A 115,343-nucleotide genomic window follows, 5' to 3' on the forward strand; every position below is an offset into this window, starting at 1 on the left:
ACCCGCCGGAAAGTCGCCTGGTACGCTGATGAAGCCTTTTCATATCGATATTCCGGAAAAACCAAAACGGCACTTCTCTGGACGAAGGAATTGAGTGATCTCAAAAAGCAGATCGAGAAAACTTGTGGTGAGACATTTAATTCCTGCTTGCTTAACCTTTATCATGATGGAAGCGAAGGGATGTCCTGGCATAGCGATGGAGAAAAAGAATTAAAACGCCATGGAGCTATCGCATCGTTAAGTTTAGGGGCACGGCGGAAGTTCAGTTTTCGTCACCGAAAGAGTGGTGAAAAGCTGTCATTGATGTTGGATCACGGAAGTCTTTTGCTAATGACCGGTACAATACAGGATCATTGGCAGCATGCGTTGCCTGTTACAAAGAAAGTTCGGGAGGGACGAATTAATCTGACTTTCCGCACTATCAATGGAATGCGGACATAAAAAAAGCCCTCAAACTTGAGGGCTTTTCTTGAAGTATACGCGGATTATTCGTAGTAGCCGGTACCGAAAATCAGACCCGCATGTTTTTCTGTATAGGACTGTTTAGGAGCCAGTTTTTTCGTTTCTGGGTGAACCCACTGGTAGGAAGTCCAGGCGCTGCCATCTTTTTTAGTGTTTTCAGCATATGCTTTGACAAACTCTTTGCCGGTTGGGTCTTTAAGGCCCATCAGATTGCGGCCAATAAGTTTGCTGTTGGCGCCATGAAAAACCATTTCATCGGTTTCGACACTTTGAATGAAAACATAAAACTCACCGTGATTGAATTCACTGCCTTTTACAGCAAAATCTTTGAAGGCCTGCTCCTGGCCAACTTTTTCATAATGGGCAATGGCTGCCTTTACGAGATTTTCTGCGGTAGTTTTCTTGTCTTCAGCCTGAACTGAAAAGCTTGTGACCAAAATAAAAAGGGAGGCACACACTGTCAGGATTTTTTTCATTTCAACTTCCTTACCAATTATCCGTGCTGGATATTTTATGAATTTGTTTCGTAAGGAAATCTAGTTCTTGGAAATTAAAAATTGGTTTAAATCAACTGGATAGTAATATGTGCGCTAATAAAAAAGGCTGCCGGTTTAAATTGGCAGCCTTTTTTTCATTTCATGTGACTATTCGTAATATCCGGTTGAGAATAGTAAATTGCCATGCTTTTCAGTATAGACAACTTTGGGTTCGATTTTTTTGGTTTGGGGATGCGGCCACTGATAGGTTGTCCATGTGGCACCCTGTTTGTTAGCGTTTTCGTAAAGCTCTTTTACGAATAGTTTGCCAGACGTATCTTTGAGGCCTAACAGATTTTTACCAACAAGTTTTTCATTAACGGCGTGATATACATGTGAACCTGTTTCCGCTGACATCACGAAAATATAAAACTCACCGTGGAAAAACTCACTATCCTTTTTTGAAAAATCAGCATATGCCTGTTCTTCACCAACTTTCTGGTAATGAGCGATAGCTGCTTTTACAAGATTTTCAGCGGTTGCTTTACGATCGTCGGCCTGTGCCTGAAACGAAAACACGAGCAACGTGAGTGCTGTGACTGCAGCAAAAATTTTCTTCATTTTAACTTCCTTACTAAATACCAGAATTCCTGGCAGTTGGGGGTAGGGAAGCTATGTACAAATTGAAGTTTAAAAAATTATTAAACTGCTAAATTATGAAACGGTGGATGTTTACCCATTTCAATTTATAAAATTGATAAAATTAGAAGCATTCGTTAAGGGTTTGTTGAGGAAATTCTGTCAATCATTAGTCGCTTCAATTATAGCGAGGATGACAGGTGAAAAAAGCTGTCAAATTTTTGAATATTGATAAAGCTTTGATGCTGGTAGCTTTGATGGCAGTGTTTGCGATCGCCTACCAAGTTCAGGCTTTTTTTGTGATTGAACAGCAAGTGGATCCAAGCCTGATTTACGCGTCAGACTCAGCGTTTCAATATCAGTAAGTAGCTCTTTAACTCAGAATCCACTCAACCCCGCACAGTTTGAACCCATTCGGTGTTTGCTCGACTGGTTGAGACTTGGCATTCTTCATATATCTAAATTTTTCATCCGTTTTAAGTGTTGCTGCCTTGAAATAGTCTTTTGAGCCTGTGCTGCGTTTGGTGAAGTGAATAACTCCATAATCAAGACTGATTGAAGTGTCCGAATTGCTTTGTTGGACATTGAATAAATTCTGCCATTGAGAACATTTGTCTATTGGATGATCGCAAGCCATTTCAATAGCAGTGATTTCGATATCGCGTTGCAGGTTTTCTTGCCAATTGTCGCCAGCCCAATCGTATTCTGAAAAACGATCCAATCCATTCTTGTGATGATCAAATTCAAGCATCGTGACGCCAGTGTCTTTCGGGTTTAACTGAAGCAGGTCCGCTTTTTCTCTTTGTTGATCAACAATGACCCGAATACCCATGTTTTGTGCTGAATTTCTATATCTGTTGGTATTTTCACAATCAAAGATGGCCATGTAGCCACCTAACCCTTTGGACGATGATAAAAATCGATGGACAGCGGTGTTGTCGCGTGTCGGGGCAACAAGCTCGATAAAGCTTCCACCAAGGGCAAACATGCTGTTTTCCAGCCCAAACTCATTGAGCGACGATCTGTGGCAGGGACGTACATCCAGAATATTGGAAAAAATGTTTGTATCGCGTTCAAGATCAAGGGTTGCCACGCAGATTTGACGAAGCCTTGTATATTTCTTGTCTGTCATGAGGAGGCCAGTTCAAGTTGCCTATGGATTTCCTGCTCGACAGCAGGCAGAGTTTCTTTACCGAAAAATATTTCGTCATTAATGAAAATGGTAGGGCAACCAAAGGTACCACGCTCCACTGAAGCTGTTGTATTTTCCAGCAGTTTTTGCTTGATATCGGTATCCTGAATACGAGATGTAATTTTATCGGCATCAAAGCCATGAGATTTCAAAGCTTGATAAAAAACGTCAGGATCGTCGAGTTTTAAGGACCGCTCCCACATATCCCCCAAAATAGCGTCAAAATATTCGATTAGAAAACCATCTTCCTCTGCAACGATGGCACCGCGCATTGCCATGACTGTATTAATCGGAAAATGACTGTTCATTCTATAATCTGTCATATTGTGATCGCGAATAAACCGCTGCATTTCGAGGGTTCTATATTCATTTTTGTTTTTCACACCTTTGTAGGTGAGAAAGGGTGCCTGATTGTTGGTCAGTTTGAAAATGCCACCAAGAAGGACGGGGAAATATTCAAAAGTAACGCCAGTTCGCTGTTCAATTTGGGGGATGAGTTTGTGACAGAAATAGATGTTGGGGCTCGCTACATCAATATGCAATTGTGCACTAATGGTCATCGGTATTCTCCCTTTATTGTTATTTTTTATTCAAATATATTACCAATTTTCAATCCATGGTCGCAGATCAAGTTCAAATGTCCAAGCATCTTTTGGTTGTTGATGCAGGTGCCAGTAATTTTCAGCGATATGGTCCGGATTTAAAATGCCGTCTTTGCTTTTAAGGGCGTAACGATCCGGGAAGTTACTTTTTATGAAGTCGGTATCTATGGCGCCATCAATAACAACATGTGCCACATGAATTCCTTTAGGAGCCAGTTCACGTGCTGAAGATTGAGCCAGTGCTTTCAGGGCGTGTTTGGAGCCTGCGAATGCAGCGAAATTTTTACCGCCGCGCAAGCTAGCGGTAGCACCTGTGAATATCATAGTGCCGCGATTGCGTTGAACCATGCGCAAAGCAACTTCGCGGGCACATAGGAAAGCTGAAAAACAACCCATCTCCCAGATTTTTCGATATTTACGGCTGGTTTCCTCTAACAGGCTGGAGGGGACATTGGCCCCAATATTGAACACCATAACTTCTATTGAGCCGACGTTTTTCTCAATCTGTTCGACAAGTTGTGTAACTTCATCTTCCTGCCGGGCATCACAACCATAAGCAATTGCATTTCCGCCTTTGGCGGTGATTTCAGCGACCAATGACTGCAACTTATCTGCGTTGCGGCGAACACAAGCGGTTATGTAGCCTTCAGATGCAAATTTTTTGGCGATGGCACCACCTGTCGCGTCACCAGCACCAATTATCAGAGCAACTTTACCGTTTGTCATTTGATCACCTCTATCAATTATTTTTCTTGTTTAGATAACGATTGATTACAAATGGCATCCCCGTTGACAGCCAAAATCCGGTTAAAAGATAGCGGATGTAATCAGCGGTATAACCTTCGAACCCTGTGAGTGAAAAAACAGGTTTGAGCCCCCTCCAGACGAGGAGCAGGATAACGAGCCCGATTACGAGAGTTAAAATGCATCCCAAAATGGTTCGAGGTGGTTCAAAATTTATAAATTGCTGCTCATACAAAGTTCCCAGTAGCAGAGCTGTCAGAAAAGCCGCCACAATCAAGGCCAGTTTTTTCATCTCTGGATGCGTGAAATAGGATGCGCAGATGACAGTAACCCCAATTGATACAAGAAGTGCACTTGTCCAGCGCCAGAAATAGGGTTGTATTTTTCCAACTGAAAATAATCGGGTTCCAACAAGAACCTGTAAATAGCCCAGTAATAGGCCAACAGTTATATCATGAAAATGATGAACCCCTAGGTATGGGCGGCTGAGGGCAACCAGTAGCGAAACGCAGACAAGGGCAATTGCCCATTTGTGATGTTTTCTGATTTCAAATGCAAGCCATCCCCAAAAAGCGGCTGCGGCCTGTGCATGACCCGATGGAAAAGAATATCCCTCAGCTGTGTAGGTTGCGGTGACTGTTGGGCGGGGCAGGGCAAAGTATTCTTTTAGGATGGAGTTGGCCAAGGCACTTACAAGGAGCATCAGGATTGCTCGTCTGAATATATTTTTATCCAAAAACCAGTATCCGAAGGCACCAAACATAAGAAGAAAGGTTTCATGGCCCAATTCAGTAGCGATCCGGAAAATAACATCCAAAACCGGGTTGCGAATGCTGGCAAACAGCTTTAGGGCTTCAATATCAATGGCGACGAGTTGCTCAAACATTCATTTTCCATTTTGGTTATGTTGTACGTCTGAGTTGCAGGGTAACATGATCGGCGATCTCCATCGCCAGTTTAATTGCTGAATTGGCTAGATGATCTTCACCATCCTGCGAAAGACCGACTGAGCTTAGGTGGAGGGGATCTCCACAACGGGCGATTAAATCCGTTGCTGTTTCAAGAGGTTCCGGGCTGGTTTTTCCAATCCCGGCCATGTCGCGTAAAGCTCGGCGTACACATTGGCGCTGGCTGGTTTGCGCAAGATCACAGCCAGAAGAAGTGACAACTTCCGGTGCTGTCAGCAGATTAAGGTTTTCCTTGTTATAAGCACGGTACCGATACAGGTGATCTTCAAGGGCATCTCTAGTTTCCATGACGGTGCCGGCTTTTTGTAAGCTTTCACGGGTTTGTGCAAACAGCGCTTCATAACCGGTCGACATAAATGAAAAGGCGAGGGTGCCTGGGTCCGGGAAATGCCGGTACACAGTGCCACGGCCCAGACCGGAGAGTTTCACAATTTCTGACATTGTAGGCAGGCGAGTGACTTTACGTCGCGTCGCTTTGTGAAACGCTTCCATTATCTGTTGACGGTTTTGAACAGCATCACTTCTGGGCACGTATAACCTCTTTACTCAGGAATTATATGGACATATGTCCGGTTATGTATTATACGGACATATGTCCACTTGTGAAGTGTCTAATTTTAACTGTATAAAAACAACACATCCTGTTAGGAGAATATACCGTGACATTGCCAGCAATGCTCCAAAATCGCTTGTCTGTTCCCGTCGTTGGGTCGCCATTATTTATCATTTCAAACCCTGATCTGGTGATTGCACAATGCAAGGCTGGGATTGTGGGTTCCTTTCCCGCATTGAACGCCCGCCCTGCAGAAGTGCTTGAAGAGTGGTTAAAAAAAATCACCGAAGAACTTGATCGATACAATCAGGAAAATCCGGATGCTCCGGCTGCGCCTTTTGCCGTAAACCAGATTGTACACAAGTCAAATGATCGACTGATGCACGATGTTGAAATGTGTGCAAAATACAAGGTTCCCATTACGATTACGTCACTTGGCGCTGTGGAGGCGGTAAATGATGCGATGCATGATGCTGGCGGCATCGTTATTCATGACGTGATAAATAATCGCTTTGCAAAGAAAGCCATTGAAAAAGGGGCCGATGGTATCATTGCTGTAGCAACTGGGGCAGGTGGACATGCGGGGACGTTGTCACCAATTGCACTTATTCAGGAAATCAGAGAATGGTTTGACGGCCTGTTGCTGCTTGGGGGCTCAATTGCAACTGGGGATGCCGTTCTTGCTGCGCAGGCGATGGGCGCAGACCTGGCCTATGTGGGATCAGCCTTTATCGCGACTAAGGAAGCGAACGCAGATCTGGCCTATAAACAGGGCATTGTTGATTGTGGTGCAGATGACATCATTTACACAAACCTGTTTACAGGCATCCATGGAAATTATCTGAAACCTTCAATCATTAACGCTGGGATGGATCCGGACAACCTTCCTGAAAGTGACCCTAGCAAAATGAATTTTGGATCTGGTGGAAGTTCCAAAGCCAAGGCTTGGAAAGATATTTGGGGATGCGGCCAAGGTATTGGCGCTGTTAAGGAGATACCAACTGCGGGCGAAATGGTTGCCCGTCTTAAAGCGGAGTATGAGGCTGCTCGCTCGAGACTTTTGGCGTCTTAGAACAACTGGCAGGCGGTATCAGGATTTAATATCCAGCAATGTCGCCTGCATTTCGTCCCAGGTAATAATCGATTTGATATTGGCTTCGTATGTGTGTTGAGCAATCTTATTGTTTACAAGTTCTGTAGCCAAATCCACGTTGGGGCTTTCGACCAAACCGTCATTTGACGCGTGTGGATGTGAGGGTTGGTAAGATAGGCTTGTCGCGGGATCACGTGGTTTGATATGAACTTCTGGGCCGCCCGCAGGTCCTGAAACCTGAACCGCATCAACGGGTGTATAGGCCGCTTCGGATCCACTGCCCCCAACTTTCCCTACTGTATTTACATTTGCAATGTTACTGGCACCCGCATCAATTCGGCGGGTGGCAGCATTCATTCCTGCCAATGCATTTCCAATGATCGAAGACATTTTATCTCCAATGTATAAAATTTTAGATAAACTTTATACGAAAATATGATTACGAATATGCTCTTTATAGGAGAAAATAGTTAAGCAAATGTTAAAATGCGGGGACGTTAATTTATTAAAATCATTCCAACGGTGGCTACCAGCAGCAAGGCCATTACGCTATTGAAAATCATTAATGTTCGGGGCGTTGAAAGCAATCTGCGTAATTGTGTACCTGCAATGACCCAGAATAATATGGCTGGCAAGCTGACAAGGGCGTGTCCACCGACCAGATAAAGGATATCCAAATGTGAGATTTGACCATCAAGTACAAAAGCGGAAGGTATCGTTCCAGCCAATATCCATGCTTTTGGATTTATATACTGAAATAATGCCGCCTCAAAGAAGGTCAAAGGTTTGCCAACCTTGGCATCGGAAATGCTCGAAGATTTGTAAATGCGCCAGGCAAGATATAACAGGTAGCCACTTCCTGCATATTTCAGGATTGGCTGGATTTGAGGAAAACGGGTGAATATTTCGCCTAGTCCGAAACAGACTATGGTCAGCATGAACAGAAAGCCTAAATATACTCCCAAAAAATGCGGGATTGTTCGCTTGAACCCGAAATTTACACCAGATGAGGCCAGCATAATGTTATTGGGCCCGGGTGTTACCGAGTTGATGAAGGAATAAGAAAGAAGAGCTGTAAAGGCAACTGACATGGGGGGTACTCCGAAGATATGTCAGTGAAGATGACCTAATTATCGGTTAGTGTCAATTATCCTAGAATGCCCGGATACTGTGGGCCCAATCCTTGAGCTGAGTACGAAGTTGCGCCGTATCGCCTTCAAGTAAAAAATCTTCTTCAAATTGATGAGTTAGGGAAAACCGTTCCCCATTCACAAGCAGGCAATACGCATTACCGTTAAATTCGTAAGGTTCTGGTTTCATATGTGCCAGAGTTGACAATATTTTTTCAGCCAGGACCAAATCACCCTGAATTTCAGTTTGTAAAAATTCGTTGAGCTCTCTTTCGATATTGGCGGAACTGGTCATGTTATATGATCTGCTAGTTGGTTTTTACATATATAGGATAGGCAGTAATAATTTTCATGTTCTTCAGTCTGTACCCTTCTATTTCATAACCCCTGCCGGAACTGCTACGCCATTTTCCCGGTTGTTTTTGCGACGCGTTTTCGAGTGCATGTAAAATTACAGATAAAACCTCTTCCTGCGAGTATCGATCAGGAAACATGCTGGAAAATTTCTGTTTCCAGCTTTTGCTCTCTGCATCATAAATTTCCACAATCGCAGTATAAATTCCAAATTTATTTTCCGGCGACAGAATTTCATGAATTCGAGCCGTTTTCAGATTGTTTTTAATATGGTGCAGTCCCGTGGGTTTGCCAAAACGATTTATTTCCCCTTCGAAAATGTGTTTCAGGTTTATCTGAGGAGTTGTTTGAGACCAGGATTGGGGGCCGGCTGAAACTGAAGGGCTTGCACAGCCTATGAAAAATAATAGCCATAAGAGCCGAAGAAGGCTTGGTTTCTTCAAGAAGGGGGTGCTCCTGACACAAAGCTTTCGACCAGGCTTTTTGCAACCAAATTCCATCCATCCACCATCACAAAGAATATAAGCTTGAAGGGAAGGGCGATCATGACTGGCGGCAACATCATCATACCCATGGACATCAGGATAGAAGCTACAACCATATCAATTACCAAAAATGGGACAAACAGCAGGAAACCGATCTCAAACGCTCGTTTCAATTCGCTTATCATAAAAGCCGGTACCAAAACCTTCAGCGGAATTTCCTCCGGTGACTCGACTTCTTCAGACGCACTCAAATCCAAAAAGAGTGAAACATCTTTCTCTCGCGCATGTTTGAGCATGAAGTCTCTAAAGGGAAGGGCGGTTCGCTCAAAGGCAGTTACTTCATCAATTTCCTCATTGATCAGCGGAAGTATTCCATTGTCGTATGCCGCCTCAAACGTTGGTGCCATGATAAAGCCCGTCAAAAAGAGGCTAGTGAAATGATAACCACATTTGGCGGGGTCGTTTGAATGCCAAGCGCACTTCGCAGCAGGGAGAGAACAACAATCAGCCGCGTGAAAGATGTGGTAACTATGAGGATAGCGGGTGCCAGACTGAGAACAGTCATTAACACGACAATCTGAACGATGCGACCCGTGAGTGGTCCCGCAGAATCTCCCAGATCAAGGCTCAGGGTTTGCGCGAGTGCCTCAGGCGGCAAAAGAAATACCACAGAACCCAGAAGGATAGTGAACGCGAGCGACCACCTGAAACTTCTGTTGGTTTTGAGCGCTTTTCTCATGCGGTCGGCAAAAATCATTGCTCTGACCCTTTGATTGCTACTGGTTTTAACGAGGGAAGTCGAGGTTCTGAATTGGGTTGAGGTTGAGCAACATCATCTGCACTATCGGCCTCATCTGTTGCTTTTTGAGATTTTGGGGAAGCCCTCTTAGCATCAATATCAGTTTCAATAACTACGTCGGAATTGGGGCCGATCAAAATAAGATGTTCTTTATCATCCCGGCGAACAAGAACGAGACGTCTTTTTGAATCAAGGCCGATTGATTGCGAAATTGCCAGTCTTTTCTTGCCCGATTTTGGTTTTTCGGCGAGCGGAGCAAAGCCCAACTTTCTTATTCCGTATGAAATGAGGCCGATTAAACCCAGAACAAAGAGAAGTACAACCAGATATTTTGCATAAAGGAAGGTATCCATACCTGTAAAGCTATCCAATCGTTAAAAGTCAGATGAAAGTTTCAAAATCATAATGTTCAACGAGCTTAGCCGTCCAGCATTTTAATCTGCCGGCTTACATCTTCATATTTTTTGTGAATTTCTTTGGAAAGCTCGTCGAGCAGATCCAACAAATCCTCCAATCCTTTAGTGAGTTGCTCTTGATCCTTTCCTTCGAGTTTTTGAACTTCCGTATGAAGTAGCATCAGACGATCTGGCAGGCGGGAAATATCTACCTCTTCACCTTGTTGGGCACGGGTCAGGCTTTCGCTCAATGCACCTTTCATGGATTGGATTTCGTCCAATAGGTCTTTACTCTTCATTACTGTTTTCCGTTACTTCAAACTCGGTTGGTGGCTGGCTGTCATTCTGTGCCTTGTACAGATATGCCATAATTTCAGAAACCGCTGCGAAGGCTTCTAGGGGGATCGGACTGTCCACCTCAATTTGTGTCAGAATTTGCGCGAGATCGGCATCCTCGCGAACCTTCACGCCATTTTCAAAAGCGATTTTCAGGATTTGTTCGGCCAGTTCTCCGCGCCCACTGGCCGTCACAATTGGTGCCCTGGATGAACCTTTTTCGTGGGAAAGCGCAACAGCGATTGGATTCTTATCCTGTTTATTCAAATCCGGGTCTGCCATTCAGCGGTCGCTCTCCAATACTCTGCGCATTTACATACATGTAAGTCACTGTTGACCAACAATACAGATAATAAATTAACTATAATCACATTTTAGCGATTAGGGGAAACTCAATATCCTACATGTTGCGTGATTGTCACTTTGGGTACTATATTTAGATGAAAATTGGTTGTTGAAATATTGTGCATGCGGTGGCAGCAGTTCACAATAAACCTTAGAGAAACAGTTTTTTCCGATGCTTCGGATGCGCAATGCGGAGGGGAATTTGAGCGGATAATAGCGATTTTATAAGTAAATTCTGAACAGGGAATTCCTGCTGAATAAAAAGAAATAAATTTCGGGCTTGCAAGTCGTTTAGGGAATGATTATGTTCCGCTCGCTGATAAGGGCGTAACGATCGTCCGGTGCCTTGGATGCAGGGCTGTTTTCAGTCGGTAATGAGATTGTCATCTCATTGTTAGCAGCAGACAATTTTAATTAATTTCTCGCCAGACAGGTTGCCCGCGAAGAGCGCAGCCCATGTGCGGTTGAAAGTTTTTGTCTCGATATTGGTAGATCAGGCGCTTTGTAAATGTGCGACTGAAAATTGAAAGGAAGATGTCACTATGCAGTTGGAGAACACACTGAACGGTAAAAAGATTGCAATTCTTGTAGCGAATGGTTTTGAAGAGTCACATATGACTGACTTGCACAAAACACTAGTTGAAACCGGTGCAGAAGTGAAAATCGTTTCTCCAGAAAAAGGTGTAGTGAATAGCTGGCATAACAATGGTTGGGGCCATTTCTTTCCTGCCAATGCCCATTTGCCAACCTCAATGTCGCACCATTTTGATGCGGTAATCATTCCAGGCGGTAGCCGTCATGTTCAAAGATTGGCATCTGATCCTCAAACTGCCCGCTTTATGAGAGGGTTCATGGAAGACAATAAGCCTGTCGCCTTGTTCGAAGAAGCTGTGAAAGTGATTGCGGTTGATGATCTGCTTGAACATCGCAGTGTCGTTGCCGTTGAAGGAATCGCTGAAGATGTTAAAGCAAAAGACGCAGATATCGTTGAAGGTGAGTTAAATGTTGACGATATGCTCGTAACTGGCAGCAACAACATTCTGGCCGTTGTCGAAAAATTCGTCTCCTGCATTCAGAGTTACGAGCCAGAAGCTTGGGAAGCCGCATAAAGCTTTTCAAAACAACAAGATTTCATTAAAATGCCTCCGGTTTCCGGGGGCATTTTTTTTTGGAATTCGGGAAACCGTTACGAGAGTAAATTAAGAAGAAATTTACGATTTGTTTACCAATTTTAACTAGTCTGACCATACGAAAAACTGTGGCGGATCCTGTGAGACATTAATGAGTTTGAAAAATATCCCATTATTATCGGCTTTGACTGAACGCATGAAATGGCTTTCACAGCGTCAGTCAGTGCTGTCCCAGAATATTGCCAACTCTGATACACCTGGCTATCAAGCCAGTGATCTGAAGCCACAAAAATTCAAGGATATGGTAAAGCGCCCATCAGAAGTGACAATGAATCTCGCTAAAACCAGCGAGGGGCATATCATTAATGAAAAGAAGGGTGAGTTTCGGGCTAAGGAAGACAAAACTCCTTACGAAGTGACCCCTGCGGGCAACGCTGTCGTTCTTGAAGAGCAGATGATGAAGCTTGCTGATACGCAAATTCAATACCAGATGACGACTTCTTTGTACAAAAAGCAGATTGGTCTTCTGAAGACTGCGCTTGGTCGCGGTAACTAGGAGCAATTGGAATGGATCTTCTGAAATCAATTAAAATGGCAGCAGCGGGCATGAAGGCTCAGGGTGAGCGTATGCGCGTCATTTCAGAAAATCTGGCAAATAAGGATAGTGTTGGCCGCACAGCGGATGAAGATCCCTATCGCCGTAAAATTGTTACGTTTAAGAACACTTTAGATCGCGAAATGAACGCTAAAAAAGTGGAGGTTGATAAAATTACGGAAGATAAATCTGAATTTGGGATGAAATTTGATCCCAGCCATCCGGCGGCGGATGAAGATGCTATGTTAAAACGCCGAATGTGAACTCTTTGGTTGAACTGATGGATATGAAAGAAACACAGCGGTCCTATCAGGCTAATCTTAAAACCATCGAGGCTTCAAAACGAATGGTTGCTCAGACACTTGATATTCTGCGATAGTCTGTTCGTATGAGGAGAGAGATGAATGGTTGATACGTCACCTATTTCAGCAACGCAGGCCTACACTAAGGCGCTTGAGCAGGCAGCGGAATCCAAGGGCAGTGGTACAACTGTTGGCGTTGATGAAGTTAAAACCGGGCCAAGTTTTTCCGAACTGCTGAGTGAAGCAGGTGAAGACGCCATCGCTCAGGGTCTTGAATCAGAAAAGACCTCTCTTCAATCTTTGACCGGCGAAGCTGGTCTTGTTGATATTGTAACAGCGGTTAGTAGTGCAGAAGTAACACTTGAAACTGTGGTTTCAGTGCGTGATCGTGTAATTCAGGCTTATCAAGACATCATTAAAATGCCAATCTAGTGGTCTGATATTTATCTGACCAGGGGTGGGGTATGACACCAACAGATGTAGTGGACGTGGCGCGGGAAGCGATTTGGGTATTGCTCCAGGTGGCATCGCCAGTAATGCTGGTTGCATTGGGTGTTGGTTTAGTTGTCGCTCTTATACAGGCCTTAACGCAAATTCAGGAAATGACACTGGCATTCGTTCCAAAAATTCTGGCAATCTTTTTATCCCTGATCGTTTTCTTTCCCTTTATGATTTCTGCAATGATTGATCTGATGGATTTGATTAGTCAGCGTATCTCTGCGTTATAGCGGATTGGCCCGAATGCTTGAGGAATATCTCACAACCAATGTCTTTGCATTTCTGTTGGTTTTCGCACGTATCGGGACAATGTTTCTTACAGTTCCGGGGATTGGAGAGGGGTTTGTTTCACCAAGAGTGAGGCTTTCATTGGCATTAGCAGTAACATTTCTTGTCACACAATTTGTTGTCGACAGGCTACCCCCACAACCGGTTTCTGTAATTGAATTGTTTTTACTGCTGAGCGGAGAGATTATTATCGGGTTGATAATCGGCGGCGCACTTCGAATGGCAGTGAGTGCAATGCATATTGGCGGAACTATTATTGCACAACAGGCGGGTTTGGCCGCTGCACAGTTTTTTGACCCTGCTCAAATGACTCAAGGCGCGGTAACCAGTAGCTTTCTGACATTAATGGCTATGACGATGATATTCGTCACTGATTTGCATCACCTGTTTATTGAGGGCACTTATGCCAGCTATCGAATTTTTGAAGTGGGAAAGCTTCCACCATTCGGAGATTTGGCTGAGCTGGTAACCGGTTTTGTAACCGGCAGTTTTAAACTGGGATTTCAGATTTCCGCCCCATTTTTGGTTTACGGATTAACGTTTTATATTGGAGTTGGTCTTATAAACAGATTGATGCCACAGGTTCAGATTTTCTTTGTGGCCATGCCGCTGCAGATGTTATTGGCATTTGCCATCTTTGCGGTGACAGCAGGTGCCAGTGTGCTCTGGTTTATTAACTACTACGAAGAAACTTTAATGCAGTTTCTTGGGAATTAGCTGAATGGCCGAAGATCAGGATGATGCACAAAAGACCGAGGAGCCGACCCAGAAAAAGCTGGAGGATGCTCATAAAAAAGGTCAGGTCGCGAAATCGCAGGAATTGGGCCACTGGTTCATGACCATGGGTATTTCCCTGGTGATAGTCGTGTTTATTGCCGGTCTTGGAAAAGGTCTGACTTTTGATTTGTTCAAGTTTATCGAGCAGCCCCATAACATCCCTGTAGATTCATTCCAGCTAAGGGACATATTTCAGGATCTGGGTTTCGCTGTTGTTGCAGTTTTGGCGCCTGTGCTTGGCATTTTAATGCTGTTTGGCCTGACAGGTGCGATCATTCAGCACAGACCTGTTTTTACCTTTGAGAAAATTAAACCCAGCCTTAATAAAATTTCGTTGTTTGGAGGCGTTAAACGTCTGTTTTCGCTAAAATCTTTTGCCGAATTCATCAAAGGAATATTGAAGCTGGTATTGGTGGGATCGATTGCCTTTCTGTTCGTTGCACCTGAAATGGATGAACTTCAAATGGTGATGACCTACGATATGATCGGGGTGTTATCGCTTGTCCAGCAACAGATATTAAGCCTGTTGCTGGGTGTTGCTTCGGTAATGGCTGTTATCGCTGGCCTCGACTACATGTACCAGCGCTATAACCACGCTAAAGAGCTTCGTATGACGAAGCAGGAAATCAAGGACGAGAACAAGCAGTCTGAAGGCGACCCGATGATCAAGTCTCGTCTGCGGGCATTACGGATGCAAAGATCGCGTCAAAGGATGATGCAGGCAGTACCTGCCGCTGATGTGGTGGTTACAAACCCGACCCATTATGCAGTCGCACTCAAATATGATCAGGAAGTTGACGGTGCGCCAATGGTTCTGGCGATGGGCATGGACAATATTGCTTTGAAAATTCGTGAAATTGCTAACGAAAATGAAATACCTATCGTTGAAAATCCTCCCCTTGCAAGAGCACTTTATGCGTCTTGTGAGTTGGAACAGGAAATTCCGTTTGAACATTATCGTGCCGTCGCAGAAATTATCGGCTATGTAATGCGGCTAAAGAAGAAGTAACGTAATAGAGGGTATCAGAATGGGGTCAGGCAAGCGTCCGGAGCGGGGAAGGGATCGCCGGTTTTTTCTGGGAGTAGATGCACGGCAACTTGCTGCCGCCTATTTCCTTGTCGCCACCCTGATTGTCATTGCTGCCCTATTGGGCCGAGAGCTTAGTCTGGTTAATATCACAATCCTAAGTGTTATGGTTCTGGCGGCAATGGGCCTTGGCCTTTGGTATTTGATATTTTATGGATTGCGCAGAGCTGCAAGCGGCGAACTTGATCTGGTTGCAGAATTTGTGTCTTCGTCACCTGAAGGGCGATTAATGACCACCAAGGATGGTGAGTTCATTATGGCCAATGACTCATACTTTGATGTGTTGCGCCTCGATAAGCGTCAAAGGGGGCAAACCCTGCTCGAGGTGATGAATAATAACATCGCCGCAAGAGAGCAGTTAAAAGCATTAAGCAATGCTGCCAAACGTGGTGATAAAATTGACATGCGCGTTGAAATCAAAACCAGTGATGGACGTTGGTTGTCGATTTTAGCTCATACGATAAAGGCGATACCTGACTGCATTATCTGGTACGTGGCAGAGACTACAGTTCAGCATAAAATTGAAGAAGTTGAACGGAGTGAGCGGGAAAAATTATCGGAATATTTTAATAACGCCCCTGTCGGATTTTACTCGCTTGATAGCCGCGGACGGGTCCAGTTTGTAAACCGAATTTTTGCTGAGTGGCTGGGTTATCATCAGCGGGAACTTGCAGAGGGTAACATTGCTTTCTCTGATTTGGTCATAAAGGGTGATGACCGTCAGCTTAGTCTTATGGACAGTATGGGTGAAGACAGCCACCGCTACGAAGGCGAGGTTCAGCTTTGCCGACGGGATGGAACCATCTTACCCGTGCATGTCACGCAGACAATTGTCCATGATGAAAACGGTGAAGTTATTGGATCCAGAAGCGTCGTTCGCGAGTTGTTGCAAGAGCAACTCTGGCGGGAGAGGGTAGAAAGTGCTGAGCAACATTTTCGGCGCTTTTTTGAAGCTGCGCCAATTGGAATTGTGTTGTTGGACGCAAACGGAATTGTCGTGGAGGGAAATCCAGCATTTCGCGTTTTGACGGAAACAGTTGTCGATAGCGCTATCGGACAGCATGTCTCTCAGCTTGTGATTGAGGCTGACCGTCCTGAGCTGAACGAAAAATTGGCAAGGGCATCTGCAAGTGATTTATCTCCGACACCCGTAGAGATGAAGTTGATCGGTGGCGAAAGAATTGCGAATTTCTACATCAGCGCAGTTGAAGGGCCAGATGGTTCTGCTGACAGTATGCTGATCCATATTATTGATACATCTGCGCAAAGGCAGTTGGAAGTCCAGTTTGCGCAAAGTCAGAAAATGCAGGCCGTCGGTCAATTGGCAGGTGGTATCGCTCATGACTTCAATAACCTGCTGACAGCGATGATCGGGTTTTGCGATCTGCTGTTGCTGCGTCATCAGGTCGGAGATCAATCCTATTCGGATATTAGTCAGATCAAGCAAAATGCCAACCGTGCGGCAGGGCTTGTACGTCAGTTGTTGGCTTTTTCACGTCAGCAGACATTGCGTCCAAAAGTTACTGATCTAACCGAAGTTCTGGCAGAACTATCCAATTTGCTGCGGCGACTGATCGGTGAGACTATTGAGTTGGAAATCAAACATGCCCGTGATCTATGGCTGGTCAAAGTGGACCAAAGTCAGTTTGAGCAGGTTATCATAAACCTGGCTGTGAATGCCCGTGACGCCATGTCAGGCAATGGTCGGCTTTCGTTTCGTACTGAGAATTATGTGGTGCGAACCCGTGGAGTTGATGCACATGAACTGGTACCGGAGGGGGAATATATTCGTCTGCTGGTCACAGATACAGGTACCGGAATTCCCGATGAAGTAATTGCCAAGGTTTTTGATCCGTTTTTTACAACCAAGAAGGTGGGTGAGGGAACCGGACTGGGCTTGAGTACTGTTTACGGCATCATCAAGCAAACAGGTGGCTTTATTTTCGTTAAAAATAACGAAGACCGGGGCACTACTTTCGAGATTTTCTTGCCCAAATTTTCTGAAGTTGAACAGATCGCAGATTCTACGGGGGCGGAACCGCAGCGGGTTCATAAGGATTTGTCGGGTATCGGAACTGTATTGCTGGTCGAAGATGAAGATCCGGTTCGTATGTTTGCGGCCAGGGCACTCCAAAATAAAGGCTATGAAGTCCTCCAGGCTGATTGCGGGGAAACCGCTCTCGACGTGGTTAGCAAGTATGAAGGAACCATCGATTTGCTGATCACTGATGTTGTCATGCCTAACATGGATGGACCGACCTTGGTTAAAAACATTACCAAGGACAAACCGGATCTGAGGGTAATTTTTATTTCAGGCTATGCCGAGGATGCATTCCGGCGCGATCTCGATTTTGACATTGATAAAATCGAATTTTTACCCAAACCATTTTCGCTAAAGGAAATAGCCGAGAAAGTGAAGGAAGTAATGAGTACAGAGGTCGCATGAGGCGGCCTCATTTGTGTTTCTTGCCCGGGTGAATTTGCATATATTTAGCTATGATTTCCAGCATGATCTCGTTTGCACCGCCGCCAATTGAGGTCACACGTAAGTCTCGCAAGGCCCGGGATATGTAATTTTCATTCATTATTCCCTGACCACCCCAAAATTGAAGACACTCGTTGGGAACTATCACCGCAAGTTTACCGATTAAATATTTTCCCATCGACGCCAGTTTGGTGACATCAGTACCGTCCAGATATAATTCTGTCGCCTGGTATAGAAGAGAGCGTAATGCTTCCACCTCTGCCGACAGGGAGGCCAGCTTGTGATAGACAGCCTGATTGCTCAAAATGGAAGAGCCAAAAACTTTCCGTTGATCCGTGTATTCAATTGTCTCTTCAATGATTACTTCAAGAACTCGCAATCCACGTGCAACTGCAAATAATCTTTCTTCTTGAAATTGTTCCATCTGATAAGTGAAACCTTTTCCTTCTTCACCAATCAGATTGCGCAGCGGAACTCGTACATTGTCAAAAAACAGCTCGGCCGTATCAGAACTTACCAGTCCGAGCTTGTCGAGTTTTCTGGAAACGCTCACGCCTTTGCTTTTTAAGGGCACTATGATCAAAGATTTATTCCGGTGGATATTTCTATCATCCGAAGTGTTGCAAAGCAGGCAAATCCAATCCCCTTGAACACCGTTGGTAATCCACATTTTAGAGCCGTTGATAATGTAATCGCTGCCATCACGTTTGGCGGTGGTCTTAATGGCCGCGACGTCGGATCCAGCAGAATTTTCACTAATACCAACACACCCTACCATGTCGCCGGCAATGGTAGGCGCAAGAAAGTCCTGTTTCAGCTCGTCACTTCCATATTTGGTGAGGGCGGGGGTGCACATTGTCGTTTGCACGCCAATGGAGGTGGAAACACCATTACCCCTGATATTTCCAAGGGCTTCGGAAAAAACCATCTCGTATGAAAAATCCAACTCCATTCCGCCATATTCGGCTGGTTTCCCAATTCCCAAAAGCCCGGCATCCCCGAAAATTTTCATAACCTTGTGTGCCGGGTAAATAGCAACCGCTTCCCATTCATCAATATACGGGTTTATGTGTTCGTTAATGATGCGGTTTGTGGTTTGTGTGATCTGATTATGCTCATGTGTGAGTTTCATTGGTGTTCCCCCCAAGCCTACTGTCCGCTCAAGCCTGCTGTTTTAGTTTTTTGATGAAATCGGAATCATCAATTCTGTGAAATCCTTCATAGGCTGGAAGTCTGTTATGATCGGGGACTTCATAGTTGATAGTCGAATTGGGGACTGCGCCATCTACGCGAAGTGTCTCTCCGCTTATGAAGGATGCTGCTGGGCATAGTAAAAAAGCGACGGCTGCGGAAATTTCTGATTCCGTGCCCAGACGTTTTGTCGGCATTTTCTGCGCACGGCTCAGGATGGTTTTTTTATGCGCATCGTCATAGGTATCAAGCCCGGAGGAGGCAATTATCCCCGGGGCAACAGCATTAACCCGCACGCCATAATGAGCCCACTCAAGGGCTGCGGTCTTTGTAAAGTTGACCATGCCTGCACGTGCGGCACCAGAATGCCCCATGTTGGGCATGGAATTCCAGAAGTCCGCAACAATATTGACGATGGAGCCGCCGGTTTCTTTCATGGATTGCTTGAGGATTTCTCGCGCCACCAAAAAACCGCCTGTCAGATTGTTTTTTACAACAGCCTCCCAGCCATTGACACTGATGTCTTCAAGGCGTGCGGCGAATTGCCCACCAGCATTATTCACCAGATGTGAAACCGGGCCTACTTCTAAAATCATCTGGCTTACAGCATTTTTCACAGCGTCTTCATTCCTAATATCAAATGAATAGCTATGAGCAATGCCGCCATCTTCCGTGATTTCAGAGACAACTTTGTCCAATTTATCCTGAGAGCGACCACTGATGATTATCTGGGCGCCGAGCGCAGAGAGTTCATGAGCAATGCAGCGACCGATACCGCTGCCACCTCCTGTCACCAGAACGATCTGATCTTTAAAAAGGTCATCTTTGAACACGGACATGTAGGGCATGTGTTAAACTCGCTTCTTGTTGTTTTTTGCAACATGATTTCAAGTTTATCACATGAATTCAACTTAAATTATGAGCAAGCTTATTAATTTAAGTATTTTACACGTTTGAGTCAGGAAAACTTCTTTTGCGTCTGTCCATGAAGTCGATAAGCGACTCATCAATGGCAGGGTCGATTGCCGGTGCTTCATAATCATTCAGCATTTGTTTCCATAGGGCATTTGCGCGAACAGCCATGTCTTTGGAGCCATCTGCTTCCCATTGTTCGACGGAATTGTTATCCGAGAGCTTTGAGCGATAGAAAGCGGTTTCAAAATTTCGTTGTGTATGCTCACACCCTAAGAAATGACCGCCAGGTCCCACTTCACGAAGGGCATCCATGGCTTGAGCGTTTTCATCATGTGCGATGCCCTTTGCAAGAACTTCCATCATGGAACATTGATCCATATCCATAACGAATTTTTCATAAGACGTACATAAGCCTCCCTCTAGCCAACCTGCCGCGTGAAGCACAAAATTCACACCCGAAGTGAGCGTCATTTGTATGGTTTGAGCACTTTCGTAGGCAGCCTGTGCATCTGGCAGTTTAGAAGCTGTGAATGATCCGCCGGACCTGAACGGAAGGTTTAGACGTCGCGCCAGTTGAGCCGCCCCATTAAGGACAAGTAGACTTTCTGGAGTTCCAAAGGTTGGGGCCTGACTGCATGGAGATGGAACTTACGAATGTTCCAAATACGACGGGAGTTCCAGGTTTTATGAGCTGGGTTAAGGCCATACCGGCCATAGCCTCAGCCAGCAGTTGAGCCAAAGTGCCAGCTGGACTGACCGGGCTCATGGCCCCTGACAGAATGAAAGGAGACACAACAGCTGCCTGATTGTTCGCCGCATAAACTTTGAGAGCGCCCAACATGGTTGCATCAAACGTCATGGGGGAGTTCGCGTTAATCAGGTTCAGCATGACACAGTTATTCTGAACAAAATCGTCCCCAAAAACCAGAGATGCCATATCAACACTATCCTGAGCCCTTTCAGGAGCAGTTACAGACCCCATGAAGGGTTTGTCAGAATATTTGATGTGACTGTATACCATATCGAAATGCCGTTTATTTACAGGCAGATCAACAGGTTCGCATAAAGTGCCGCCAGAATGGTGCATTGAGGGTGCCATATAGGCTAGTTTCACGAAATTCTGGAAATCCTCAAGCGTCCCATAATGCCTTCCATTATCCAGCGAAGCGACAAAGGGAGGACCGTAAACAGGCGCAAATACAGTATTATTACCCCCAATCTGAACGTTTCTTGAGGGGTTTCGGGCGTGTTGAGTAAACTCTGACGGCGCGGTTTTAAGAAGTTCTCGGCAAAGGCCTTTTGGGAAGTGTACCCGCTGTTCTTTCACATCCGCACCGGCCTCTTTCCAAAGTTGAAGGCTTTCTGGATCGTCGATGAAGGAGATGCCGATTTCTTCCAGTATTTGATCAGCATTCGCTTCAATGATTTCAAGTGCCTCATCGCTCGCCAGATTGCTGACGGGTATGTTTCGCACAATATATGGAATTGAGGAACTGCCCCTGTGTTGCCGGGCTTCACGTCTGGCGTTGCGGCCACGTCTGCCTGTAGCTCTGGATTTAGTGTCACTCATGAAGCCCTCCCAAACTCTGCAGATGATTTTGCTAATTACTATCCTTAATGCGAGTGAGGGACGCTGCACTACCACATAGACGCCTTATTTCTACCTTCCCTGACGAAATTGAGACATTCCTTCATACGGAATATGCAAGTCTTACAGGATGGCGTTTCAGGAACATCTGATGTCGCGAGTTGATTAGCTAGGCCGACAAACAGAGTTCAACGTAATTACTCAGGGAGTTGGCTTTCAGGTCGTTGGCACAAGGGGTAGGCGGATGAAAACTCAGGCTAGGGTAGTTGTTATCGGTGGGGGCGTGGTCGGTGTCAGCACCTTGTATCATCTGACTAACAAGGGGTGGTCAGATGCAGTGTTGCTGGAAAGGACGGAACTGACAGCTGGATCCACCTGGCATGCCGCAGGCCTGTTGCCCCTCTTTAATATGAGTTACGCCGTTGGTCAGATTCACAAATATAGCGTTGATCTATACAAGAGGTTGCAAGCGGAAACCGGGCAGGATGTCAGTTTTCATGTTACCGGTAATTTGCGGCTCGCGACCAACCGCGAGCGGATGGATGAATATCTGAAATATTGTGGGACTGCCAACACGATCGGTGTTCCTTTTGAGATAATTACGCCAGCAGAAGTGAAGGAATTGTGGCCGCTGGCCGACATTGATGGTTTGGTCGGTGCGCTCTACCATCCTGATGATGGACATATTGCACCGGTCGATGTCACCAACGCGATGGCAGCCGGTGCGCGTAACAACGGTGGCACGATTTATCGCCATACCGAGGTGTTAGCCATTGAACAGAAATCTAACGGTGAATGGCTGATAAAAACCAATAAAGGGGATATCACTGCTGAGCATGTCGTCAGTTGTACTGGTAACTATGCCCGCCAGACTTTATCTATGGTTGGCCTTGATATCCCGGTCATCCCGGTTGAACATCAGTATATTGTGACTGACGAAGTCCCTGAATTAGTGGAGCGTAAAAAAGCCGGTTTGCCAGAGATGGCGGTGCTACGTGAAAGTGATGCATCCTATTATCTTCGTGAAGAACGGCAGGGTTATATTCTAGGGCCCTATGAAAAAGGGGCTCCCGCCTGTTTTGTAGATGGCGTGCCGGAAACATTCGGACAGGACCTGTTTCCTGGTGATCTGGAGAGGCTTTTGCCTCATGTCGAGGCGTGTATCAAGCGGGTCCCCTCATTCGAAACGGCAGGGATCAAGGATATCGTCAATGGCCCAATTGCCTACACGCCGGATGGAAGTCCAATGATTGGTCCTGCTTGGGGACTTAAGAATTTCTGGATAAATGAAGGCCACAGCTTTGGGGTCACCGCTGCAGGTGGTTCGGGATGGCAGCTGGCAGAATGGATAGTCGAAGGAGAGCCGGGCATCGATATGATGGATGTTGATCCCCGGCGATTTGGAGCCTATGCCACCAAGCCATATACAAAAATCAAAAATGAAGAATGTTATGAACATGTCTTTGTTATTCACTATCCTGATGAAGAACGGCCAGCTGGTAGACCGCTTCGGCAAAGCCCGTGCCACGATCGACTGGCTGCCAGAGGTGCCGTGTTTGGTCAACGATACGGGTGGGAGCGACCAAACTGGTTTGCCCCCGAAGGCGTAGAGCCTAAAGATCAATGGAGTTTTCGCAGATCGAATTATTTTGAGCATGTCGGGGCGGAGGCCAGAAACCTTCGGCAAAACGCCGGTCTAATTGACATTACCAGCTTTTCAAAATTTCTGGTAACTGGTCCGGGCGCAGAAGCTTATTTAAACAGATTGGTTTGTCGGAAACTTCCGATTGCAAATGGTCGAATTCATTTAAGTCACGCCCTTAATAGTCGCGGCGGGATCAGATCTGAGTTTACGATCATGAAGGACGGACCCGGCGCTTATTATTTGGTCAGTTCTGGAGCTGCTGAGCGGTTTGACTATGATTATCTGTATATAAATTTACCGGATGACGGTTCGGTCCGGCTGGATAACGTAACCACCAGCATGGGGTTCTGGTGCTGGCAGGACCAAATGCGAGAAAAATACTCTCCAAGGTAACCGATGCAGATTTGTCAAACGAGTCTTTCAAATGGCTTACCGGGCAGCATATCACGGTCGGACTTGCGCCGTGCAGGGCTCTCCGTGTGAACTTTGTTGGCGATCTGGGTTGGGAATTGCATCACCCAATTGAATATCAAAATCACATTTTCGATGCCTTGGTTGAGGCAGGCGAAGAGTTCGGTCTTGGAATGTGCGGGATGCGGGCGATGGATAGTCTTCGGATGGAGAAAAACTACCGCATGTGGGCACAGGACCTGACGAGGGAATATACGATTTTTGAAGCTGGTTTGGATCGTTTTGTTCATTTGGACAAAGGGGAATTTATAGGACGGGATGCATTGGTCGCGCAATTGGAACGCGGCGTTCCGCAGCGTTTTGTTGCGCTTGAGATTTTCGGAATAAAGGATGCGGACGCCATAGGTAATGAGCCAATTTTCGATCAAAGCGGAGAAATGGTTGGGCGGGTAACTGCTGGGGCTTATGGGCATTGGACGCAAAAGGCTTTGGCACAAGGTTACGTGAAGAGTGATTACTGTGAAATTGGCACTCAGTTAAGGGTCAAAATATTGGGCGAGGATTACCAAGCAGAGATAATCCCTGAATCACCCTATGATCCCGAGAATGTCAGTTTGCGGGCTTAGGAATGAAGACCGGGGTTTGTTTGGCTAGAGGATGGTTTTATGGAAGATGATGATATCGATTTAACAGCCCTTAGTGATGCAGAACTCATCGAGCAAATGCATGACGATCTATATGATGGGTTAGCTGATGAAATAGTCGAAGGAACGCAAATTCTACTGGATCGAGGTTGGGAGCCATACAAGATACTAACTGACGCGCTGGTTGAAGGAATGCGGATCGTTGGTATCGATTTTCGTGACGGTATTTTATTTGTTCCCGAAGTGTTGCTATGTGCAAACGCGATGAAATCCGGCATGAATGTGCTTAAGCCTTTATTGGCTGAAACGGAGGCTCCAAAGGCCGGTAAAATGGTGATTGGGACGGTTAAGGGCGATATTCATGATATTGGCAAGAATCTGGTTATCATGATGATGGAAGGCGCCGGTTTCGAAGTCATAGATATCGGCATCAACAATCCTGTCGAAAATTATCTTCAAGCATTGGAAGAACATAAACCTGACATTCTTGGGATGTCTGCACTTCTGACAACAACGATGCCCTATATGAAAGTTGTGGTGGATGCCATGGTCGAGAAAGGCATCAGAAACGATTATATCGTTATGGTTGGTGGCGCGCCTTTAAATGAGGAATTCGCTCAAAGTGTTGGAGCAGATGCTTATGGGCGTGATGCCGCAATGACAGTGGAGCTCGCAAAAGAGAAAATGCTTGAAAAAGGAGCCGCTTGAACGTGAAAAAAGAGCTGGTTAAGGAGCCTACAACTTTGTTGATTGCTTGTGGTGCACTGGCAAATGAAGCCAGCTATATCCTGTCGCAACCGGGGCTTGATCACATTAAACTGACGTGCTTGCCAGCAAAATTGCACAATACGCCGCAAAAAATTCCTGATTTGTTAAGACAAGCAATTCGCGAGAACAAATTTTCATTTGAAAAGATTTTGGTTCTATATGGAGATTGTGGCACCGCAGGTGGTATCGATGAAGTTCTGGCATGTGAAGGCGCCACAAGAATTGGCGGAGCTCATTGTTATGAGTTTTACGCCGGGAGCCAAATGTTTCAGGCGATGGCCGAAGAAGAACCTGCGAGCTTCTATCTGACAGACTTTCTGGTTACTCATTTTGAGCGTCTGGTATGGCAAGGGTTAAAGCTCGATAAACATCCTGAATTACTGACTGCCTATTTTGGGAATTATAAAAAACTGGTGTATCTCGCACAGCTTGGGGATGGTAGCCGGATTGAGGACGCGAAAGCCGCCGCAGAGAAACTGGGGTTGGAGTTTGAATATGTCTTCACCGGGTTAGAGACGGTTCGTAACTTTTTAACCCAGGAGAAAACAGCATGACCGTAACCTTGATCAAGTGGCGGGACATACCTTCTCAACTGGTTCGAAAGGCAGGGCGCCGTTCAGAAAAACTGATGCTGAGTGAACGATTTCAGGAGGCAATTGATCGTACTGCGATGCGCGAAGGAGTGCATGATACAGATGGGTATTTGCAAGGGTGGCGTCGTACCTCAATTGAAAGCCCGGACTTTACGAAAGAAGAGACACTTATCGAGGTTGCGAAACACATCGAAGATGATTTTGATCAACAAAAAATTGAAAAATTGATCCAATCAGGAGGATGGGCTGAAAAATGAAATCCGATGCCTATCAACCACATGGTCACCATCCGATTGTTAGAAGTCGGTCGCGATTTAATGTAAGGCAGTGGTCCGTTCGGCATTCAAAGCAACTGGAAAAAATCTATAATCTGTTTGCTGGCCTGTTATTGCAATGCCACCCGATATTAAAGTTCCTGGGCTATAAAAGAATAGAAAAACCCGTTGTTTTTATTGAGAAAAATATCAAGGGATTTTTGTTCGATTGTCGAATGTGTGGTCGTTGTATCTTAAGTGATACCGGAATGTCCTGCCCCATGAATTGTCCTAAATCCTTGCGAAATGGTCCATGCGGCGGCGTGCGGGCAAACGGAAATTGCGAAGTTGAACCGATATGCCTTGCGTCTGGGTGGAAGCATGGCAGGGAAGTCAGCAGATGCAAGGCGGTGCCAATATAAAAAAGGTCCAGCCACCAGTGGACCATTCTTTGAGAGCCAGCTCCGCATGGTTGAGGGCGACATCGGAAGCGGCTGAATGCCGATTTTCAGTAACGGATTAAGATTATGGCAGCGGGTATAACACTTGATCAGTTTGAAGCACCGTTGCCCCTTTTACCCGGGCATTCTTCCCGCGGGAGATTGGAACAGGTTTTAAGGGCAGGGGAATTTGCAGTCACAGCGGAACTAAATCCGCCTGACAGTGCGGATCCAAATGATGTTTTTGACCGCGGTGCCGTGTTCGACGGATGGGTTGATGGTATCAATGCAACTGACGGATCCGGTGCAAACTGCCACATGTCGTCTGTAAGTATCTGTGCATTGCTGACCCGTGTTGGCTATTCACCCATCATGCAAATTTCTTGTCGTGATCACAATCGAATTGCTATTCAGGGCAATGTTCTTGGTGCGGCAGCAATGGGTGTAAATAACATACTTTGCCTGACAGGTGATGGTGTACAGGCTGGAGATCAACCAGAAGCAAAACCCGTTTTTGATCTGGATTGTATGTCGTTATTGAACACAATTCGTCAAATGAGGGATCAATCAGTCCTTTTATCTGGACGAAAATTAACGACTCCGCCGAAAGTGTTTTTAGGCGCAGCATAAATCCTTTCGCACCTCCATATGATTTTCGACCAGCTCGTCTTGCCAAAAAGATTGAAGCGGGCGCCCAATTCGTTCAATCCCAATATTGTTTCGATTTGCCAATGCTTGAAAATTATATGGCGCGTGTAAGGGATATGGGATTGGATGAGAAATGCTTCATATTGGTGGGCGTTGGCCCTTTGGCGTCAGCTCGTGCAGCCAGATGGATCAGAACCAATGTGCCGGGGATCCATATTCCTGATGAGATTATTACCCGCTTGGAAAAAGCTCAAGATCAAAAACGAGAGGGTAAAAGAATTTGCATAGAAATTCTTCAGCAAATTCGGGAAATGAAGGGAGTTTCTGGTGCGCATGTTATGGCTTATCGGCAAGAAGAGCTGGTTGCGGAAATTGTCCATGAGTCTGGTATTTTAAAAGGGAGAAAACCTTGGTGCAGAGGGCTAAATCCAGACTTTGCAGCTGTCGCAGAGGCTGTAGAGCATACCAAAGAAACTTTTGGTGAAAAAATAGATCCTTCGGATGCTGTGGCTGCCGCATCTGAATGAGCGTCTGTCGCTTTTAAGCAAGTTGTCGAGAGTTTGCAGGGAGATACTTTGACAAGTTAGCGACTTGCTTTGTGATTTGAGGTGCTTTTATGACGGATACTATTGTGTCATCGGCTACGCGTGAAGTGGTTATCGGGTTTGATCGTCCATTTGTCGTCATAGGCGAACGTATAAATCCAACAGGTCGAAAACTGCTGGCAGAAGAAATGAAGGCAGGGGATTATTCGCGTGTTCAGTCAGATGCATTGGCACAGGTCGCTGCTGGCGCACATATGTTGGACGTGAATGCGGGCATTCCTCTTGCAGATGAGCCGAAAATGCTTGCCGAAGTCGTCAAGCTGGTTCAGTCACTAACTGATGTACCATTGTCCATAGATTCTTCAATCGTCGCAGCGTTGGAAGCCGGTCTCGAAGTTTATGAGGGAAAGGCGCTCGTAAATTCAGTGACGGGTGAAGAAGATCGCCTTGAAACCGTTTTGCCGCTTGTTAAAAAACACAATGCCGCAGTAGTTGCAATTTCAAATGATGAAAGTGGTATATCAGAGGATCCAGACGTTCGCTTTGCGGTCGCAAAGAAAATTGTCGAGCGGGCGCAGGATTATGGAATTTCACCCGCGGACGTAGTCGTGGATCCACTGGTGATGCCAGTGGGAGCAATTAATGATGCAGGAGTGCAGGTATTAAAGCTCATCCGCCGATTGCGTGAAGAGCTTCGGGTCAATACCACATGCGGGGCATCCAATTTTAGTTTTGGCTTGCCCAATCGCCATGGGATGAATGCCAGCTTTTTATCAATGGCGATCGGTGCCGGTATGACTTCAGCGATTACAAATCCTTTGCATGAGCCGGAAATGCACGCAGTTATGGGAGCGAATGTCGTGATGGGCCATGATCCGAACTGTACCCGCTGGATCGGAAAATTTCGGGAACCAGTGGACGGAGCAGAAGGAGAGGCTCCGGGAAGCGGGCGACGATCAGGACGCCGTCGCCGCCGGGGTTAACCGAATGAACGAAGATTTGCCGATGCATATGGTCGTTTTTATGCCATCTGGCAAAAGGGGGCAATTTGCGGAAGGTACAAAAATTCTCGATGCTGGTCGCAGTCTCGGTGTAGATATTGATAGTGTCTGCGGCGGCAGAGGGATCTGTGGGCGCTGTCAAGTCGATGTGATCGAAGGTGAATTCCCCAAGCATGGGATCAAAAGTGAATTCTCTTCTCTTTCCGAAATGTCTGAAAACGAAAAAAAATATGATGAGAGGCGAGGGCTGAAATCCGGTCGTCGTCTCAGCTGTCATTCCAGACTGTATGGAAACGTTGTCATTGATGTTCCGCCCAGCAGTCAAGTTCACAGGCAGGTGATTGTCAAAACGGCTGACCGGCGGAAAATTGAGATGGATCCAGCAATCCGGCTGCATTATGTCACGGTGCAGGAGCCGGATATGCATAATCCTACCGGGGATTTTGAAAGGCTGTGCAGGGCACTGCATGATCAGTGGGGGCTGGAAAACCTGGAATGTGATTTGCGGACTTTGCAAAAACTGCAAAAAACGTTGCGCGAGGATAACTGGAAAGTCACTGTTGCAGTTCACCGCCAGCAACGCATTACGCATATTTGGTCCGGCTTTCATAACTCCGCTTTTGGCCTCGCTGTTGATGTCGCTCAACTACAATCGCCATGCATTTGTGTGATCTGTCTACCGGTGATGTGGTGGCATCCTCTGGAATGATGAACCCGCAAATCAGATACGGCGAAGATTTAATGAGCAGGGTCTCCTACGTCATGATGAATTCGGAGGGAGCTTCGGCGCTCACACAGGTCGTTCGGTCCGGTCTGAATGAACTGGTTGAAAAAATATGTGACGAAGCAGGGGTTCACGCTGATGATATCCTGAATTCTGTTATTGTCGGAAATCCAATTATGCACCATTTGCTGCTGGGGATAGATCCGACTGAACTTGGGGGTGCACCGTTTGCGCTTGCAACCAATTCAGGGCTTACCCTTTGGGCAAGTGAAATTGAATTGAGCTCTAATCCTGATGGGCGCGTATATTTTTTACCAAATATAGCGGGGCATGTCGGATCTGACACATCAGCTGTTATCCTCTCAGAAGCACCGCATATGCAGGATCAGATGACGTTAATCGTTGATGTGGGTACCAATGCTGAATTGGTACTTGGGAATAGCGAAAAGCTACTCGCAGCGTCGTCGCCCACAGGGCCAGCGTTTGAGGGCGCGCAAATCGCATGCGGACAGAGGGCAACCGCAGGCGCTATTGAACGGGTTCGGATTGATCCGGATAGTAAGCGGGCCAAATTCAAGATTATCGGATCGGATCTGTGGTCAGATGAAGAAGGATTTTTAGAAGAAACCAAGAATATTGGCGTAACAGGAATTTGCGGCTCCGGAATAATCGAAGCATTGGCTGAGATGTATCTGGCTGGGATCATGACAGCAGATGGTGTTATCAAAGGAGAGCTTGCTTCCAACTGCGAGCTGATTGAACCATCGGGCCGGACATACAGCTATACACTCGTCCCTCATCCAGAAAATCCGGTGAAAATATACCAGACAGATGTCCGAGCGATACAGTTGGCTAAAGCTGCTTTGCATGCCGGGGCCAGATTGTTGATGGATCGGATGGGGGTGAACCGGCTGGATCGGGTTTTGCTAACGGGTGCCTTTGGTAGCCATATTGATACGCGATATGCTCTTGTTCTGGGAATGATCCCCGATTGCAAGCCAGAAAATGTGATTGCGACGGGAAATGCCGCAGGGGCAGGGGCGCGAATTGCGCTGCTCAATCAATCCGCACGTGATGAGATTGAACAGGTAGTCAAAACAGTTGAGAAAGTGGAAACCGCGATTGAGCCGGATTTTCAGGAATATTTTGTTAAGGCGATGGCCTTTCCCCACAAAAGTGATCCCTACACAGAATTGCGAAAAGTTGTTCAGTTGCCGGAGCTTGCAGCGGGTGAGGAAACTAATAAAACCGGTGAAAAGCGCCGCAGAAGACGCCGCAGTCAGGCCTGAACAATTTTAACGCGTCGTTCTTCACTGGGTGTGTGTCCAAAATGCTCTCTGTGACATTTGGAAAAATGAGAGGCGGAAACAAAACCGCATGCGAGTGCGACTTCAATAATTGGCAGACTGGTCTGCGCGAGTAGATAGCGGGCGCGGTCGAGCCGTAGTTTGAGATAATAACGTGTTGGCGAATGTCCTAGATATTTTTGAAAAAGCCGTTCCAGTTGTCTTACGGAAAGGCCGACTTCCACTGCAAGCTCACCGCAGCTATAGGGTTCCTCAAGATTATTTTCCATGCAAGTGATCGCAGCCAGAAGTTTTGGGTGAGCAATTCCAAGACGGGCGCGAAGTTCCATACGTTGACGTTCACTCCCTTCGCGTATCCGATGGTGGATCAATTGGTCGGCGACAGCGAGGGCAATATCCTGATTAAGATGTGAGCTTATCAAACTCAGCATCATATCAAGCGATGCAGTCCCTCCCGCGCAGGTCAGGCGGTTTCGGTCGATTTCAAAAAGCTCCGTCGTAATGTCCAGATCCGGAAAATCTTCCTTAAGGCCGGATGTATTTTCCCAATGGATGGTACTGCGATATCCTTTGAGCAATCCGGCTTTGGCCAAAACATATGTACCTGTACAGATAGATCCGATGTCCGCGCCATAGGAGGATGCTTTTCTCAGTGCATTCAGCAACTCTGGTGGGCAGTGGTTGGCAATATTCAGGCCGCCGCAGACAATGAGACAGTCATGCTTTTCCAAATCGGAAAGGCCACCAGAAACAGCAAATTCCATACCTGCGCTACTCGTTGCCGGCCTGCCATCAAAGGAATAGAATTTCCAGCTATACATATTTTGAATGGTTTCACGGTTCGCAAGTCGCAGTGGTTCTATCGCCGAGATAAAAGCCAGCGAGGAAAACTCTGGAATTAAACAAAAACCAATTGAATATTTGGCTTTTTCTGGCTCGCTAACATCCAGCTGGTTTGGCGAGCCACCTGCGTAATCCGTATACATGAAAAAACGCTACTCTAACTCTTGGAATTGGGCAATTAAAATTTGCTGAAGAAAATGACAGCTTAGAATAGACCTGTTATCTGTCCTGTCTCATCAACCCCAATTTGATCCGCAGCTGGTACGCGAGGGAGTCCCGGCATTGTCATGATGTCGCCGCAGACAACAACTAGGAATTCAGCCCCGCCAGCGATACGCACTTCACGGATGGGAACAACATGATTGCTGGGGGCTCCTTTCAGATTGGGATCGGTCGAAAAACTGTATTGCGTTTTGGCAATGCAAACGGGGTAGTTTCCAAATCCCTGTTTTTGTAAATCTTTGATCTGATCGCGTATTTTCTTGTCTGCGATGATGTCATCTGCGCGGTAAATTTGGGTGGCGATAGATTTAATCTTATCCCAAAGCGGTATTTTATCGGAATATATATGCCGGATAGCCTTGGCAGGTTGCTCCAGCTGCTCTGCGACAGCTTTTGCCAGATTTTCAGCTCCAGCACTTCCATTACCCCAGTGATCAGACAGGATTGCCTTTACCCCAAGATTTGCGCATATCTCTTGTACGGCTGAAATCTCGTCCTCTGAATCAGCAGAAAATTTGTTGATCGCAACGATGACCGGTAAATTGAACTTTTGCAGATTTTCAATATGACGTTCCAGATTTTTGGACCCTTCCTTTACGGCATCAACATTTTCAGCGTTCAGGTTTTCCTTTGTCACACCACCATGCATTTTGAGCGCGCGTATCGTGGCGACAACCACAGCAACCTCTGGGTTCAGACCAGCTTTTCGGCATTTAATATCTAGAAACTTCTCGGCCCCTAAATCGGCACCGAAGCCAGCTTCTGTGACCACATAATCACTCAGTTTAAGGGCTGTTTTGGTTGCTAGTGCTGAATTACACCCATGGGCTATATTTGCAAAAGGTCCGCCATGAATAAATGCTGGATTATTTTCAAGGGTTTGCACCAGATTGGGTTGAAACGCGTCTTTTAAGAGTGCAGTCATCGCTCCGTGCGCGTTGAGATCTTTTGCGTAAACGGGTTTGCGTGTTCGGGTGAATCCAACAATTATATTACCTAATCTTTTTTCAAGATCTGGTAGATCGGTCGCAAGGCAGAAAATGGCCATGACTTCCGATGCGACAGTAATATCGAAATGGTCTTCACGCGGAAATCCGTTGGCGACACCACCCATTGAATTCACAATATAACGAAGGGCGCGATCATTCATGTCGACAACCCGACGCCAGGTAATTCTGCGCTCATCAAGTGCCAGCTCGTTCCCCCAATAAATATGATTGTCAATCATGGCTGCCAGCAGGTTGTTTGCGACACCTATCGCATGAAAATCACCCGTGAAATGCAGGTTGATGTCTGTCATGGGCACGACCTGGGCATATCCGCCGCCCGCTGCGCCGCCCTTCATTCCAAAACACGGACCTAAGGAAGGCTCGCGAAGACATATCATGGTTTTCTTGCCAATGCGGTTTAGCGCATCTCCAAGTCCAACAGTTGTTGTGGTTTTTCCTTCACCCGCCGGGGTAGGGGTCATGGCTGTGACAAGAATGAGTTTTCCATCCGGGCGATCTTGAATGCTGTTGATATAATCCAATGAGACTTTGGCTTTATAATGCCCATATGGTTCCAGTTTGTCTGAACTTATGCCTAGCCGGTCTTTTGCGATATCGAGTATTTTGACCATACGCGCTGCATTTGCAATTTCGATATCGCTTTTGGGTTGAGTATGCTGATCCATTTAATCCCCGCCTGTCCAGTGTGTCTCCTGCGATAATTGTGAGGCAGTGAACGATTAAAGCTATTCGCGATGCGACACTAACTTTTCAGCAAACGGTTCCCTGCGGCATCCGCATATATATTTAGCGGTGTCGTATTTGGCTCACTTAATGGCAGATACTGACTTTTTGAAAATCTCGGCTGATGACAATATTGGATCAAGGATGTTACCGTGTTTCAATCAATCTGAAGCCAGCGGGGAGTAATGACCAAATATTCGATATTCACAATTGCCCGTAACGCTTTGACAGGCCACAAGAATTGGCCTCGCCAATGGCGTAGTCCGGAGCCAGCCAAAGACTATGAAGTCATCATTGTTGGTGGCGGGGGGCATGGGCTGGCAACCGCTTATTATCTGGCCAAGGAACATGGGGTTAGGAATATTGCCGTGCTGGAAAAAGGCTGGTTCGGCGGTGGTAACACAGCTCGTAACACGACAATTGTCAGATCCAATTATTTATGGGATGAGAGCGCGGCAATTTATGAGAAGTCTCTTCAGCTTTGGGAAGGGCTTTCACAGGACATAAATTACAATGTGATGTTGAGCCAGAGGGGTGTGTTGAACCTTGCCCATAGTTTGGGAGATGTACGTGAAGGTGTACGACGGGTCAACGCTAACCGGTTAAATGGCGTGGACGCGGAATGGCTGGACGCTGAAGCTGTTAAAGAATTCTGCCCCATCATCAATATTTCAAAAGACGCCCGCCACCCTGTTTTGGGGGCGACCCTCCAACGGCGTGGCGGCGTTGCGCGCCATGACAGTGTCGCCTGGGGATTTGCACGAGCTGCCGACAGTTTAGGTGTTGATATTATCCAAAATTGTGAAGTTACGGGTATCCATCAGGAAAACGGTCGAGTGGTCGGTGTAGAGACAACCAAGGGAACTATCAAAAGCAAAAAGATAGGGTTGGTTGCCGCGGGTCATAGTTCAGTTCTTGCACAAATGGCAGGCGTTCGCCTGCCAATCGACAGCCATCCTTTGCAGGCATTGGTGTCAGAACCAATAAAACCCGTTATCGATTGTGTCGTAATGTCAGGCGCAGTTCATGTTTATGTCAGTCAATCAGACAAAGGCGAGCTGGTCATGGGCGCCGGGATTGACAGTTATAATTCATACGCCCAACGGGGTAGTTTTCACGTTATTGAACATCAATTGGGAGCCTGTCTTGAACTTTTTCCTATTTTCAGTCGGGTCCGTATGATGCGCAGCTGGGGGGGAATTGTTGATACCTGCCCGGATGCTTCACCGATTATTGGAAAAACACCCGTTGAAGGACTTTATGTCAATGCGGGTTGGGGGACAGGTGGTTTTAAAGCGACACCCGGATCTGGTTGGTGTTTTGCCCATACGTTGGCGACGGAACAACCGCACCCCTTAAATGCTCCATTTAGCTTGGATCGTTTTACAACAGGTGCCTTGATAGATGAACATGGCGCCGCAGGCGTTGCCCACTAGGAGGAGACAAGATGTTACATATTTCCTGCCCTTGGTGTGGCCCCCGAGCTGAAACAGAATTTCGATATGGTGGAGAAGCGCATATTGCAAGGCCGCAAAAGCCAGATGAGCTCGATGATCAGCAATGGGCTGATTTTCTGTTCATGAGAACAAATACCAAAGGAGCTTTCGCGGAACGTTGGTATCATTCTCACGGATGTAGACAATGGTTTAATGTGATCAGAAACACCGTTAGTCATCAGATTCTTGCCGTGTATAAAACAGATGAGAAACGTCCGGATTTCCCAATAAAGGGAGGCGTTTAATGGGTGAATTCAATCGCATAATTAATCCGGATAAAATTAATAAAAACAATAAAATAAGATTTACTTTTAATGGAAAATCTTATGTGGGGAGGAAGGGTGATACTCTTGCCGCTGGGTTGCTCGCAAATAATGTTTTTTTGGTTGGACGAAGTTTCAAATACCATCGGCCGAGGGGTATAATCGCGGCCGGAGCGGAAGAGCCGGGTGCATTGGTGCAGCTGGAACAAGGCAGTCACACTCAGCCTAATATTCGAGCAACGCAAATTGAACTCTACGATAATTTGATAGCTTCCAGTGTTAATGTTTGGCCTAGCGTTGATACGGATGTAAGCGCCATAAACGGGTTGTTTTCACGCATATTTACTGCGGGATTTTACAATAAAACATTTATGTGGCCCCGCTCGTTCTGGATGAAGCTTTATGAGCCGGTTATCAGACGTGCTGCAGGTTGGGGGAAAGCACCGCAAAGTACCGATCCCGATATATATGATCACATCCATGATTATCCTGATATCCTTGTCGTGGGTGGCGGCCCCGCCGGCCTCAGCGCGGCCTTGGTCGCAGCGCGTGCCGGCGCGAGAGTGGTTTTGGTGGACGAAGGAGCCGAATTAGGTGGCGGTCTGCGCCAGTTGGACAGGATAATAGATCAAAAGCCATCGATGGAATGGGTGGAAAGTGTCAAAGCCGAGCTCTCCGCCAATCCAAACGTAAAATTGTTAAGTAGAACCGTTTTGTTTGGTTATTATGATCAGAACTATCTGGTAGCTGTGGAACATAAGACCGATCATTTACCACTTCAGGAGCGAGCCGGAAAAGTCAGGCAGCGGACCTGGCATTTTCGGGCAAAACGGGTGGTCCTTGCCACTGGTGCTCATGAAAGGCCGATAGTGTTCTCAAATAATGACAAACCAGGTGTGATGCTGGCTGGCAGTGTGCTTGCTTATCTTGAGCGGTATCAGGTGAGATGCGGTAGCGAAGCTGTTTATTTTACCAATAATGACAGCGCTTATGAGAGTGCGCTGCGGCTTCATGAGAGCGGGGCAACCGTAAAAGCGATCATAGATACCCGGACAGAGGTTAAAGGAGAACTTCCAGCAAAAGCTGAAGCAGCCGGAATTGAGGTTATCAAAGGAAGTGCAATTTCCAAGGCTTTAGGCCGAAAAACGGTAAAAGCTATAGAGGTTCGTAAATTCAGTCAGGATAAATCCCGGTTGGAAGGGGCTGTCAGAAGAATTCCATGTAATCTGGTAGCAATGTCTGGTGGATGGAGCCCGGTTGTGCATCTGTTCAGTCAATCCGGTGGCAAATTGACATACAATTCAGAAAAAGCTTGTTATTTGCCAATAAAAATAGTTCAAAATCAATATGTTGCCGGTTCATGTAATGGTGATTTTTTAACTTCGGAATGCATTGAAAGTGGAGTAACTGCGGGCAGGGAAGCAAGCACTGCACTCGGCTTATCGGTTTCTGATCAACAGAATATGCCAATTGTTGAGGAGGTTGAAGACCAGAATATAGAAGCTTGTTGGATGGTACCCGGCGAAAATGAAGATCCGCAACAATATGCCAAACATTTTGTTGATTTTCAGAATGATACAACTGCAACAGATATCCATCTTGCTGTTAAGGAGGGTTTTGAAAGTTCCGAACATATCAAGCGTTATACTTTGACAGGCTTTGGTACAGATCAGGGAAAAACATCTAATATCAATGCATTAGGGATTTTATCTCAGGTTTTGAAAAAGCCAATTTCAGAGCTGCCCACAACCACATTTCGCCCCCCTTACACACCTGTTTCTTATGGGGCCCTTGCGGGCCGTCACATTGGAAAATGGTCCGATACCATTAGGGTTACATCCATTCACGATTGGCATGTGAAAAATGGGGCTTTGTTTGAAAATGTGGGACAATGGCATCGCCCCTGGTACTATCCAAGAAATGGCGAAACCATGCAGCAATCGCTGAACAGGGAGTGTTTGGCGGTGCGACAAGGGGTTGGTGTACTGGATGCATCAACTCTTGGCAAAATTGAAATTAAAGGGCCAGATGCCGCCGAATTTTTAAATCTGGTCTATACAAATGCCTGGTCCAAACTTGGAGTTGGGCGAGTTCGGTATGGGCTTATGTGCCGTGAAGACGGTATGGTATTTGATGATGGAACAACCGCCCGGCTGGCTGATGATCACTTTCTCATGACCACAACAACGGGCAACGCGGCACTTGTTCTGGATTGGTTGGAAGAATATTTGCAAACTGAATGGCCGCATCTGAAAGTGTTTTGTACTTCAGTCACTGAGCAATGGTCGACAATTTCTATTGCGGGTCCAAAAAGCCGTAGACTGCTTCAAAAGTTGGCACCGCACTTGAACCTGGCTGCGGATGATTTTCCCTTTATGAGTTTTAAGACAACTCACATCGATGGATTGGAGTGCCGGATTTTCAGGATCAGCTTTACCGGTGAACTATCCTATGAAATCAATGTTCCCTGGCATGCTGGGCAAAAAATGTGGGATTTGGTCATGGAAGCGGGTGAGGAATTTGGCATTGCTCCTTATGGTACAGAAACCATGCATATCCTGCGGGCTGAAAAAGGTTTTATCATTGTAGGTCAGGAAACTGATGGGACGATGACACCCCAAGATTTGGGAATGGACTGGATCGTATCCAAAAAGAAAGATGACTTTATTGGAAAACGCTCTTTCACGCGCGCTGATACTGGGGCTGACAACCGAAAACAGCTTGTAGGGTTGCTAACCGATAACCCCAAGGAAGTATTGCCCGAGGGGGCCCAACTGGTATTTGATCGATATGCTCCAAAACCGATGCCTATGGTGGGGCATGTGACTTCCAGCTACTATAGCGCCACCTTGGAAAGGTCCATTGCACTCGCTGTTGTGCGTGGGGGGCTGGATAAAATGGGTGAAAGATTATTCGCACCCTTGGAACATACGACGATAGGGGCAACAATTACTTCACCGGTATTTTATGACCCTGAAGGGGATAGGCTTGATGGAGAAATTTAATCATTGGTCTTCACCGCTGGGGGAGATAAAAGCGGACTTTCCTCCTTTTATAGAAGAATTAGCAATGAGAGAGCAGTGGAATATTCGCTGTCATCCAGAAGATAAACAATTCAATGATTTGTCTGACATCCTGCTTGGCGAGAGGTTCCCAGAAAACCCCAATAGCGTCGTGCAGGGAAATGGTGGGGCGAAAGTGCTTTGGTTGTCTCCTACGGAATGGCTTTTGGTCAAGGATAAGGAGATAGGCGAGCAAATAGAGAAAATCAGGTCAATAACGGCTCATTTATCCATTACGGACGTCAGTGCAAATCGAGTTATATTGTCTTTAACTGGTGAAAATGCGCGTACGATATTGTCCAAATGTTGTGACTTTGATTTTCATCCAGAGGTTTTTCATAAATCCCGTTGCGCTCAAACTCTAATGGCGAAATCTCAGGCCATTATCGAATGTACAGGGGAAAATGAATTTCACATATACGTTAGAAACTCATTCTCCAGATATGTTGCCGAGATTTTGATTGATGCAAGTCGCGAATTTTGCTGATTTTATCAGGTTGCGACAGAGGCTGATCTTCTTGGTTTGGAGCGCATCAGGATAAATGTCATACAGGCAATATTAAGTAAATTCCAAGCTATGCCATTTATGAAAGCGGCATCGTAAGACTGGGTCAGGTCGTAAATGAGACCCGATAACCATCCTCCGAATGCCATCCCCACAACTGTGGAAAATACAATTAATCCAACGCGTTGGCCAGCTTCTTTAGCAGGAAGATATTCGCGAACAATTATGGCGTAAGAGGGGACAATCCCGCCCTGAGATAGTCCAAAAACCAGCGAAACCACATACAAAGAAACCAAGCCGTCAAAGGGCATATATAAAAACAGCGCTATGCATTGCAGTATGGAGCCCAACAACAATGTCCGAACGCCGCCGATATAATCGGCAAGAACCCCGGACAGAAGTCTGCTAATGATGCCACCACCCAGCATTAAGGAGAGCATTTCTGCGCCACGTGCAATTCCGTATCCCAGATCGGCGCAGTAAGCGACAATATGTACCTGAGGCATCGACATCGCGACGCAACAGGAAACCCCGGCAACGATCATTAAGAATTGCAGTGTTGAAGTTGACAGGTTTGCCGTTTTCCGGCTTGTAGGGGCGGGAGCTGCTGACGAAGGCAGCTCTACTTCATCCTCAGGCCGTTTTTTTCTTAAAAGAAAGGCAAGAGGGAACATGACGCAGAAAATTGTGATTGCGATTGTAATCTGGGCTGATCGCCAACCCTCTGTTTCCAAAATGTTCTTCAGGATGAGCGGCCATAACATACCCGCGAAATAATTACCGCTGGCCGCAGCAGCAATTGCGATACCTAGGCGTTTGTTAAACCAATGGGATATATCGGACATTAATGGGCCAAAACACGCACCGGTACCCAATCCAATAAAAACGCCTTGTAAAATTGCAAATTGCCAAATGTTTGAAACAAGTGTTGTCAGATAAAACCCACTCGTCAGTAACAGGATTGACACAATCATAGGAATAAATATCCCAAGTCGGTCAACTAATCTGCCAACGATAATGTTGCCAAGACCAAATCCAATCATGATTGTCGTAAACGGGAGGGATGCCGCCGCTCTGTCTGCTCCAAACTCAGCCTCGATCAAAGGAAGCACGACAATAATGGACCACATTCCAACGCTACCGACTGTCGCGATGACCATGCAGACCGTCAGTCGGAACCAGGAATAGGGCTTATCGTGATAGCTGGATCGAGTGGGCGGTGCCAAGGCTTCACTCTCGGGAGTCTGGAGTGTCATTGCAAATGTCCGATTATATGTATGCGAACGAGAAAGGAATTTCAGTGTATTCGAATATACTCTGGATCGTCAATTGTTTTTACCGTATTTTCTTGCTTAAGTGGTGGTTCTTTTTAAGAGCTCAAAATACAATTCTCGTAGTTTCAATGTCATCGGTCCTGCTGAACCGGTACCGATAGTACGCCCGTCAATCTCACTTACAGGAGTTTGTGCGCCAAAAGTCCCCGTTAAAAAGGCTTCGTCTGCGTCGTAAGTATCAGTGAGCGAAAAGTTTCGCTCGAAGACAGGAATATCATTTATTTTGCAAAGCTCTATAACCTTTTTGCGAGTGATGCCGTTCATGCAGTAATCGCCTGTCGATGTCCAGACTTCACCCTTTTTAACGATAAAAAAGTTACAACCGTTTGTCGTATTTACAAATCCATGCGGATCAAGCATCAATGCTTCGTCTGCACCGGCTTTCTGCGCGTGTATACCCGCCAAAATGCAATTGAGTTTGGAGTGAGAGTTGAGTTTCGGATCTTGCGACATGGGCATACCGCGAACCACTGGAACTGTATGTAATTTGATTCCGGTGTTCATTAAATCCGAAGCAGGTTTCGAATGCTCCATGATAATGACAATTGTAGGGCCGGTTGTTGATAATCTCGGATCCTGAAACGGTTTGTCTTTTATGCCGCGTGTAACCATCAATCGTGCATGAACATTATGGGTCATGTTGTTGGCTTGTGCAGTATCATTCAACGCCTTAATGAACCCCGCGCGGTCTAACCCCAGATCCATATCCAACGCTTTGGAGGCGCCAAAAAGACGATCCAGATGCTCATCAACAAATGCCCATTTTCCGTTATATAGCCTAATACCTTCCCAGATTCCGTCGCCCAGCATGAAGCCTGCGTCGTAAACTGAAACAACTGCCTGCGATTTGTCGACGATGTTTCCATTGACAAAAATTTTCAATGAGTCGTTTCGTGGATCCAGCTCGGCAGTATGTGTTGAGATATGATGGTTGTTATTTTTCATTTCATGCTTATCTATTTTTCAGAAGGCTGTTCAATTTTGTTTATACCCCTGTTGTATAAGCGTGGCATAGACGTTTTTTATTTTTCCGCTTAATGATCTGTTTTAGGAGTTTCTTTGAACTCCGGTGGCAGTTTTTCTGCGTTTTCTCTAATTTTTATAGAATTAGTTTACTTCTGTTTGCTAACATTCGTAAAATGCATGGGGCTGATTTCTATCATGTCGTTGACCATTTCGTCGTTGAGTAAGGTAGTTTGAATGAGTGCAAAACTATTTTTGTTTGGGCAGTTTCGTTGGGAGCTGAGCTCCGGTGAAATCGCACCTCAACTTCGGGATAAAACCGAAGCGTTGATAGCCTTTATCGCGTTGTCGGCCAAAGGCGTTGTTACGCGACAACAAGCTGCGACCCTCTTGTGGGAAGATGGTAAAGATCCGCTTGCTAGTCTTCGCCAATCCGTTCGTGAAATCAAAGACATAGAAGCCAGTTGTGGTTCGCAATTATTTCAGGCGGAAACCCAGTATCTGTCTTTGAATTTAAACAGACTGTGGGTTGATGCCCGAATTGCGTCACAGGTCGCTAAAAATTATTCCACATCGAAAGCAGAAGAGCTTGCTAATTGCCAATTGGGGCCGTTGCTCGACGGTTGTAATGTATATGGAGAAGCATTTGAAGACTGGTTGCGGGCTGAACGTAGTAAGCGTCAGGACGAACTAAGTCAGTCTCTGGAAAGGTTGTTGCAAGCATATGTAATGAAAGCGGTTCCTGCGATTGAAATCAGGCAGATTGCCCAAGCGATCCTGAGTTTTGATCCCACAAATGAACGGGCGTACAGAGCTGTTATGAAAGCGTTTTATGAAGAGGGGGATCGCGCGACCGCATTGAAATATTACGAGACCTGTGTCGAAGTGCTGGATCGTGAACTTGAACTTGAACCGTCACGTGAGACAGAAGAGTTGGGAAGACGAATTCAGGAGCGGCGGATAGTTGAAGTCAGCGCACCCGCTCAACCCGTTATAGAGCCCGAGCTGCAGATTGATGATTTGGCAAAGCCCATCGTTTTCATTCAGGATTTTGCAACTGCCGGCCAGGATCCAATTCTCGACTTTGTTGCGCAGACTTTCAAGGCAGACATCAGTGAGCAATTATCGCGTAATAACGGGTTTTCGGTGCGTGATGGCACTGTGATTGACGCGACGGCAGCAAAAGCAAGCCATACCAAAGCTTATGTAATCCGCGGAAATATTATCAATATGGGGGAGAGCACGACAATCCTGCTGCAACTCATTGATGAAGCGACGGGCGATATTTTGCTGATGAAGCGCATCACTCCCGAAATGAAAGCTTTGCTTGCTGGAAATGATGAGCAGGCGGCCTTGGCTGCGATTGAAATGTATCAGATGATTGAACTCAAAGAGACTGAGATCGCATGAAGGTTGAAGATAGCATGCTGACAGCCCGTCAGTGTCTTCATCGGGCCGTTTCCATTCTTTTTAGGGTTTCACCCGAGGCGACAGCGGAAGCAAAACGATATTTGCTCCGCGCTCTTACGCAATCACCCGGATATCCCGAAGCGATGGCGTGGCTTGCCTTTTTGCAGTCTATTGAGTTGGGGCAGGGGTATGCAAAGGATCCAGAAGCAACTCGCGAAGAAACCGGGGAGCTCGTTCGCAGATCAATTGAATTAAATCCCAGTAGCGATATTGGTCTTGCGATAGCAGGCCATCTGGAAGCGTTTGTGCATCATGATTTTGAAACTGCGTTGGAGTTTTTTGAAAGATCGTTGGCGGCCAACCCAAACTGCGCATACGCGTGGGGATTCAGTGCTATAACCCACTGTTACATCGGAAAACCAGACAAGGCGCTGAGCCTGTTGGGGCGATGTCGGCAGATTATGCCGTTTGACTCGCACCCTTACTATTTTGATACCGCCAGATGTATTGCAAGTATGCTGTCTGGGCGCTATGAGGATGCGGTGCGAATTGGTAAGCAGGTGCTTCGTAATAATCCCAATTTTCACGCCAATTACAGACCACTCATTTCCAGTCTTGGCCACTTGGGGCGTATTGACGAAGCGGGTCCTGTTGTGGAGGAGTTTTCACGGTTTCAGCCCGATTTCTCTGTTAGCTGGCACCTGAAAAACTATCCTCCCTTAGAAGATGATATTACCGAAAGATATATTGAAGGATTACGGCTTGCCGGGGTCGCAGAGGAATAAAATCCAACAATTTTTTAATTAAGAAAATATTGATTCACGCTTCAATTCGCATCTGCCTGTATATTTGGCGACGGATCATAAATCTCTAGGGGTAGAGGTACGTCCGAGCTAAGTATGGATTGGGTATGTCGACTGTGCGTAATGTAACAATCAAGGCGGATTTTTGTTTCAAGTCCGATCTCTGTTCACCCTCACAGGACAGGGGGAAGGGTTCAGATACTACTTTGAACCTGACCCGATCTTTACCTGCTACACTGATATTTGGCGGAATTATTTCCAACAGGTTCAGCGAGTTTGCCTGCAGATTGTTATACACACAAGCGCCAGCTGTTCTGGTCTTGGACAAAAGACGAAAACCGGTTTTTGCCAATGCTGAAGCCCAAAAATATGTGCAGAAGCAAAATGTGCTGGAATTCGATCGAAATGGTGCTGTAAGGCTCTCAGATCATGTTTCACAGGGGTTCCTGATGAAAATGCGGGGAGAGCACAAAAAGAGTCTGGATGAAAGTTCATCCTTTCTAATTCCTACCAGCAAAGGTTGGCCGTTAGCTGTTCTGGTTGGGAAAGATCAGGTGGATATTTGTGAATTTCGGGCTCGTGGACTGGACCAGAATTCGCATGTGACAATTTTGGCGAGATCGGAAACCGGTTGCCACCTTGTCGCCAGAAAACGGTTTAATGCAATGGGTGTAAAACGAAAACGGGAAGACGGAGGTTGCGGCGATAAACTTGAAGTCAGTTGATTTGCTTTAGGGGGTGGATCAATTTGATTTTAATTTTTTGCAAGAGTTTGGAGCTTGAATATTGCTGGTAACTAAAATTTACTGTCGGAGTGAATTGCCGGTTTTTATTTCAAGTTTCGAGATGTAGATAATCATAGCTGGTATCCTACATCTAAGGCCTGCAGAGATGCAGGCCTTTTTTCTTGTCTTTTTTATTTACTTTAATATTTTTGAAAGTTAGTGATACAAATTAAGTATGAAGTACAAAAATTGCTAAACGGAAAAGTATTTGAGTTCACTGGAATTCCAGAAAATGTCCACAACCAACCCGCAAAATTTGCCGTTGGGAGATGAAACCTTCTTTGAAGAACTGGCTCGCAATTCAGGCATTGTCATGACCAGAGATTTACTTGAGAGCGCACCAGCATCTGTTGAAAAAGAAGTTGGTCTTATATCTCGATACTTAGAAGCTGAAGACAAAGAAAATGTGCGGAAAGCTTGCCACGCTCTAAAAGGGGCCTGTTATTCCATGCAGGCCCACCGATTAGCATATTTTGTTCGGGAATTGGAAATGGCGCTCGATGACTTGAGCAACGCCAAAGAACTGTTCAAATCAGTAGAGCTGGTGAGTAACCAAACGATCAATTGGTGGCAAAACTTAAAAATGAAGCTGCATTTTTAAAATAATGTGATTTAGCTCATTTTTATTTGCTTGATTTAGTTACATTTGTAACTTAATTTGATGATGTAAATTTCAAAGGAGAGCTAAATGAAACTTCAAGGAATGCATCATGTTGCCTACCGCTGCAAAGACGCAAAAGAAACTGTCGACTGGTATGTGAAGCACCTTGATATGGAGTTTGTCCTGGCTATTGCTGAAAATGAAGTTCCATCCACCAAGGCGCCTGATCCATATATGCATGTTTTTTTGAATGCAGGTGGCGGTAATATATTGGCGTTCTTTGAATTACCCAACTCACCTGAAATGGGAAAAGATCCCGCAACGCCTGACTGGGTGCAGCATCTGGCTATAAAAGTCGGGAGTATGGAAGAACTGCTCGCCGCTAAGACAAAATTGGAAGAGGCTGGAATAGAAGTTTTGGGACCTGTTAATCACACATTATTTCAATCAATTTATTTCTTTGACCCTAATGGCCATCGGCTGGAGTTGGCGGCAAATACGGATACGGCTGAAATGCGCCAAAATCTGGATGAGGTGAAATGGGATATGCTTGAAGAATGGAGCCGAACCAAACGGGCACCTGAGCATGCAAAATGGATGCATGATGGAAGCGTGAAACCTAATTTGTAAGCTATCTGGGTAAATCTATTGGAGAGATTGAACCATCAGATTCAATTTGGATTAAGTTTGCTTTGTCTCCCGGACGCAATTGTCCGATTTCATCCTGCAAGCCCATAAATCGTGCTGGAGTGGAGCAGGCCATTTTATGGGCGTCAGTTAATGGAATATCGAGGTTTTTCACGCAATAATTAAGAGCGTCAGAAACCGTAATTGCACTACCAGCAAGAACACCGTCAGTCGTAACACATCTACCGTTTTCCACCAGCACTCGGTCATTATTTAGCATAAATTCGGTAATTTGAGCTGCCGATGCGGGCATGGCATCGCTGATAAGTATCGCTCTGTCACTTGTCAGGGTAGTGAGCACGTTTTTCAGTACCCACGGATGTAGATGAAAGCCATCAGCGATAAGGCTGCAATAAGTATCCTCAATAGACAAGGCAGCTCCGATAACACCCGGCTCTCGTGCAGTTATGGGTTTCATGGCGTTATAAAGATGAGTAAAGCCAGTGGCTCCTAACTCATGAGCAGTCTGCACCTGTTCAAAGCTTGCAGCGGAGTGTCCAACAGAGATTTTGACATTTCTCTTTTTCAGTTCGGTTATGAAATTTTTGGAAACCATTTCGGGCGCCAGAGTTACAAGAACAGCGCCAAGCTTGAATTCATCGAGAATGCCAATAAATTGTGTTTCATCTTGTTGCATATAGCGTGCGGCATGTACTCCTTTTTTATCTGGATTTAAAAAGGGACCTTCAAAATGAATTCCGACGATACCCGGGCTTTTTGAACGAATAGCCATCTCTACTGCACGAGCCATTTCCCGTAGTAATTTTAAATCGTCAGTTATTACGGTTGGTAAAAAAAGAGTGGTACCATGACGCCGATGGGCGAGCGCAACCCGCTCAATTGCTTTGATCGTTGGTGCGTCGTTAAAAAGGACACCATCACCGCCATTTACCTGAATATCGAATAAACCGTGTGCAACAGTGGAACTTTCCAGCTGAATTGAAGGGCAGTCATTTTTGAATTCGTTCAGGGGTATCACCCCGTCGATTACGCCATCACGAATTCGAATATAGTGATCACTAAGCAATTCACCGTTCGTCAGGATATTTTTGGGAATAATGGCAAGCATATTCAGAATAGACCTTTACCAAACACCAAAATATATTCCCCGTTCACTTGCATTATCGGTTTTCTCCTCAATCGTTTCGGCGGAGACAGTTATTCTGGTTTTCCTGTTTCGGATCCATTGGTAAAGTCTGTTTTCAAACGCGTCGCAGATAGTTTGGTACTCTGGTAGTTGAGAAATATCATAAAGTTCGTTTGGATCCTGCTTCAAATCGTATAGCAAAGGCGGAAACCCATTGAAAGAAACATATTTATAGTGGTTGGTGCGAACCATGTACCCCCTTGTTTCATCCGGTTTTAACTCAAGAGTGAGGCGGGCACCACGCCAAGCATAGTCAACTTCACTGAATACGGCTTCTCGCCAGTCGGCGCTCTCCCCATGAGAGAGCAGCGGGATAAGTGAGCGACCTTCCAAAATGTGGGGTTTTTCATCGCCGCCTGCCGCATCGATAAATGTGGGTACAAGGTCTATTGTTTCAACAAGTGCATCAATTGTTTTTCCGCGGGTTTTGTCAGCAGATTTTCTGGGATCAACAACGATTAAGGGAACGCGGACACTTTCCTCATGAAAGAGTTCTTTTTCACCTAACCAGTGATCTCCCAAATAGTCTCCATGATCACTTGTAAATACGATCAGCGTTTCTTCAGCTTTCCCGCTTTGCTGGAGGAAGGTTGCTAATCTTCCAATATGGTGATCGATTTCGCTTATTAGTCCCATATATGCGGGGATTACGTGTCGTCTTTTTTCTTCATCTGAAAAGTTTCGGCTTTCTTCATGCTGCATAAATGCGGAAATAACCGGATGAGGATTAGACTTCTCAGAGGAGGCGCGATTGGCATCAATCACGTCTTGCGGGCCGTACATATTATGGTAAGGGGCAGGGGCGATGTAGGGCCAATGGGGTTTTATGTAGCTCAAATGCAGACACCAACTCTGATCGCCGAGCTCACTGATTTTTTGGATTGCTCGGTCGGTCATGTAAGCGGTTTCAGAATGTTCTGCTTTCACCACTGCAGGTAGATGTGCGTTTCTAAGGTACCATCCACTTTGGAGTTCCCCATTTTCATCATAACCAGAATTCGCTGCGGTATGCCAAGGGTTGTCCCCTTCGTATCCATTAGATCGAAGATATTCATTATAAGACAAGTTTGGGGAGGTGAGTTGATCTGGATGTAATCCATCATCGCGTTCCCACGGTTCAAACCCGCATTGAGCAGCTAACACCCCTTGATCGGAGGCGGGATCAATCCCGAGCCTTTTCATATTCTCGCGATCCGCGGTCATGTGAGTTTTCCCGATCAGACCAGTGCGAATGCCAAGCTCGCGCAAATGATCGCCAAGGGTTGGTTGGCCAATATTCAAGGGTACTCCGTTATATGTTGCTCCGTGAGAGAACATATAGCGCCCTGTATAGAAACACATGCGCGATGAGCCACAAACTGGCGCTTGAACGAAAGCATTTGTGAAATTTGTCCCTGACTGAGCCAGTTGGTCAATATTGGGTGTTCTGATCATTGGATGGCCATTGCACGCCAGGTAATCTGCGCGTAGCTGGTCACACATGATGAAAAGTATATTTTTAATTGCTGTCATGAAATGAAGTGTATTCTATGAAGTTAGCTTTCGTCTTTCATAAATTTTAACAGTGTTGGCCAGGATTTGGGATCCTCTCTGAGAAACAGGTGACCACCGCGAAATTTATGAAGTTGAGAATTTGGAATGGCCGCTGCGAGAGCCTCTGAATTTTCAACCGGCGCGACGCCGTCATGGATACCGCAAGCAACAAGTGTTGGAATTTTCAGCTCGTTTAGCTGATTAAACACATCATGTTTAGCCCTTGCCAGAAATTGTTTCTTTTGGGCTGTTTTCTTGGCAGTTGTACTATGTGCCGCTTCAGCACCTCTTAAATAAAATTCGTACATCTGGCGGGCCTTTACCGGATTTTGTTTTTGCCAGTCATCTGTGTGTTGTAAATGCATCTTTTTCATGATGAAGCGTGCATATTCCTCTGGCGAATAATCAATGAGCTCATGAAGCGGAAAGGAGGAACCCCCGGCACCTCCGCTGCTGGTACAACACAGAATGAGCTTTTCTACTTTTTCCTGATGTCGCAGCGCAAAATGCTGTGCGACCATGCCACCAAAACTGACACCAATTACAATAGCGTTTTGCCAGTCAATAATTTCCAGAAGTTTTGCAATATCGTCTGCGTAATCCTGTAATGTTGGATCTTGAGCAGGGGACGAAGACTGCCCCATTCCCCGGTGGTCAAAATTTAAAACCTCAAACTTTTCAATACCAGGGACGTCATAAATTGTGGGGGAGTGTCGGGTGTCGGAGTTTGTGCCGGTAATCATCACTATTCGAGGGCCGGAACCTCTGATTTTATAGAATATTTCATGGGTTCCAAGGTCGGCAAATCCGCTATTCATTTTCAACTCTGTTGGCTAATTATTTTGTCGTTAAATTATTAGGCCACACTCAACTTAATGGGAAGAGAAAAGAAAATGTGAGCGGTTAAATATTAATAATTCCACGCACTTGGTTGCCACAACCAAGATATTCCAACTTGTCAAAGCAAAGTTGTTTAGCCAATTTAATACCGCGACCATGAAAATTTGTTAAATCTCCAAGTGCCAAATTTGGACCATCACTATTCATAAACTTGGATGTGTCGAAGCCTTCTCCTTCGTCGGTAATCAAGAATTCCGCGAAATCGGAGCCGCGCTCATAAGTTAAAGTAACCACTTTTTTGCTATTTTCTTTCAGTTTTTGGCGGCGCTCAACTTCTTCCTGCCACTTTCCTGAACTTAACAGTTTACCTTTTTCATCGAACGAAATACCCAGATTTCCATGCTCAATACCATTGATTAACAGTTCAGTTAGACCCAGAGTCAGGTTTTTATTTTCCGGGAAAAGCGAGGATAGGAGCACTGAGAGGGACCTTGCTTCACTCAATGTTGACAGTTCGAATTTGCCTTTGGTTAGCAACCCAAAGGATTTGAGTGTGCTATTCAAATTATTTTTGAGATCGCGTGCATTTTTGAGATGCGCAAGTGTATTTTCAAGTAACTCTAGAATCTGCTCTTTTTCGCTAACAGGAGAAACCAATGTTGTCGCCTGTTCAATGATTTCGGGCAGTAGGTCCTCTGACTTACTCTTGTTGAAAAAGAGTATAACTTCAGTTGTTCTGACAGACTGTGATTGAAAAAAATTAAGTAGTAGTTCTTGTTGATCTTTATTACAGCCATCGAAGTCAGCGATCGCGATCAAAGCGTTGTTGATAATGGCAGGTGTGTTATGTGTGCTGTCCAACAGGTCAACAAAGTTCATGTTATAATCTTGATGTCCGATTGAAAACACTTCATGCAGGACACTGTGAGGGGTAGACATGAGTATAATATTGCTGTCTTTTTCACTCAGCATTGCTTTTTCCTGTTTTCTAGATAAATAATCGTCAAATCATCGGGTTCGTCTGTTTTCAGTCTTTGATGAAACCTGTTAACAAGCTGACCTATTAGAGCTTGCGTAGTAGGAGTTTCATTCCAAATTTCATTTACTTCTTGTTGCAAACCCTCTTCCCCCAGAAATTCTCCAGTCTCAGTTTTGACCTCCACAAGTGCGTCGCTATAGAGAATAATTTTACTACCATGTTCAAAAGGTAGCTTTTTGAGTTCATATTTCCAGTCTGCCCGCAATCCCAAAGGCATTCCTTTCGAACTTTTTAGTGAAAATTGGGTATCTAATCCAGTTACGTGGACCAATGGTGGCTGGCAACCGGCTGTTGCATAACTTAATTCATTTGTTTCAAGGTCTAGGTAAAAGAACATCATGGTGGCGTAGGAGCCAGCCGCTAAATTTGCATGTAGAAAATTATTCAACTCTTCCAATAGAAGGTTCGGGGCAGCGTATAGAAGCTGTGCGGAAGCCAGCCATGTCTGCATTCGAAATGTATTTAACGCCGCAGCTACACCATGACCCGAAAAATCAGCAATAAAGAATGCCATCTGTTTGTCAGAGACTGGTAAAATTCCCCCAATATCTCCACCCAGCTCAGATGAAGGTTCATAATGCCATCCGATATTCAGCTCATATGTTTCTTCAAACTCACTAATTTCCTCGGCAGTCGGGCATATATCCAATTGTAATTTGCGTGCCTGTTCAAGCTCACTTGCTACGCGATCATGAAAAGCCTGCAGGCGTTCGACAAATATCTTTTTTTCAAGATGGACTTTGGTTCGCGCCAGAATTTCGTATTTCTTTATAGGTTTAACAACCATGTCGTTCGCGCCATATTCGAAAGCGCGTGTAATATCTGCTGCTGTATCGCGGCCACTCTGGATCAGTATGGGAATGTTTTGACTCGAAGGATCTTCTCTTAATCGTAGACAAACCTCAAATCCGTCCATAACGGGCATTTCAAGATCCAGTATGATGAGGTCCGGCTTTTTTTGTTCGATAAGCGCAAGTGCTTTTTCACCGTCTTCTGCGTAGCTCACATCTTTATAGCCGGCTGATACAAGACACGCCCCGATAAGTTCCCTTATCAGGATAGAGTCGTCTACGACAAGAATGGAAGAGTCATATATTGTCAATTGCCGAGTTTTTCTTCTTTGGTTGATATCACATATTACCGTGAATACTCACGTAATGACTTAGGCATATTTATGGGTCATGACACAATACGCATGACCTGTGAAAAATCTGAAATTTCTAGGAGTTTTTTGACCTGCCCTTGCGGTTTGTAAAGGCTGAAATCCAGATTTGATTCTTCTGCTGTTTCAAAAGCGATCATCAACATCCCCAGTCCAGCAGAGTCAATTGATTCAAGTCTGTTAAGGTCAAAAATACATTTATTAAGTTGGGTGGATTTTATGGAATCCAGAATATCTCTAAATCGTTCATGGTCTTCGAAGGATAGAGTTTCGCTTAAAGAAATTGTGAGGGCGCCGTCAGCAGAAATTACTTGTTCTTTCATCTTTTCCATCTCCCTTAAAACAACTCAACGTCGTCGTCATCAAATTCATCAACGGTTTTAGTTTCTGTCGGGAATAGCTCATTATCATCGATTGCCGTCCCTTCAGATGTTTGAGAGGTTGTCTTCTCATCAAATACTGCATTTAAAAAGCGATCACGCATTTCTCCAAGGGTAAGGCTTTGGACAACAGATTTAAACCACTCGCTATCCTGAGCCATTCCATCAAGGTCTGTTGAAAATGTTTTACTCGTCATCTCAGAAACTGAATGCACGCTTTGTTCCATTACCTGAAGGATGGCTGTTATATTTTCCAGCCGTTGTCTTGCTCTGTCCTGGAATTGTAGCTTGGTAATGAGTCCGTATATGTCTTTAGTAATGTCATTGGATGAGGCCTCCGAGGATCGTAAGGCTGCTGTGAACTGATTATTTTGATCAATAATGCATTCCATAAGCTCATCAACTGTATCTTTCACAACGATATTTTCAGACAAGTCTATGTTAGCAATCTGTTTAATTCGGGTGTGACCTGTTCTAACGCCATCCGCAACACGGCTAACTTCAACTCTCATTGTCATAGCCATTTCATTCACAGCACGGGCGAGATCTTGAACTTCATGTGCAACTACGGCAAACCCTTTTCCGGCTTCTCCAGCGCGCGCAGCTTCAATTCGGGCATTGAGGGCCAGCAGACCGGTCTGCTTGTTGATGGCTTCAATTTGACCAATCAGGCCTTCAACATTTTGAACATCTCGATTTACGTCATCGAGCGCATAAACGACTTCGATACCATGTTTTGAGGATTCAACGATTTTACTGATCATGCTGGTGAGGTGATCATCAATAGTGCTTATAATCTCGCCGATTTCAATTGTTTTGCCTTTGTAGTTGACGTTGTGGGCAGCATCAGCAAGTTTGCTGACCTGTTCACTTTGTTCCTGGCTGTGCAACGCAAGTTGCTGAAATTTTTCAGATATTTCGCTGATGTTAGTTTCCATCAGGTCCTGAACAAGATCAATTTCATTTAAAACAATCTGCATTGCTTTTCTTTGTGTATCTGAAAGGCTGAGCCACCTGTTCAAAAATTCAATTGCGTCTTTGGGTAAATCTTCGAGTTTGGTATAGGGGAGTTCTTCACTCGATGAGTTTGAAGAATCTTCTTCCTGACTGTCAGTGATGCCGTCATGTAGCGTATCAAGCGTATCAACGTCGACGGTTTCGCCAATAATTTCGGTTGGCATATCTGACGTCTGTACATCATAGTCTATTTGTTCTTTAGCCATGTGATCTGTCTCACTGCTGGAAATCATGTAATTCAATTTTTGGCTCCTATGCGGGTGCCTGCACATCTACTACTGTCAAACACGGATTGCCTTTACATCGTGGGCTTTTAAACTGCTGAAAATACTTCTTGTAATCTGTGATAGCGGTTGCTGTTCAATAACAGCGCCTAACTCAAACGCGGCTTTCGGCATCCCATATACAATTGAAGAGGCTTCATCCTGCCCGATAGTGTGTGCACCAGATTTGCGCAGCGATAAAAGTCCCTCTGCACCGTCACGTCCCATACCCGTTAGGATTACGCCAACCGCATTTGATCCTGCGACTTTTGCAGCGGACTCAAAGAGCACATTCACTGAAGGGCGGTGGCCACTGACAAGCGCTCCGTCATGCAGATGGCAAATGTAATTGGCACCAGATTTTGCGAGTTCCAGATGCCAGTCTCCCGGCGCGATATATACATGTCCAGGCAAAACGCGTTGATTTTGCTCGGCCTCATATACGGTTACGCGTGAGATGTTATTTAATCGATCTGCGAAAGAGCTGGTGAATGACGCTGGCATATGCTGGGTTATCAATACGGCGGGGGAATTGGCGGGCAGGGAGGTTACAACTTCTCTGATGGCTTCAACTCCACCTGTTGAAGCTCCAATACATATGATCTGTTCTGTAGTTTGAAAATTCTCAAAGGCAGGTGGTTTTGTGGTTTCGGTCCTTTTGGGATTTAATCCAGAAATTCTGGCTTTCGACGCTATCTTGATTTTTGAAATGACTTCCGCTCGCTTACTTTCGAGACCAACTCTGATATCTGAGGTCGGTTTTGCAACATAGTCGACTGCACCTATCTCAAGGGCTTGTAATGCAATGTCTGCGCCTTCCTGTGTAAGAGAAGAAATCATCACTACAGGCATGGGGCGCAAGGTCATAATTTTTTCCAGAAAGGCAATCCCATCCATTTTTGGCATCTCAATGTCAAGTGTCAGAACATCGGGATTCAATTGCTTGATCATCTTTCGTGCGGTGAGCGGATCTGGTGCAGCACCAATGACTTCAATGGATGGATCACTTTGAAGCATAGAGGTGAGCATCTGACGGATAAGTGCAGAGTCATCAACGATTAGAACTGTTATTTTTTTCTGGTTCATTTGTCTGTCCTAAAACAAATCAATTTTTCCACTCACCTGAGCCTTGCTTGGCAAGCTATTCTGATATTCAATTTCTTCGCGTAAGTATTTACTGTCGTCTTTACGTCTCAAAAGTAGGCGATCAACTTTGCCGGTATCAGGGTAGAAATGGATCCGCCGGGGGATATCTCCTCCCAAGTCATAAGACTTTGCAGCAAATCCTTCGTATTTCAGGTAATTGAGTGCGAATTTGCTGTTAAGGTCACCAACTAAAACCTTCGCCGTAGTGACATTGGCACCGCCAAAAAGTTTCACTTCCAATCGTTCACGAGGGCACCCCGTTTTCAGAACTTCATTAATCAAGGTTTCCATCGCAAAATTGCCATAGCGCATATTGGCGTTGACGGAACCCCAATTACCGGTATCGCTCTGGGGAAGCATAAAGTGGTTCATACCACCAAAACCCGTGTGAGGATCCCGAATGCAAGCTGCCACGCAGGAGCCTAAAATAGTTACGATCACTTCCTGTGAGGGGTCACTCGTCACATAGTGCTCACCGGGTAAAACACGGATCACACTCTTGTTACGTTTTGCATCAAAGTAGCTTTTTTTGCCTTGATCAAATGCAGTCTCGAGATTTGATCCATGACGGCGTTCATCTGCAGGGGAAGCGATGGTGTTCATGCTATGCCGCCTCTTCCTTAATATAAGTTGTTTTGCCGATGAGTCTCAGCTCTTCAGGTTTTTGATGAAGAGATTCCGAGTGTCCCAAAAACAGCATTCCACCCGGTTGAAGCAGATTTGCATAGCGTTGAACCAACGAGTTTTTAGTCGGATTATCAAAGTAAATGAGGACATTACGGCAAAAGATCGCGTCATATTTGCGCTGCATTGGCCAATCATGAAGTAGGTTCAGCTGTTTGAAATGAACAAGATTTTTGGTCATTTCCTTGATATGCAGTACATCATTTTTACGGCGAACATTGTCTTCAAGTATCTGCCGATAATTTCCCTCAATACCTTCAAAGGAATTTGTTTTATAAATGCCTTCGGAGCCTGTGCGGATCATGTTTGTGTCAAGATCGGTTGCAAGCACCTTGACGTCCCAAGCTTTTAAAGTCGCCACACTGGAATTGATAACAGATGCAATGGAATAGGGCTCTTCACCTGAAGAACATCCTGCGGACCATATCCTGATCGAGCGATTTATTTTACTGCGCTCTGTATTCATTGACAGTGACCTCAGATGCTCGGTCAGGCTATCAAAGTGATGGCTCTCTCTGAAGAATTTCGTCAGATTTGTCGTAACTGCATTCACAAGAAAGCCGGTCTCTTCACCTGCCTGCCGGGAATCCAGCAGTTCGCAATACTGAGAAAAGGATTGCAATCCCAGTTGCCGTAAACGACGAGCCAACCTGCTATAGAGCATGTCTTTTTTGTGCTCACCAAGTACGATTCCAGTTAAAGAATGGACAAGCCCTGTCAGCTTTTCAAACTCACGCTGAGTTAGGGCGAACTCCCTTTGTTTTTCCATATTTTGAATGACTTGGTTCATAATGTTATGGCCTGGATAAACCACCCCGCCGCGACGGGGTGGGGATTATCAACTTAAAACTCGCTCCAGTCTTCAGCAGCGGCAGCTCCGCTACTACTCATCGCAGCCATTTTAGCGGGCGGCGGTGTAACGGAGCCGTTTGTCTGCTTTTTACTGGAAGCAGGTTTAGCTGACCTGCTCGCGCGTTGAGGAGCAGCTTCAGCGTTCGTGTCCAAATGGAAGAAAGAAATACGTTCTTTCATAGCTTCTGACTGCTCTTGCAGTGTTCTTGAAGCTGCAGCATTTTCTTCAACCAATGCTGAGTTTTGCTGCGTCATTTCATCCATTTGCGAGACTGAGCGGTTGATTTCTGAAATGCTTGTAGATTGCTCATCACTGGCAGCGGCGATTTCTGAGACGATATCGCTGAGGCGTTTGATGGAATCCACGATTTCGGTCAATGACTCGCCCGCGTCACCAACTAGGCGGACACCGTCTTTCACTTGTGATCCACTGTCATTGATGAGGCCTTTGATGTCTTTCGCTGCCTGAGAGGACCTTTGCGCAAGTGTGCCAACTTCTGCCGCCACGACCGCAAAGCCTTTTCCGGCATCGCCAGCTCTTGCTGCTTCCACAGCCGCATTCAGGGCGAGCAGGTTGGTCTGGAAGGCGATTTCATCGATGACACCAATAATATCGGAAATCTTTTGTGATGAACCTTCGATGCGTGTCATGGCATCAACAACTTCACCGACAACTTCGCCGCCTTTTTGGGCCACATCTCTGGCGGAAATAGACAGTTGATTAGCCTGCTGGGCATTTTCGGCATTCTGTTTGACCGTTGAGGCCATTTCTTCCATCGCAGCTGCAGTTTCTTCCAAGTTGGAAGCCTGCTGTTCAGTGCGTTGTGACAGGTCCATCGTACCTTCATTAATTTCCTGTGCAGCGTTATTAACCTCGGATGACGCCATTGAAATGTCGCCTACAATACCGGTCAGTTGATCACAGGTGTCATTCACATTAGTCTTTAATTTTTCAAATAGACCTTGATACTCAGTTGTGATCCGTTGTGTCAGGTCACCTTTCGCCAATGAAGAAAGAGCCATTCCCACATCTTCCATCGCACTTGAAACGGTGTCTGAAAGACTGTTGATGGATTTGGAGAGGCCCAGCATGAAGCCTTCTTTTCCTTCAAGTTCGAGTTTCGTTGAGAAGTCTCCGGCAACAGCAGCAGAAACCACGGTATCGATTTCTTCTTCAATATTGCGCTCTGCTGTGACATCGGCCCACTCAACAACGGTTCCAATCCGCTCACCTTTGTCGTCAGTCACCGGGCTGGCAATCAAATCGTAATACCGACCGCCAATTATGATATTTGTCTCGAATGCAGATGTGAGCCTGTCGAGCATACCGCGCTGATGCGATGGATTTTTGTGGAAGCTGTCAATATTAGTTCCAATAATGCTTCTTGCATCAAAGTTAGGCAGGTCTTCCTTCATGGAGGATTCATTGCTAAGCAGCATTTCCTTCATCGTTTCATTTACATAAACGATGTTGTAATCCGCATCGGAGACCATCATGTTTGTCGTGCAATTATCCAGCGCAGATTTAATTCTGGAATTTTCATTTGCGACACGTTTTTCTTCGCGTTCCTGAGCCAGTTTTTCGGTCACATCTTCCCATTCGACGACGGTACCGGCACGGTCGCCATTGTCATCTAACACAGGGGATACAACGAGATCATAGTTGCGACCACCAATCTCTAGTGCTGTCTCAACGGGTGAATTCAAGTTGTCCAGAATACCTCTTTGATGAGCTGGGTTTTTGTGGAAGCTATCAATATTTGTACCAACCAACTTTTCAGCATCGAAGCGCGGTAAATCTTTGCGCATATCCTGCTCGTTGGATTTCAGCATTTCCATCATCGTATCGTTGGCGTAGACGATGTTATAATCCTTGTCGGCTACCATTACGTTGGTCCGGCAGCTATCGAGAGCGGATTTGATCCGGATATTTGCAAGGGATGTCTCGCTCAGATTATCCAATACTTTAGCAAACTCACCGACCACACCTTCATGATCACGATAGGGAACTTCAACCTGTTTTCCATCAAGTATCATCCAAGAAGCAGACAGAAGGTTTTGGATGGGATTGCGAACCACATTAACAATGTAAAATGCGGTACCAATAATTACGGTTACGCCAATTGCCATGGAAATCCAAAGGCCAAGCGCAGGGCCGTCACTTATGAAAATTTCCACTCCGATTGCGCCTGCAAGAACAGTTGCCGATAGCGCAAAAGCTGCATAAATTTTCACCACAATCGACATGGTGGAAATTGAAAATTTTCCTGATTTCTGATTACCCTGAAAAGCACCAGGTTGTGCTGTCATATCTGTCATTTTTTTCTTCCTCGGATCTTAATTCTGGTCCGCGAGCATTTCTTCAGCGGCATTGATGTTTTTGTTAATAATGTCACTCTTGAACAGGCAACCTGTATCAAGGAGGGCGACCATTCGATCCTCTGCGGTCACCAACCGATCAGATGTTCGCTGTCCTCATTTTCATCGATGTCGGGAACCTGGCGGATTTCACTCCTGTCGACAGTCAGGATGTCGGAGACCCGATCCACAAGAATGCCGATAATTCGATCATCAACAGCAATAATCACAACAACATGAATGTTTGTCGCTTCGGTTATTCCTTGATTAAAGCGTCGCCGAAGATCAAAAATGGGGACAATTACACCCCTTAGATTTAAAACTCCGCGCATGTATTCTGGCTGATTTGGAAGTATAGTGACTTCTGACCACGCCTGAATTTCACGGACCTGCATAATGTCTACTGCATATTCTTCAGTGCCAATTGCAAACGTAACGAACTGGCAGGTTCCTTGTGGGTGACTCTCTGCGTCAGCGAGCGCTTCATCGATAGCTGTTGGCTCTACTGGAGAAGTCGTTGTTAGGTCGGTTTCCATTTCAACTGCATCCATCAATTTATCCTAGGGGTGAGGGGTAGGTTGGGGATTATTTCAGCTTGGGGTGATCCGAGATCACCTGCTATGATTTCTTCTGGAATATCGGCGCTGTTATCATCATCAAGGCCACCGCCATTACTTCCCGAAGGCATGTCAAATTTGCCCAGTTTCTTTTGGGAAATGCGGTATATGGCTTCGATATCCAGGATTGGTGCCACCTTGCCATTTCCGAGAATTGTCGCAGCTGAAATTCCCGATACAGGCCTGTAGTTGCTTTCCAGACTTTTTATGACGACTTGCTGCTGGCCAATGAGTTCATCAACAACAATTCCTGTCGTTCCAAACTCTTCGCTTTCCACGAGGACAACTAGTGCTTTGTCAGGTTCAGTGATGGCGTCTTCAATATCAAATACCTGATGCAGCGCACATAATGGAATGTACTGACCACGTATTGACACAAGACGCTGTCCGTTGGGAAGGCGTTTTAAGCTTTCTTTGGCAGGTCGCAGGCTTTCAACAATATTGGGGATTGGAATGACATATTTCGAACCACCTGCCTGTACAATCATTCCATCCATAACTGCAAGGGTGAGGGGAAGGGTCATTGTAAAGCGGGACCCTTTGCCGGGTGTAGAATGAATAGATATCCTGCCGCCCAATGCCTGAATGTTGCGCCTTACAACATCCATTCCAACTCCGCGCCCTGAAACGTCTGTGACTTCTTCTGCCGTGGAAAAGCCGGGGGCAAATATCATGTTGTCAATTTCTTCATCACTCAGGGAGGTTGTATCGGTAATCAGGCCTCGCTCACGAGCACGCTTTAGAACCGCAGATCTGTTAATGCCACGCCCATCATCGCTGATGGTAATTACAATTCGACCTCCACGATGTTCTGCGGAAAGGGTGACATTGCCGGTTTCAGGTTTGCCAGCTTTGAGACGTTCTTCACCGGACTCGAGTCCATGATCAAGCGAGTTTCTGATCATGTGTGTGATTGGGTCGCTGATTTCTTCGATAACGGTTTTATCAACCTCGGTATTTTCGCCAACAGTGGTGAGCGTTACTTTTTTACCGAGTTTCGCTGATAAGTCGCGAACAAGACGAGGCATGCGTGAGAACACCGATTTTACCGGTTGCATACGGATCGCCATGACGCTTTCCTGCAGCTCCCTTGTGTGAAGAGCAAGCTCTTCAAGGCCGCGAACTACATTTGGAAATTGATCAGTTGGCAGGTCGTTTGTCTGTTGCGAGAGCATGGACTGTGTAATGACAAGCTCGCCTACCATATTGACAAGACGATCTATACGGTCCAGATCTACACGGATGGATGTAACTTTCGCTGGTCCAGAATTTGATTTGGCAGCGGGTGCTGCTGCTTGAGAAGCTTGAGCTGAAGCGGTATCCGGACTTACATCGCTGGCTTGTTCAGGTGATGCTTTTTCTTCACCTTGAATTGAGGGGGCAGAAGATTCTGCTACGGTTATTTCGAGGTCGCAGTCTTCGGTGACAAATTCAAAAACCTCTTCTACATCTTCAAGGTTTGCATTTGAAAGTAGAGTGAAATTCCAGGAAATATAGGCTTCTTCGCATCAAGATTACTGAGCTGAGGTAACTTATCCAGATTTGGTTCTGATGTCAGATTGCCAAGTGTTTGAAGTTCCCGAATGATCAGTAAAGGTTCATTAGCGTGTTTAAACAGTTCAGCTTTAGGGGTGAACTTTATGAAATAATTTTTTTTCTCGTCAGAGGTTTGTTCAGTTGTTGCCGGGGCGGTAGCCGTATCTTCGCTGGTTTGCGTTAAATCGATCTGAGCTGGATCTACTGTCGATCCTTTTGCCATTGATGTAATTTCGGCAAGGATTTCTTTCCCGTATTCATCAGATAAATTCTCTTCATTTTCCGCGGCTTCGACCATCGCTGAAAGAATATCTGTTGAGCGGAAAAGGAGATTGACACCTGGTTCAGTGACTTGAATACGGCCATCACGCATTCTATCCAGAAGCGCTTCAAATTCGTGAGAAAATGTAGCCAGTTGTGTAAATTTAAAAGCGCCGGCACCAGCTTTTATAGAGTGAACCGCCCTGAAAATAGCATGTAGTACCTCTGGATCTCCTGAACCTTCATTCAATTCAGATAATTGAGTTTCTACATCCGCCAGTAATTCAGCGCATTCGGCGAAATAGGTAGCCTTGAACTGTGCATAATCGTCCATTATTTGCTTCCGTTAATTAAGATGTTTAACCGCAAACTTTTTGAACAACTTTAAGGAGCTTTTCAGGCTCAAAAGGTTTGACAATCCATCCTGTTGCGCCAGCCGCTCGGCCTTCATTTTTTTTGCTATCGTCACTTTCAGTGGTCAAGACAAGTATAGGAGTGGAGCTATGAGCAGGGTTTTGCCGCAGGGCTTTCACAAGTCCAATACCATCCATGTTTGGCATGTTTATATCCGTAATCACCAGATCAACCTGATTAGAGCCTAGTGCATCTAAAGCAAGTAACCCGTCTGCAGCTTCCACTACTTCGTATCCCGCGCCTTTAAGTGTGAAGCTAACCATGTCCCTCATTGTTTTTGAGTCATCTACAGCAAGGACTTTTTTTCCCATTATTTGGTACTCCATTTCACAAAAATTTCCGCAAGGCCCAGATCCCCAACAGCTTTGTCGAAGGCTTCACTGGCACTCGCGATGGAAAGCGATTTGCCCGTTTCTTCTAATGAGCGCCCTGCCGAAATAATTACCTGAATGCAGGGTGTTGTAATTGTCTCCACGTCCGAAGCATCAATTGTCAGTACATCGTCGGTAGCAATGTGCTGTAAAAATGTTTCCCGCAGACTTTCTGCGACACTCAAGTTCATTATGCTTGGGAGCGTGACGGCCGTATCAGTGGGTGCGTTGGTCAATTTCTCAGTTATCCGAACATTAGAAGGTTAAGTCTGTAATCAACTGGTATAAGCTACGTGCGATCTAGTTCTAAAGTTGCAGTAGCTTCGTTAATTTGCGGTTAATTGCTAAAATAAATTACGCGCAATAGTAACGTGAAAACTATCTAATTTACCTAAACCCTTGTAAGGAATTGGAATTTTTGAAAATGAAGTATAAATATGACTAAAATCTTGGGTTTTCTACGTTTGCTTTTTGTAATTTATTGATTTATAAGACGTTTTAATGGAATAAAAATATTACATTTACTTTATAAATATCGCGTAAGAAATATAAAAGTGGTGAGTTCGAGTAATTGGTTTTATTAGAATGAGTTATACATGATTTGTTAATATATGATATTTCTGAAATATTATATTTATAATATGGGTTGTGTGTATTTTGTTAGTTTTATTATTAAGACTAATACTTAAGTATATATTGTAATTATGGGCCGATATCGGCAGCGGACGGTTTTAGAAAGATTACTCAAAATTGAGTCGCTATAAAATTCATTCTTTTGAAGGCTAATAAAGGGATTAAAGGAATGATTTGAAAGGGACTTCGGATGCGAATTTTACCATTTCGTGTGTTTGAGGATCTTCAAACTTTAACTCACTCGCATGTAAAAACAGGCGGGGGAAATGGGTCGGGTCATTTTTCTGATTATAGAGTGGGTCTCCTGCAATGGGGTGGCCGACAGACGACATGTGAACCCTCAATTGATGTGAGCGCCCCGTATGTGGCTTTAGTTGAATGTAGCTATAGTTATTGTTAGATTTAACCAGCTCCCAGTATGTTTTGGAAGCTTTGCCGTTTTTATAGTCAATTTTCTGTTTCGGACGATTTATCCAGTCAGCGCTAATTGGAAGATCGATCCACCCGGAAGCTCCAGAAATTCTACCGACTACAATCGCATGATAAGTTTTTTCTACCGCTCTATTTTGAAACAATCGCCCAAAATAACTTTGCGTTTCTTTATTCCTTGCAAATATGACTAGACCAGATGTCTCAAGATCCAAACGATGAACAACCAGCGCTTCCGGATTGCGTTTGAGGAGACGGCTATAGAGGCAGTCAGCTTTTTCAGGCCCCCGGCCCGGAACAGATAATATGCCTGATTGCTTTTCGAGCAGAATGTAATCTTCTGCTTCATATGCTATTGTGAGGTATGGCTCTGCTGGTGGTGCGTAGATCATTAAAATAGGCTGACAAATTGAACTGCCAGCCTTTATACAATCTATTAAGTTATTTAGCCAACTTTCACGCGGTATCGAGAAGCTCTTTAGAGATGATTTGCTTCATAATTTCTGAAGACCCACCAGCAATACGAGACATGCGATTGTCCGCCCACGCGCGGCAGATTGGATATTCCCACATATAGCCATAGCCACCATGCAATTGCACACATTCGTCCAGAGCTTTCATAAGTATCTCTGTCGTTTGCAGTTTGGCCATTGCCGCAGTTGTTGCATCCAGTTCACCAACAAGATGATCTTCAATGCAACGGTCTACAAAATAGCGAAGCATGACAAACTGAGCTTTGATTTCAGCGAGTTTGAAACGCGTATTTTGAAAATCAGAGATGGACTTACCAAAAGCTTTGCGTTCGGTTGTGTATTCAACAGTCCAATTTAAGGCTGCCTCAATCACTGCAACCGAACGAATGGCAATCACCAACCTTTCTTGGGCCAATTGCTGCATAAGTTGGTAAAAGCCTTTCCCTTCCACGCCCAGCAGGTTGCTAACCGGTACTTTGACGTCATTGAAAAAGAGCTCAGACGTATCTTGCGCTTTATATCCCACTTTTTCAAGATTGCGGCCACGTTCGAAGCCCTCTCGATCACCTTCCATAAGTAAAAGACTGACACCTTTTCCTTTTGCTTCTGGGTCAGTTTTACACGCCAGAACAACCAGATCAGCAAGTTGACCATTGCTGATAAACACTTTCTGACCGTTTACAACAAATTCGTCGCCTTGTCGGATGGCGGTCGTTTTGATGTTTTGCAAATCAGATCCGGCGCCTGGTTCCGTCATGGCTACAGCGGCAATAACCTCACCAGTTACCATTTTCGGCAGCCATTTCTTTTTCTGCTCTTCAGTCCCGTAATGAACGAGATAGGGGGCTACGATTTCTGAATGTAGATGGAAAGCGGGGCCTGTAGCACCGACACGGGCGACTTCTTCGCAGAAAATTGCACTGTATAAAAAATCTGCGCCAGGGCCACCATATTCTTCTGGTACAGTACAGCACAAAAAACCGGCCTCACCGGCCTCGCGCCAAACTGACCTGGGGACTTGCCCATCTTTTTCCCACTGCGAATGAAAGGGAGCAATTTTTTCTTCGGCAAATTTTCTCGCAGCTTCCTGAAAAATTCGATGCTCTTCAGAGAATATTTTACGTTTCATATGAATAACCCTGTCTTATTATTTTTCTTAATTAGGTGCATTCTGATTGTCTATCAACACGGCTGGATGAGCAACCAAAATTATTAAGCATGCTTATCTTTTTTTTTGATTATCAGATCTATAAACCAGTGAAATAATGATTTCTTAACCTGCAAGGCGATAGAGTGTGAGACTATAAAAGCTCTTGGGATGGATTAAATGAGTCTCGTAAAAACAAGTGATATCGCAAAACATGATCTAGAAGAGCAAGGACGTATTCTTATCGTTGAAAGCTCTCATCTGTATCTCACGCTGATCGAGGGTGCAGTAAATGATGTGTTTTCCGGGCAAGTGGACAAGGCGTCTACATTTGATGAAGTCAAGAGCCTGATAGAAGAGCACAAAGGCGAGTATTTTTTGGTTTTGTTAAATTTGGTATTGCCTGGCGCTTCGCAGGGTGAGGCGGTCAATTACGTTAGAAACTATGATCTTCCGGCTGTTGTTTTTACCAGTAGCGTAGATGAAGCACTTGTAAACCAGATCCAGTCACTTGGTGTAATTGACTATATCATCAAGGAGAATGTAACCAATCTTGAGCTGGTTAGTAAAATGGTCCGTCGCCTTGATCATAACCGCCGGATAACAGCGTTGATTGTGGACGATTCAGCTACTATGCGTGAACAAATGCAAGTTCTGCTGTCCAAGTATCTCTTTAAAATCGAGGTCGCTGAAAATGGTGTGGAGGCACTGGAGAAAGTCCGAAGTGATGACACAATCAGGCTCGTAATTACCGATTATGAAATGCCTAAAATGAATGGGTTCGAATTGATCAAGAAGCTTCGGACATTCAAGGAGTCGCGCGACTTGGCAATTGTTGGGATGTCATCGGATGAGCGCGATAAGCTGGCGACTGATTTCATCAGGTTTGGCGCAGATGATTTTGTCAAAAAGGGAATTTCTCACGAAGAATTTGCAACTCGAATTTCCCTGTGTATGGACAAACTTGATCTGTTGAATGAGCTGATGCTCCGGGCAACAACAGATTTTTTGACCAAACTTTGGAACCGCATGTATTTCATGAGTGCATCTTCCACATTATTTTCAAGTGCGTCGCGTGGTCAAATTACGATTGATGTTGCCATGATCGATCTTGATCATTTCAAGCGCATAAATGATACATATGGTCATGACGCAGGCGATGAAGTGTTAAGAGAGGTGGCCGCAGCTCTCAAATCCATCATCAGAGGTACGGATTTGCTAGCCAGAATGGGCGGTGAAGAATTCTGTTTGCTAGCGGTGAATGTGAGCGCGGAACATCGCGAAAAATTCTTTAATTCGCTGAGAGAAGCCGTATCTGAGCTTGAATTTAGTTTTAACGGCGAAAATGTTCGCATGTCAGCCAGTATGGGGATAACTAGCATCCTAGGTGACTCTGTCGAAGATATGATGAACCGGGCGGACGCAGCGCTTTATGAAGCAAAAGAGGCCGGCCGGAACCAGTGTGTTTTTGCGGATTAATCCTGCGCTGCTGAAGTTGCGGCTTTGGCCTTAGACATGGAATGAAGAGCCGCAGCCACAACGCCCTTTTTCGTTCGGATTTTCAAAGGTAAATTTGGATTCCAGCCCTTTTTCCTGCCAATCCATTTGCGTGCCACTCACATATTGAACAGCGTCATTGTCGATCAACAGTTTAACGTCGCCAGTATCAACTATGATATCGTCAGCCTTGGTTTCTTTGGCAAAATCCATTGTATAGCTAAGCCCGTTGCAGCCTGTATTAGTGATACCAATACGCAACCCAATCACGTCAGTTCCATTTTGCGCTATCAGGCTTTTGAGACGGTTTTCAGCTTTATCAGTCAATGTTAAAATTTGCATATCACTCATAATCAATTCAACCTGCTAAAACATTCCAAGGTCCAGTTTGGCGGCTTCCGACATATTATCAGGTGTCCAAGGCGGATCCCACAGAATTTCCACGTCGACCGACTTGATACCATCAACAGGCGCCACAGCATCCTGTACCCATTTAGGGATTTCACCTGCGACAGGACATCCCGGAGCAGTCAATGTCATCCCAATATATGTATGACCTGTTTCGTCAATATCAATGACATATACGAGGCCAAGATCATATATACTGACCGGAATTTCCGGATCAAACACGGTCCTTAAAGCCTCGACCACACCTGCCTCAAGTGGGGAAGGGCAGTCGCCTTGCTGGTGTGGCCCCGAGGGGGCGGACCTTTGTACAGCATCAACAGCCATCTTTGGTCTCTCCATCATCTTTAGATTTAATGCCTGACAAGGCAGCATTTAAGGCGTGCCAGGGGAGCGTTGCGCATTTTACGCGCATGGGAAATTGTTTTACGCCGATTAGCGCTTTCATTCTATCGTCAATATCTGAATGACTCTGTGCGCTGTCATCACTGAACAGGGTTAAAAATTGCTGAAATCTGCTTTTGGCATCAGCGCAGCTAGTGCCCTTGACCAGTTCCGTCATCATGGATGCAGACGCGATCGAGATTGCACATCCTTTTCCTTCAAAACCAACATCAGCAAGCGTTTCATCTTCACCCAGCCTGAGATACAAAGAAACTTCATCTCCGCACAAGGGATTGTCGCCATGCCCTTCATGCGTGCAGGGAGAAATTTTCCCGAAATTTCGAGGGCTTTTGGAATGATCCAGAATTATTTCCCGATATAGATCTTTGAGGTCTTCCATCTATCTGAAAAACTCCTGAACCATTTTTATGGATTCAACCAGTGCGTCTACATCTTCTTTATTGTTGTAAAGTGCAAATGAGGCACGAACAGTGGAAGGCACGTCGTAGAAATCCATAAGTGGTTGCGCGCAATGATGCCCGACGCGAACAGCAACACCAGCCTGATCTATGATAGTGCCAATATCATGGGGATGAATGTCATCCATCGTGAAGGAGACAATGGCTGCTTTTTGCTTTGCCTGTCCAATAATTCGAATATTGTTTAGCTTGCCAAGCTCCTGCGTTGCATAGGAAAGCAAGGATTGTTCATGGGCAGCGATCTGATCAAATCCGATTTTATTAACATAGTCGATAGCTGCACCCAAGCCGATTGCCTGAACGATCGGAGGAGTACCGGCTTCGAACTTGCTGTGGCCTGTGGCGAAAGTGGTTTTTTCAAAGGTGACGCGGTTAATCATGTCACCACCACCCTGATAAGGCGGCATTTTTTCCAATAACTCAGCTTTACCAAACAAAACCCCAATTCCAGTCGGCGCAAAAACCTTGTGTCCGGTAAAGACGTAGAAATCCGCGTCGAGATCACGGACATCAACTTTCATGTGGGGTATCGCTTGCGATCCATCTATTAAGACAGGGATATCTTTTGAATGCGCTTTTGCAATCAACTCTTTTACAGGATTAACAGTCCCAATTGCATTTGAAACATGCGTAATTGCGACAATTTTGGTCCTGTCGGTAAGCATCTCCTCATAGCGATCCCGCAACAGGTCGCCATTTGTATCTATTGGTACGGCTTTTACCGTTGCACCAACACGCTCAGCGACCAATTGCCATGGTACGATATTAGAGTGGTGCTCAAGGTAGGATAACAGGATTTCGTCACCTTCACCGATTGCCATTTGTCCAAACGAGTTGGCAACGAGGTTAATCGCCTCGGTCGTGCTTTTCGTGAAAATGATTTCATCTACACTCGCAGCGTTTAGGTGATCACGGACAGTTTCGCGGGCGCCTTCGTAAAGTTCAGTTGACTTCTGGCTAAGGTAATGGACCCCTCTGTGCACATTTGCGTATGTGTGTCTGTACGCATCCTGCACAGCATCCAGCACAGCCACTGGTTTTTGGGCGGATGCGCCGCTATCCAAAAACGTCAGCCGCTTACCGTGAATCTTTTCCTCAAATATGGGAAAATCGCCGCGAATTTTCTCAACATCAAAAACGGTCATGTCATTCATTATCTTTATTTCCCTGAGCCAACCATCCTGCCGCCTGTGTTTTTAGAAAATCCCTGACGTCATCATTGTTGATTTCATCCAGCACATCACCAAGGAATGCCTCAATCAGCATTTGTCGGGCTTGCTCTTGTTCTATACCTCTCGATTGAAGGTAAAAGAGGGCCATATCATCCAGTTCACCGGATGTCGCGCCATGACTGCATTTAACGTCATCGGCATAGATCTCAAGCTCGGGTTTGCAGGCAACCTGTGCATTGTCCGACAGGACCAGTGCTTTGCTTAACTGGTCGCCGGAAACTTTCTGAGCGTCCTCAAATATGTGGATTTTTCCTTGAAAAACACCGTGAGCGTTTTCATCAAGAACACCTTTATAGATTTGCTGACTTTTGTTTTCCGGCACGCGATGCTCGGTTACGGTCGTCGTATCACAATGCTGGTTTCCGCGCATAAGATATGCACCATTTAAAGTACAGTCAGATCCGCGACCCAATAATGTACTTAAAAACTCATTGCGCGATAGCTTGCCACCAGTTGAAAAACTGAAATTGCTGTATGCTGCGTTAGTGTGGATGTCGACATCTGTCACAGCCAAATGATATGCATCAACACTCTCGTTCTGGTATTTGAAATGATCCAGTTTTGCCCCATCGGAAAGAGAGATATTCGTCACCGGGTTGGAAAAATAAACTCCTGCACCTTCATGAATTTCTACAAGTGTCAGGGAGCTGTTTTTTCCCATTATCAATCTGTTTCGGATATGACGCCCCTCATCAGAGGAAGAATTTTGAAAGCGCACGGCTAAAGGTGAGGATAAAACAAAATCATCCGCAACAGTAATGCAATAGCCATCGCGCATAAAGGCGGTGTTTAGCGCCACTAATGACCGGTTTTCATCTTCTGGCAAGCTGAAGACCGCGCCTTTTCCCAGTTCTTCACCAAGTGTGGAAATTACTATTCCATCCGGAAGTTTGTCCAGCTTGCTTTTAGACGGACTAAAAGTTCCATCTTCGAACACGATTTCATGGTCACAGGCAAATAATTTGCTTGCGAAGTTATTTGGCTCGTTGGCAGGGACAGGACCAAACCCTTTGGTCAAGGGGGCAAGGTTTGTAAAGCGCCAATCCTCAATTCTCTTGTTTGGGAAGTCAGAGCTTTTAAATTTATCAATACTTGATCTTCGCAGTGTCGATACATTGCGGTCAGTGCCACCGGGAAGATCTCCGACTGCAACTTCAAACCGATCAACATAACTCTGCGCAAGTTTGGATAGTGTCTTCATTGGTTCGTCCTTAAGGTTAGGGATAATTGATAGCGCTTTTAGGCCGCGCTAATATCCGCATATCCTTTTTCCTCAAGTTCAAGTGCGAGGGTCTTATCACCGGATTTTACAATTTTGCCATCAGACAGAACGTGAACGAAATCAGGCACGATATAGTCGAGCAATCGTTGATAGTGTGTAATCACCAGTGCTGAACGTTCAGGACTTCTAAGGCGGTTTACGCCATCTGCCGCAATTTTAAGAGCGTCAATATCAAGTCCTGAATCTGTTTCATCAAGAACCATGAGGCTTGGCTCAAGCAAAGACATCTGCAGAACTTCGTTTCTCTTTTTCTCACCACCAGAGAAACCAACATTTACGGGGCGTTTGAGCATATCGTCCTTAATGTCGAGCTCTTTTGATTTTTCCCGAACAAGCTTGAGGAACTGCATCGCGTCGAGTTCCTCTTCACCGCGAAATTTTCGCTGTGCGTTAACCGCTGTTTTCAAAAACGTGGCAGTGGCTACACCGGGAATTTCGACGGGGTACTGAAACGCCAGAAATATTCCGCTGCAAGCGCGCTCATCTGGGTCCAGTTCCAACAAATCCTTACCTTGGTATAAAACCGAACCGGATGTCACTTCATAGCCATCACGCCCTGAAAGGACATAGGACAGGGTGCTTTTTCCCGCACCATTTGGCCCCATCACCGCGTGAACCTCTCCGGGATTAATAGTAAGGTTTATGCCTTTAAGAATTTCCTTGCCGCCAACTGTGGCGTGCAGGTCTTTGATTTCCAACATTTGATCTAGCTCTTGATCTTTAAAAATAAACTTTGTGTGTTGAACGCAATGTCGTTTGATTAGCCGACACTACCTTCCAAACTAATTCCGACAAGTTTCTGCGCTTCGACAGCAAACTCCATCGGCAGTTTCTGCAACACTTCTTTACAAAAACCGTTCACTATTAACGCCATGCTTTCTTCTTCGGAAAGTCCTCTTTGCTGGCAATAAAATAGCTGTTCTTCACTTACCTTTGAGGTCGTTGCCTCATGCTCGATTTTGGCAGTGCGATTTTGATTTTCGATATACGGAACCGTGTGCGCGCCGCATTTATCGCCAATCAACAGGCTGTCACAGACAGTGTGGTTTCGGGCATTTTCTGCTTTTCGGCCCATCCGCACAAGGCCGCGATATGTGCTTTGCGCCCGTCCTGCAGAGATACCTTTGGAAATGATTGTGCTGGACGTATTTTTGCCCAGATGGATCATTTTCGTGCCGGTATCGGCCTGTTGAAAGTTGTTGGTAATCGCAATGGAGTAGAACTCACCAATAGAGTTGTCCCCCTGCAGGATGCAGGATGGGTATTTCCAGGTTACTGCTGAGCCGGTTTCAACCTGTGTCCACGAAACCTTGGAATTTACTCCCCGGCAAGCAGCTCGTTTGGTAACAAAGTTGTATATACCACCTTTGCCGTTTTCATCGCCCGGATACCAGTTCTGCACCGTAGAATATTTGATTTCAGCATTGTCAAGGGCCACCAGTTCCACAACGGCGGCGTGAAGTTGATTTTCATCGCGCATGGGAGCCGTGCAGCCTTCAAGATAGCTGACGTAACTGTCATCATCTGCAATGATCAGGGTTCTTTCAAATTGGCCGGTCTGGGCTGCATTAATCCTGAAATAGGTGCTCAGTTCCATAGGGCAGCGAACACCCTTCGGGATGTAGACAAACGAGCCGTCAGTAAAGACCGCACAGTTAAGAGCTGAGTAAAAATTGTCCGTATAGGGGACAACTGAACCTAAATATTTTTTGACCAGCTCAGGGTGTTTCTGGATGGCTTCGGAAATCGGGCAGAAGATAACACCTTCTTTTTCAAGCCGTTCGCGAAAGGTTGTGGCGACAGAGACACTATCAAAGACAGCATCAACAGCAACATTTGCAGCGCCTTCAACGCCAGCTAGAACTTCCTGCTCTTTCAGCGGAATACCCAGTTTGTTATAGACCTCCAGAATTTCCGGATCTACTTCGTCCAGACTTTTTAGTTTGTCTTTCTGTTTAGGGGCTGAATAGTAATAAATGTCCTGAAAATCAATTTCGGGATAATTAACCTTTGCCCAATCCGGCTCTTCCATTTCCAGCCAGTACCGATAGGCTTTCAGGCGCCACTCGAGCATCCATTCAGGTTCATCCTTTTTGGCGGAAATAAAACGAATGATATCTTCGTTAAGGCCTTTAGGGGCCGTTTCCGCTTCAATTTCACTGACAAAGCCGTATTTGTACTTTTCGGATACAGATGCGACCTGTTCAACGGTTTCTTTGCTAACAACCATCTCTCACTCCGTAATATTGAGGCTGGTGGTCAAATTCTCTGTACCGCGTGCCGATTTGGGCAACGGGGCAGGGGTCACACTTGTCATATCTGCAAGAGTAACTTCTTCCATCGCAGCATTAATTGCAGTGTTTATTTTCTCCCACCCGCCTCGCATGGGACAGCATTCTTCAACTGAGCAGTCATCGTGGCTTGTATCCACGCAGGATGTAACAGCCACAGGCCCTTCCAATACGCGGACTATTTCTGCAATCGAAATTTTGGAGGGTTCTCTGTCCAGGCGATAACCACCATGAGCACCGCGAATTGAAACGAGCAAATCGTTTTTCGCAAGAAGGCGTAAAATTTTGGCGGCTGTTGGCACTTTCAGTCCTGTATATAATGACAGGTCAGGTGCCGTCATAACACGTCCTTCTATCCGTGCCATTTCGGACATGATAACAACACCATAGTCTGTCATTTTGCTCAGTTTGATCATTTGATTGTTTATATCGTACTAATTTAGTCTGATTTCAAGGCGGTATAGCAGACAAAAATGGTCTTGTATACAGGAAGCTTGTAAAATATCTCTGTATACTTGTTTTGCCTCATTAAGCGCTTGAACGTAGAATGCATCTGGATATCATGCAGGCGATTTATTACAACGTAATCAGATTTCTCTTATTCGAGCATATATGGATTTTATTTTCCTGAACCTAACCGATGGAGAAAGCCGCAAGTTTTGGATGTAGGAATTTATGAGAGCATACATACCCGATTTTCAAAATTTTCTATTGTGGCTTGAGGGGCAAAATTTTAAATACGTTATATTGAGAGAACCAGAAATTTACTCTCACGGTTTTCCAAAGCCGGGAAGCAAGCAGGACGTGGATCTGCTGGTTGATGACGACGCTCAGCGTGCGATTGAAGATAGATATGGCAAGGGCTTGAAGTGGCGCGGTGTCAAATGTGACATCTATTCTCTATCAGGCAAGGGGAAAGGGAGCTATCATGGGCACCCTTATTTTCCGGTTGATCTAGGAAAAGGATACTTAACAACCGGCGCAAATTTAAAGATTTGTTTTTTGTGCCATCTGCTCAAGACCATTATGACTCGCTCCTTTATCATATTGTGTATCAGAAAGCAGAGGGCTCCAAAATCGGATTTGACGATGCATCTTCTTTAAAGAGCAGTAAGTATTTTCGGTCGCTGCAGGCATTATCAACAGAGCTTGGCACCTCGTTCCCTCAATGTTTGCTGGACATGCATCGATATCTTGTAAGTTTGGGTCTTTCTATTCCAAATGAATGGTTGCAACTTGACGTAATTGAAGCGTTCAGAAACCATCGAAAAAGTTTTTTCCAAGCCTGGTTGATGGCTCAGCAAAAAGGTGAGTTTAACTCTTTTGTAATACGCAAGACAGCTAAAACACATGGCAAGGTGGATGAAATTGTTTCTGTGATTAAACAGAATTATGAGGTTATGTTGACAAAGGACTTGGGGCTTTGGGATCAAAAAGTCAGCGCTCGCAAGATGCGGGGTAATAAATGGCGAAACGGAGGACCACCGATAAAGGTTGTTCTCGTGTTTGATCCGGATCCACAATCAACAAGCGAGGAGGACAGAAAAGTTCATCCTTTTGTTCTTAATAATCGCCAGTTTTTTAAAAGAGCGTATCGGGAGCAGTTTTTAAAAACAACAAAGGCGCATCGTAAGGCGAATCCGATACATTCGACAGATAATGAAGCTGAAGCGATTGGTCATTTACCATTATTTTTCTCTGATGAAGAAACTAAGCGGATTTTAGAGCAGATCAGTGACAGGCGTCATAGAATGGGACAGAAATAGAGTATGAGGTCATTTAAACGTAACATTCGTCTGCAATATTCTGAATTTCGTCATCGGGTACGTATTGCCGAGATTAAATCAGAAATTTCATATCTGTATAACGATAAGATAAAGCTGGTGAGGTCTGGATCGAGGGGGGCGGATAGCATCTATGTTGCGATAGGGGACGGCGGACAAAGACTTGGTGTTCTTCGTCTCGTAAATCCGTTTCGCAAACGTAAAAGGGCGGCTTCTGGAATGCCTTATATCGTTCTTGATGGCCCTGAGAGAGTGAAAAGGGAGCTGGAGGCGTACAGCCTTGGGGGGCCTAATAAGATTACACCAAAAGTTATTTGGCACGCGGAAGATGCATTACTTTGTGAGTATTATGATGGATACACTTCGTTAGAATTATATAAAAAGTCTAAAATTAATGCCGTGCAATTGCTAGAAATCGGCTGGAATGCTTTGAAATCAGCTCATAATTTAGGAATACTCCACATGGATGCTTCCATTGAAAACATCCTCATATCGCGGAACTTGGAGGAGTTCAGGTTGGTTGATTTTGAGTTTGGGGCTGCCGATTTCATGACCTTTGAAGATCAGTGTGTTTATGACTATCTGAGATATTTGGAAAGCTTTCTAAAATTTCTTGAACCTCAATCATATGCAGCTCTTACGGATTTTATTCAAAGTTGTGATCTTCTAAAGCAGTTTACAGTCACGCCAGATAAATTAAATCAACTTATGCATTCATTAATTAGATTGAAAAGAAATCAAAAGTTGCTAAGTGTGGTCGAATCCAGTTTTGGGGAAGGCTCATGAAACGTACTTTGTTTGTCACATCAAATCGTCTGGGTGATGCTGTATTGACTACTGGCGTTTTGGCCAAATTGCTGATAGACGAACCGGAGGTCCCGGTTACTGTTGTCTGCGGACATTTGGCGAAGGAAATTTTTGAATGCTTTGAAGGTGTTGAAAAAGTTGTTCCCATAAAAAAACGAAAATATAATCTGCATTGGCTGGATGCATTTCGTCGAATTGATGGAATTTTCTGGCATCGAATAGTTGATTTTCGTGGAAGCGGGCTCGGCTTATTGCCAACAAAACACAGACACTATTGGAAAGGTGGAAATGATCAGCAGCACAAGTTGCTAACGAATGCACAGTTGGTCGGTGTTAATGAAGTTATCCCTCCGGTAATTCCGGTTACTGGCACAAAGATAAAAAAACCTTTCAGAATAGCCGAAGAAAATCAAGTCATTGCGATCGCCCCAACTGCAAATTTCAAGGGTAAGCAATGGCACTATGAAAACTTCATTGGGCTTGCAAGACGTTTAACCGATAAAGGCGGAATACTTCAAGGTGCCAAAATACTTGTATTGGGAGCACCTGGCGAAGAAGAACAGGCAATGCCAGTAGTTGAAGCCCTACCCAAAGATCAAGTCCTTGATTTTGTCGGAAAAACAACACCATTGGAGGCTGCTCAGCTATTATCTCAAGCAGATCTTTTTGTCGGCAATGATTCCGGATTAATGCATACTGCTGTTGCAGTGAAAATACCATCAGTTGGTTTATTTGGAGTTGGCAAACCTACAGTATATGGCCCGTGGGGAGAGAGGTCGCTTTGTCTGGTTGGTGAGCCCGCAGGTGAAAGAATTACACGAACGGAGATACTCAACGACAAGGGTGAAGTTGAAATTCGCGAAACGTTGCCGCTTGATTATGTCCATAAAAAAGTGGAGGATTTTTATAAATCGTTATCGACTTAAAATATTGAATGTTCTGAATAATAATAACCCAGAAAGGGAAATCAAATGACTGCGCTAGAAGGGCATTATGACTGGGACGCCATCCTTCAGGGATTAAACAAATATCTGAGAATTCGGGCGACCCCGATTGGTATGAAGTTATTTGAAACTGTTGAGGAGATGGAAGCTATTCCTCGCATTCGTCGCCCATCTTCAATTCATACAGCTGATCAGATTGTGGGGCAGGCTTGCAGGCTCGGCTGGACGGTAGGGGCAACCGCCGAGGATTTTGTCGGTCCGCAATGTGGTGCGGTACTTGGATTGCATCCACAAGATGAAGAATGGCAAAAAGGGGAGAGATATGTCGGTGTTTGGTGGGAAAGCGAAGAAGATACCCGCAAGCATCAGCAAGAAATGACGGTTGTTCCTCATGGCAAGTACAAGGCTATGGCGGTATCACCGTTGGAGACAGGCCGGCTGGATCCACCGGATATCTGTCTGATATATGCCACTCCTGCTCAAATGATCCTGTTCATCAATGGGCTCCAATATGTCGGCTATAAAAAGCTTGATTTTTCAGTCGTGGGTGAGAGTTCATGTGCGGATAGTTGGGGAAGGGCCCTGTCAACCGGTGAGCCTAGCTTGTCGCTCCCCTGCTTTGCGGAAAGGCGCTATGGTGGCGTAATGGAAGATGAATTGTTAATGGCCATTCCACCCGCATATTTACCCAAGACAATTGACGGTCTGGCTCAGCTTTCAAAGAACGGGCTGCGATATCCAATCCCTCCCTACAGTGTTCAGGGTGATGCCAGAGCGGGTCTGGGATATAGCTACGGAAATAAGTAGAGCGGTAATGTCAGAGTATCTGTTTGTATATGGGACATTGCGTGCTGACTGCGAAAGCCCGATGTCTCATATATTAAATCGCTATTGTGCGTTAATGGGAACTGCATCTATGCAGGGCGAATTGTATGATTTGGGCTCTTATCCCGGCATGATTACGACAACAGATAAAGCCCGCCGTGTTGTTGGGCAGTGTTTTGAGCTATTGGACCCGCCACAAGCTTTGTCCGAATTTGATGATTATGAGGAATGCTCACCCAGTTTCCCTGAGCCAAGATTGTATGAAAGACAGTTAAAGACCTGTCAGATGGAGAATGGTCCTACCTTGCAGGCTTGGGTTTACATATACAATCGGAGTTTGGCTGGAAAACGGTTCATTGAAAGCGGAGATTATCTCCAATATCTGAAGGAAAACGGTGTCAGGGTCGATAATCTGCCGCTGTAAATAAGCCGTGGTATTAATTGATCGGCTATTTCTTCATGCCGATGTGAACTTCACCGCGCGCTTTAGCCAGTTCAATTTGTTTTTGGCGTTCCGCAAATCGCTTCTTTTTCTCTTCGGTCAAGCTATCGTAACAACGTGGACAAGAAATACCCTTCATATATTTGTCGGATTTTTTATCTTCTTCCGTAATCGGGTAACGACAGGCGTAACATTGATCATATGAGCCTTTTTCGAGGGCATGATTTACAGTGACCCGCTGGTCAAATACAAAACATTCACCCTCCCAAGCACTCTCTTCCTCAGAAACTTCTTCAAGATACTTCAGAATACCACCTTCAAGGTGATAAACCTCTTCGAACCCTTCTCTCAGCAGGTAAGATGTGGATTTTTCGCACCTAATACCGCCTGTGCAAAACATGGCAACTTTTTTATGTTTTTTTGGGTCGAGGTTTTTCTGTACGTAATCCTTAAACTCTCTGAACGTGGAAGTTTCCGGATTTACCGCCCCTTTAAAAGTGCCGACCTCAACCTCGTAATCGTTACGCGTGTCGATCAGCATAATGTCAGGATCGTCTATCAGTTTGTTCCAGTCTTTAGGTTTTACATAGGCACCGACCATCTTTTTCGGGTCGGTTCCAGGAGCACCTAGCGTGACAATTTCCTTTTTCAAGCGAACCTTCATGCGATAAAAGGGCTGCTCCTCATTTACGGATTCTTTGTGACTGAGATCAGCAAACCGTTCATCCGATTTGAGATAAGCGAGCAGCGCATCAATTGCTTCTCTACTTCCCGCAACCGTTCCGTTAATTCCTTCTTCTGCCAACAGAAGTGTCCCCTGAATGTTATTATCCAAACAAAGCTTGAGAATTTTGGGTTGCAGATCTTTGTAGTCAGGCAGGTTCACAAATTTATAGAGTGCGGCAACGATAAACATGATTTAGCTCACAACTGAGATCACGAAATACTATCAGTGATCCTCAACGGGTGTAATTAAGGGCTTCTTATATAAACCCAGTCAGCAGGATGCAAGTGCCCGTTTGCAATTGCTCCAGATCTTTTAAGATGTTAGAAGCTCGGCACCAATCAACAGTAATCTAGAGTGAAAAATGGCAGCACCCATACTGGCACTTCAGGATGCCCGAGTCACATTTGGTGGCGGGGATTTATTTAATCAAATCTCACTAGGGATTGAACCGGGCATGCGGATTGCACTGGTAGGCCGAAATGGATCTGGTAAATCAACACTCCTTAAGGCGATTGCGGGTGATATTGAACTCGACGGCGGGGAACGTTTCGTGCAAGCAGGTATTCGTGTTGGATACTTGCGGCAACACCCCGAAATTGTCAGTGGGCGAAGCGTATTTGAACAGGTTTCGCTTGGGATATCTCCGGAATTGAAAGTGGATGGTTCAGATTTGGGATATCTGGTCGATCAGGTTCTGGATGGTGTCGGAATAGACGGAGACAGGTTGCTTGAAACTTTGTCAGGTGGAGAGGCGCGCCGTGTTTCGCTCGCAGAAGCGCTCGTATCTGATCCGGATGTACTATTGCTGGATGAGCCGACCAACCATCTGGATATTAAAACAATTTTGTGGTTGGAGGATGAACTTAAAGCTTTCCGCGGCGCTCTTATGATTATCAGCCATGATCGGCAGTTTTTAAAAAATCTGACCAATCGCCTTTTTTGGCTCGATCGTGGTGTTTTGAGAACACATGGAAAAGGCTTTTCCGCATTTGAAGAATGGTCAGAGGAAATTCTGAGAGCCGAAGAGGTCGAAACCCGAAAACTCGACAAACGCATTGCAGAAGAAACAGACTGGTCGAGAAAAGGCATCACGGCAAGACGCGCACGTAATGAAGGACGGTTGCGTGCGTTGTATAGAATGCGTGAGGAGAGGGCCCAACGGACAAGCAGAATTGGAAATGCCAAACTGACCGTCTCCGCCGGTGAAAAAAGTGGAAAAACAGTTATTGAAGCAACTGAAATCAGCAAATCCTTTAAAGTAACCGATGGGACGGAAGTTCAGGTTATCAGGAATTTCAGTACCCGAGTGATGAGGGGGGATCGTGTCGGTATCATCGGGCAAAACGGTGCTGGAAAAACCACATTGCTCAAGATACTAATTGGTCAATTGGAGCCTGATACTGGCAGCGTAAAACTTGGAACCAACCTCACTCCCGCTATTTTCGATCAACAACGAGAAAGTCTGGATCCTGATGAAAGCCTCTGGGATACGCTCGCTGACCCCGGTAGCGGCCAGCTTTTGGTACGCGGTGAGGTTCGACATGTTGTCGCTTACCTCAGAGATTTTCTGTTTGAAGAAAAGCAGGCGAAAAGCCCTGTAAAGTCTCTGTCTGGCGGAGAGAAAAACCGCTTGTTATTGGCAAAACTGCTGGCGAGGGAAAGTAATTTACTGGTACTGGACGAACCAACAAATGATCTTGATATGGAAACGCTCGATCTTTTGCAGGACATGCTGGCAAATTATGAAGGAACCTTGCTCGTCATCAGTCATGATCGTTATTTTTTGGATCAGCTGGTAACATCCGTAATTGCCGTTGAGGAGAACGGCAATGTGAGTGAATATGTTGGTGGTTACACTGATTACCTTCGGCAACGAGAGGTGACAGAAGAGACAAGCCGCATCAGTCAGAAAAAAGTACCCGCGCCAGAGAATAAACCAAAACAGCCAAGGAAAAAGCTAAGTTACAAGGATCAGCGCGATCTGGACAGATTGCCTGACGTTCTTGAAGATTTGGAGAACAAAATTTCAAAGTTGGAAGCTGAGATGGCTGATCCTGATCTGTTTAAAAATAATCCCGATAAGTTTCAGAAGGTGATGGAAACTTTGTCAGCTCGTAAAGAGGAATATGAAGCCGCGGAAGAGCGGCTCCTGGAGCTTGAGATTTTACAGGAAGAATTAACGGCAAATTCTTAAAGCTGTGTTGTTATTGGCAATTCTATATCTGTTACCCGCGGAGGTGTGGGAAGCAGCCCGCAGGTTCTGAGAACTGTCGTAATGATCGCGTTCGTCGCATTTTCATAATCTGACTGCTGAAGGCCATTTTCATTTCCAAGAATGCAGGACCATTGGACTTCAAAGTCCGCCCAGGTTTGCGTCATCGCCCAGATGTGAAATATAAGTTTACGGCTATCAACTGGCGCAATCTTACCTTGTTCAATCCATTTGTCGATGATGGACGCCTTGTGATCAACCCACTCTTTCAAATCGCCGGATAAATAGGGTTTGATGCGCGGGGCACCTCGTATTAACTCATTTGCAAAGACCCGCGATGCTTCGGGTCTGTTTTGAGATAACTCCATTTTTGCCCGAATATAATCGGCCAATGTGCTTGCAGGGTCGTCATCTTCAGATATTTCACGAAAAGATGACAACCAGAGTTCGACAATGTCGTCAATCACAGTGCGATACAGTTTGGCTTTCGTACCAAAATAATAATGAATGTTCGCTTTGGGCAGGCCAGCTTCATCCGCAATATCTGCGGTTGTTGCCCCGCGAAATCCGTTGGCAGCGAAGACTTTTTCAGCGGCCTGCAGAATTTTTTTCATATTCTCTTTGCGAATACGACCTTCACCGTCATTTGAATTTGCAGACGTTTTACTTTTTGTCATTTTAAAAAATCTCGTGTTTGACGACTTTGCCCAATTTGAGACTATGCATACTGTTTTTTCAAGAAATATTCTATCTGCGTTGATATGGGGTCAGTTTGCGAATCCAAAAGGTTGATTCTTTCTTCCTTGTTTTAGGGGATGTTATTTCGAATTTATGTGCCTGCTTTTTGGGCCGATTTCTTGTGCAATTGCTTTTAAACTAGACAGTACAGCTCAACTGGATCGTTTGAAAATTGCAGAAAACTGCGAAATCTAAAAAAGAAATAATTAATCTTGACCATTTGGTCAGATTTTGATTAAGGTTTTTCTCAGGGAACAAAGCTGGCGTTGCTGGCTATTTATAAAACTGGGCTAGGAATAGAAAAAATGGGTGGTATCGCAGATGTCGCGGCGGGTCGTTTGTCCGCTGACGAGCTGTCGAAGAATTTCGACGACATGTATCCTGCATTAGGGGAGTCTAAAGCACTAATTGAGGCAAGTCGCTGCTATTTTTGTTATGATGCGCCTTGCATGGAAGCCTGTCCCACAGGCATTGATATTCCAAATTTCATCCGCAAAATCCAAACTGGAAATTATAGAGGCTCGGCTCTTGATATCCTGAGCGAGAATATAATGGGTGGCGCATGTGCGCGTGTCTGTCCTACAGAAATTCTGTGTGAAGAAGTCTGTGTGCGGCAAACCCAGGAAGGGAAGCCTGTAACAATTGGTAAATTACAGCGCTTCGCAACCGACTGGTTGATGGCCAGTAAAGAGCAGCCTTTTGAACGCGCGGAGCTTTCAGGCAAAACTGTAGCTGTTGTTGGGGCAGGGCCCGCGGGGCTTTCCGCCGCCCATCGGCTTTCGATGCTGGGCCATGACGTGGAAATATTTGAAGCTCTGCCTAAATCTGGTGGCTTAAACGAATACGGAATTGCAGCCTATAAATTACCTCACGGGATTGCTCAGGAAGAGGTTGATTTCATACTTGGTATCGGTGGCATTACAGTCCATCATAACAAGGCCCTGGGGCGGGACATTTCTCTCTCAGAGCTCCATGAAAAGTTTGACGCAGTCTTTATTGGTACCGGTCTTGGGGCGGTTCGCGCGCTTGGATTTGAAAATGAAAATATCAAAGGTGTTTTTAACGCAGTCGATTACATAGCCAAGCTACGTCAGTCAGAGGATAAAACGGATCTGGAGATCGGCCGTAAAGTTGTTGTGATCGGTGGTGGGAATACGGCTATCGATATGGCAGTTCAAGCCAAACGACTCGGGGCAGAAGACGTAACACTCGTGTATCGCAGAGCGCCGGAGGATATGAGCGCCACACATCACGAGCAGGATTACGCAAAACTGAATGGGGTTACGATAAAGCATTTTGCCAAACCGGTGGAGCTTCTTGAGCAGGACGGACAGGTTACTGGCGTCAGATTTGAATACACGGCAAAAGGGGCCAATGGCGCGCTTGAAGGCACAGGGGAGACTTTCGACTTGATGGCCAATATGGTCTTCAAGGCAATCGGTCAGGTTTTTATTCCCGACCCTGCAACCAATAGCACAGTTAGTCTTGAAATTCAGGATGGCCGTATTGTTGTAGATGAAAACGGGGCAACCTCCGTACCCGGTATCTACGCTGGCGGTGACTGTGTTTATGGGGGTGAAGACCTGACTGTTGCCGCTGTGCAGGATGGTAAAGTTGCAGCACACGCAATTGATAAAGTTTTAAGATAGAGAATTGGGCGAAGGACTGAGCAAATGGCAGATTTGAGCTATGATTTTGTAGGAATTAAAACGCCTAATCCTTTTTGGCTGGCGAGTGCGCCACCAACTGATAAGGAAATTAACGTCGTTCGGGCGTTTGAGGCCGGTTGGGGCGGCGTTGTGTGGAAAACCCTTGGTGAAGATCCCCCTGTGGTCAATGTGTCTTCAAGGTATGGGGCGACCCATTATAATGGGCAGCGCATTGCGGGCCTTAATAACATTGAGCTGATTACAGATCGTCCGCTTGATGTTAATCTTGAAGAAATTACCAGGGTGAAGAAAGACTGGCCGGATCGGGCGATGGTTGTCTCTCTTATGGTCCCTTGCGAGGAAGACCCGTGGAAATATATTCTGGGGCGCGTTGCTGAAACGGGTGCTGATGGTGTTGAGCTGAACTTTGGCTGTCCGCATGGCATGTCAGAGCGGGGAATGGGGTCAGCCGTTGGTCAGGTTCCTGAATATGTTCAGATGGTCACCGAATGGTGCAAAAAGCATAGCGATATGTCAGTTATCGTTAAGCTGACACCAAATATTACGGATATTCGCAGCTCGGCAAGGGCGGCTGTTCGCGGTGGTGCAGATGCTGTATCCTTAATCAATACGATCAACTCGATCGTGAATATTGATCTTGATATCATGGCACCTACACCGACCGTTGATGGTAAAGGGGCCCATGGTGGTTATTGCGGGCCGGCAGTCAAACCAATCGCTTTGAATATGGTTGCTGAAATTGCCAGAGATCCGGAATGTCAAAATATTCCCATGTCAGGAATAGGGGGGATTTCGAATTGGCGGGACGCAGCAGAATTCATTTCGCTAGGGTGCGGTACTGTGCAGGTCTGCACCGCGGCGATGCATCATGGCTTCAAGATCGTTGATGATATGAAAACCGGCCTGAGCAACTGGATGGACAGCAAGGGTTATAAATCAATCGATGATTTTAGAGGATTGGCGGCGTCAAATGTGACAGACTGGAATCAGCTTAACATGAATTATGATGTTAAGGCGCTGATTGATCAGGATAAATGTATTAAATGCGGCTTGTGTCATATAGCATGTGAAGACACGTCGCATCAGGCGATTACCGCAGAGCGCGTTGATGGTGCAAGGCGCTATGAAGTTGTGGATGAGGAGTGCGTAGGGTGTAATCTCTGCCTGCATGTATGTCCGGTTGATGACTGTATTACGATGGTCGAGGTTGATAATGGTAAGCCATATATGAACTGGAATCAGGATCCTCGAAACCCACATAGCAAAGCTGCAGAATAAGACGGTGCAATTATGAAAAACATGACAGTAAAAGGCGACCGATTATGGGATAGCCTGATGGAGATGGCAAAAATCGGGGGCACTGAAAAAGGTGGGTGTTGCCGACTGGCATTAACAGATTTGGACAAAGAAGGTCGCGACCTGTTCTCTCGCTGGTGCGAAGAAGCTGGCTGTACAATCAAAGTTGACAAGATGGGGAATATCTTTGCTCGCAGAGCAGGCAAAAACGACGACTTGCCGCCTGTAATGATGGGATCGCATCTGGATACGCAGCCAACTGGTGGTAAATATGATGGGGTTTACGGCGTACTCGCCGGGTTGGAGGTCATCAGAACACTAAATGACTTTGACGTTCAAACCGAGCACCCGATTGAAGTTTCTGTCTGGACGAATGAAGAAGGGTCAAGATTTGCACCTGCCATGGTTTCTTCTGGGGTCTTTGCAGGGGTGTTTGATCTGGAATATGGCTTAAGCCGTGCAGATCTCGATGGCAAGACAATGGGTGAAGAATTGACCCGCATTGGTTACGCCGGTACAGAGGAAGTTGGCGGACGGGAAATAAAAGCCTTTTTCGAAGCTCATATTGAACAAGGCCCGATATTGGAACATGAAGAAAAAACCATTGGCGTCGTGCAAGGGGCACAGGGGCAGAGATGGTACGAAATTACCATTACAGGGCAGGAAGCTCATGCTGGACCGACACCGATGGCTCGCCGAAAAGACGCACTTGTCGCGGCATCCAAAATTGTGCAGGAAGTCAATCGAATTGGTATGGATAACCAACCGTTTGCCTGCGCAACTGTCGGCCTCCTGAATGTGACACCCAACTCGAGAAATACCATCCCCGGAGAAGTATTCTTTACTGTCGATTTCAGGCATCCGAAAGACGATATCCTGTCCAAAATGGATCAGGAGCTGCGCAGTTTTGCAGATAAGGTTGCCGCTGACGGTGGCTATGAAATGAAATTTGAAGAAATTTGGTATTCACCACCTGTTGAGTTTGATCCAGATTGCATTAACGCAGTTCGTCAAGGCGCTGAAATCGCTGGTTTTTCTCATATGGATATTATCTCAGGCGCGGGGCATGATGCGTGCTACATCAACAGGGTCGCACCGACGGGAATGATTTTTGTTCCTTGTGAAAATGGCATTAGTCATAATGAGGAAGAAGAGGCCACACCGGAAGATCTGGCAGCAGGATGCAATGTATTGTTGCATGCAGTTGTTGAAAGGGCCACAGTAGCGTAATACAGTTTTAGAATTGAACGGGACAGAGATCTTTTAACAGGGGAGACCTGTCCCGCAGTTGAGTAAACAGGGGACTTGCATTGGGATGCAACAAACACAGACTGCCCATAGCGGCGTTATTCCAATGAGCGGAACTGGGAAGCCGGTCATTGAGATTGAAAAACTGAATTTGATTTTTGAAACACCAGATGCGCCTGTACATGCGCTTTGTGATGTGGATCTTACAATCAATGAAGGGGATTTTGTGTCCTTTATCGGACCATCAGGGTGCGGTAAGACGACTTTAATGCGCGTTATTGCGGATCTGGAAACGCCGACTGACGGACATATTTCCGTAAACGGTATGACGCCCCAACAGGCACGCGAGAACAGAGCCTACGGTTATGTATTTCAGGCGCCAGCTCTTTACCCCTGGCGTACTGTTCAGAAAAATATCCAGCTTCCTCTTGAAATTATGGGAATTTCGAAACAGGAACAGCTTGAAAGAGCAAAGAAAAACCTCGCTCTGGTTAATCTTGAAGGATTTGAAAAGAAATTCCCCTGGCAACTCTCCGGTGGCATGCAGCAGCGTGTTTCCATCGCACGGGCATTATCTGTTGAACCTGATTTGTTGCTAATGGATGAACCTTTCGGTGCTCTGGATGAGATTACCCGCGATCACCTGAATGAACAGTTATTGAGTTTGTGGGATAAAACCGGAAAAACCGTCATTTTTGTAACGCATTCTATTCCTGAATCCGTATTTCTCTCCTCAAAAATTGTGGTGATGTCTCCGCGACCGGGTAAAATAATTGATGTAATCGATTGTAATCTGCCCCGTGATCGCAAATTGGACATTCGGGAGACACCTGAGTTTCTGGAAATTGCCCATCGGGTCAGGGAAGGTCTCAGGGCAGGGCATTCCTACGATGACTGATGTAGCTCTAACACCCACCACCGGTTTGTGGTCGAAATTATATCACGGAAAAACACTTCCGATTTTGACTGTGGTGATAGCCATCTTGTTTGCTTGGTACGCAGGTGCCGTTTATCTCAATTCTGATACGCTAATATCAACTTACGAACGCACCAATGTTGAATGGGACGGTAAAAAGCTGATCACAGACAGTTGGTCCATGGACCGGCCCATATTACCAGCTCCTCATCAGATTGTTGAAGAACTTAATAAAACAGTATTTCAGAAAAATATTACCTCCAAACGCAGCCTCATCTATCATTCATGGGTCACAACCTCAGCCACTTTGCTGGGGTTTTTGTTTGGAGGATTGCTAGGAGTTTTGCTGGCGGTTGGAATTGTTCATGTTCAAACACTCGATCGCAGCCTGATGCCCTGGGTTATCGCATCGCAAACCATACCCATTCTGGCGATTGCTCCCATGATTGTCGTTGTGCTTGGGAATGTTGGTCTCACAGGAACGATACCTAAAGCAATAATTTCCATGTATCTGTGTTTCTTCCCGATAACAATTGGCATGGTCAAAGGGCTTCGCTCACCGGATGTTCTTCAAATGGACCTGATGCGCACTTATAGCGCGTCGACTTCTCAGATTTTCTGGAAGCTGCGCGTCCCCGCATCAATACCCTTTTTATTCGCAAGCTTAAAAGTGGCAGTAGCCATCAGTTTGGTCGGGGCCATTGTCGGAGAGTTGCCAACAGGCGCCGTTGCGGGGCTTGGTGCAAGACTATTGAGCGGTTCCTATTATGGGCAGACTATTCAAATATGGTCAGCCTTGGTGATGGCTTCACTGTTGGGAATGTTGCTGGTGTATATTGTGACTGTGATCGAAAAAGTGGTCCTTAAAAATATGGGAGCGCGATCATGACAGTTTTATCAATCGTTACCCGGCCGATTTCAATCTTCTGTCTTTTGTCAGTTTTTTCACTGTTGTTGCCGGTTGCCGTTCAGGATGGCCAAGCGTTGAATTGGTTTGAACATTCTTTTGCTTTCATCTGTCTATTGCTTTCTTTGCTGCTCGCGATCATTGGACAATCAAAACGGACGGGCGAAGTCATTTCTACTCTCTGTATCGTGTGTGCCGCTTTGTTCGCCGGATATTCCGTTTTGGATGTCATCGCAAGCGCGGGGAATAACGGTGTTAATGCATATGGACTTTGGCTTTTCGTGATCGGTTTGGGGTTTCTGGCATGGTCCGCCATGTCAATGTTGTCCGATCTGTCTCATAAATCAAAAAGCATCAAACTGCTGGTTCCGGCTCTTTTTGGCGTTTGGGTTCTGTACCTTTGGCAGGTCATTACTACAGGGTTCGACATTCCAAGTGTCTTATTGCCAAGTCCGGAATTGATTGGTTTGGCAATCATTGGAAATACGGATATTCTGGCCGCTGATTTTTATCAGACATTCGTGAAGTCTGTACTCAGCGGCTATATCCTTGGCTGTGGCAGTGGGTTTATTGTCGCTATTCTTGTTGACAGAATTCCTTTTTTACAAAGAGGTCTGTTGCCACTGGGATCATTGGTGAGCGCGATACCGATCGTCGGCATTGCTCCAATTATGGTGATGTGGTTTGGCTTTGACTGGCAATCCAAGGCTGCCGTTATTGTCATCATGACATTTTTCCCGATGTTGGTGAATACATTGGCGGGGCTGGAGGCGACCAGTCATCTTGAAAAGGATTTAATGAGATCCTATGCGGCAAGCTATTTTCAAACTTTGCTTTTTGTAAGGCTTCCCAATGCAATGCCGTTCCTTTTCAACGCCCTGAAAATCAATTCTACACTGGCCCTGATCGGAGCGATTGTAGCTGAGTTTTTCGGAACACCAATTGTCGGAATGGGTTTCAGGATTTCAACGGAAGTCGGGCGAATGAACGTGGATATAGTTTGGGCAACGATTGCCGTTGCCGCGCTTGCAGGGTCGCTGTCATATGGAATACTGGCTGTTCTGGAGAGGAGTGTGACCTTCTGGCACCCTTCATATCGGCGCAGCGATAGATAACAGGGTTAAACAGGTTGGGTATGAGTAAGGGAAGAGACATAGATTAAACGCGTTTCGAACAGGAGAGGAGTTCAAGCATGAGGAAAATTGGGATTATTGCATCTGCAGCGCTAATGAGCCTTGCAGCCGTATCTGCCCAGGCAGCTGACAAGCTGACCTTGCAGTTGAAGTGGGTAACCCAGGCACAGTTTGCGGGTTATTATGTTGCTAAGGACAAAGGGTATTATGATGAAGTTGATCTTGACGTCACGATCAAACCCGGCGGTCCGGATGTTGCGCCAGCTCAGGTTTTGGCAGGCGGTGGTGCAGACGTAATCATTGACTGGATGCCTTCTGCATTGGCTACGCGGGAAAAAGGGGTTCCGCTTGTCAATATCTCGCAGGTTTTCTCTAAATCCGGGATGATGCTGACCTGCCGGAAAGACATGGGAATTGCCACACCAACAGATTTCAAGGGAAAAACACTTGGCGTCTGGTTCTACGGTAACGAATATCCGTTTTTGTCCTGGATGGACAAGCTTGGCCTGAAAGTTGACGGATCTTCTGCTGATATTAAGGTATTGAAGCAAGGGTTCAATGTTGATCCGATTTTGCAAAAGCAGGCCGCTTGTGTATCTACAATGACATATAACGAATACTGGCAGGTAATTGACGCTGGTCTGACACCTGATGAGCTGTCTGTATTCAAATATGAAGAACAGGGCGTGGCCACACTTGAAGATGGTCTTTATGTTCTAGAAGACAGCCTGAAAGATGAAGCAATGAAGGACAAGCTTGCGCGTTTCGTAAAAGCGTCTTTGAAAGGCTGGAAATATGCAGTCGAAAATCCGGATGAAGCTGCAGATATCGTTCTTGAAAATGATGCTACCGGTGCTCAGACGGAAAAGCACCAACGTCGCATGATGGGTGAAATTGCCAAACTGATCGACACTGACAAACTTGGCAAGTTGAGTGAAGCTGCATATGAGCGCACCGTTAATACTTTGCTCAAAGGGAATTCAAGCCCGGTCATTAGTAAAAAACCTGAGGGAGCCTTTACTCAGGAAATCTGGGAAAAGGCTATGGCCAACTGATGTGATGCATCATTGGTGACTTTGGGGGGCTTTAACGCCCCCCTTTTTTATTCAATCCATAAGAACTTTATGATAGAATAAAAGATAATCTTCATGAATTAAGGTTGTTTAGGTGGTGCATTATTTACATATGCAAAAAATGCTAATTTCTGCATTTCTTGTGTTCGTTACTTTTCTTACGCTTACGATAAATGTAAAATCAGAAGAGTCTCTGAAATTCGCCAAAATCGCGAATAGCCCCATACAACATCAGTTAATCGAAGTTTTTAAACAGATATATTCTGAATTGGGATTTACTGTAGAACTCGTGAACATACCGGGTCTCCGGTCCCTGAAAATGAGCAATGAAGGTGCCCTGGACGGAGAAATTATCAGAATTTGGAGTGTAGGGGAGGATTATCCAAATCTTCAGCGCGTACCAACGCCCGTTATTACCTTTACAAGTTATGCCTATAGCCTTGATAAAAAACCCATAAATAACCTGAACGAGCTAAGCCCAACCCACAGGATTGGTATTCAGCGTGGTATTGTTCTGTCTGAGCAGGTCATAGCAGGGCGAAAAGGGATCGTTCGGGCAGATTCATTGAAAGATCTGGCCTATAAATTGTCGAAGAATTCAATTGATCTGGTGTTGAGTTCGGGGCGGGTATTTGAAACCGAATATAAAAGGTTGGGTTTGCCGGGTAGGTTAATCAAAAGCGAGCCATTGCTAAAAGTGACCGTCTATCATTACCTGCATAAAAGGCATGCACATTTAGTTGCCAGAGTTGATGAGATTTTAAAGCGGCTCGAAACAGAAGGGGGTATTGAGCTCAAAATGAATAACATCATTGCCCATTAAACTATGAGCGAAAGAGAGCTCCTGTTTAACAGGAGCTCTGCAGTTTTTAGTTTCTTGTGACGCTGCGTGGTTTTTTGAGCTCACCCTGTTTGGCGAGCGCGTCAAAATATGGATTAAAGGTTGGTCGTTTAATATAGCGTCCAGCACCTTTGACAACATTAAGCTGCCCTTCTTTAAAGACAATCTTCCCTTGGCTGACGGTATGTGTAGGGCTGCCTTTAACCTCCATACCTTCAAAAATATTGAAGTCAACATTTTGGTGGTGGGTTTTCACGGATATCGTCCGGGTGAGTTCAGGATCCCAAACAACTATGTCGGCATCTGCCCCTACACTGATTGACCCTTTTCGGGGGTGAATGTTGAATATTTGAGCTGCATTGGTAGAAGTGACCTTCACAAACTCATTCAGCGTGAGTTTACCAGTGTTTACACCGTGATGCCAAAGGACGGCCATCCGATCTTCAACACCAGAAGTCCCATTTGGGATCAGGGTGAAATCATCTTTACCAGCCGCTTTTTGCGGTGCGCAGAAACAACAGTGATCCGTCGCTGTGGTTTGAAGATTACCAGCTTGCAATCCTCTCCAAAGCTCCCGTTGATGATCTTTGGGGCGGAAAGGTGGGCTCATCACGTGAGCTGCGGCAAATTCGAAATCCTTATTGTAGTATACGCTGTCATCGATCAGCAAATGCCCGGCCAGTACTTCGCCGAATACACGCTGTCCTTCCAGACGGGCACGGGTGATCGCTTCCAGTGACTCCTTGCAGGATACATGGACAATATAGATAGGGGTATTCAAAACCTGCGCTGTACGGATCGCCCGGTTGGCAGCTTCACCTTCCACTTCCGGAGGACGAGACTGTGGATGTCCTTCAGGGCCAGTAATCCCTTTTTTCAGCATCTCCTGCTGGAGATAATAGACCATCTCACCATTTTCAGCATGAACCGTTGCCATTGCGCCCAATTCCTGACAGCGATTGAAGCTGGCCAGCATCATTTCGTCAGAAACCATAATGGCGTTTTTATAGGCCATGAAATGTTTGAATGAATTAATGCCCTCTTCACGCGCAAGAGTTCCCATATCTTCATAAACGCTGTCACTCCACCAGGTGACTGCAACGTGGAAACTATAATCTGCAACTGACTTTTCTGCCCATCCTCGCCATTTTTGATAGGCTTCCATTAAGGGTTCTTCAGGATCGGGAATAACAAAATCGATAATTTGAGTTGTTCCGCCAGCAAGAGCTGCCGCTGTTCCAGTGTAAAAGTCTTCAGATGCAACTGTTCCCATAAAGGGAAGTTGCATGTGAGTATGAGGATCAATTCCGCCGGGCATAACATACTGTCCACCAGCGTCGATTACTTCGGCAGAGGAGGGAACTTCCAAATCCTCGCCAATTGCTTTTATCACCCCATCTTCACAATAAACATCTGCGCGAAAAGTTGTTTCCGAAGTTACAACTGTTCCACCACGTATGAAGGTTGACATTCCCATCTCCCGTTTTGAAACTCAGACCCGTTAGTTGAAAGTGTATAACAGTACCACTTTTTCCTATTTTAGCTTTGCCAATTGAAAAAGGATAGTTAAAATCCTGACCAACTGGTCAAAAAAATGAATTTTTCTAACAGGTGGGAGTTTGAAGCATGGCGATTGTAAAATCAGGGCTTATACAGGTAGGTCTAAAGGGCAATACCGATATGAGCCCCAAAGAAATTAGTGATCTGATGATAGAGGCGCATATCCCATTTATCGAGGAAGCCGGTAAAAAGGGCGTGCAGGTATTAAGTTTTCAGGAAGTGTTCAATCAACCTTATTTTTGCCCCTCTCAAGATTCGAAATGGTACGCCGCGGCCGAGAAAGTACCGGACGGTCCAACTGTCAATCTGATGAAGGAATATGCCCGCAAATACAATATGGTGATTGTCGTTCCCATATATGAGGAAGAAAAAACGGGAATTTACTATAATACAGCGGCGGTAATTGATGCGGATGGGACCTATCTTGGCAAATATCGGAAAACACATATTCCGCAAGTCGCCGGATTCTGGGAGAAATTCTTTTTCCGTCCTGGAAATTCCGGATGGCCGGTTTTTGAAACGGCTTATTGTAAGCTTGGTGTTTATATCTGCTATGACCGCCATTTTCCAGAAGGCTGGCGGGCGCTTGCTTTGAATGGGGCTGAATATATTGTCAATCCTAGCGCTACTGTTAAAGGAGTGAGCCAGTACTTGTGGGAGCTGGAGCAACCGGCTTCGGCTGTTGCGAACGGAGTGTTTATCGGAGCAAATAACCGGGTTGGAACGGAAGCACCTTGGAATATTGGTGAGTTTTATGGCTCTTCCTATATCGTAAATCCACGGGGCGAGCTGATTGTTCAGGCGTCTGACGATAAAGATGAGTTGATAGTTGCCGACATGGATATGGATATGATCCGTGAGATTCGAAATAATTGGCAGTTCTTTAGGGATCGCCGTCCAGAGACTTACTTTGATCTGGCAGATGATCGCGTGAGCTGAGTGTCAGGCCCGAATTTCGGGCCTGTCTAATATAGCGTTGATGATTGCCGGTCGGGCAATTGAGTGTCATAAGAATCCGCATCAAAGTCTTCTTTGGCGGACTTCAGCATTTTGCCGGCAGTGGGAACTGTCTTAGGATCAACAACGGCATCTGACTGCCATAGACCAGATCGAATAAGTGCCCGTGCGCATTGGAAGTAAACGGCTTCTACAGACACGTGTATAACAACTTTTGGCAATTTCCCATCCATATCGAACAGGGAAAGCAAATCAGGATCGGTGGTAAGCTGCGCCTTGCCATTGATCCGAAGCGCTTCATTCACGCCGGGGATCAAGAACATCATGGCAATTTGCGGATTTGCGATAATGTTTTTAAGGCTGTCGAGACGGTTATTTCCTCTGCGATCGGGAAAAATAAGGGTTTTGTTGTCCAATAATTTGAAAGTTTGATCTTTAGCATCCCCACGAGGTGAGCAATCCAGACCATCTTTTCCCGACGTGGCAAAAGCAAAGAAACGAGATTTTTCCAGCCATTTTATATATTCATCAGTTAGAAACTTGGTTTCCTTCTGAATTGAGAGCGGATGAGCTTCTTCATAGATGCTGGATAGCTGCTCGAGTGTTGAAATCACGTTTTCAGGCATCCCGTTACCCCAGTTTTGTTTTTTATCAAACAAACTTTATGTTCAGTAATCCTGAAACGCAATTCTAAATGCCGTTAATCTTCGGATATTTTGCGCTCCCGATACAGGATGTATAACCCACTTCCAACAATTATTATGGCGCCCAGAATGGTATAAGCGTCAGGTAGATCACCGAAGAAAATATATCCAAAAATGGCCGTCCAAATTAGCTGTGTGTAGGAGAATGGGGCTACAGTTGATGCATTTGTGTATCTGAAGGCGACGATTATAATAAAGTGGCTTACACCACCAATCAGGCCGATTGTGGCCAACATAACCCATCCCATCAAGTCAGGCTGAACCCAGAAAAACGGAACGATGGCGGTCATGACAACGGTTCCGACCAAAGCGGTATAAAAAATGGTCGTATAAGAACTGTCTACATTTGCGAGTTTCTTTGTTGCAATTTGATAAGAGGCATAGAAGATCGACATGCCAACGACAAGAAACATTGCAGGATGAACAATTCCCATTCCCGGGCGCAGGATTATGAGCGCCCCGCCAAATCCAATAAAAACGGCTGTCCAGCGACGGATACTGACTTTTTCGCCCAGTAAAAAGACGGACAGAACTGTCACGAAAAGAGGGGAGGTACTCCCCATGGCCCCGGCGTCTGCCAAGGGAATGTATTTCAGCGCAGAAAAGAAGCAGATCGTTGCCCCCAGCAGCAACATGGACCGGAAAACTTGCAGTTTCGGTTTGGCGGTGACCACAAGTGACATCTTTAATTTAGGGGCCAAGACCAGGGTCATCAGGAGCATATGGAAGAAATATCTTGCCCAGACCACTTGTAGCGGCTCGTAGGTTTCATTGGCGTATTTTACAATGCTGTCCATGATCACGAACAGCAACACCGCCAGGCAGAAGAGGAAAATTCCCCGAAAAGAGAGAGGTATAATTCTATCAATTGTCGCAGATGACATCAGTATTCCATTCCTAGTCGCGCGTTTTCTTCTTCTTTCTGCGACCTAGAAACGATCTACCGAATAATCTGAAATGTCAAGTTTTGTGCGTATATTCAAAATCTGTTCCGTTATTAGCCTTGCTGATCCAGCACTGAGGGTCCAACCAAGTGTCCATGCCCGACATTCAAAAACAGGTTTTTAACAGGTGTCGGCCCAATGATTGGCACGCAGTCGGTGGTCATCGGGCGGGTACCGCACCAGCGTTCTGCTCCGTCGAAATCACCAGCATCTGGAAAAATTCCTCTCACAGAGGATAACACCATATCCTCGCGTATCCTGTTGGGGGGAGTTGTATATCCGTTAATTTCCGCGGTTCCAGCGGCCCGCAGCCTATTCCCCAGTCTGCTCATAACAACATGCTGTTCCATATCCGTAATACTGACTTTAGGTGCAGTATTTTTATTGCCAACCGGAATGCTAACCGAATAGCCTTTTACTGGATAAACAGGGATTTTTAGTCCTATTTTTTGTCCCAAAAATCTGGCATTTACGCCATTGCAAATAACGACACTATCAAATTCGAATATCTCGTTTTGGCTTGTTTTTATGGCAGAAACTTTGTGATTTTTAATAATAAAATCAGCGACTTCTGTGTCGAATTTAAACTCAACACCAAGATCCATACACCGCCTTTGCATGTGATCAGTGAATTTGCGTGCATCACCACTTTCGTCGATTTCGCTATATGTACCACCCAGAAGTTTTGTTTTGGCATTGGCGAGCGCAGGTTCAATTTTCTCAAGCTCATTTTGATCGAGAAGTTTCTGATTAACGCCGTTTTTATTGAGCCATTCGCAAAGCTGTTCGGCTTCGATTGCGGTTGCTTTGGTCGAAAACAGCTTTAAAATTCCTCGGGTTTCGTGATCAAATTCAAATGTCTCAGCGGTATTGATTTCCTGAAATGTTTGCTTGCTCAAATGCGCGAGTTTGAGAACCTTTAAGGCATTTTTGAAAAAACTTTTTTTGTTCGCACTGTATAGAAAATCTATACCCCACTTCCACATAAATGGATCCGGTTGCAGACGAAAAAGGAGGGGGGCGTCACCCCTGCCAAGCCACTTAATTAGTCTGCGAGGCACGTCCGGGCTGTTCCATGGAAAAGGCTGACTTATCGATATCTGCCCACCATTTGCAAAACTCGTTTCCGCCGCAACACGGCTATTGCGGTCAAAGACACTGACGTTACATCCCTGTTTTGCAAGCTGGTAAGCTGTGTTAATGCCGATAACACCAGCACCGATAACTGCGACATTCACAACAAAATACCTTTGGGTTGGGTGAATTTTGAGTGCACCTTATCCAATGAAGCAGGCCAACCTCAATCAAAAAAACAAGTTTTCAACTTCCGTATTGCAACTTGGGAAAAAAGTTTTAGAGTTCCCGGATGACTGAACCTTTAATATACGAACAGAATGAGGGGATTGTAACCCTCACGATCAATCGTCCGGAGGAGCGCAATGCCCTCTCTGACGATCTCATCTTCAATGCATTTATCGATGCTGCGAATAAAATCAATGCGGATAACAGCGTTCGATGCGTTATTCTAACCGGAAAGGGAAAGGCTTTCTCTGCCGGCGGGAATGTGAAACATATGCGTGATCGCGAAGGCTTGTTTGCCGGTACTCCGACAGAATTACGTCAGGGATATCGACATGGAATTCAGAAAATTCCACTGGCATTTTATAATCTGGAAGTCCCCACAATCGCTGCTGTGAATGGTCCTGCCGTCGGTGCAGGCTGCGATCTTGCGTGCATGTGCGACATTCGAATTGCCGGGACATCAGCCAAATTTGCTGAAAGCTTTGTGAAGCTTGGTATTATTCCAGGTGATGGCGGGGCTTGGTTTTTGCCGCGTACAATCGGCAAAAGCAGAGCAGCAGAATTGACTTTTACTGGCGATATGATCGACGCACAGACAGCCTTGGACTGGGGATTGGTCTCCAAGGTGGTTGAGGATGCTGAGCTGATGAGCGCTGCAACGGATCTGGCCACACGAATTGCCAAGAACCCACCGCATGCATTGCGACTTTCCAAAAAGCTGATGCGCGAAGGTGAACATATGCGGCTCGATAGCCTGCTTGAGTTATCCGCAAGTTTTCAGGCACTTAGTCATTACACTGAAGACCATATGGAAGCTATTAACGCATTTTTTGAAAAACGCGACGGCGATTTCAAAGGTAAATAAACAACCTTTTCAGGACGGCTGAAGTTATTGACTTCAGCGTTTACATGTGTCACCAGTTTTTGAATTGCGACATCAGATCGTAAAATGATCCTTTATCGTTTCTATAAGCAAATTTGATGACAATCTTGTTGGCTTTAGGGTCAATACCAAGGAGTTGTCCCGCAAAACCAACACCCCAAAACCCGGACGAAAAACGTGGCTCTGTCCACCATTGATATCCGTAACCTGCAAAAGCAGATGACTGTTTTTTATCAAGAGGCGTATGTGTCCTAGTGGCCTCTCTTAAATAGTCTGAAAAACAGCCTTTTTTATCAAAGCTGTTCTCAATCCATATTCCAAGCCGTGCCCAGTCACGCAAACTTGCCTGAAAGCCCGAGCTTGAGATGGTATCCCCGTTGCGGTCACTTTCCCAGTATGCAGATTTCTCAGATCCAATTTTCGACCATATGACGTCTTCAAAATATGGTGCGACGGGACGACCTGTGGATTTCTTGATCACCATTGACAGGCTGAGTGTATCGAGTGATTTGTACATAAATTGCGTGCCGGGTTTGGCAACATCAGTTTGAATAATGTTTTCCCACCATTCGCCCCAAAGGAGTTCTTCGATTGTGACCTGCCTTAGACGTAGTGGCCAGTGAGCACCACTATAGGGCTTCAGGTTGCGGGGATTTTGTCCAATTCCGTATTTAAATGCGGGCTGTCCACCGCGCGCTGATTTATAGGCCCCAGAGCTCATCGTAAGCAACTGCGCTATAGTCGATTTTCCCAGGTTGGAATTTCCAAGTTCCGGAACATATTTTTGAGCGTTGTCGGTTAAGCTTGCTATTTTTCCTTCGCATAAGGCTTTGCCGATGGCCAGACTGGTCAGGCTTTTTCCGATACTCATGCTAAAAAATTCAGAGTTTGCAGACCCCAACCCTGCGTATTTTTCAACAATGATTTTGCCGTCAATTAGAACAATTATGCCGGTTGTGGCGGTGTATTTGTCCATATAGGCGTCAATATCGGAAACAATTTTGGCATATCTGGGCGATTGCAATTCGTTTCGTGATGCGCGCTGAAGGGTAGAAGGGGTATGGCTTTCAGAGAGCCGGTAAAAGTTTGCGGATGGAACGCTGCGATAGCCCCCGACATTGTATTTTTCCAGCATTTCTGAAGCGAAAATAGGGGCCGGAGACTGCACAAGAAAGGTTGCAATTAATAATGCCGTCCGTAGAATTTTCATTCAGCAGGTTCCTAAATAATAAGAGAACAAGTATTACCAATTATACTAGTGTGTAAAAGAGGATATGAAATCTCAATTTCAGCTTAAGGGACCGATCTTTCAAATGGCAATGAAGTTATTCGCCAGCTTTATAGCACTGCTGTTGTTATCTTCCTGTGCACCCCAAGTTCAGGACATCGGTGCCCCGGTGAGAGAGGCCCACATCTCGGATGCATATTTTCATGCTCCTGATGGTGCAAATCTACCGCTGAAATCCTGGAAACCAGAAGCAGAAAATCTGTCGGCCATTGTGATAGCTGTACACGGTTTTAACGATTACAGGAATGGATTTGCGTTTCCGGCCAGTTGGTGGATGCAGCAAGGAATTGCGACTTTCGCTTTTGACCAAAGGGGATTTGGTGAAAATGTTCCAGTTGGGATTTGGGCGGGGGAAGAACAGCTTGTAAAAGACCTGGTTGAATTTACCAAGCTTGTGAAAAGTGCATATCCCGAGATACCTGTTTATCTGCTTGGTGAAAGTATGGGCGGGGCAATTGTAATCGCAACCGCTGTGAATGAGCAGTTGCCAGACATTGAGGGCATCATATTGTCCGCGCCGGCTGTTTGGGGTTGGCAGTCATTGAATCTTTTTTATCGAGTAGTTCTATGGACGAGCGCGCATATCGTACCGGAAATGACAGCGTCTGGTGACGGGCTTGGAATTCAGGCATCCGATAACATTTCCATGCTCCGAAATTTGGGACGTGATCCCAAGTTCATAAAGCAAACGCGAATTGACTCGGTATATGGTTTGGTCAACCTTATGGAGTTTGCCTATGTGAACGCAAAGCACATCCAAGTGCCGATGCTGGTCTTATATGGGGCAAAGGATGAAGTGATACCAAAGAAACCGGTTGATCAGATGGTTCAGACATTGCCAGCAAATGCCGATATTGTTTTATATCAGGAAGGTTGGCATCTATTGCTCCGTGATTTGCAAGCAAAAACGGTCTGGCAGGATGTTGCAAGCTGGATTGGAAGCAGAAATATTCCTTCGGGCAATAAAGTCAGAGAACTTCCGCTTTTTAAGGATGATTAACTCGTCTGAGAGAAATTCAATTCATTGATAGCTGGTATGAGTTCGTCAAAATGATCGATCAGTTTGTCTGCACCCAATTCATTAGGGGCTATATCTGTGTAACCAAAGCTGACAGCAATATTGGCAATGCCCGCGGATTTAGCTGCACTGATATCGTTGATACTATCCCCGACCATTAATGCAGGAAGGGTTGTTTGAGTCATCTGATCCAGTGTTAGATTAATGTGATCCGGATGTGGCTTTCTGACAGAAAAACTATCCCCGCCCGTAATCACCGACATAAAAGGATCAAAGCCAAAATCCTTTGATAGTATTTTTGCAAATTTGACAGGTTTATTTGTGCAAATTCCAAGCTCACACCCAGCATCATTCAGTTTGCTGAGGGATTCCATCACACCTGGAAACAGTAAACTGCTATCGGATAGATGTTCACCATAGTAAATCATGAACACGTCAAACAATTCGTCAATCTGCTGCTCGCTTCCTTTTTCGCCAGTGGCCGCCAACCCTTTTTCGAGCAATACCCGCGCACCTTGGCCGACCATATGTTTGACACTTTCAAGTGAGACACTCTGCCGGCCTGCGAAATTGAGGCAATGGTTGAGCGCTTGGTGAAGGTCGGGAGCTGTATCGAGAAGGGTTCCATCCAAATCGAACAAAATACGCAAAGGGGACATCTTGAAAAATCCAGTAACACATTGTTATTTGTCGGGAAGGTACACTTTGTGCGAGATTGCCTTCAACCTTAAAAAGTAACCTTGGCATTTTTTATTAACTGAGAGCATTGGAATGAGCGTTGTTGCACCGGTAATTTTGGCCGCTGGCATGGGCAGTCGTATGAAATCAGGCACGCCAAAAGTTTTGCACAAAATTGGGGGCCGGGCGATGATTAGTCATTTGCTGGCAACAGTTGGATCGATCACCGATGAAGAAGCGGTTGTTGTTGTTGCACCAGGAATGGACGACGTCAAAGGAGAAGTTTCGCCGGCGAGATGCGTAATCCAGCCAGACGCCAAAGGCACTGGACATGCTGTTAAATGTGCCCTGCCAGAAGTTAAAGAAGGTGCCGATACTGTTTTGGTTCTATATGGCGACACGTCACTCCTTAGCCGTGAAACACTGATAAAAATGATTGAGGCCGCGAGTGCTGACAAAAAACCAGCAGTTGTTGTCTTGGGGTTCGAGCCTGCGGATCCACTTGAATATGGCCGTCTGGTTCTGGATCAGAAAGGTGATCTTGCCGCAATTACGGAATATGCAGATGCAGATGAAACTGTTCGAAAAATCGGTCTTTGCAATTCGGGTGTGATGGCTATTCGCGGGGATATTGCGAGCGAGCTGATTAATGAAATTTCCAGCAACAATGCGAAACAGGAATTTTATCTGACCGATATCGTCGAAATAGCCAATCGCAAGGGTTATACCTGCACGGCAGTGATTGGTGACGAGGACGAATTGTTGGGGGTGAACAACCGGGAGCAACTGGCGAATGCCGAAGCGGTGTTGCAGCGGCAATGGCGCAAGCAAGCACTCGAAAGTGGGGTCACTCTGATTGATCCAGATACTGTATTTTTCAGTCACGACACGCAGATCGGGCAAGATGTCGTCATTGAACCAAACGTGTTTTTTGGACCTGGTGTTAAGATTGGGGACAATTGCCAGATCAAGGCTTTCTCACACTTGGAAGGGTGTAGCGTTGAAAATAGCTCAACAATTGGGCCCTTCGCGCGTTTACGTCCGGGGGCAAGTCTGGGCGAGAATGTAAAGATCGGAAATTTTGTAGAGGTCAAAAAATCTCGCTTGGATGACGGGGCTAAAGTCAGTCATTTGTCTTATATTGGTGATGCTCATGTGGGGGCCGACGCGAATATTGGAGCGGGAACATCACCTGCAACTATGATGGGTATGATAAATTCAAGACAGAGATTGGAGCCGGAGCCTTTGTCGGATCCAACACCGCACTGGTCGCGCCGGTAAAGGTTGGTAAAGGGGCAATCATTGGGGCTGGCAGTACCATCACAAGAGATGTAGACGACGATGCACTGAGTGTCGAGAGAGCAGAAGAAGTGCAGAAATCAGGCTGGGCAGCTCGTTTTAGAAAATTAAAAGCGCGCCTTGGTAAATAGGCAGTTTATAACAAGGAAATGATCATCACATGTGCGGAATAGTTGGCGTACTTGGAAAAAGCGATGTTGTCCCCTCGTTAATCGGTGGCTCAAGCGACTGGAATATCGTGGGTATGACAGTGCGGGAATCGCAACCTTGACCTCAAACGGACTAGAGCGTCGCCGGGCAGAGGGGAAATTGAAGAACCTGGAGGCGGTTCTGAAAAATAACCCGTTAAGTTCACTCGCTGGTATTGGTCATACCCGTTGGGCAACCCATGGCGTGCCAAATGAAATCAACGCGCATCCCCACGTAACAAGTGAGCTTGCGTTAGTGCATAACGGGATTATTGAAAATTATCAGGAATTGGCGTCGGGCCTCGCGGATCGCGGATATCCTATTGAATCTGACACTGATACCGAAATCGCCGCATGGGTAATCACCAGTTTTATTGATGATGGATTGACCCCTGAAGACGCAATGGCAGCAGCGCTCAAAAAATTTCAGGGTGCGTTTTCACTAGCGGTCATTTTCAAAAATGATGATGATCTGATGATTGGCGCGCGTCGCGGTGCACCGCTCGCTGTTGGTTGGGGGGATGGAGAGATGTTCCTTGGCTCTGATGCATGGCGCTCGCTCCTTTAACTCAGCGTATTTCCTATTTGGAAGAAGATGACTGGGTTGTCCTAAATCGTGAGGGCGCAACTTTTTATGATAAAGCGGGCTCTGTTGTTACAAGAGATATTCGTCAAACCAAATTAACGGGTGCCATGATTGGTAAAGGCAATCATCGGCATTTTATGATGAAGGAAATCGTGGAGCAGCCCGCTGTTATTGGTGAAACTTTAAACAGTTTTTTCAATCCAAAAAGCCGAACCATCACACTTCCCGATCTTCCCTTTGACTGGAATAGTCTGCCAAAAGTGACAATCGTCGCCTGCGGGACTTCTTTTTACGCTGGAATGGTTGCCAAATACTGGTTTGAAAAGCTTGCGCGTTTACCTGTTGAAGTGGATATCGCTTCGGAATTCCGCTATCGTAGCATGCCCCTTCCCGAAGGAGGGCTGGCGCTTTTCATTTCCCAGTCGGGCGAGACAGCAGACACATTGGCTGCACTGCGCTATGCCCGTGAAAATGGACAGCATATTGCGTCAATCGTGAATGTTGAAGAAAGCTCGATGGGGCGCGAGTCCGACTTTGTGTTCCATACGCAGGCCGGTCCTGAAATCGGCGTTGCGTCGACCAAGGCCTTTACGTGTCAGTTGGTTACGCTTGCCTGCATCGCCATACATGCCGGTACCACCAGAAAAACATTGGATCATGAAGAAGAAGCTGAACTCTGTCAGGCACTTAGCGAGGTTCCGGCCAGAGCGGCAGATATTTTGGAAAATGACGAGGCCATCCAGCAACTGGCAACCGAGATTTTTGAAGCAAGAGACATCCTTTATATTGGCCGGGGTCCCGGTTATCCGATCGCAATGGAAGGGGCGCTTAAGCTTAAAGAGCTTTCCTATATCCACGCAGAAGGATATGCAGCGGGTGAACTCAAACATGGTCCCATAGCCTTACTTGATGATGCTGTTCCCGTAATCGTGGTTGCGCCAAGTGATGAGTTCTTTGAAAAAACAGCGTCCAATATGCAGGAAGTCATGGCGCGTAATGCACAGGTTATTTTTCTTTCTGACGCAGAGGGAATTTCAAAACTTGGTGAGAATGTGCTTGGAAAAATTGAACTTCCAACGGTTAATTCCTTTGTCTCGCCCATTCTCTATGCCCTTCCGGTGCAGATATTGGCCTATCACGTTGCAGTGCTTAAAGGCACAGATGTGGATCAGCCGCGCAATCTGGCAAAATCGGTAACCGTGGAATAGGGCACAGTCATTGATTTAGCCCCGTATTCTGTACATTTGACGGAACTGCGCTATCTCATTTTACGTAACTGCAGGCTGGGTTTTCAGCATTCTTACGTAAAGGGAGGAAGATCATGCAGAAAATGGTGCAGTCCGAAACACCGGCAATTCGCGAAGCTGTTGGGTTATTTCAGGATATGAATGCCCTGTATGACTGTGTGGATACGCTTCAAAACAGAGGGTTTGATCGATCTGAAATCAGTTTGATGAATTTTGAAGCTCAGGCTCATTCCATCAACGGTAAAACAATTACCAATATGCGAAAGCTTGAAGATGACCCCTCCGTTAAAAGAATGCCTTTTATTGAAAGACAGTCTTTGGGGGACGCTCAAGGGTTCCTGATTGCTTTGCCAATCTATATTTTCACCTTGTTAGGGGTTGGAATATCCACGGCGCTCTCACTGGGGACTGTATCCATGTTTATTGTTGCGGCAGGGTGCGGTTTTCTTGGCTGTGCACTTGGTTTAAGGGGCGCATACTGGATCAAAGGGCGCAGTGAAAAATCATTGAAAGACCAGCTTGCCCGGGGCGGAATTCCGATTTGGATCCGTGTCAAAGACAAGCAGCATGAAGAACGAGCGTTGGAAGTTCTCAAGGAATTCAACGCGTTGGATGTTCATATTCACGATTTAAAAGAAGAGCCGTATATGGTGGATGATGGTCGAACCACTGTTGTTCACATTCTGCATTAAGCACAAACCGAATTTTCGCTCCTGAGGGTCACAAAAACAAAGTGATCCGCGTCTTCCTTTTTTGTTGTTGTATAAAGGAAGACGCCATGCCAGGAGATTTTTCAGAAGGAAAAACATTTAGGGACTTAGTTGCAAAATGCGGAGAACATTTTCGTTCGATTGAGGATGCAAATACGATTGTCATAAAGCTCGGTTCATCGTTAATTTTAAGAGAATCTGAAGAACGAAGGAGACAAGGCGTTCCTTCAATGGAGATTGATAGGGACCGGTTAAGCGCGTTTATTAAAAGCATTTCAGAGATGGTAATTGGCGATAAAGCGAAAAAGCGAGAAATTGTTTTTGTCTCTTCTGGTGCAGTAGGCTTGGGTCGTTCGATATTGAAGATAAACAAATCTGAGGAAAAACTGGAGGACAAGCAGGCAGCCGCCGCAGTGGGGAACGCCGATTTAATCAAATATTATGTCGAAGAATTCAAAAATAATGGTGTTATTGCAGGACAGGTGTTGATGACACCTCAAAATACCGATCATTCCCGGAGCCGACATAATATCCGAAAGACGATCTTCGGTATGCTTAAAAGGAATGTCGTTCCCATCATCAATGAAAATGATGCCGTGACCACCTATGGTATTCGTTATGGCGACAATGACAGCCTCGCATCCTTGGTTGCGAAAACGATCACTGCTGACACCGTGGTCCTGTTTACTGATATATTGGGGTTCTACACAAATTTTGGTGAAGAAAATCAGGGATTGGAAATTTTTTCAGAAGGCGTGTCACGAGAACATATTTCAGGTGCAGGTGGGGCCGGTACAGATGTTGGAACAGGTGGTATGGCAACAAAAGTCAATGCTGCCAGAATAGCAACGGAACAGGCTGGATGTAACTTGGTTATTGCTTGTGGACGTGATCCAATTGCTACATTTTTACATGAAAAGCAATTGTTATCAGGTAAAACTGGTAAAAAATTATCCAGACGCGACGATAGGGACCACAGCAACGTGAGCCGACTTTTTAAAGGCAACCTTCCTTTCACTATTTTCAAGTCTAGACTCAATCCCGCGCAAGCCCGCTCTTTGGCGATTTATGATGAGGCGATGAGTAAATATGGAAAAATAGTTATTACCGAGTTTGAGCCAGGCAGAGATATTCTTCCTGAATATATTTTGGCTGTTTCTGGTGAAGCAGATCGCGGTGAGGCAATTCGGATAATCGAGGCGTCGCCAGTTGGAGTGAACAAATTAATTGGATTTGGGATTCTCGCACATTCTCTTGCAGATGTAATGAAAATCAGAGGGCTGCAGAGCGCTGAAGAAGTGGCTGAAAGGTTGGGTTATTCAGGCAGACATGCTGTGGTTAAGGCGGAAGACTTTGTTTTGCAAAATCAAGCCTTAAGTGCCTTGAAAGCGAGTAATTTACCGATATCCAATGAGAAAGCATTTATCCCGGCAATTGGGGAAGAGGCCAAACAGGATTAAAATTTGCAATTATTCATCTTGTTTCGCAGATAACGCCTAAATAATGGGTGATGTTACCATCGCTATCGAATAAGGGGCAGTCCAGACTTTCAAAAGTGATGAACTCTCTGTCAACAAAACTAAGGTTCCCCCGGCATCTGCTGGGGGAATTTGTTTTGGAAATTTCATCCAGATATTTCGCCAGCTGTCGGTCTTCGTACGGCTCGCTAGTAAGAGAAATATCAACCATCCTGTAATGATTGCCAATTAGTTGCCCAACTTTATTCCCGCAAAGTCGGTACAAATATTTACCGGACGAGATTTTTTCTATCAAATAGATGTTGCTGGCAAGTGAGGGGACTGATGCAATGTCAAAGTCTGATCTTTGAGGCAAATCTGGCGTAAAGGAGCTCCACCACTCAAACAATTTGCGGGTTAGAGTACACCGGAGTTCGGACACACTATTGATCGGGGTGCTTTGAATGAGCCTGAAGTTGTCAGATCTTTGTTCGTAAGCAAATAAGCTTTGTTCCATTTAATCCCCACAATAACGCTACTGGATTGTGCACTCCATTTAAATCTCCTTTGGTTAATTCTCCGTTACAGTTGCCAGATGACCTTTCATGTTTTGTGTCTCGATGTGGAAGGTGTTTCTTGCCGAGCGATTTTTAAGCGCTTTTGTATCCCAGCAGCATCTTAGCCTGACTAGATGTAAAGAACTGAATTTATAGAGAAATCAACTTATTAACATCCTGAAGAATATGCAATCATTGTCCATTGCAGTGGACCGATTTCTCCCCTAAACTCTCGCCTCAAAACTATCAGGACAGGAGATCCCCATGTTGGACAAAGTAACAAATTCCCTAAATCTCAAAGATCCGTCTCTGTTCAGACAGCAAGGTTTGATAAATGGGATCTGGTGCGATGCCGACAATGGCGGAACTATTGAAGTCACAAATCCAGCAACAGGTGAAATTCTGGGTACTGTCCCTGAAATGGGAGCAAATGAGACCCGCCGCGCCATCGAGGCTGCTAAGGAAGCAATGCCTGAATGGGCCGGTAAAACGGCTAAAGAGCGGGCAAATATTTTGCGCAAGTGGCACGATTTGATGATCGAAAATACGGATGACCTTGCACGCCTGATGACAGTGGAAATGGGAAAACCACTGGCGGAAGCAAAAGGTGAGGTCGCATATGCGGCATCCTTTATTGAATGGTTCGCAGAAGAAGGGAAACGGATTTACGGTGATACAATCCCCGAACATCAAAGCGACAAAAGAATTATCGTCATTAAACAGCCCATCGGTGTTACCGTTGCAATTACGCCCTGGAATTTTCCGATTGCCATGATTACCCGCAAAGCGGCACCTGCACTCGCTGCAGGTTGCCCAATGGTAATCAAACCTTCCGAGCTAACACCATATTCGGCCTTTGCCATGGCAGAGCTTGCAGAACGGGCAGGGGTTCCAAAAGGTATTTTGGGTGTGGTTACTGGCGATGCGAAGGAAATTGGCAAGGAAATGACCAGTAATCCGATTGTTGCTAAACTCACATTCACTGGATCCACGGCAACCGGCAAGATCTTGATGGAGCAGTGTGCCTCCACCGTCAAGAAAACATCTATGGAGCTAGGCGGGAATGCACCCTTTATTGTTTTCGACGATGCAGATCTGGAAGATGCAGTCGAAGCCGCTTTGGCTTCAAAATACAGGAATGCAGGGCAAACATGTGTCTGTGCCAACCGGCTTTATGTTCAGGACGGAATTTATGAAGCCTTTTCTCGTCGGCTAGCGGAACGCGTTGCTGAATTCAAGGTTGGAAATGGACTTGATGACGGAGTAACGCAAGGCCCATTGATAAACGAAGCAGCCGTTCAAAAAGTAGAAAGCCATATTGAAGATGCGATTAGCAAAGGCGCGAAAGTCCTTGTTGGCGGCAAACGGCATCAGATGGGGCAAACCTTTTTCGAGCCTACGATCCTCACCGACGTAACGCCTGAAATGAAAGTGGCCAAAGAAGAGACGTTCGGACCAATGGCGCCACTCTTTAAATTTAGCGAAGAGGCAGATGTAATTCGCATGGCGAATGACACTGAATTTGGATTGGCTGCCTATATTTGTGCACGCGATATTGGGCGTATCTGGCGTGTCAGCGAAGGGCTTGAATATGGTATTGTAGGCATCAATACAGGTATTATTTCCACAGAAGTTGCTCCTTTTGGCGGGGTAAAACAGTCTGGCATCGGCCGCGAGGGTTCAAAATACGGAATTGATGATTATCTGGAGATAAAATACATGTGTCTGGGCGGTCTGGACAAATAATGTAATTGAACCTGAGGGCGCATTCCTCGATTAAAGGACACTCTAGTGACTTATGATTTTGATTTGTTTGTAATTGGTGCCGGTTCAGGCGGTGTTCGGGCATCACGGATTTCTTCGGGCTTTGGGGCGAAGGTTGCCATTGCGGAAGAATTCAGGGTAGGCGGCACCTGTGTTATCCGTGGCTGTGTGCCTAAAAAACTGTTTGTCTATGCCAGTCATTTTTCTGAAGATTTTGAGGATGCGCGCAATTTCGGCTGGACGGTAGAAGGTGTCAGCCATGATTGGAAAACCCTGATTGCCAATAAAGATGCTGAAATTGACCGCCTGAACGGTATTTATCACAATATCCTGTCCAACAATAACGTAACACTTTACGAAAACCGCGCTGAGATACTGGATGCTCACACGGTTAAAGTCGGCTCTGAGACTGTCACCGCAAAATACATTCTGATCGCAACCGGTGGAACACCGGTTATGCCCGATATTCCGGGAATAGAATATGCGATTTCCTCCAATGAAGCATTTCATTTGGATGATTTGCCCAAACGGGTTGTCGTCGTTGGAGGGGGCTACATTGCAGTTGAATTTGCAGGTATATTTAATGGTCTGGGTAGTGAAGTCATACAATTGTATCGCGGTGAGCAGATCTTGCGTGGATTTGATCACGATGTGCAGGAAATGCTTGCCGGAGAGATCCGTAAAAAAGGCGTCGATTTAAGAGTGAGGTCCAATCCGGCAAAAATTGAAAAGAGTGGTGACGAATTGATTGTTACGCTCGAAGATGGTTCGCAAATCAAAACGGATGCGATCATGTATGCAACTGGCCGCAAACCAAATACAGAAGGTCTTGGTCTGGAGAATGCCGGTGTTAAGCTCAAAGAAAACGGCGCGATTGCAGTTGATGAATTTTCCAGAACTTCCGTCGAAAATATTTACGCTGTGGGGGATGTAACAGACCGCGTTGCGTTGACGCCTGTTGCAATTCACGAAGGAATGGCATTTGCTGAGACGGTGTTTGATGGCAAAGCGAGAGCGTTTGACCATTCAGATGTCCCATCAGCGGTATTCTCCCAACCACCAGTGGGGACCGTTGGATTATCAGAGGCAGACGCCCGTGAAAAATACGGTGACGTTGATATTTACAAATCGGAATTTCGTCCGATGAAACAGACGATCACCCAAGGCGGTGAGCGGGCAATGGTGAAACTGATTGTTGAGCCAAAGTCAGATCGTGTAGTGGGTGTTCATGTCGTCGGGGCCGACGCTGGTGAAATCATTCAGGGATTTGGAGTTGCGGTTAAAATGGGAGCGACGAAGGCCCAGTTTGATGCAACAGTCGGTGTTCATCCGACACTTGCCGAAGAACTTGTTACACTCCGTGAAAAATACACTGGCGACTAGTCTGGAAAGCTTGATTGTGAGCTATTGCACAGGATTTGCCTGTAAAAAATGCTAATTTATAAAGGAAAATGTGGCTTTATCGTTGCGTTGCAGCGAAAAGCCTGTAGAAATTAACATTTGCAGAATTTGAGTTCTGGGCTAAGAAAATACACCTGAGGAATAAGAGAATGTCAAAAACATGGACACCTGATAGCTGGAGACAAAAGCCAATTCGGCAGGTGCCAACTTATACTGACGAAGCAGCATTGAAAGCAGTGGAAGAGGACTTAAGCAATTTCCCACCGCTGGTATTTGCAGGTGAAGCTCGCAATCTTAAGAAGCAGCTTGCGAAAGTCGCGCAAGGAGATGCATTTCTTCTTCAGGGGGGCGATTGCGCCGAAAGTTTCTCGGAATTCCACCCCAACAACATTCGCGACACCTTTAAGGTTTTGCTGCAAATGGCGGTGGTTCTGACATATGGCGGTAACAAGCCGGTTGTTAAGGTCGGTCGCCTAGCAGGTCAGTTTGCAAAACCGCGTTCTTCGGATGTTGAGACTGTAGACGGTGTGGAACTGCCCAGTTACCGCGGTGATATAATCAACGGGTTTGACTTTAACGAAGAAGCCCGAATTCCGGATCCGAAGAGGATGCTGACTGCCTATTCACAGGCCGCGTCTACTCTCAACCTGCTGCGTGCTTTCGCTCAGGGTGGGTATGCGGACCTGCATCAGGTACAACAGTGAATATGGGGTTCGTTGCCAGCAAACCACAAGGCGCGCGCTACAAGGAAATGGCCGTTCGCATTCAGGATGCACTGGCATTTATGGAAGCTTGCGGAATTACATCTGAAAATGCGCCTCAAATGGCGAAAACGGATTTCTTTACTTCTCATGAAGCCCTGTTGCTGCGTTATGAGCAGGCTTTAACGCGAATTGATAGTACTTCAGGTGAATATTACGATACTTCAGCCCACATGCTGTGGATTGGGGATCGCACAAGAGATCCTGACGAGGCACATGTGGAGTTTTTGAGCGGTGTTGCAAACCCAATTGGGGTGAAAGCGGGCCCCTCACAAGATCCTGATACATTGCTGCGCTTAATCGACAAGCTGAACCCTAATAATGATCCCGGGCGTTTGACGGTCATCTGCCGCTTTGGCGCCGGGAATGTTGAAAAGCACTTGCCCGGGTTTATTCGGAGAATTGAACAGGAAGGCCGTAAAGTCGTTTGGTCATGTGATCCGATGCATGGCAACACAATCAAATCTTCCACAGGATACAAAACGCGTCCGTTTGATCGCATCTTAAGTGAGGTCAAAGAGTTCTTTAATGTACATGCCGCGGAAGGTACTCATGCAGGCGGTGTTCATTTTGAAATGACTGGTCAGGATGTTACTGAATGCCTGGGCGGTGCTTTTGAAGTGACTGAAGAGCGCTTAAGTGACAGGTACCACACAGCTTGTGACCCACGACTGAATGCCAATCAAGCCTTGGAACTTGCATTTTTGATTGCGGAAATGCTTAAAAATGAAAGAGGGGACGGGAAAGTCGCAGCATCTGCCTCCTGATCCGAATAGTTGATGACCCATCAAGATATCAAAAATCCGCTAACGGCAATTGATAAGTCAATTGCGGCTCATACTGATCAGTACTTCAATCGTACCAAGCGCATTGTAGAGCAGTTTGGGGACAAGAAAGTAACCTATGCCGTCTTTATGCGGCGGCCGGTTATTTTCGCGCCCAGACTTTTACTCAACTGGCTTGAAAATATTAATGAGCTCCGCGGATACAGCTTTACCGTTGAGCCTTGTTATAAAGAAGGTGACTGGGTCGGAGCTGGTGAGCCTCTTGTTTATATTAGCGGCAGTTTTGTGGATTTGGTGGATCTTGAAACACTGTATTTGCAGAAACTGGGTCCTGCTTGCGTTGCTGCCTACAACGCCTATCTGATGTGCGGGTATATGCCCAATGCTTCTTTTCTGGCAATGGATGCGCGTCATTGTGCCGGTGCGGAAATGGCTGAAATGATGGCATATGCTGCGTCTGTAGGTGGTGCTGCAGCCAAAAAAGAGCACGGAGCCAATGGGTTCATCGGGAACGCAAATGACAGCACCGCGCATTATTTCGGGAATGATCTGGACTTGGGACAATGCCCCATGCCTTGATTGGATATGCCGGCAGCACATTGCGGGCCGCAGAAATGTTTGCAGAATGTTATCCAGGCGAGCCATTGACGGTTCTGGTGGATTATTATGGTAAGGAAATTACCGATGCCATCGCTGTTTGCGAGCGCTTTCCGGAGCTGGTGGAACAAGGCAAACTTTCTGTTCGTATGGACACACATGGAGGTCGGTTTATCGAAGGTCTGGACCCTGCTCAGTCTTACGCAGTGCTTGAGCGTCATGTGCCAAAAGGTATTCGGCAATATCGGTCAGAAGAAGAGCTTCGCTGGCTGGTTGGAACAGGAGTTTCAGCCGCGGCAATCTATCACATGAGAGAGAGTTTGGACGCCGCAGGGTTTCATAAAGCCCGAATTGTTGCTTCTTCCGGGTTTTCAGCCGAAAAATGCCGTGTTATGGGCAGTTTGAAAGCGCCAATTGATGTCATCGGCACTGGATCATATTTACCTGATCGCTGGGCTGAAACCTATGCGACTGCCGATGTCATTTCATATGACGGTGTGCCGAGCGTGAAATTGGGCCGCGAATTCCTTTTGAAAAAATAGATATTCGCTTTCCTTGACAGGAACAACCCTGTTGCATTACGTGTGCGAAAGTTTGAAGCACTATCAACAGGCAAGGAACCTATGATCAAGGGGCTGACAATATGACAGAAGCGTTAAGATCCTGCTGGCCCTTGCTGGTTGGCATTGGACTGATGATGCTTGGCAACGGCCTTCAGGGTAGTTTGCTGGGTGTGCGTGCCAATATCGAAGGATTTCCGACAGCAATCACCGGTCTGATCATGTCTGGCTATTATGTCGGCTTTCTTTTTGGCTCAGTGGTTACTCCGAAAATTCTGGAATCCGTTGGGCATGTCAGAGTATTTGCGGCCCTTGCGTCACTCGCATCCACGGCCGCACTTGTTCATGCTGTTTTTCCGGATCCTTACATTTGGGTTATTTTTCGAATTTTTACCGGATTTTCGTTTGCCGGCCTTTATATCGTCAGTGAAAGCTGGCTAAACGATACGGCAACAAACGAAACCCGCGGCTCAATTCTATCCATTTATATGATTATCACCTTTGGCGGCATGGCTGGCGGTCAGTTTTTGCTCAATTCATCAGATCCGGGGGGATATCAGCTATTTATCGTGGTGTCGGTCCTTGTTTCGCTTGCCTTGATACCAACGGCACTCACTGCTAGCCCGATGCCGAGCATGGAAGCACCAGACAAACTGGGAATTCGGAAACTTTACAAGATTTCTCCGCTCGGTGTTGTTGGTGTGATTATTGTTGGGATTACACAAGGTGCGTTTTTCGCGATGGCCGCGGTTTATGGTGGATTGATTGGTTTAACTGTCGGTCAAATATCTTTCTTTATCAGTCTTTCCGTTATTGGCGGGGCTTTGATGCAGCTTCCTATTGGAAAGCTGTCGGATATTATCGACCGAAGAAAGGTTTTGATGCTGACTGCTGCCGTTACGGCGGTTGCTGCAATTGCCATGTATAATGTGGAAGGGCTGAGCAATAAGCTATGGTTCATGGGCTTTTCTGTGATTTTTGGTGGTTTTTGCATGCCACTATATTCTCTGTGTCTTGCGCATACCAATGATCATCTGGAGCCCAATCAAATGGTTGCGGCTAGTAGCGGATTGATTTTTTTGAACGGGGTAGGGGCAATTATCGGCCCAACTGCTGTTTCTGTCTTGATGTCCACATTCGGCCCATCCGTGTTTTTTCTGTTCATGGCTGGGGCCTGTACATCAATCTTTGCATTCGCGCTCTATCGGATGACGGTCAGCCGGTCCGTTCCGTTAGATGATCAGGCGATTTTGTTGCCATGCCTGTACGGTCCGGTGTAGTTGCCGTGAATATGAACCCGGAAGCAGAAGAGTGGGACGAGGAAGCAGAAGACCAGGAGGCTTCCAGCGCAAAATCTTATCACATGAGCAAGGCATCCATGTCTATTATGGAAGAAGCTGATGGAGATGACGACGAAGATGATGATCCCATGCATGATGGCCCTACAATCTGGAACAGAAACGGTTAAAAAACCGTCTTGCAGTCTTGTCGATTTCAAGTAATTTGCATTCTTTTCGTTGCTGCAATGCGAAAGGGGCGGTAAAACCAATCCCATGACAGAAAAACTAAAAATTGCCCTGGCGCAGGCTAACCCAAAGCTTGGTGACATAGCGGGAAATATAAAACTGGCAAAAGAATTCCGGGCCGAGGCTGAAGCTGACGGTGCTGATTTAGTTGTGTTTCCTGAACTGTTTATTTGTGGTTATCCGCCCGAAGATCTCATTCTCAAACCTTCTTTCGTACGTGCGTGCGAGAATGCGATGCATGAACTGGCTGAGCTCACACTTGACGGTGGCCCTGCTATGCTCATGACAGGCCCGATGCCTGATGGAAAATATGTTCACAACAGTGTTTTTTTGTTGGAAAATGGCGCAATTTCAGCGTCCAGATATAAGAACAAACTCCCCAATTATGGGGTTTTCGATGAGAAGCGCGTGTTTGAGCCGGGGCCGCTGCCCGGTCCGATTTCCTTCAAGGGCGTCCGTCTGGGTGTAATGATCTGCGAGGATATGTGGTCCCCGGATGTTGCAGAATGTTTATCTGAAACAGGGGCGGAAATTCTGATTGTCCCAAATGGCAGCCCCTATGATCATGAAAAAGGGGATGCGCGCCTGAATTATGCTGTTGAAAGGGTGGGCGAGACAGAACTTCCCATCATTTACCTTAATCAGGTTGGAGGACAGGACGAGCTGGTCTTTGATGGTGGATCCTTTGTCCTAAATTCTGATAGAAGCCTTGCTACGCAAATGCCTAGCTGGAAAGAGTCGCTCTTGACTCTGCAGTGGGTTCGCAACGGTGAAAGCTGGCAGTGTGAAACGGCAGAGTTTTCTGATCCGGGCTCTTCACTTGAGCGGATCTACAATGCCATGGTCTTGGGCTTGAAAGATTATGTAGAAAAAAACGGGTTCCCGGGAGTGGTTCTGGGTCTCTCTGGTGGTATTGATAGTGCCTTAAGTGCTGCTGTGGCTGTTGATGCTTTAGGACCAGAAAGAGTGCATTGTGTAATGATGCCCTCTCGTTATACATCGAAGGAGAGTCTGGATGATGCTGCCGAATGTGCGCGGCTTTTGGGCGTGAAGCTGGACAGAGTGGACATTGAACCCGCCGTTGGCGCTTTTGATGGAATGCTTGCGCATCTTTTTGAGGGAACAACTGCTGATATCACCGAGGAAAATATTCAGAGCCGAATTCGGGGCTTAAGCCTGATGGCCATTTCCAACAAATTTGGAAAAATGGTGCTGACTACCGGTAATAAATCTGAGATGTCCACTGGATATGCGACAATTTATGGTGATATGTGCGGCGGCTACTCGGTCCTGAAAGACTTGTATAAAACGCTCTGTTTCGATGTTTCCAGATGGCGAAATTGCCATTTTAATACCCTTTTCAAAGGACCAAATGGGACTGTAATGCCAGATAATATCATTACGAAAGCACCAAGTGCGGAGCTAAGGGAAGATCAGAAGGATGAAGACAGTCTGCCTCCATACGAAATATTGGATGGCATCCTTCATGCGTTGGTCGAGGAAGAAAAATCCTACGCTGAAATTGTGGCGCAAGGCTATGACGGTCCAACTGTCAGCAGGATACAGAACCTGCTGTATGTTGCGGAATACAAACGACGTCAGGCCCCACCTGGTGTTAAGATTACAACCCGAAATTTTGGCCGGGATCGCCGGTATCCGATAACGAACGGATTTAGAGATAAAAGATGACTGCAAAATTTAGATTTGCCCCCAGTCCTACTGGCTACCTTCATGTTGGCAATGCCCGGCTAGCCCTCATCAACTGGCTGTATGCCCGGAAAATGGGCGGTCAGTTTGTATTACGACTGGATGACACGGACGCAGAAAGATCTACAGAAGAATATGCAAATGCTATTCAGGAGGATCTATCCTGGCTTGGGCTTGTTTGGGATGAGCTGAAAAAACAGTCAGACAGATCTGAACAATATAATGCGGCCTTTGATAAACTGAAGGCAGAGGGAAAGTTATACGCCTGCTATGAAACAGGCGAAGAGCTGGAATATAAACGTAAAAGGCAATTGGCGCGGAAGTTGCCACCGGTCTATGATCGGTCTGCGCTTAAGCTGACAGACGAGCAAAAAGCGGCTTATGAGGCCGAGGGACGTAAACCGCACTGGCGGTTCCTGCTTGATCAGGAAGTTGTCAGTTGGATGATCATGTTCGTGGCAAGGTGGAGGTCGATTGCGCGAGCATGTCTGATCCTGTTCTGATCCGAAGTGATGGAAGGCCACTTTATCACTTGCCTTCCGTCGTCGATGATATCGATTTTGCAATTACTCATGTTATTCGCGGGGAAGATCACGTAAGCAACACAGCGCTGCATATTCAGCTTTTCAAAGCGTTGGGAGCTGAGGTTCCTGCGTTTGCTCATATACCTCTTTTGATGGGTCCTGATGGTGGTCCGCTTTCAAAACGTGAAGGCAGTCAATCTTTGAGGGAAATGAGAGAAGGCGGCATTGACCCAATGAGTATTAATTCATTGTTGGCCCGTCTCGGGACATCGGACAATGTGACTGTTATGTCCCGGCTTGATGCAGTGCTGGACAGCTTTGACATAACCCATTTCAGCCGGGCAGCGGCCAAGTTTGATCCTGCCGAGCTTCGTAACCTTAACGCCAAACTACTGCATGAAATGCCTTGGGAAGAAGCTCAGGGTAAAATTGATCTGCCAGATGGTAGTGAGGATTTCTGGACAGCAATTCGTGGTAATCTGTCTGTTATTACAGATGCGCGGTTGTGGCATCAGGTTGTATATGGTTCAATCGAACCAGTTGTCGAGGATCAGGAATTTTTAAATGCGGCCAGCGAATTGCTGCCAGAAGGTCACCTTGATACCGAAAGCTGGAAGATTTGGACAACTGAGATCAAGGACAGATTGGGGGTTAAGGGTAAAGCCCTGTTTATGCCATTGAGGCTGGCTCTAACTGGGCAGTCACATGGACCGGAAATGGCGAAAATCCTACCGCTCATCGGGCGTGAAAAGGCGTTAAAACGCCTGAGCGGTCAAGCTGCATAATATATGGAATTGGTAAAGTGAAGCTATATCTCTACAACACTGCAAGCCGTCAGAAGGAAGAATTCATTCCGAACGATCCACAAAATGTCGGAATGTATGTGTGTGGTCCAACGGTTTATGATTACGCTCATATCGGCAATGCACGTCCAGTTGTAATTTTTGATATATTGGCTCGGCTTTTGCGGGATAAATATGGCGCTGATTGTGTTAATTATGTTCGCAATATTACAGACGTAGAAGACAAAATCATTGATGCGGCAGAAAAGAATGGCGAAAGCATAGAAGCTTTAACAACACGCACAACAGCAGCCTTTCATGAAGATATGGGGGCGTTGGGCGCATTGCCGCCAGATCGCGAACCAAGGGCCACTTTGCATATTGATGGTATGATCGAAATGATCACAACCCTGATTAACAAAGGTCACGCTTATGAGGCAGAGGGGCATGTGCTTTTTGATGTTCAATCCATGCCTGACTATGGAAAGCTGTCAGGGCGTAATCGTGATGATATGATCGCCGGTGCCCGTGTCGAAGTTGCCCCTTACAAAAAAGATCCAGCAGATTTCGTACTTTGGAAACCATCTCCCGGTGACATGGTTGGATGGGAAAGTCCTTGGGGCAAGGGGCGTCCCGGTTGGCATATTGAATGTTCGGTGATGTCAAAAGCGGAGCTGGGAGACACATTTGATATTCATGGCGGTGGGCGTGATCTCATATTCCCGCATCATGAAAATGAAGTGGCGCAAAGTTGCTGCGCAAACGGCGAAGGAACATTTGCCAAATACTGGGTTCATAACGGCTTTCTGACAGTTGAAGGCGAGAAAATGTCCAAATCACTGGGCAATTTCAGAACTGTCCGGGAATTATTGGCTGAGGCCCCCGGTGAGGCGCTGCGTCTTAATATGCTGACCGCTCATTATCGGCAACCTCTGGATTGGACAAGTGATGGTGTCAAGCAGTCCTTAACCAATGTGGACAGGCTGTATACTGCCTTGCAAAATTTG

General features: G+C 45.8%; 104 protein-coding genes and 13 pseudogenes (2 of these 117 cut by a window edge). 60 read left to right on the forward strand and 57 right to left on the reverse strand.

Annotation, left to right across the window (positions count from 1 at the left end; genetic code table 11):
- Nucleotides 1–441, forward strand: a pseudogene (locus tag JCM23214_RS20105) (alpha-ketoglutarate-dependent dioxygenase AlkB family protein) (it extends 176 nt beyond the left edge of the window).
- A 44-nt stretch (nucleotides 442–485) separates the two neighbouring features.
- Here the strand turns inward: JCM23214_RS20105 and JCM23214_RS09765 are convergent.
- Both JCM23214_RS09765 and JCM23214_RS09770 read right to left on the reverse strand, forming a co-directional pair.
- The gene (locus JCM23214_RS09765) at nucleotides 486–938 is read right to left on the reverse strand and encodes a cache domain-containing protein (protein ID WP_025898790.1); all 453 of its coding nucleotides are present in this window, start codon (nucleotides 936–938) and stop codon (nucleotides 486–488) included.
- Nucleotides 939–1,106: 168 nt separating this feature from the next.
- On the reverse strand, nucleotides 1,107–1,559 hold the full coding sequence (locus JCM23214_RS09770) for a cache domain-containing protein (RefSeq protein ID WP_025898791.1): 453 nt from the start codon (nucleotides 1,557–1,559) through the stop codon (nucleotides 1,107–1,109).
- A 218-nt stretch (nucleotides 1,560–1,777) separates the two neighbouring features.
- Here JCM23214_RS09770 and JCM23214_RS23470 point away from each other — a divergent pair, with 218 nt between their 5' ends.
- On the forward strand, nucleotides 1,778–1,942 hold the full coding sequence (locus JCM23214_RS23470; RefSeq protein ID WP_159104334.1) for a hypothetical protein: 165 nt from the start codon (nucleotides 1,778–1,780) through the stop codon (nucleotides 1,940–1,942).
- An 8-nt stretch (nucleotides 1,943–1,950) separates the two neighbouring features.
- On the opposite strand, the gene JCM23214_RS09780 is transcribed toward JCM23214_RS23470, so the two are convergent.
- From JCM23214_RS09780 to JCM23214_RS09800, 5 genes are read right to left on the reverse strand one after another with little or no spacing between them, the layout of a single operon-like run.
- A complete protein-coding gene (locus JCM23214_RS09780) occupies nucleotides 1,951–2,709 on the reverse strand; it encodes a VOC family protein (RefSeq protein ID WP_025898792.1) in 759 nt (252 codons plus the stop codon).
- On the reverse strand, nucleotides 2,706–3,329 hold the full coding sequence (locus JCM23214_RS09785) for a 2-hydroxychromene-2-carboxylate isomerase (protein ID WP_025898793.1): 624 nt from the start codon (nucleotides 3,327–3,329) through the stop codon (nucleotides 2,706–2,708). Before JCM23214_RS09785 ends, JCM23214_RS09780 begins: the two co-directional genes overlap by 4 nt.
- Before the next feature lie 39 nt (nucleotides 3,330–3,368).
- The gene (locus JCM23214_RS09790; protein ID WP_025898794.1) at nucleotides 3,369–4,097 is read right to left on the reverse strand and encodes an SDR family oxidoreductase; all 729 of its coding nucleotides are present in this window, start codon (nucleotides 4,095–4,097) and stop codon (nucleotides 3,369–3,371) included.
- Between the two features lie 13 nt (nucleotides 4,098–4,110).
- Nucleotides 4,111–5,001 carry a phosphatase PAP2 family protein gene (locus JCM23214_RS09795; RefSeq protein ID WP_025898795.1) on the reverse strand — a complete coding sequence of 297 codons (891 nt, stop codon included), beginning with the start codon at nucleotides 4,999–5,001 and terminating at the stop codon, nucleotides 4,111–4,113.
- Nucleotides 5,002–5,017: 16 nt separating this feature from the next.
- Nucleotides 5,018–5,614: a TetR/AcrR family transcriptional regulator gene (locus tag JCM23214_RS09800; protein ID WP_025898796.1), complete on the reverse strand. Its 597-nt coding sequence runs from the start codon at nucleotides 5,612–5,614 to the stop codon at nucleotides 5,018–5,020.
- A 128-nt stretch (nucleotides 5,615–5,742) separates the two neighbouring features.
- Between JCM23214_RS09800 and JCM23214_RS09805 the strand changes: the two genes are divergently transcribed.
- A complete protein-coding gene (locus JCM23214_RS09805; protein WP_025898797.1) occupies nucleotides 5,743–6,708 on the forward strand; it encodes an NAD(P)H-dependent flavin oxidoreductase in 966 nt (321 codons plus the stop codon).
- Nucleotides 6,709–6,726: 18 nt separating this feature from the next.
- Here JCM23214_RS09805 and JCM23214_RS09810 read toward each other — a convergent pair whose 3' ends face one another.
- From JCM23214_RS09810 to JCM23214_RS09845, 8 genes and pseudogenes are all read right to left on the reverse strand, one after another.
- On the reverse strand, nucleotides 6,727–7,119 hold the full coding sequence (locus JCM23214_RS09810; RefSeq protein WP_025898798.1) for a flagellar basal body rod protein FlgC: 393 nt from the start codon (nucleotides 7,117–7,119) through the stop codon (nucleotides 6,727–6,729).
- 107 nt (nucleotides 7,120–7,226) lie between these two features.
- Nucleotides 7,227–7,820 carry a LysE family translocator gene (locus JCM23214_RS09815; protein ID WP_025898799.1) on the reverse strand — a complete coding sequence of 198 codons (594 nt, stop codon included), beginning with the start codon at nucleotides 7,818–7,820 and terminating at the stop codon, nucleotides 7,227–7,229.
- 61 nt (nucleotides 7,821–7,881) lie between these two features.
- Entirely contained in the window at nucleotides 7,882–8,154 is a 273-nt protein-coding gene (locus JCM23214_RS09820; protein WP_025898800.1) for a hypothetical protein, read from the reverse strand.
- Between the two features lie 13 nt (nucleotides 8,155–8,167).
- Nucleotides 8,168–8,656 (reverse strand): EndoU domain-containing protein, encoded by a 489-nt coding sequence (locus tag JCM23214_RS22425; protein WP_025898801.1) that lies wholly within the window; start codon nucleotides 8,654–8,656, stop codon nucleotides 8,168–8,170.
- A pseudogene (gene fliP, locus JCM23214_RS26655) lies at nucleotides 8,653–9,437 on the reverse strand (flagellar type III secretion system pore protein FliP). The gene JCM23214_RS22425 and the pseudogene fliP overlap by 4 nt, the downstream one beginning before the upstream one ends.
- Nucleotides 9,438–9,451: 14 nt before the next feature.
- On the reverse strand, nucleotides 9,452–9,850 hold the full coding sequence (locus tag JCM23214_RS20120; RefSeq protein WP_025898802.1) for a flagellar biosynthetic protein FliO: 399 nt from the start codon (nucleotides 9,848–9,850) through the stop codon (nucleotides 9,452–9,454).
- 65 nt (nucleotides 9,851–9,915) lie between these two features.
- Complete coding sequence (locus JCM23214_RS09840; RefSeq protein WP_025898803.1) at nucleotides 9,916–10,191, reverse strand: hypothetical protein; 276 nt, start codon at nucleotides 10,189–10,191, stop codon at nucleotides 9,916–9,918.
- Nucleotides 10,181–10,510: an EscU/YscU/HrcU family type III secretion system export apparatus switch protein gene (locus tag JCM23214_RS09845; RefSeq protein ID WP_025898804.1), complete on the reverse strand. Its 330-nt coding sequence runs from the start codon at nucleotides 10,508–10,510 to the stop codon at nucleotides 10,181–10,183. Before JCM23214_RS09845 ends, JCM23214_RS09840 begins: the two co-directional genes overlap by 11 nt.
- Before the next feature lie 605 nt (nucleotides 10,511–11,115).
- On the opposite strand from JCM23214_RS09845, the gene JCM23214_RS09850 reads away from it, so the two are divergent.
- The 8 genes and pseudogenes from JCM23214_RS09850 to JCM23214_RS09885 all read left to right on the forward strand — a co-directional run bounded on the left by JCM23214_RS09850 (nucleotide 11,116) and on the right by JCM23214_RS09885 (nucleotide 17,696).
- Complete coding sequence (locus JCM23214_RS09850; protein WP_025898805.1) at nucleotides 11,116–11,682, forward strand: DJ-1/PfpI family protein; 567 nt, start codon at nucleotides 11,116–11,118, stop codon at nucleotides 11,680–11,682.
- Between the two features lie 172 nt (nucleotides 11,683–11,854).
- Nucleotides 11,855–12,259, forward strand: a complete 405-nt coding sequence (gene flgB / locus JCM23214_RS09855; RefSeq protein ID WP_025898806.1) for a flagellar basal body rod protein FlgB — start codon at nucleotides 11,855–11,857, stop codon at nucleotides 12,257–12,259.
- Nucleotides 12,260–12,270: 11 nt separating this feature from the next.
- Nucleotides 12,271–12,677: pseudogene (flgC, locus tag JCM23214_RS20125) on the forward strand (flagellar basal body rod protein FlgC).
- Nucleotides 12,678–12,702: 25 nt separating this feature from the next.
- Nucleotides 12,703–13,032: a flagellar hook-basal body complex protein FliE gene (fliE, locus tag JCM23214_RS09865; protein WP_025898807.1), complete on the forward strand. Its 330-nt coding sequence runs from the start codon at nucleotides 12,703–12,705 to the stop codon at nucleotides 13,030–13,032.
- 32 nt (nucleotides 13,033–13,064) lie between these two features.
- A complete protein-coding gene (gene fliQ, locus JCM23214_RS09870; protein ID WP_025898808.1) occupies nucleotides 13,065–13,328 on the forward strand; it encodes a flagellar biosynthesis protein FliQ in 264 nt (87 codons plus the stop codon).
- A 13-nt stretch (nucleotides 13,329–13,341) separates the two neighbouring features.
- Nucleotides 13,342–14,103 (forward strand): flagellar biosynthetic protein FliR, encoded by a 762-nt coding sequence (gene fliR, locus JCM23214_RS09875; protein WP_025898809.1) that lies wholly within the window; start codon nucleotides 13,342–13,344, stop codon nucleotides 14,101–14,103.
- Between the two features lie 4 nt (nucleotides 14,104–14,107).
- A complete protein-coding gene (flhB, locus tag JCM23214_RS20130; protein WP_037493229.1) occupies nucleotides 14,108–15,172 on the forward strand; it encodes a flagellar biosynthesis protein FlhB in 1,065 nt (354 codons plus the stop codon).
- 19 nt (nucleotides 15,173–15,191) lie between these two features.
- Nucleotides 15,192–17,696 carry a hybrid sensor histidine kinase/response regulator gene (locus tag JCM23214_RS09885; RefSeq protein ID WP_051548119.1) on the forward strand — a complete coding sequence of 835 codons (2,505 nt, stop codon included), beginning with the start codon at nucleotides 15,192–15,194 and terminating at the stop codon, nucleotides 17,694–17,696.
- A gap of 7 nt (nucleotides 17,697–17,703) precedes the next feature.
- Here the strand turns inward: JCM23214_RS09885 and JCM23214_RS09890 are convergent, their stop codons facing one another.
- The 3 genes and pseudogenes from JCM23214_RS09890 to JCM23214_RS26660 all read right to left on the reverse strand — a co-directional run bounded on the left by JCM23214_RS09890 (nucleotide 17,704) and on the right by JCM23214_RS26660 (nucleotide 21,411).
- Complete coding sequence (locus JCM23214_RS09890; protein ID WP_025898811.1) at nucleotides 17,704–18,867, reverse strand: acyl-CoA dehydrogenase family protein; 1,164 nt, start codon at nucleotides 18,865–18,867, stop codon at nucleotides 17,704–17,706.
- 28 nt (nucleotides 18,868–18,895) lie between these two features.
- Nucleotides 18,896–19,774 (reverse strand): SDR family oxidoreductase, encoded by an 879-nt coding sequence (locus JCM23214_RS09895; RefSeq protein WP_025898812.1) that lies wholly within the window; start codon nucleotides 19,772–19,774, stop codon nucleotides 18,896–18,898.
- Between the two features lie 97 nt (nucleotides 19,775–19,871).
- Nucleotides 19,872–21,411, reverse strand: a pseudogene (locus JCM23214_RS26660) (trimethylamine methyltransferase family protein).
- A gap of 262 nt (nucleotides 21,412–21,673) precedes the next feature.
- On the opposite strand from JCM23214_RS26660, the pseudogene JCM23214_RS20140 reads away from it, so the two are divergent.
- The 8 genes and pseudogenes from JCM23214_RS20140 to JCM23214_RS20150 all read left to right on the forward strand — a co-directional run bounded on the left by JCM23214_RS20140 (nucleotide 21,674) and on the right by JCM23214_RS20150 (nucleotide 30,391).
- Nucleotides 21,674–24,111: pseudogene (locus JCM23214_RS20140) on the forward strand (GcvT family protein).
- 39 nt (nucleotides 24,112–24,150) lie between these two features.
- The gene (locus tag JCM23214_RS09910) at nucleotides 24,151–24,837 is read left to right on the forward strand and encodes a corrinoid protein (RefSeq protein ID WP_025898813.1); all 687 of its coding nucleotides are present in this window, start codon (nucleotides 24,151–24,153) and stop codon (nucleotides 24,835–24,837) included.
- A 2-nt stretch (nucleotides 24,838–24,839) separates the two neighbouring features.
- Nucleotides 24,840–25,451 (forward strand): DUF1638 domain-containing protein, encoded by a 612-nt coding sequence (locus JCM23214_RS09915; protein ID WP_037493231.1) that lies wholly within the window; start codon nucleotides 24,840–24,842, stop codon nucleotides 25,449–25,451.
- Complete coding sequence (locus tag JCM23214_RS09920; RefSeq protein WP_025898815.1) at nucleotides 25,448–25,747, forward strand: virulence factor; 300 nt, start codon at nucleotides 25,448–25,450, stop codon at nucleotides 25,745–25,747. The genes JCM23214_RS09915 and JCM23214_RS09920 overlap by 4 nt, the downstream gene beginning before the upstream one ends.
- Nucleotides 25,744–26,267 (forward strand): annotated as a pseudogene (locus JCM23214_RS23105) (methylenetetrahydrofolate reductase C-terminal domain-containing protein). The gene JCM23214_RS09920 and the pseudogene JCM23214_RS23105 overlap by 4 nt, the downstream one beginning before the upstream one ends.
- Nucleotides 26,268–26,271: 4 nt before the next feature.
- A pseudogene (locus tag JCM23214_RS26665) lies at nucleotides 26,272–27,359 on the forward strand (methylenetetrahydrofolate reductase).
- An 89-nt stretch (nucleotides 27,360–27,448) separates the two neighbouring features.
- Complete coding sequence (locus tag JCM23214_RS09935; RefSeq protein WP_025898817.1) at nucleotides 27,449–28,360, forward strand: methyltetrahydrofolate cobalamin methyltransferase; 912 nt, start codon at nucleotides 27,449–27,451, stop codon at nucleotides 28,358–28,360.
- A gap of 4 nt (nucleotides 28,361–28,364) precedes the next feature.
- Nucleotides 28,365–30,391: pseudogene (locus JCM23214_RS20150) on the forward strand (ASKHA domain-containing protein).
- Here JCM23214_RS20150 and JCM23214_RS09945 read toward each other — a convergent pair.
- Nucleotides 30,382–31,395 carry a GlxA family transcriptional regulator gene (locus JCM23214_RS09945; protein ID WP_025898818.1) on the reverse strand — a complete coding sequence of 338 codons (1,014 nt, stop codon included), beginning with the start codon at nucleotides 31,393–31,395 and terminating at the stop codon, nucleotides 30,382–30,384. The pseudogene JCM23214_RS20150 and the gene JCM23214_RS09945 overlap by 10 nt on opposite strands.
- A gap of 62 nt (nucleotides 31,396–31,457) precedes the next feature.
- Nucleotides 31,458–33,149, reverse strand: coding sequence for a formate--tetrahydrofolate ligase (locus tag JCM23214_RS09950; protein WP_025898819.1), 1,692 nt, complete (start codon nucleotides 33,147–33,149; stop codon nucleotides 31,458–31,460).
- Nucleotides 33,150–33,392: 243 nt separating this feature from the next.
- Between JCM23214_RS09950 and JCM23214_RS09955 the strand changes: the two genes are divergently transcribed.
- From JCM23214_RS09955 to JCM23214_RS22430, 4 genes are read left to right on the forward strand one after another with little or no spacing between them, the layout of a single operon-like run.
- On the forward strand, nucleotides 33,393–34,643 hold the full coding sequence (locus JCM23214_RS09955) for a sarcosine oxidase subunit beta family protein (protein WP_025898820.1): 1,251 nt from the start codon (nucleotides 33,393–33,395) through the stop codon (nucleotides 34,641–34,643).
- 11 nt (nucleotides 34,644–34,654) lie between these two features.
- Nucleotides 34,655–34,948: a sarcosine oxidase subunit delta gene (locus JCM23214_RS09960; RefSeq protein WP_025898821.1), complete on the forward strand. Its 294-nt coding sequence runs from the start codon at nucleotides 34,655–34,657 to the stop codon at nucleotides 34,946–34,948.
- Entirely contained in the window at nucleotides 34,948–37,971 is a 3,024-nt protein-coding gene (locus JCM23214_RS09965; protein WP_025898822.1) for a sarcosine oxidase subunit alpha family protein, read from the forward strand. Before JCM23214_RS09960 ends, JCM23214_RS09965 begins: the two co-directional genes overlap by 1 nt.
- A complete protein-coding gene (locus JCM23214_RS22430) occupies nucleotides 37,958–38,515 on the forward strand; it encodes a sarcosine oxidase subunit gamma (protein ID WP_025898823.1) in 558 nt (185 codons plus the stop codon). Before JCM23214_RS09965 ends, JCM23214_RS22430 begins: the two co-directional genes overlap by 14 nt.
- Nucleotides 38,516–38,520: 5 nt before the next feature.
- On the opposite strand, the gene JCM23214_RS09975 is transcribed toward JCM23214_RS22430, so the two are convergent.
- Nucleotides 38,521–39,789, reverse strand: a complete 1,269-nt coding sequence (locus JCM23214_RS09975) for an MFS transporter (RefSeq protein WP_025898824.1) — start codon at nucleotides 39,787–39,789, stop codon at nucleotides 38,521–38,523.
- Between the two features lie 96 nt (nucleotides 39,790–39,885).
- Nucleotides 39,886–40,812: a D-amino acid aminotransferase gene (locus JCM23214_RS09980; RefSeq protein ID WP_025898825.1), complete on the reverse strand. Its 927-nt coding sequence runs from the start codon at nucleotides 40,810–40,812 to the stop codon at nucleotides 39,886–39,888.
- 255 nt (nucleotides 40,813–41,067) lie between these two features.
- Here JCM23214_RS09980 and JCM23214_RS09985 point away from each other — a divergent pair, with 255 nt between their 5' ends.
- The 5 genes from JCM23214_RS09985 (at nucleotide 41,068) to JCM23214_RS10005 (ending at nucleotide 45,059) form a co-directional block, all read left to right on the forward strand.
- A complete protein-coding gene (locus tag JCM23214_RS09985; RefSeq protein ID WP_025898826.1) occupies nucleotides 41,068–42,240 on the forward strand; it encodes a BTAD domain-containing putative transcriptional regulator in 1,173 nt (390 codons plus the stop codon).
- Nucleotides 42,237–43,025, forward strand: a complete 789-nt coding sequence (locus tag JCM23214_RS09990) for a tetratricopeptide repeat protein (protein ID WP_025898827.1) — start codon at nucleotides 42,237–42,239, stop codon at nucleotides 43,023–43,025. Before JCM23214_RS09985 ends, JCM23214_RS09990 begins: the two co-directional genes overlap by 4 nt.
- Nucleotides 43,026–43,150: 125 nt before the next feature.
- Nucleotides 43,151–43,768 carry a hypothetical protein gene (locus tag JCM23214_RS09995; RefSeq protein ID WP_148301837.1) on the forward strand — a complete coding sequence of 206 codons (618 nt, stop codon included), beginning with the start codon at nucleotides 43,151–43,153 and terminating at the stop codon, nucleotides 43,766–43,768.
- Nucleotides 43,769–44,036: 268 nt separating this feature from the next.
- Nucleotides 44,037–44,429 (forward strand): Hpt domain-containing protein, encoded by a 393-nt coding sequence (locus tag JCM23214_RS10000; protein ID WP_148301838.1) that lies wholly within the window; start codon nucleotides 44,037–44,039, stop codon nucleotides 44,427–44,429.
- A gap of 87 nt (nucleotides 44,430–44,516) precedes the next feature.
- Nucleotides 44,517–45,059: a VOC family protein gene (locus JCM23214_RS10005; RefSeq protein ID WP_025898830.1), complete on the forward strand. Its 543-nt coding sequence runs from the start codon at nucleotides 44,517–44,519 to the stop codon at nucleotides 45,057–45,059.
- 1 nt (nucleotide 45,060) lies between these two features.
- Here the strand turns inward: JCM23214_RS10005 and nagA are convergent, their stop codons facing one another.
- The 18 genes from nagA to JCM23214_RS10090 form a co-directional block, all read right to left on the reverse strand.
- Nucleotides 45,061–46,185, reverse strand: a complete 1,125-nt coding sequence (nagA, locus tag JCM23214_RS10010; RefSeq protein WP_025898831.1) for an N-acetylglucosamine-6-phosphate deacetylase — start codon at nucleotides 46,183–46,185, stop codon at nucleotides 45,061–45,063.
- Nucleotides 46,186–46,200: 15 nt separating this feature from the next.
- Nucleotides 46,201–47,775, reverse strand: a complete 1,575-nt coding sequence (locus tag JCM23214_RS10015) for an alkaline phosphatase family protein (RefSeq protein WP_025898832.1) — start codon at nucleotides 47,773–47,775, stop codon at nucleotides 46,201–46,203.
- A 23-nt stretch (nucleotides 47,776–47,798) separates the two neighbouring features.
- Nucleotides 47,799–48,614, reverse strand: coding sequence for an alpha/beta fold hydrolase (locus JCM23214_RS10020; RefSeq protein WP_025898833.1), 816 nt, complete (start codon nucleotides 48,612–48,614; stop codon nucleotides 47,799–47,801).
- A gap of 85 nt (nucleotides 48,615–48,699) precedes the next feature.
- Nucleotides 48,700–49,608 (reverse strand): ATP-binding protein, encoded by a 909-nt coding sequence (locus JCM23214_RS22435; RefSeq protein ID WP_025898834.1) that lies wholly within the window; start codon nucleotides 49,606–49,608, stop codon nucleotides 48,700–48,702.
- The gene (locus JCM23214_RS10030; RefSeq protein WP_025898835.1) at nucleotides 49,602–50,777 is read right to left on the reverse strand and encodes a fused response regulator/phosphatase; all 1,176 of its coding nucleotides are present in this window, start codon (nucleotides 50,775–50,777) and stop codon (nucleotides 49,602–49,604) included. Before JCM23214_RS10030 ends, JCM23214_RS22435 begins: the two co-directional genes overlap by 7 nt.
- Before the next feature lie 77 nt (nucleotides 50,778–50,854).
- Nucleotides 50,855–51,160: an STAS domain-containing protein gene (locus JCM23214_RS10035; protein WP_159104335.1), complete on the reverse strand. Its 306-nt coding sequence runs from the start codon at nucleotides 51,158–51,160 to the stop codon at nucleotides 50,855–50,857.
- Nucleotides 51,161–51,174: 14 nt separating this feature from the next.
- Nucleotides 51,175–52,467, reverse strand: coding sequence for a methyl-accepting chemotaxis protein (locus JCM23214_RS10040; protein ID WP_025898837.1), 1,293 nt, complete (start codon nucleotides 52,465–52,467; stop codon nucleotides 51,175–51,177).
- A gap of 48 nt (nucleotides 52,468–52,515) precedes the next feature.
- Entirely contained in the window at nucleotides 52,516–53,583 is a 1,068-nt protein-coding gene (locus JCM23214_RS10045) for a protein-glutamate methylesterase/protein-glutamine glutaminase (protein ID WP_025898838.1), read from the reverse strand.
- 9 nt (nucleotides 53,584–53,592) lie between these two features.
- Nucleotides 53,593–54,246: a hypothetical protein gene (locus JCM23214_RS10050; RefSeq protein ID WP_025898839.1), complete on the reverse strand. Its 654-nt coding sequence runs from the start codon at nucleotides 54,244–54,246 to the stop codon at nucleotides 53,593–53,595.
- A 1-nt stretch (nucleotide 54,247) separates the two neighbouring features.
- On the reverse strand, nucleotides 54,248–55,117 hold the full coding sequence (locus JCM23214_RS10055) for a CheR family methyltransferase (RefSeq protein ID WP_025898840.1): 870 nt from the start codon (nucleotides 55,115–55,117) through the stop codon (nucleotides 54,248–54,250).
- A gap of 53 nt (nucleotides 55,118–55,170) precedes the next feature.
- Nucleotides 55,171–57,498: a methyl-accepting chemotaxis protein gene (locus tag JCM23214_RS10060; RefSeq protein WP_025898841.1), complete on the reverse strand. Its 2,328-nt coding sequence runs from the start codon at nucleotides 57,496–57,498 to the stop codon at nucleotides 55,171–55,173.
- A 128-nt stretch (nucleotides 57,499–57,626) separates the two neighbouring features.
- Nucleotides 57,627–58,088: a chemotaxis protein CheW gene (locus tag JCM23214_RS20165; RefSeq protein WP_051548120.1), complete on the reverse strand. Its 462-nt coding sequence runs from the start codon at nucleotides 58,086–58,088 to the stop codon at nucleotides 57,627–57,629.
- Entirely contained in the window at nucleotides 58,088–59,359 is a 1,272-nt protein-coding gene (locus tag JCM23214_RS24395) for a chemotaxis protein CheA (RefSeq protein WP_199899483.1), read from the reverse strand. The genes JCM23214_RS20165 and JCM23214_RS24395 overlap by 1 nt, the downstream gene beginning before the upstream one ends.
- Before the next feature lie 239 nt (nucleotides 59,360–59,598).
- Nucleotides 59,599–60,285, reverse strand: a complete 687-nt coding sequence (locus tag JCM23214_RS24400; RefSeq protein ID WP_199899484.1) for an Hpt domain-containing protein — start codon at nucleotides 60,283–60,285, stop codon at nucleotides 59,599–59,601.
- A 25-nt stretch (nucleotides 60,286–60,310) separates the two neighbouring features.
- Nucleotides 60,311–60,676, reverse strand: coding sequence for a response regulator (locus JCM23214_RS10075; protein ID WP_025898842.1), 366 nt, complete (start codon nucleotides 60,674–60,676; stop codon nucleotides 60,311–60,313).
- Complete coding sequence (locus JCM23214_RS10080; protein WP_025898843.1) at nucleotides 60,676–60,972, reverse strand: STAS domain-containing protein; 297 nt, start codon at nucleotides 60,970–60,972, stop codon at nucleotides 60,676–60,678. The genes JCM23214_RS10075 and JCM23214_RS10080 overlap by 1 nt, the downstream gene beginning before the upstream one ends.
- 558 nt (nucleotides 60,973–61,530) lie before the next feature.
- On the reverse strand, nucleotides 61,531–62,190 hold the full coding sequence (locus JCM23214_RS10085) for an RluA family pseudouridine synthase (protein WP_025898844.1): 660 nt from the start codon (nucleotides 62,188–62,190) through the stop codon (nucleotides 61,531–61,533).
- A 64-nt stretch (nucleotides 62,191–62,254) separates the two neighbouring features.
- The gene (locus JCM23214_RS10090) at nucleotides 62,255–63,400 is read right to left on the reverse strand and encodes an acyl-CoA dehydrogenase family protein (RefSeq protein WP_025898845.1); all 1,146 of its coding nucleotides are present in this window, start codon (nucleotides 63,398–63,400) and stop codon (nucleotides 62,255–62,257) included.
- A gap of 198 nt (nucleotides 63,401–63,598) precedes the next feature.
- Between JCM23214_RS10090 and JCM23214_RS10095 the strand changes: the two genes are divergently transcribed.
- Nucleotides 63,599–64,897, forward strand: coding sequence for a sensor domain-containing diguanylate cyclase (locus JCM23214_RS10095; RefSeq protein ID WP_025898846.1), 1,299 nt, complete (start codon nucleotides 63,599–63,601; stop codon nucleotides 64,895–64,897).
- Between the two features lie 30 nt (nucleotides 64,898–64,927).
- Here JCM23214_RS10095 and JCM23214_RS10100 read toward each other — a convergent pair whose 3' ends face one another.
- From JCM23214_RS10100 to JCM23214_RS10135, 8 genes are all read right to left on the reverse strand, one after another.
- A complete protein-coding gene (locus JCM23214_RS10100; RefSeq protein ID WP_025898847.1) occupies nucleotides 64,928–65,266 on the reverse strand; it encodes a HesB/IscA family protein in 339 nt (112 codons plus the stop codon).
- A gap of 15 nt (nucleotides 65,267–65,281) precedes the next feature.
- A complete protein-coding gene (locus JCM23214_RS10105) occupies nucleotides 65,282–65,647 on the reverse strand; it encodes an SUF system Fe-S cluster assembly protein (protein WP_025898848.1) in 366 nt (121 codons plus the stop codon).
- Complete coding sequence (gene sufU, locus JCM23214_RS10110) at nucleotides 65,637–66,104, reverse strand: Fe-S cluster assembly sulfur transfer protein SufU (RefSeq protein ID WP_025898849.1); 468 nt, start codon at nucleotides 66,102–66,104, stop codon at nucleotides 65,637–65,639. Before sufU ends, JCM23214_RS10105 begins: the two co-directional genes overlap by 11 nt.
- Nucleotides 66,105–67,328 carry an aminotransferase class V-fold PLP-dependent enzyme gene (locus tag JCM23214_RS10115; RefSeq protein ID WP_025898850.1) on the reverse strand — a complete coding sequence of 408 codons (1,224 nt, stop codon included), beginning with the start codon at nucleotides 67,326–67,328 and terminating at the stop codon, nucleotides 66,105–66,107. It lies immediately after the preceding gene.
- Nucleotide 67,329: 1 nt separating this feature from the next.
- Nucleotides 67,330–68,616, reverse strand: a complete 1,287-nt coding sequence (gene sufD / locus JCM23214_RS10120; RefSeq protein ID WP_025898851.1) for a Fe-S cluster assembly protein SufD — start codon at nucleotides 68,614–68,616, stop codon at nucleotides 67,330–67,332.
- Between the two features lie 38 nt (nucleotides 68,617–68,654).
- The gene (gene sufC, locus JCM23214_RS10125) at nucleotides 68,655–69,395 is read right to left on the reverse strand and encodes a Fe-S cluster assembly ATPase SufC (protein ID WP_439646389.1); all 741 of its coding nucleotides are present in this window, start codon (nucleotides 69,393–69,395) and stop codon (nucleotides 68,655–68,657) included.
- A 62-nt stretch (nucleotides 69,396–69,457) separates the two neighbouring features.
- Nucleotides 69,458–70,927, reverse strand: a complete 1,470-nt coding sequence (gene sufB / locus JCM23214_RS10130; RefSeq protein WP_025898853.1) for a Fe-S cluster assembly protein SufB — start codon at nucleotides 70,925–70,927, stop codon at nucleotides 69,458–69,460.
- 3 nt (nucleotides 70,928–70,930) lie between these two features.
- Nucleotides 70,931–71,404 carry an SUF system Fe-S cluster assembly regulator gene (locus tag JCM23214_RS10135; RefSeq protein WP_025898854.1) on the reverse strand — a complete coding sequence of 158 codons (474 nt, stop codon included), beginning with the start codon at nucleotides 71,402–71,404 and terminating at the stop codon, nucleotides 70,931–70,933.
- Nucleotides 71,405–71,663: 259 nt separating this feature from the next.
- Between JCM23214_RS10135 and JCM23214_RS10140 the strand changes: the two genes are divergently transcribed.
- The 6 genes from JCM23214_RS10140 to JCM23214_RS10165 all read left to right on the forward strand — a co-directional run bounded on the left by JCM23214_RS10140 (nucleotide 71,664) and on the right by JCM23214_RS10165 (nucleotide 75,772).
- A complete protein-coding gene (locus JCM23214_RS10140; protein WP_025898855.1) occupies nucleotides 71,664–72,092 on the forward strand; it encodes a hypothetical protein in 429 nt (142 codons plus the stop codon).
- Nucleotides 72,093–72,280: 188 nt separating this feature from the next.
- Nucleotides 72,281–72,754 (forward strand): hypothetical protein, encoded by a 474-nt coding sequence (locus JCM23214_RS10145; protein ID WP_148301839.1) that lies wholly within the window; start codon nucleotides 72,281–72,283, stop codon nucleotides 72,752–72,754.
- 3 nt (nucleotides 72,755–72,757) lie between these two features.
- Nucleotides 72,758–73,558, forward strand: a complete 801-nt coding sequence (locus JCM23214_RS10150; RefSeq protein WP_025898857.1) for a protein kinase family protein — start codon at nucleotides 72,758–72,760, stop codon at nucleotides 73,556–73,558.
- Nucleotides 73,555–74,505 (forward strand): glycosyltransferase family 9 protein, encoded by a 951-nt coding sequence (locus JCM23214_RS10155; RefSeq protein ID WP_025898858.1) that lies wholly within the window; start codon nucleotides 73,555–73,557, stop codon nucleotides 74,503–74,505. The genes JCM23214_RS10150 and JCM23214_RS10155 overlap by 4 nt, the downstream gene beginning before the upstream one ends.
- A 45-nt stretch (nucleotides 74,506–74,550) precedes the next feature.
- Nucleotides 74,551–75,330 carry a DUF169 domain-containing protein gene (locus JCM23214_RS10160; protein ID WP_025898859.1) on the forward strand — a complete coding sequence of 260 codons (780 nt, stop codon included), beginning with the start codon at nucleotides 74,551–74,553 and terminating at the stop codon, nucleotides 75,328–75,330.
- Nucleotides 75,331–75,337: 7 nt separating this feature from the next.
- The gene (locus tag JCM23214_RS10165) at nucleotides 75,338–75,772 is read left to right on the forward strand and encodes a gamma-glutamylcyclotransferase family protein (RefSeq protein WP_025898860.1); all 435 of its coding nucleotides are present in this window, start codon (nucleotides 75,338–75,340) and stop codon (nucleotides 75,770–75,772) included.
- 25 nt (nucleotides 75,773–75,797) lie between these two features.
- Here the strand turns inward: JCM23214_RS10165 and trhO are convergent, their stop codons facing one another.
- Entirely contained in the window at nucleotides 75,798–76,706 is a 909-nt protein-coding gene (gene trhO, locus JCM23214_RS10170) for an oxygen-dependent tRNA uridine(34) hydroxylase TrhO (protein WP_025898861.1), read from the reverse strand.
- 172 nt (nucleotides 76,707–76,878) lie between these two features.
- On the opposite strand from trhO, the gene JCM23214_RS10175 reads away from it, so the two are divergent.
- Nucleotides 76,879–78,711: an ABC-F family ATP-binding cassette domain-containing protein gene (locus JCM23214_RS10175; RefSeq protein WP_025898862.1), complete on the forward strand. Its 1,833-nt coding sequence runs from the start codon at nucleotides 76,879–76,881 to the stop codon at nucleotides 78,709–78,711.
- On the opposite strand, the gene JCM23214_RS10180 is transcribed toward JCM23214_RS10175, so the two are convergent.
- Nucleotides 78,708–79,406: a TetR/AcrR family transcriptional regulator gene (locus JCM23214_RS10180; RefSeq protein ID WP_025898863.1), complete on the reverse strand. Its 699-nt coding sequence runs from the start codon at nucleotides 79,404–79,406 to the stop codon at nucleotides 78,708–78,710. The two genes, JCM23214_RS10175 and JCM23214_RS10180, sit on opposite strands and share 4 nt — an antisense overlap.
- Before the next feature lie 366 nt (nucleotides 79,407–79,772).
- On the opposite strand from JCM23214_RS10180, the gene JCM23214_RS10190 reads away from it, so the two are divergent.
- The 8 genes from JCM23214_RS10190 to JCM23214_RS22440 all read left to right on the forward strand — a co-directional run bounded on the left by JCM23214_RS10190 (nucleotide 79,773) and on the right by JCM23214_RS22440 (nucleotide 88,533).
- Complete coding sequence (locus JCM23214_RS10190) at nucleotides 79,773–81,116, forward strand: NAD(P)-dependent oxidoreductase (protein ID WP_037493443.1); 1,344 nt, start codon at nucleotides 79,773–79,775, stop codon at nucleotides 81,114–81,116.
- A 24-nt stretch (nucleotides 81,117–81,140) separates the two neighbouring features.
- Entirely contained in the window at nucleotides 81,141–82,415 is a 1,275-nt protein-coding gene (preA, locus tag JCM23214_RS10195) for an NAD-dependent dihydropyrimidine dehydrogenase subunit PreA (protein ID WP_025898865.1), read from the forward strand.
- Between the two features lie 12 nt (nucleotides 82,416–82,427).
- Nucleotides 82,428–83,663, forward strand: coding sequence for a Zn-dependent hydrolase (locus JCM23214_RS10200; RefSeq protein WP_025898866.1), 1,236 nt, complete (start codon nucleotides 82,428–82,430; stop codon nucleotides 83,661–83,663).
- Between the two features lie 124 nt (nucleotides 83,664–83,787).
- Nucleotides 83,788–84,579 carry an ABC transporter ATP-binding protein gene (locus JCM23214_RS10205; protein WP_025898867.1) on the forward strand — a complete coding sequence of 264 codons (792 nt, stop codon included), beginning with the start codon at nucleotides 83,788–83,790 and terminating at the stop codon, nucleotides 84,577–84,579.
- The gene (locus tag JCM23214_RS10210; RefSeq protein ID WP_025898868.1) at nucleotides 84,572–85,486 is read left to right on the forward strand and encodes an ABC transporter permease; all 915 of its coding nucleotides are present in this window, start codon (nucleotides 84,572–84,574) and stop codon (nucleotides 85,484–85,486) included. Before JCM23214_RS10205 ends, JCM23214_RS10210 begins: the two co-directional genes overlap by 8 nt.
- Complete coding sequence (locus JCM23214_RS10215) at nucleotides 85,483–86,619, forward strand: ABC transporter permease (RefSeq protein ID WP_025898869.1); 1,137 nt, start codon at nucleotides 85,483–85,485, stop codon at nucleotides 86,617–86,619. Before JCM23214_RS10210 ends, JCM23214_RS10215 begins: the two co-directional genes overlap by 4 nt.
- A gap of 77 nt (nucleotides 86,620–86,696) precedes the next feature.
- Nucleotides 86,697–87,692: an ABC transporter substrate-binding protein gene (locus JCM23214_RS10220; RefSeq protein ID WP_025898870.1), complete on the forward strand. Its 996-nt coding sequence runs from the start codon at nucleotides 86,697–86,699 to the stop codon at nucleotides 87,690–87,692.
- Between the two features lie 130 nt (nucleotides 87,693–87,822).
- Nucleotides 87,823–88,533, forward strand: a complete 711-nt coding sequence (locus JCM23214_RS22440) for a transporter substrate-binding domain-containing protein (RefSeq protein WP_025898871.1) — start codon at nucleotides 87,823–87,825, stop codon at nucleotides 88,531–88,533.
- Between the two features lie 46 nt (nucleotides 88,534–88,579).
- On the opposite strand, the gene hydA is transcribed toward JCM23214_RS22440, so the two are convergent.
- Complete coding sequence (gene hydA / locus JCM23214_RS10230) at nucleotides 88,580–90,022, reverse strand: dihydropyrimidinase (protein ID WP_025898872.1); 1,443 nt, start codon at nucleotides 90,020–90,022, stop codon at nucleotides 88,580–88,582.
- A gap of 155 nt (nucleotides 90,023–90,177) precedes the next feature.
- Between hydA and JCM23214_RS10235 the strand changes: the two genes are divergently transcribed.
- Nucleotides 90,178–91,050 (forward strand): nitrilase-related carbon-nitrogen hydrolase, encoded by an 873-nt coding sequence (locus tag JCM23214_RS10235; protein ID WP_025898873.1) that lies wholly within the window; start codon nucleotides 90,178–90,180, stop codon nucleotides 91,048–91,050.
- 26 nt (nucleotides 91,051–91,076) lie between these two features.
- Here JCM23214_RS10235 and JCM23214_RS10240 read toward each other — a convergent pair whose 3' ends face one another.
- The 3 genes from JCM23214_RS10240 to JCM23214_RS20180 form a co-directional block, all read right to left on the reverse strand.
- A complete protein-coding gene (locus tag JCM23214_RS10240) occupies nucleotides 91,077–91,694 on the reverse strand; it encodes a pyridoxamine 5'-phosphate oxidase family protein (RefSeq protein WP_025898874.1) in 618 nt (205 codons plus the stop codon).
- A 74-nt stretch (nucleotides 91,695–91,768) separates the two neighbouring features.
- On the reverse strand, nucleotides 91,769–92,656 hold the full coding sequence (locus JCM23214_RS10245) for a DMT family transporter (RefSeq protein ID WP_051548122.1): 888 nt from the start codon (nucleotides 92,654–92,656) through the stop codon (nucleotides 91,769–91,771).
- Between the two features lie 113 nt (nucleotides 92,657–92,769).
- Nucleotides 92,770–93,954 carry a D-amino acid dehydrogenase gene (locus tag JCM23214_RS20180; protein ID WP_051548123.1) on the reverse strand — a complete coding sequence of 395 codons (1,185 nt, stop codon included), beginning with the start codon at nucleotides 93,952–93,954 and terminating at the stop codon, nucleotides 92,770–92,772.
- 128 nt (nucleotides 93,955–94,082) lie between these two features.
- Between JCM23214_RS20180 and JCM23214_RS10255 the strand changes: the two genes are divergently transcribed.
- Nucleotides 94,083–94,883 (forward strand): crotonase/enoyl-CoA hydratase family protein, encoded by an 801-nt coding sequence (locus JCM23214_RS10255; protein WP_025898876.1) that lies wholly within the window; start codon nucleotides 94,083–94,085, stop codon nucleotides 94,881–94,883.
- Between the two features lie 49 nt (nucleotides 94,884–94,932).
- Here JCM23214_RS10255 and JCM23214_RS10260 read toward each other — a convergent pair whose 3' ends face one another.
- Nucleotides 94,933–96,111, reverse strand: coding sequence for a serine hydrolase domain-containing protein (locus tag JCM23214_RS10260; RefSeq protein WP_025898877.1), 1,179 nt, complete (start codon nucleotides 96,109–96,111; stop codon nucleotides 94,933–94,935).
- A 64-nt stretch (nucleotides 96,112–96,175) separates the two neighbouring features.
- Here JCM23214_RS10260 and JCM23214_RS10265 point away from each other — a divergent pair, with 64 nt between their 5' ends.
- Nucleotides 96,176–97,189, forward strand: coding sequence for an alpha/beta hydrolase (locus tag JCM23214_RS10265; RefSeq protein WP_051548124.1), 1,014 nt, complete (start codon nucleotides 96,176–96,178; stop codon nucleotides 97,187–97,189).
- Here JCM23214_RS10265 and gph read toward each other — a convergent pair.
- Nucleotides 97,186–97,866: a phosphoglycolate phosphatase gene (gph, locus tag JCM23214_RS10270; protein WP_025898879.1), complete on the reverse strand. Its 681-nt coding sequence runs from the start codon at nucleotides 97,864–97,866 to the stop codon at nucleotides 97,186–97,188. The genes JCM23214_RS10265 and gph overlap by 4 nt on opposite strands.
- A 112-nt stretch (nucleotides 97,867–97,978) precedes the next feature.
- Between gph and glmU the strand changes: the two are divergent.
- From glmU to proB, 4 genes and pseudogenes are all read left to right on the forward strand, one after another.
- Nucleotides 97,979–99,315: pseudogene (gene glmU / locus JCM23214_RS20185) on the forward strand (bifunctional UDP-N-acetylglucosamine diphosphorylase/glucosamine-1-phosphate N-acetyltransferase GlmU).
- A 29-nt stretch (nucleotides 99,316–99,344) separates the two neighbouring features.
- Nucleotides 99,345–101,166, forward strand: a pseudogene (gene glmS, locus JCM23214_RS20190) (glutamine--fructose-6-phosphate transaminase (isomerizing)).
- A gap of 113 nt (nucleotides 101,167–101,279) precedes the next feature.
- A complete protein-coding gene (locus tag JCM23214_RS10285; RefSeq protein ID WP_025898880.1) occupies nucleotides 101,280–101,897 on the forward strand; it encodes a hypothetical protein in 618 nt (205 codons plus the stop codon).
- Between the two features lie 86 nt (nucleotides 101,898–101,983).
- Nucleotides 101,984–103,375 carry a glutamate 5-kinase gene (gene proB / locus JCM23214_RS22445; RefSeq protein WP_025898881.1) on the forward strand — a complete coding sequence of 464 codons (1,392 nt, stop codon included), beginning with the start codon at nucleotides 101,984–101,986 and terminating at the stop codon, nucleotides 103,373–103,375.
- 13 nt (nucleotides 103,376–103,388) lie between these two features.
- Here the strand turns inward: proB and JCM23214_RS10295 are convergent, their stop codons facing one another.
- On the reverse strand, nucleotides 103,389–103,889 hold the full coding sequence (locus JCM23214_RS10295) for a PAS domain-containing protein (RefSeq protein WP_025898882.1): 501 nt from the start codon (nucleotides 103,887–103,889) through the stop codon (nucleotides 103,389–103,391).
- A 304-nt stretch (nucleotides 103,890–104,193) separates the two neighbouring features.
- Here JCM23214_RS10295 and gabD point away from each other — a divergent pair, with 304 nt between their 5' ends.
- The 9 genes and pseudogenes from gabD to cysS all read left to right on the forward strand — a co-directional run.
- Complete coding sequence (gabD, locus tag JCM23214_RS10300; RefSeq protein ID WP_025898883.1) at nucleotides 104,194–105,675, forward strand: NADP-dependent succinate-semialdehyde dehydrogenase; 1,482 nt, start codon at nucleotides 104,194–104,196, stop codon at nucleotides 105,673–105,675.
- 45 nt (nucleotides 105,676–105,720) lie between these two features.
- A complete protein-coding gene (gor, locus tag JCM23214_RS10305) occupies nucleotides 105,721–107,076 on the forward strand; it encodes a glutathione-disulfide reductase (RefSeq protein WP_025898884.1) in 1,356 nt (451 codons plus the stop codon).
- Between the two features lie 167 nt (nucleotides 107,077–107,243).
- A pseudogene (locus tag JCM23214_RS25420) lies at nucleotides 107,244–108,622 on the forward strand (class II 3-deoxy-7-phosphoheptulonate synthase).
- Nucleotides 108,623–108,634: 12 nt separating this feature from the next.
- Nucleotides 108,635–109,779: pseudogene (locus JCM23214_RS26670) on the forward strand (nicotinate phosphoribosyltransferase).
- A gap of 101 nt (nucleotides 109,780–109,880) precedes the next feature.
- A complete protein-coding gene (locus JCM23214_RS10320) occupies nucleotides 109,881–111,077 on the forward strand; it encodes an MFS transporter (RefSeq protein WP_025898885.1) in 1,197 nt (398 codons plus the stop codon).
- Nucleotides 111,056–111,265: a hypothetical protein gene (locus JCM23214_RS10325; protein ID WP_025898886.1), complete on the forward strand. Its 210-nt coding sequence runs from the start codon at nucleotides 111,056–111,058 to the stop codon at nucleotides 111,263–111,265. Before JCM23214_RS10320 ends, JCM23214_RS10325 begins: the two co-directional genes overlap by 22 nt.
- Nucleotides 111,266–111,350: 85 nt before the next feature.
- Nucleotides 111,351–113,012: an NAD+ synthase gene (locus JCM23214_RS10330; RefSeq protein ID WP_025898887.1), complete on the forward strand. Its 1,662-nt coding sequence runs from the start codon at nucleotides 111,351–111,353 to the stop codon at nucleotides 113,010–113,012.
- Nucleotides 113,009–114,339: pseudogene (gene gltX, locus JCM23214_RS26675) on the forward strand (glutamate--tRNA ligase). Before JCM23214_RS10330 ends, gltX begins: the two are co-directional and overlap by 4 nt.
- A gap of 17 nt (nucleotides 114,340–114,356) precedes the next feature.
- On the forward strand, nucleotides 114,357–115,343 hold the 5' portion of the coding sequence (cysS, locus tag JCM23214_RS10340) for a cysteine--tRNA ligase (protein ID WP_025898888.1). It continues 396 nt past the right edge of the window; 987 of the gene's 1,383 nt are visible here — the first part of the coding sequence; it begins with the start codon at nucleotides 114,357–114,359; the stop codon falls past the right edge of the window.

It is taken from the genome of Sneathiella glossodoripedis JCM 23214 (assembly GCF_000616095.1).
Taxonomy (GTDB): Bacteria; Pseudomonadota; Alphaproteobacteria; order Sneathiellales; family Sneathiellaceae; genus Sneathiella; species Sneathiella glossodoripedis.

Coding starts and splice junctions, on each gene's coding strand:
- gph (WP_025898879.1), bottom strand. CDS start 97,866: ATGTCCCCTTTGCGTATTTTGTTCGATTTGGATGGAACCCTTCTCGAT.
- JCM23214_RS10090 (WP_025898845.1), bottom strand. CDS start 63,400: ATGAAACGTAAAATATTCTCTGAAGAGCATCGAATTTTTCAGGAAGCT.
- JCM23214_RS09980 (WP_025898825.1), bottom strand. CDS start 40,812: ATGAAAAATAACAACCATCATATCTCAACACATACTGCCGAGCTGGAT.
- JCM23214_RS09780 (WP_025898792.1), bottom strand. CDS start 2,709: ATGACAGACAAGAAATATACAAGGCTTCGTCAAATCTGCGTGGCAACC.
- JCM23214_RS10210 (WP_025898868.1), top strand. CDS start 84,572: ATGACTGATGTAGCTCTAACACCCACCACCGGTTTGTGGTCGAAATTA.
- JCM23214_RS10330 (WP_025898887.1), top strand. CDS start 111,351: ATGACAGAAAAACTAAAAATTGCCCTGGCGCAGGCTAACCCAAAGCTT.
- fliQ (WP_025898808.1), top strand. CDS start 13,065: ATGACACCAACAGATGTAGTGGACGTGGCGCGGGAAGCGATTTGGGTA.
- JCM23214_RS09765 (WP_025898790.1), bottom strand. CDS start 938: ATGAAAAAAATCCTGACAGTGTGTGCCTCCCTTTTTATTTTGGTCACA.
- JCM23214_RS10320 (WP_025898885.1), top strand. CDS start 109,881: ATGACAGAAGCGTTAAGATCCTGCTGGCCCTTGCTGGTTGGCATTGGA.
- JCM23214_RS20120 (WP_025898802.1), bottom strand. CDS start 9,850: ATGGATACCTTCCTTTATGCAAAATATCTGGTTGTACTTCTCTTTGTT.
- JCM23214_RS09845 (WP_025898804.1), bottom strand. CDS start 10,510: ATGGCAGACCCGGATTTGAATAAACAGGATAAGAATCCAATCGCTGTT.
- JCM23214_RS10140 (WP_025898855.1), top strand. CDS start 71,664: ATGAGAGCATACATACCCGATTTTCAAAATTTTCTATTGTGGCTTGAG.
- proB (WP_025898881.1), top strand. CDS start 101,984: ATGCCAGGAGATTTTTCAGAAGGAAAAACATTTAGGGACTTAGTTGCA.
- JCM23214_RS10165 (WP_025898860.1), top strand. CDS start 75,338: ATGTCAGAGTATCTGTTTGTATATGGGACATTGCGTGCTGACTGCGAA.
- hydA (WP_025898872.1), bottom strand. CDS start 90,022: ATGTCAACCTTCATACGTGGTGGAACAGTTGTAACTTCGGAAACAACT.
- flhB (WP_037493229.1), top strand. CDS start 14,108: ATGGCCGAAGATCAGGATGATGCACAAAAGACCGAGGAGCCGACCCAG.
- JCM23214_RS09920 (WP_025898815.1), top strand. CDS start 25,448: ATGACCGTAACCTTGATCAAGTGGCGGGACATACCTTCTCAACTGGTT.
- JCM23214_RS09955 (WP_025898820.1), top strand. CDS start 33,393: ATGACCAAATATTCGATATTCACAATTGCCCGTAACGCTTTGACAGGC.
- JCM23214_RS10265 (WP_051548124.1), top strand. CDS start 96,176: ATGAAATCTCAATTTCAGCTTAAGGGACCGATCTTTCAAATGGCAATG.
- JCM23214_RS09960 (WP_025898821.1), top strand. CDS start 34,655: ATGTTACATATTTCCTGCCCTTGGTGTGGCCCCCGAGCTGAAACAGAA.
- JCM23214_RS09985 (WP_025898826.1), top strand. CDS start 41,068: ATGAGTGCAAAACTATTTTTGTTTGGGCAGTTTCGTTGGGAGCTGAGC.
- fliE (WP_025898807.1), top strand. CDS start 12,703: ATGGTTGATACGTCACCTATTTCAGCAACGCAGGCCTACACTAAGGCG.
- trhO (WP_025898861.1), bottom strand. CDS start 76,706: ATGTTTATCGTTGCCGCACTCTATAAATTTGTGAACCTGCCTGACTAC.
- JCM23214_RS09950 (WP_025898819.1), bottom strand. CDS start 33,149: ATGGATCAGCATACTCAACCCAAAAGCGATATCGAAATTGCAAATGCA.
- JCM23214_RS10105 (WP_025898848.1), bottom strand. CDS start 65,647: ATGGCTGTTGATGCTGTACAAAGGTCCGCCCCCTCGGGGCCACACCAG.
- JCM23214_RS09850 (WP_025898805.1), top strand. CDS start 11,116: ATGCAGTTGGAGAACACACTGAACGGTAAAAAGATTGCAATTCTTGTA.
- JCM23214_RS10100 (WP_025898847.1), bottom strand. CDS start 65,266: ATGAGTGATATGCAAATTTTAACATTGACTGATAAAGCTGAAAACCGT.
- JCM23214_RS10155 (WP_025898858.1), top strand. CDS start 73,555: ATGAAACGTACTTTGTTTGTCACATCAAATCGTCTGGGTGATGCTGTA.
- nagA (WP_025898831.1), bottom strand. CDS start 46,185: ATGCTTGCCATTATTCCCAAAAATATCCTGACGAACGGTGAATTGCTT.
- JCM23214_RS10060 (WP_025898841.1), bottom strand. CDS start 57,498: ATGACAGATATGACAGCACAACCTGGTGCTTTTCAGGGTAATCAGAAA.
- JCM23214_RS09945 (WP_025898818.1), bottom strand. CDS start 31,395: ATGTATACGGATTACGCAGGTGGCTCGCCAAACCAGCTGGATGTTAGC.
- JCM23214_RS10020 (WP_025898833.1), bottom strand. CDS start 48,614: ATGAATAGCGGATTTGCCGACCTTGGAACCCATGAAATATTCTATAAA.
- JCM23214_RS20165 (WP_051548120.1), bottom strand. CDS start 58,088: ATGGATGCAGTTGAAATGGAAACCGACCTAACAACGACTTCTCCAGTA.
- JCM23214_RS10325 (WP_025898886.1), top strand. CDS start 111,056: ATGCCTGTACGGTCCGGTGTAGTTGCCGTGAATATGAACCCGGAAGCA.
- JCM23214_RS10200 (WP_025898866.1), top strand. CDS start 82,428: ATGAAAAACATGACAGTAAAAGGCGACCGATTATGGGATAGCCTGATG.
- JCM23214_RS09965 (WP_025898822.1), top strand. CDS start 34,948: ATGGGTGAATTCAATCGCATAATTAATCCGGATAAAATTAATAAAAAC.
- JCM23214_RS10095 (WP_025898846.1), top strand. CDS start 63,599: ATGAGTCTCGTAAAAACAAGTGATATCGCAAAACATGATCTAGAAGAG.
- JCM23214_RS09790 (WP_025898794.1), bottom strand. CDS start 4,097: ATGACAAACGGTAAAGTTGCTCTGATAATTGGTGCTGGTGACGCGACA.
- gabD (WP_025898883.1), top strand. CDS start 104,194: ATGTTGGACAAAGTAACAAATTCCCTAAATCTCAAAGATCCGTCTCTG.
- JCM23214_RS10040 (WP_025898837.1), bottom strand. CDS start 52,467: ATGATTTCCAGCAGTGAGACAGATCACATGGCTAAAGAACAAATAGAC.
- JCM23214_RS09975 (WP_025898824.1), bottom strand. CDS start 39,789: ATGACACTCCAGACTCCCGAGAGTGAAGCCTTGGCACCGCCCACTCGA.
- JCM23214_RS10260 (WP_025898877.1), bottom strand. CDS start 96,111: ATGAAAATTCTACGGACGGCATTATTAATTGCAACCTTTCTTGTGCAG.
- JCM23214_RS09770 (WP_025898791.1), bottom strand. CDS start 1,559: ATGAAGAAAATTTTTGCTGCAGTCACAGCACTCACGTTGCTCGTGTTT.
- sufD (WP_025898851.1), bottom strand. CDS start 68,616: ATGAAGACACTATCCAAACTTGCGCAGAGTTATGTTGATCGGTTTGAA.
- JCM23214_RS10045 (WP_025898838.1), bottom strand. CDS start 53,583: ATGAACCAGAAAAAAATAACAGTTCTAATCGTTGATGACTCTGCACTT.
- JCM23214_RS10005 (WP_025898830.1), top strand. CDS start 44,517: ATGAAACTTCAAGGAATGCATCATGTTGCCTACCGCTGCAAAGACGCA.
- fliR (WP_025898809.1), top strand. CDS start 13,342: ATGCTTGAGGAATATCTCACAACCAATGTCTTTGCATTTCTGTTGGTT.
- JCM23214_RS10190 (WP_037493443.1), top strand. CDS start 79,773: ATGGGTGGTATCGCAGATGTCGCGGCGGGTCGTTTGTCCGCTGACGAG.
- JCM23214_RS09810 (WP_025898798.1), bottom strand. CDS start 7,119: ATGTCTTCGATCATTGGAAATGCATTGGCAGGAATGAATGCTGCCACC.
- JCM23214_RS10055 (WP_025898840.1), bottom strand. CDS start 55,117: ATGAACCAAGTCATTCAAAATATGGAAAAACAAAGGGAGTTCGCCCTA.
- JCM23214_RS09795 (WP_025898795.1), bottom strand. CDS start 5,001: ATGTTTGAGCAACTCGTCGCCATTGATATTGAAGCCCTAAAGCTGTTT.
- sufB (WP_025898853.1), bottom strand. CDS start 70,927: ATGGTTGTTAGCAAAGAAACCGTTGAACAGGTCGCATCTGTATCCGAA.
- JCM23214_RS09990 (WP_025898827.1), top strand. CDS start 42,237: ATGAAGGTTGAAGATAGCATGCTGACAGCCCGTCAGTGTCTTCATCGG.
- JCM23214_RS10145 (WP_148301839.1), top strand. CDS start 72,281: ATGGCTCAGCAAAAAGGTGAGTTTAACTCTTTTGTAATACGCAAGACA.
- JCM23214_RS10050 (WP_025898839.1), bottom strand. CDS start 54,246: ATGAACACCATCGCTTCCCCTGCAGATGAACGCCGTCATGGATCAAAT.
- JCM23214_RS24395 (WP_199899483.1), bottom strand. CDS start 59,359: ATGGTAGGCGAGCTTGTCATTACACAGTCCATGCTCTCGCAACAGACA.
- JCM23214_RS10220 (WP_025898870.1), top strand. CDS start 86,697: ATGAGGAAAATTGGGATTATTGCATCTGCAGCGCTAATGAGCCTTGCA.
- JCM23214_RS09815 (WP_025898799.1), bottom strand. CDS start 7,820: ATGTCAGTTGCCTTTACAGCTCTTCTTTCTTATTCCTTCATCAACTCG.
- JCM23214_RS10235 (WP_025898873.1), top strand. CDS start 90,178: ATGGCGATTGTAAAATCAGGGCTTATACAGGTAGGTCTAAAGGGCAAT.
- JCM23214_RS09895 (WP_025898812.1), bottom strand. CDS start 19,774: ATGCCCTACATGTCCGTGTTCAAAGATGACCTTTTTAAAGATCAGATC.
- JCM23214_RS10075 (WP_025898842.1), bottom strand. CDS start 60,676: ATGGGAAAAAAAGTCCTTGCTGTAGATGACTCAAAAACAATGAGGGAC.
- JCM23214_RS22435 (WP_025898834.1), bottom strand. CDS start 49,608: ATGCTGAGTGAAAAAGACAGCAATATTATACTCATGTCTACCCCTCAC.
- JCM23214_RS22430 (WP_025898823.1), top strand. CDS start 37,958: ATGGAGAAATTTAATCATTGGTCTTCACCGCTGGGGGAGATAAAAGCG.
- JCM23214_RS10255 (WP_025898876.1), top strand. CDS start 94,083: ATGACTGAACCTTTAATATACGAACAGAATGAGGGGATTGTAACCCTC.
- JCM23214_RS10015 (WP_025898832.1), bottom strand. CDS start 47,775: ATGACAGCAATTAAAAATATACTTTTCATCATGTGTGACCAGCTACGC.
- JCM23214_RS10115 (WP_025898850.1), bottom strand. CDS start 67,328: ATGACCGTTTTTGATGTTGAGAAAATTCGCGGCGATTTTCCCATATTT.
- JCM23214_RS10295 (WP_025898882.1), bottom strand. CDS start 103,889: ATGGAACAAAGCTTATTTGCTTACGAACAAAGATCTGACAACTTCAGG.
- JCM23214_RS10245 (WP_051548122.1), bottom strand. CDS start 92,656: ATGTCATCTGCGACAATTGATAGAATTATACCTCTCTCTTTTCGGGGA.
- JCM23214_RS10180 (WP_025898863.1), bottom strand. CDS start 79,406: ATGACAAAAAGTAAAACGTCTGCAAATTCAAATGACGGTGAAGGTCGT.
- flgB (WP_025898806.1), top strand. CDS start 11,855: ATGAGTTTGAAAAATATCCCATTATTATCGGCTTTGACTGAACGCATG.
- preA (WP_025898865.1), top strand. CDS start 81,141: ATGGCAGATTTGAGCTATGATTTTGTAGGAATTAAAACGCCTAATCCT.
- JCM23214_RS10085 (WP_025898844.1), bottom strand. CDS start 62,190: ATGATCTACGCACCACCAGCAGAGCCATACCTCACAATAGCATATGAA.
- JCM23214_RS22440 (WP_025898871.1), top strand. CDS start 87,823: ATGCAAAAAATGCTAATTTCTGCATTTCTTGTGTTCGTTACTTTTCTT.
- JCM23214_RS09910 (WP_025898813.1), top strand. CDS start 24,151: ATGGAAGATGATGATATCGATTTAACAGCCCTTAGTGATGCAGAACTC.
- JCM23214_RS10205 (WP_025898867.1), top strand. CDS start 83,788: ATGAGCGGAACTGGGAAGCCGGTCATTGAGATTGAAAAACTGAATTTG.
- JCM23214_RS10285 (WP_025898880.1), top strand. CDS start 101,280: ATGCAGAAAATGGTGCAGTCCGAAACACCGGCAATTCGCGAAGCTGTT.
- JCM23214_RS10240 (WP_025898874.1), bottom strand. CDS start 91,694: ATGCCTGAAAACGTGATTTCAACACTCGAGCAGCTATCCAGCATCTAT.
- sufU (WP_025898849.1), bottom strand. CDS start 66,104: ATGGAAGACCTCAAAGATCTATATCGGGAAATAATTCTGGATCATTCC.
- JCM23214_RS09785 (WP_025898793.1), bottom strand. CDS start 3,329: ATGACCATTAGTGCACAATTGCATATTGATGTAGCGAGCCCCAACATC.
- JCM23214_RS09840 (WP_025898803.1), bottom strand. CDS start 10,191: ATGAAGAGTAAAGACCTATTGGACGAAATCCAATCCATGAAAGGTGCA.
- JCM23214_RS10160 (WP_025898859.1), top strand. CDS start 74,551: ATGACTGCGCTAGAAGGGCATTATGACTGGGACGCCATCCTTCAGGGA.
- JCM23214_RS10035 (WP_159104335.1), bottom strand. CDS start 51,160: ATGAAAGAACAAGTAATTTCTGCTGACGGCGCCCTCACAATTTCTTTA.
- JCM23214_RS09995 (WP_148301837.1), top strand. CDS start 43,151: ATGTCGACTGTGCGTAATGTAACAATCAAGGCGGATTTTTGTTTCAAG.
- JCM23214_RS09820 (WP_025898800.1), bottom strand. CDS start 8,154: ATGACCAGTTCCGCCAATATCGAAAGAGAGCTCAACGAATTTTTACAA.
- JCM23214_RS10215 (WP_025898869.1), top strand. CDS start 85,483: ATGACAGTTTTATCAATCGTTACCCGGCCGATTTCAATCTTCTGTCTT.
- JCM23214_RS09890 (WP_025898811.1), bottom strand. CDS start 18,867: ATGAAACTCACACATGAGCATAATCAGATCACACAAACCACAAACCGC.
- JCM23214_RS24400 (WP_199899484.1), bottom strand. CDS start 60,285: ATGGACGATTATGCACAGTTCAAGGCTACCTATTTCGCCGAATGCGCT.
- JCM23214_RS10150 (WP_025898857.1), top strand. CDS start 72,758: ATGAGGTCATTTAAACGTAACATTCGTCTGCAATATTCTGAATTTCGT.
- JCM23214_RS09885 (WP_051548119.1), top strand. CDS start 15,192: ATGGGGTCAGGCAAGCGTCCGGAGCGGGGAAGGGATCGCCGGTTTTTT.
- JCM23214_RS10175 (WP_025898862.1), top strand. CDS start 76,879: ATGGCAGCACCCATACTGGCACTTCAGGATGCCCGAGTCACATTTGGT.
- JCM23214_RS10135 (WP_025898854.1), bottom strand. CDS start 71,404: ATGATCAAACTGAGCAAAATGACAGACTATGGTGTTGTTATCATGTCC.
- JCM23214_RS09935 (WP_025898817.1), top strand. CDS start 27,449: ATGACGGATACTATTGTGTCATCGGCTACGCGTGAAGTGGTTATCGGG.